At 33.4% G+C, this 115,343-nt stretch carries 109 protein-coding genes, 1 other RNA gene and 2 pseudogenes (1 of these 112 running past the window's edge); 81 read left to right on the top strand and 31 right to left on the bottom strand.

Going from position 1 to position 115,343, the window contains the following annotated elements; translation table 11 throughout:
* Both ACTNDN_RS03430 and ACTNDN_RS03425 read right to left on the bottom strand, forming a co-directional pair.
* Window positions 1–605 carry the 5' portion of a glycoside hydrolase domain-containing protein gene (locus tag ACTNDN_RS03430; RefSeq protein ID WP_019155994.1) on the bottom strand. It extends 1,741 nt beyond the left edge of the window, so 605 of the gene's 2,346 nt are visible here — the first part of the coding sequence; it begins with the start codon at window positions 603–605; its stop codon lies off the left edge, out of view.
* Between the two features lie 65 nt (window positions 606–670).
* Window positions 671–1,228, bottom strand: coding sequence for a hypothetical protein (locus ACTNDN_RS03425; RefSeq protein ID WP_413361611.1), 558 nt, complete (start codon window positions 1,226–1,228; stop codon window positions 671–673).
* Window positions 1,229–1,869: 641 nt separating this feature from the next.
* Between ACTNDN_RS03425 and ACTNDN_RS03420 the strand changes: the two genes are divergently transcribed.
* A complete protein-coding gene (locus ACTNDN_RS03420) occupies window positions 1,870–2,241 on the top strand; it encodes a hypothetical protein (protein ID WP_019155992.1) in 372 nt (123 codons plus the stop codon).
* 398 nt (window positions 2,242–2,639) lie between these two features.
* Here ACTNDN_RS03420 and recU read toward each other — a convergent pair whose 3' ends face one another.
* The 7 genes and pseudogenes from recU to ACTNDN_RS03385 form a co-directional block, all read right to left on the bottom strand.
* A complete protein-coding gene (gene recU / locus ACTNDN_RS03415; protein WP_019155991.1) occupies window positions 2,640–3,248 on the bottom strand; it encodes a Holliday junction resolvase RecU in 609 nt (202 codons plus the stop codon).
* A 41-nt stretch (window positions 3,249–3,289) separates the two neighbouring features.
* Complete coding sequence (locus ACTNDN_RS03410; RefSeq protein WP_441130780.1) at window positions 3,290–3,925, bottom strand: hypothetical protein; 636 nt, start codon at window positions 3,923–3,925, stop codon at window positions 3,290–3,292.
* Between the two features lie 35 nt (window positions 3,926–3,960).
* A complete protein-coding gene (locus ACTNDN_RS03405; protein WP_413361614.1) occupies window positions 3,961–5,691 on the bottom strand; it encodes a hypothetical protein in 1,731 nt (576 codons plus the stop codon).
* 15 nt (window positions 5,692–5,706) lie between these two features.
* The gene (locus ACTNDN_RS03400; RefSeq protein WP_441130779.1) at window positions 5,707–8,337 is read right to left on the bottom strand and encodes a hypothetical protein; all 2,631 of its coding nucleotides are present in this window, start codon (window positions 8,335–8,337) and stop codon (window positions 5,707–5,709) included.
* Window positions 8,303–9,673, bottom strand: coding sequence for a hypothetical protein (locus ACTNDN_RS03395; protein ID WP_019155986.1), 1,371 nt, complete (start codon window positions 9,671–9,673; stop codon window positions 8,303–8,305). Before ACTNDN_RS03395 ends, ACTNDN_RS03400 begins: the two co-directional genes overlap by 35 nt.
* A 39-nt stretch (window positions 9,674–9,712) precedes the next feature.
* Complete coding sequence (locus ACTNDN_RS03390) at window positions 9,713–10,234, bottom strand: helix-turn-helix domain-containing protein (protein ID WP_161601797.1); 522 nt, start codon at window positions 10,232–10,234, stop codon at window positions 9,713–9,715.
* 284 nt (window positions 10,235–10,518) lie between these two features.
* Window positions 10,519–10,755 (bottom strand): annotated as a pseudogene (locus ACTNDN_RS03385) (Holliday junction resolvase RecU); the annotation flags it as partial.
* Between the two features lie 80 nt (window positions 10,756–10,835).
* On the opposite strand from ACTNDN_RS03385, the gene ACTNDN_RS03380 reads away from it, so the two are divergent.
* The 4 genes from ACTNDN_RS03380 (at window position 10,836) to ACTNDN_RS03365 (ending at window position 13,329) form a co-directional block, all read left to right on the top strand.
* Window positions 10,836–11,816: a DUF2515 family protein gene (locus tag ACTNDN_RS03380; protein WP_441130778.1), complete on the top strand. Its 981-nt coding sequence runs from the start codon at window positions 10,836–10,838 to the stop codon at window positions 11,814–11,816.
* Window positions 11,817–11,962: 146 nt separating this feature from the next.
* A complete protein-coding gene (locus ACTNDN_RS03375; RefSeq protein WP_235251468.1) occupies window positions 11,963–12,223 on the top strand; it encodes a hypothetical protein in 261 nt (86 codons plus the stop codon).
* Window positions 12,224–12,272: 49 nt separating this feature from the next.
* The gene (locus ACTNDN_RS03370; protein WP_235251469.1) at window positions 12,273–12,644 is read left to right on the top strand and encodes a YppE family protein; all 372 of its coding nucleotides are present in this window, start codon (window positions 12,273–12,275) and stop codon (window positions 12,642–12,644) included.
* A gap of 166 nt (window positions 12,645–12,810) precedes the next feature.
* The gene (locus ACTNDN_RS03365; RefSeq protein ID WP_235251470.1) at window positions 12,811–13,329 is read left to right on the top strand and encodes a YppG family protein; all 519 of its coding nucleotides are present in this window, start codon (window positions 12,811–12,813) and stop codon (window positions 13,327–13,329) included.
* A gap of 54 nt (window positions 13,330–13,383) precedes the next feature.
* Here the strand turns inward: ACTNDN_RS03365 and ACTNDN_RS03360 are convergent, their stop codons facing one another.
* Both ACTNDN_RS03360 and ACTNDN_RS03355 read right to left on the bottom strand, forming a co-directional pair.
* Window positions 13,384–13,536, bottom strand: a complete 153-nt coding sequence (locus tag ACTNDN_RS03360; RefSeq protein ID WP_065429091.1) for a YpzG family protein — start codon at window positions 13,534–13,536, stop codon at window positions 13,384–13,386.
* Between the two features lie 140 nt (window positions 13,537–13,676).
* Complete coding sequence (locus tag ACTNDN_RS03355) at window positions 13,677–14,162, bottom strand: Hsp20/alpha crystallin family protein (RefSeq protein WP_031538110.1); 486 nt, start codon at window positions 14,160–14,162, stop codon at window positions 13,677–13,679.
* 359 nt (window positions 14,163–14,521) lie between these two features.
* On the opposite strand from ACTNDN_RS03355, the gene ACTNDN_RS03350 reads away from it, so the two are divergent.
* The 11 genes from ACTNDN_RS03350 (at window position 14,522) to ACTNDN_RS03300 (ending at window position 27,030) form a co-directional block, all read left to right on the top strand.
* Window positions 14,522–15,304: an alpha/beta fold hydrolase gene (locus ACTNDN_RS03350; protein ID WP_441130777.1), complete on the top strand. Its 783-nt coding sequence runs from the start codon at window positions 14,522–14,524 to the stop codon at window positions 15,302–15,304.
* A gap of 85 nt (window positions 15,305–15,389) precedes the next feature.
* Complete coding sequence (locus ACTNDN_RS03345; RefSeq protein WP_441130776.1) at window positions 15,390–17,672, top strand: DEAD/DEAH box helicase; 2,283 nt, start codon at window positions 15,390–15,392, stop codon at window positions 17,670–17,672.
* A gap of 10 nt (window positions 17,673–17,682) precedes the next feature.
* Entirely contained in the window at window positions 17,683–18,960 is a 1,278-nt protein-coding gene (locus ACTNDN_RS03340) for a ribonuclease H-like domain-containing protein (protein ID WP_441130775.1), read from the top strand.
* Window positions 18,961–19,370: 410 nt separating this feature from the next.
* Window positions 19,371–19,712 carry a spore coat protein gene (locus tag ACTNDN_RS03335; protein ID WP_031538106.1) on the top strand — a complete coding sequence of 114 codons (342 nt, stop codon included), beginning with the start codon at window positions 19,371–19,373 and terminating at the stop codon, window positions 19,710–19,712.
* Between the two features lie 387 nt (window positions 19,713–20,099).
* Window positions 20,100–20,657, top strand: coding sequence for a DUF1273 domain-containing protein (locus ACTNDN_RS03330; RefSeq protein ID WP_031538105.1), 558 nt, complete (start codon window positions 20,100–20,102; stop codon window positions 20,655–20,657).
* Window positions 20,658–20,732: 75 nt separating this feature from the next.
* Window positions 20,733–21,035, top strand: a complete 303-nt coding sequence (gene gpsB, locus ACTNDN_RS03325; protein WP_031538103.1) for a cell division regulator GpsB — start codon at window positions 20,733–20,735, stop codon at window positions 21,033–21,035.
* A 108-nt stretch (window positions 21,036–21,143) separates the two neighbouring features.
* Window positions 21,144–21,525: RNase P RNA component class B (rnpB, locus tag ACTNDN_RS03320), an RNA gene on the top strand.
* 212 nt (window positions 21,526–21,737) lie between these two features.
* Window positions 21,738–22,871 carry a THUMP domain-containing class I SAM-dependent RNA methyltransferase gene (locus ACTNDN_RS03315; RefSeq protein WP_031538100.1) on the top strand — a complete coding sequence of 378 codons (1,134 nt, stop codon included), beginning with the start codon at window positions 21,738–21,740 and terminating at the stop codon, window positions 22,869–22,871.
* 101 nt (window positions 22,872–22,972) lie between these two features.
* Window positions 22,973–23,143: a hypothetical protein gene (locus ACTNDN_RS03310; RefSeq protein ID WP_441130774.1), complete on the top strand. Its 171-nt coding sequence runs from the start codon at window positions 22,973–22,975 to the stop codon at window positions 23,141–23,143.
* Between the two features lie 234 nt (window positions 23,144–23,377).
* Window positions 23,378–25,291 (top strand): ATP-dependent DNA helicase, encoded by a 1,914-nt coding sequence (locus ACTNDN_RS03305; protein ID WP_441130773.1) that lies wholly within the window; start codon window positions 23,378–23,380, stop codon window positions 25,289–25,291.
* 215 nt (window positions 25,292–25,506) lie between these two features.
* Window positions 25,507–27,030: a carboxypeptidase M32 gene (locus ACTNDN_RS03300; protein ID WP_031538098.1), complete on the top strand. Its 1,524-nt coding sequence runs from the start codon at window positions 25,507–25,509 to the stop codon at window positions 27,028–27,030.
* Window positions 27,031–27,525: 495 nt separating this feature from the next.
* Here the strand turns inward: ACTNDN_RS03300 and ACTNDN_RS03295 are convergent, their stop codons facing one another.
* On the bottom strand, window positions 27,526–27,978 hold the full coding sequence (locus ACTNDN_RS03295) for a chemotaxis protein CheX (protein WP_031538097.1): 453 nt from the start codon (window positions 27,976–27,978) through the stop codon (window positions 27,526–27,528).
* A 631-nt stretch (window positions 27,979–28,609) separates the two neighbouring features.
* Between ACTNDN_RS03295 and ACTNDN_RS03290 the strand changes: the two genes are divergently transcribed.
* The 3 genes from ACTNDN_RS03290 (at window position 28,610) to ACTNDN_RS03280 (ending at window position 34,295) form a co-directional block, all read left to right on the top strand.
* Window positions 28,610–32,188, top strand: coding sequence for a dynamin family protein (locus ACTNDN_RS03290; RefSeq protein WP_441130772.1), 3,579 nt, complete (start codon window positions 28,610–28,612; stop codon window positions 32,186–32,188).
* A gap of 39 nt (window positions 32,189–32,227) precedes the next feature.
* The gene (locus ACTNDN_RS03285) at window positions 32,228–33,076 is read left to right on the top strand and encodes a sulfurtransferase (RefSeq protein ID WP_441130785.1); all 849 of its coding nucleotides are present in this window, start codon (window positions 32,228–32,230) and stop codon (window positions 33,074–33,076) included.
* A gap of 346 nt (window positions 33,077–33,422) precedes the next feature.
* A complete protein-coding gene (locus ACTNDN_RS03280; protein ID WP_441130784.1) occupies window positions 33,423–34,295 on the top strand; it encodes a 5'-3' exonuclease in 873 nt (290 codons plus the stop codon).
* 362 nt (window positions 34,296–34,657) lie between these two features.
* On the opposite strand, the gene sspL is transcribed toward ACTNDN_RS03280, so the two are convergent.
* Window positions 34,658–34,795, bottom strand: a complete 138-nt coding sequence (gene sspL / locus ACTNDN_RS03275) for a small, acid-soluble spore protein L (RefSeq protein WP_031538093.1) — start codon at window positions 34,793–34,795, stop codon at window positions 34,658–34,660.
* A 108-nt stretch (window positions 34,796–34,903) separates the two neighbouring features.
* Between sspL and ACTNDN_RS03270 the strand changes: the two genes are divergently transcribed.
* Both ACTNDN_RS03270 and ACTNDN_RS03265 read left to right on the top strand, forming a co-directional pair.
* Window positions 34,904–35,383, top strand: a complete 480-nt coding sequence (locus tag ACTNDN_RS03270) for a divergent PAP2 family protein (protein ID WP_441130771.1) — start codon at window positions 34,904–34,906, stop codon at window positions 35,381–35,383.
* A 182-nt stretch (window positions 35,384–35,565) separates the two neighbouring features.
* Window positions 35,566–35,835 carry a DUF6123 family protein gene (locus ACTNDN_RS03265; RefSeq protein ID WP_235251626.1) on the top strand — a complete coding sequence of 90 codons (270 nt, stop codon included), beginning with the start codon at window positions 35,566–35,568 and terminating at the stop codon, window positions 35,833–35,835.
* Between the two features lie 697 nt (window positions 35,836–36,532).
* Here the strand turns inward: ACTNDN_RS03265 and ACTNDN_RS03260 are convergent.
* A complete protein-coding gene (locus tag ACTNDN_RS03260) occupies window positions 36,533–37,465 on the bottom strand; it encodes a DMT family transporter (RefSeq protein ID WP_441130770.1) in 933 nt (310 codons plus the stop codon).
* A 16-nt stretch (window positions 37,466–37,481) separates the two neighbouring features.
* Window positions 37,482–37,871, bottom strand: a complete 390-nt coding sequence (locus ACTNDN_RS03255; RefSeq protein WP_235251627.1) for a reverse transcriptase-like protein — start codon at window positions 37,869–37,871, stop codon at window positions 37,482–37,484.
* Between the two features lie 350 nt (window positions 37,872–38,221).
* Between ACTNDN_RS03255 and ACTNDN_RS03250 the strand changes: the two genes are divergently transcribed.
* A complete protein-coding gene (locus tag ACTNDN_RS03250; protein ID WP_031538177.1) occupies window positions 38,222–38,881 on the top strand; it encodes a reverse transcriptase-like protein in 660 nt (219 codons plus the stop codon).
* A gap of 30 nt (window positions 38,882–38,911) precedes the next feature.
* Window positions 38,912–39,097 (top strand): zinc-finger domain-containing protein, encoded by a 186-nt coding sequence (locus ACTNDN_RS03245; RefSeq protein ID WP_031538176.1) that lies wholly within the window; start codon window positions 38,912–38,914, stop codon window positions 39,095–39,097.
* A 148-nt stretch (window positions 39,098–39,245) separates the two neighbouring features.
* Here ACTNDN_RS03245 and cspD read toward each other — a convergent pair whose 3' ends face one another.
* On the bottom strand, window positions 39,246–39,446 hold the full coding sequence (cspD, locus tag ACTNDN_RS03240) for a cold-shock protein CspD (RefSeq protein ID WP_009332654.1): 201 nt from the start codon (window positions 39,444–39,446) through the stop codon (window positions 39,246–39,248).
* Window positions 39,447–39,843: 397 nt separating this feature from the next.
* Between cspD and ACTNDN_RS03235 the strand changes: the two genes are divergently transcribed.
* From ACTNDN_RS03235 to mntR, 5 genes are all read left to right on the top strand, one after another.
* The gene (locus ACTNDN_RS03235; protein WP_031538175.1) at window positions 39,844–40,131 is read left to right on the top strand and encodes a hypothetical protein; all 288 of its coding nucleotides are present in this window, start codon (window positions 39,844–39,846) and stop codon (window positions 40,129–40,131) included.
* A gap of 306 nt (window positions 40,132–40,437) precedes the next feature.
* Window positions 40,438–40,737, top strand: coding sequence for a hypothetical protein (locus ACTNDN_RS03230; protein ID WP_349204907.1), 300 nt, complete (start codon window positions 40,438–40,440; stop codon window positions 40,735–40,737).
* Window positions 40,737–41,726: an aromatic acid exporter family protein gene (locus ACTNDN_RS03225; RefSeq protein WP_235251629.1), complete on the top strand. Its 990-nt coding sequence runs from the start codon at window positions 40,737–40,739 to the stop codon at window positions 41,724–41,726. The genes ACTNDN_RS03230 and ACTNDN_RS03225 overlap by 1 nt, the downstream gene beginning before the upstream one ends.
* A 332-nt stretch (window positions 41,727–42,058) precedes the next feature.
* The gene (locus ACTNDN_RS03220) at window positions 42,059–44,209 is read left to right on the top strand and encodes a type IA DNA topoisomerase (protein WP_349204909.1); all 2,151 of its coding nucleotides are present in this window, start codon (window positions 42,059–42,061) and stop codon (window positions 44,207–44,209) included.
* Window positions 44,210–44,549: 340 nt separating this feature from the next.
* Window positions 44,550–44,975, top strand: a complete 426-nt coding sequence (gene mntR, locus ACTNDN_RS03215) for a transcriptional regulator MntR (RefSeq protein WP_031538171.1) — start codon at window positions 44,550–44,552, stop codon at window positions 44,973–44,975.
* Window positions 44,976–45,055: 80 nt separating this feature from the next.
* Here mntR and ACTNDN_RS03210 read toward each other — a convergent pair whose 3' ends face one another.
* Window positions 45,056–45,268, bottom strand: a complete 213-nt coding sequence (locus tag ACTNDN_RS03210; RefSeq protein ID WP_031538170.1) for a DUF3892 domain-containing protein — start codon at window positions 45,266–45,268, stop codon at window positions 45,056–45,058.
* A gap of 198 nt (window positions 45,269–45,466) precedes the next feature.
* Here ACTNDN_RS03210 and ACTNDN_RS03205 point away from each other — a divergent pair, with 198 nt between their 5' ends.
* Window positions 45,467–46,171, top strand: a complete 705-nt coding sequence (locus ACTNDN_RS03205; RefSeq protein WP_031538169.1) for an AIM24 family protein — start codon at window positions 45,467–45,469, stop codon at window positions 46,169–46,171.
* 93 nt (window positions 46,172–46,264) lie between these two features.
* Here the strand turns inward: ACTNDN_RS03205 and metA are convergent, their stop codons facing one another.
* A complete protein-coding gene (metA, locus tag ACTNDN_RS03200) occupies window positions 46,265–47,173 on the bottom strand; it encodes a homoserine O-acetyltransferase MetA (protein WP_031538167.1) in 909 nt (302 codons plus the stop codon).
* 334 nt (window positions 47,174–47,507) lie between these two features.
* Here metA and ACTNDN_RS03195 point away from each other — a divergent pair, with 334 nt between their 5' ends.
* From ACTNDN_RS03195 to ACTNDN_RS03185, 3 genes are all read left to right on the top strand, one after another.
* The gene (locus tag ACTNDN_RS03195; protein WP_235251631.1) at window positions 47,508–49,196 is read left to right on the top strand and encodes a formate--tetrahydrofolate ligase; all 1,689 of its coding nucleotides are present in this window, start codon (window positions 47,508–47,510) and stop codon (window positions 49,194–49,196) included.
* A gap of 122 nt (window positions 49,197–49,318) precedes the next feature.
* Entirely contained in the window at window positions 49,319–49,855 is a 537-nt protein-coding gene (locus tag ACTNDN_RS03190; RefSeq protein ID WP_349204910.1) for a hypothetical protein, read from the top strand.
* Between the two features lie 12 nt (window positions 49,856–49,867).
* On the top strand, window positions 49,868–50,350 hold the full coding sequence (locus tag ACTNDN_RS03185) for a glutathione peroxidase (RefSeq protein ID WP_031538164.1): 483 nt from the start codon (window positions 49,868–49,870) through the stop codon (window positions 50,348–50,350).
* Between the two features lie 92 nt (window positions 50,351–50,442).
* Here the strand turns inward: ACTNDN_RS03185 and ACTNDN_RS03180 are convergent, their stop codons facing one another.
* Entirely contained in the window at window positions 50,443–51,036 is a 594-nt protein-coding gene (locus tag ACTNDN_RS03180) for a MerR family transcriptional regulator (protein ID WP_031538163.1), read from the bottom strand.
* Window positions 51,037–51,361: 325 nt separating this feature from the next.
* On the opposite strand from ACTNDN_RS03180, the gene ACTNDN_RS03175 reads away from it, so the two are divergent.
* The 14 genes from ACTNDN_RS03175 (at window position 51,362) to ACTNDN_RS03110 (ending at window position 67,943) form a co-directional block, all read left to right on the top strand.
* The gene (locus ACTNDN_RS03175) at window positions 51,362–54,424 is read left to right on the top strand and encodes a GNAT family N-acetyltransferase (protein ID WP_231512565.1); all 3,063 of its coding nucleotides are present in this window, start codon (window positions 51,362–51,364) and stop codon (window positions 54,422–54,424) included.
* Between the two features lie 17 nt (window positions 54,425–54,441).
* Window positions 54,442–55,302: an amidohydrolase family protein gene (locus ACTNDN_RS03170; RefSeq protein WP_031538160.1), complete on the top strand. Its 861-nt coding sequence runs from the start codon at window positions 54,442–54,444 to the stop codon at window positions 55,300–55,302.
* 193 nt (window positions 55,303–55,495) lie between these two features.
* Window positions 55,496–56,110: an HD domain-containing protein gene (locus tag ACTNDN_RS03165; protein WP_048716868.1), complete on the top strand. Its 615-nt coding sequence runs from the start codon at window positions 55,496–55,498 to the stop codon at window positions 56,108–56,110.
* Entirely contained in the window at window positions 56,091–57,977 is a 1,887-nt protein-coding gene (locus ACTNDN_RS03160) for an ABC-F family ATP-binding cassette domain-containing protein (protein WP_031538158.1), read from the top strand. The genes ACTNDN_RS03165 and ACTNDN_RS03160 overlap by 20 nt, the downstream gene beginning before the upstream one ends.
* 204 nt (window positions 57,978–58,181) lie before the next feature.
* On the top strand, window positions 58,182–59,303 hold the full coding sequence (locus tag ACTNDN_RS03155) for a conserved virulence factor C family protein (protein ID WP_031538157.1): 1,122 nt from the start codon (window positions 58,182–58,184) through the stop codon (window positions 59,301–59,303).
* Window positions 59,304–59,400: 97 nt separating this feature from the next.
* The gene (locus ACTNDN_RS03150) at window positions 59,401–59,835 is read left to right on the top strand and encodes a BrxA/BrxB family bacilliredoxin (RefSeq protein ID WP_031538156.1); all 435 of its coding nucleotides are present in this window, start codon (window positions 59,401–59,403) and stop codon (window positions 59,833–59,835) included.
* 298 nt (window positions 59,836–60,133) lie between these two features.
* Window positions 60,134–60,910, top strand: coding sequence for a class I SAM-dependent methyltransferase (locus tag ACTNDN_RS03145; RefSeq protein ID WP_031538155.1), 777 nt, complete (start codon window positions 60,134–60,136; stop codon window positions 60,908–60,910).
* Window positions 60,911–61,039: 129 nt separating this feature from the next.
* Window positions 61,040–61,630: a YpjP family protein gene (locus ACTNDN_RS03140; protein WP_031538154.1), complete on the top strand. Its 591-nt coding sequence runs from the start codon at window positions 61,040–61,042 to the stop codon at window positions 61,628–61,630.
* Between the two features lie 112 nt (window positions 61,631–61,742).
* A complete protein-coding gene (locus tag ACTNDN_RS03135) occupies window positions 61,743–62,324 on the top strand; it encodes a TerD family protein (RefSeq protein WP_031538153.1) in 582 nt (193 codons plus the stop codon).
* Between the two features lie 34 nt (window positions 62,325–62,358).
* The gene (locus ACTNDN_RS03130; protein WP_031538152.1) at window positions 62,359–63,138 is read left to right on the top strand and encodes a TerC family protein; all 780 of its coding nucleotides are present in this window, start codon (window positions 62,359–62,361) and stop codon (window positions 63,136–63,138) included.
* Between the two features lie 395 nt (window positions 63,139–63,533).
* The gene (locus tag ACTNDN_RS03125) at window positions 63,534–64,733 is read left to right on the top strand and encodes an HpcH/HpaI aldolase/citrate lyase family protein (protein WP_031538150.1); all 1,200 of its coding nucleotides are present in this window, start codon (window positions 63,534–63,536) and stop codon (window positions 64,731–64,733) included.
* On the top strand, window positions 64,672–66,030 hold the full coding sequence (locus ACTNDN_RS03120; protein ID WP_109767877.1) for a phosphoribosyltransferase family protein: 1,359 nt from the start codon (window positions 64,672–64,674) through the stop codon (window positions 66,028–66,030). Before ACTNDN_RS03125 ends, ACTNDN_RS03120 begins: the two co-directional genes overlap by 62 nt.
* A gap of 3 nt (window positions 66,031–66,033) precedes the next feature.
* Window positions 66,034–67,152: a cysteine protease StiP family protein gene (locus ACTNDN_RS03115; RefSeq protein WP_031538148.1), complete on the top strand. Its 1,119-nt coding sequence runs from the start codon at window positions 66,034–66,036 to the stop codon at window positions 67,150–67,152.
* Window positions 67,149–67,943, top strand: coding sequence for an HAD family hydrolase (locus ACTNDN_RS03110; RefSeq protein ID WP_031538147.1), 795 nt, complete (start codon window positions 67,149–67,151; stop codon window positions 67,941–67,943). Before ACTNDN_RS03115 ends, ACTNDN_RS03110 begins: the two co-directional genes overlap by 4 nt.
* Before the next feature lie 136 nt (window positions 67,944–68,079).
* On the opposite strand, the gene ACTNDN_RS03105 is transcribed toward ACTNDN_RS03110, so the two are convergent.
* A complete protein-coding gene (locus tag ACTNDN_RS03105) occupies window positions 68,080–68,337 on the bottom strand; it encodes a hypothetical protein (RefSeq protein ID WP_031538146.1) in 258 nt (85 codons plus the stop codon).
* Window positions 68,338–68,570: 233 nt separating this feature from the next.
* Between ACTNDN_RS03105 and ACTNDN_RS03100 the strand changes: the two genes are divergently transcribed.
* The 7 genes from ACTNDN_RS03100 (at window position 68,571) to ACTNDN_RS03070 (ending at window position 75,121) form a co-directional block, all read left to right on the top strand.
* Window positions 68,571–70,214, top strand: coding sequence for a YceG family protein (locus ACTNDN_RS03100; protein WP_441130768.1), 1,644 nt, complete (start codon window positions 68,571–68,573; stop codon window positions 70,212–70,214).
* A 3-nt stretch (window positions 70,215–70,217) separates the two neighbouring features.
* Window positions 70,218–71,321, top strand: a complete 1,104-nt coding sequence (locus ACTNDN_RS03095; protein ID WP_441130767.1) for a toxic anion resistance protein — start codon at window positions 70,218–70,220, stop codon at window positions 71,319–71,321.
* Between the two features lie 281 nt (window positions 71,322–71,602).
* A complete protein-coding gene (locus ACTNDN_RS03090) occupies window positions 71,603–72,214 on the top strand; it encodes a TerD family protein (RefSeq protein ID WP_031538143.1) in 612 nt (203 codons plus the stop codon).
* A 70-nt stretch (window positions 72,215–72,284) separates the two neighbouring features.
* Window positions 72,285–72,863: a TerD family protein gene (locus ACTNDN_RS03085; RefSeq protein WP_031538142.1), complete on the top strand. Its 579-nt coding sequence runs from the start codon at window positions 72,285–72,287 to the stop codon at window positions 72,861–72,863.
* A 227-nt stretch (window positions 72,864–73,090) separates the two neighbouring features.
* Window positions 73,091–73,798, top strand: a complete 708-nt coding sequence (locus ACTNDN_RS03080; protein ID WP_031538140.1) for an anthrax toxin lethal factor-related metalloendopeptidase — start codon at window positions 73,091–73,093, stop codon at window positions 73,796–73,798.
* Window positions 73,799–73,838: 40 nt separating this feature from the next.
* On the top strand, window positions 73,839–74,633 hold the full coding sequence (locus ACTNDN_RS03075; RefSeq protein ID WP_031538139.1) for a thymidylate synthase: 795 nt from the start codon (window positions 73,839–73,841) through the stop codon (window positions 74,631–74,633).
* Window positions 74,630–75,121 carry a dihydrofolate reductase gene (locus ACTNDN_RS03070; RefSeq protein WP_031538138.1) on the top strand — a complete coding sequence of 164 codons (492 nt, stop codon included), beginning with the start codon at window positions 74,630–74,632 and terminating at the stop codon, window positions 75,119–75,121. The genes ACTNDN_RS03075 and ACTNDN_RS03070 overlap by 4 nt, the downstream gene beginning before the upstream one ends.
* A 68-nt stretch (window positions 75,122–75,189) precedes the next feature.
* On the opposite strand, the gene trhA is transcribed toward ACTNDN_RS03070, so the two are convergent.
* On the bottom strand, window positions 75,190–75,828 hold the full coding sequence (trhA, locus tag ACTNDN_RS03065) for a PAQR family membrane homeostasis protein TrhA (RefSeq protein WP_031538137.1): 639 nt from the start codon (window positions 75,826–75,828) through the stop codon (window positions 75,190–75,192).
* Between the two features lie 200 nt (window positions 75,829–76,028).
* Here trhA and ilvA point away from each other — a divergent pair, with 200 nt between their 5' ends.
* The 5 genes from ilvA to ACTNDN_RS03040 all read left to right on the top strand — a co-directional run bounded on the left by ilvA (window position 76,029) and on the right by ACTNDN_RS03040 (window position 82,651).
* Entirely contained in the window at window positions 76,029–77,294 is a 1,266-nt protein-coding gene (ilvA, locus tag ACTNDN_RS03060; protein WP_031538136.1) for a threonine ammonia-lyase IlvA, read from the top strand.
* 314 nt (window positions 77,295–77,608) lie between these two features.
* Window positions 77,609–78,451, top strand: coding sequence for a DegV family protein (locus ACTNDN_RS03055; RefSeq protein WP_031538135.1), 843 nt, complete (start codon window positions 77,609–77,611; stop codon window positions 78,449–78,451).
* 997 nt (window positions 78,452–79,448) lie between these two features.
* Window positions 79,449–81,056: a sensor histidine kinase gene (locus tag ACTNDN_RS03050; protein ID WP_251629882.1), complete on the top strand. Its 1,608-nt coding sequence runs from the start codon at window positions 79,449–79,451 to the stop codon at window positions 81,054–81,056.
* A gap of 193 nt (window positions 81,057–81,249) precedes the next feature.
* Complete coding sequence (locus ACTNDN_RS03045) at window positions 81,250–82,065, top strand: SGNH/GDSL hydrolase family protein (protein WP_251629883.1); 816 nt, start codon at window positions 81,250–81,252, stop codon at window positions 82,063–82,065.
* Window positions 82,066–82,075: 10 nt separating this feature from the next.
* Window positions 82,076–82,651: a YpmS family protein gene (locus tag ACTNDN_RS03040; protein WP_031536010.1), complete on the top strand. Its 576-nt coding sequence runs from the start codon at window positions 82,076–82,078 to the stop codon at window positions 82,649–82,651.
* A gap of 76 nt (window positions 82,652–82,727) precedes the next feature.
* On the opposite strand, the gene ACTNDN_RS03035 is transcribed toward ACTNDN_RS03040, so the two are convergent.
* On the bottom strand, window positions 82,728–83,486 hold the full coding sequence (locus tag ACTNDN_RS03035; RefSeq protein WP_035416079.1) for a DUF4397 domain-containing protein: 759 nt from the start codon (window positions 83,484–83,486) through the stop codon (window positions 82,728–82,730).
* 382 nt (window positions 83,487–83,868) lie between these two features.
* On the opposite strand from ACTNDN_RS03035, the gene rsgA reads away from it, so the two are divergent.
* The 3 genes from rsgA to msrB all read left to right on the top strand — a co-directional run bounded on the left by rsgA (window position 83,869) and on the right by msrB (window position 86,051).
* Window positions 83,869–84,921 carry a ribosome small subunit-dependent GTPase A gene (gene rsgA / locus ACTNDN_RS03030; RefSeq protein WP_031536006.1) on the top strand — a complete coding sequence of 351 codons (1,053 nt, stop codon included), beginning with the start codon at window positions 83,869–83,871 and terminating at the stop codon, window positions 84,919–84,921.
* Window positions 84,922–85,089: 168 nt separating this feature from the next.
* Window positions 85,090–85,623 carry a peptide-methionine (S)-S-oxide reductase MsrA gene (gene msrA, locus ACTNDN_RS03025; RefSeq protein WP_031536004.1) on the top strand — a complete coding sequence of 178 codons (534 nt, stop codon included), beginning with the start codon at window positions 85,090–85,092 and terminating at the stop codon, window positions 85,621–85,623.
* On the top strand, window positions 85,623–86,051 hold the full coding sequence (gene msrB, locus ACTNDN_RS03020; protein WP_031536002.1) for a peptide-methionine (R)-S-oxide reductase MsrB: 429 nt from the start codon (window positions 85,623–85,625) through the stop codon (window positions 86,049–86,051). The genes msrA and msrB overlap by 1 nt, the downstream gene beginning before the upstream one ends.
* Window positions 86,052–86,319: 268 nt before the next feature.
* On the opposite strand, the gene ACTNDN_RS03015 is transcribed toward msrB, so the two are convergent.
* On the bottom strand, window positions 86,320–87,393 hold the full coding sequence (locus ACTNDN_RS03015) for a GDSL-type esterase/lipase family protein (RefSeq protein WP_441130766.1): 1,074 nt from the start codon (window positions 87,391–87,393) through the stop codon (window positions 86,320–86,322).
* A gap of 226 nt (window positions 87,394–87,619) precedes the next feature.
* Between ACTNDN_RS03015 and ACTNDN_RS03010 the strand changes: the two genes are divergently transcribed.
* Together ACTNDN_RS03010 and ACTNDN_RS03005 are read left to right on the top strand one after the other, a co-directional pair.
* Window positions 87,620–87,859 (top strand): YozE family protein, encoded by a 240-nt coding sequence (locus tag ACTNDN_RS03010; protein ID WP_035416077.1) that lies wholly within the window; start codon window positions 87,620–87,622, stop codon window positions 87,857–87,859.
* A 438-nt stretch (window positions 87,860–88,297) separates the two neighbouring features.
* Window positions 88,298–89,008, top strand: a complete 711-nt coding sequence (locus ACTNDN_RS03005; RefSeq protein WP_031535996.1) for a hypothetical protein — start codon at window positions 88,298–88,300, stop codon at window positions 89,006–89,008.
* Here the strand turns inward: ACTNDN_RS03005 and ACTNDN_RS03000 are convergent.
* Window positions 89,000–89,152, bottom strand: coding sequence for a hypothetical protein (locus tag ACTNDN_RS03000; RefSeq protein WP_441130765.1), 153 nt, complete (start codon window positions 89,150–89,152; stop codon window positions 89,000–89,002). The genes ACTNDN_RS03005 and ACTNDN_RS03000 overlap by 9 nt on opposite strands.
* Window positions 89,153–89,371: 219 nt before the next feature.
* On the opposite strand from ACTNDN_RS03000, the gene ACTNDN_RS02995 reads away from it, so the two are divergent.
* On the top strand, window positions 89,372–89,542 hold the full coding sequence (locus ACTNDN_RS02995) for a YozD family protein (protein WP_065429127.1): 171 nt from the start codon (window positions 89,372–89,374) through the stop codon (window positions 89,540–89,542).
* Window positions 89,543–89,661: 119 nt separating this feature from the next.
* Here the strand turns inward: ACTNDN_RS02995 and ACTNDN_RS02990 are convergent, their stop codons facing one another.
* On the bottom strand, window positions 89,662–89,787 hold the full coding sequence (locus ACTNDN_RS02990; RefSeq protein ID WP_016203953.1) for a hypothetical protein: 126 nt from the start codon (window positions 89,785–89,787) through the stop codon (window positions 89,662–89,664).
* 243 nt (window positions 89,788–90,030) lie between these two features.
* On the opposite strand from ACTNDN_RS02990, the gene deoD reads away from it, so the two are divergent.
* The 5 genes from deoD (at window position 90,031) to ACTNDN_RS02965 (ending at window position 95,269) form a co-directional block, all read left to right on the top strand.
* Entirely contained in the window at window positions 90,031–90,732 is a 702-nt protein-coding gene (gene deoD, locus ACTNDN_RS02985; protein WP_235251648.1) for a purine-nucleoside phosphorylase, read from the top strand.
* Between the two features lie 91 nt (window positions 90,733–90,823).
* Entirely contained in the window at window positions 90,824–91,681 is an 858-nt protein-coding gene (locus ACTNDN_RS02980) for a M15 family metallopeptidase (protein WP_031535992.1), read from the top strand.
* A gap of 154 nt (window positions 91,682–91,835) precedes the next feature.
* Window positions 91,836–93,308 carry a S41 family peptidase gene (locus tag ACTNDN_RS02975; protein WP_284561834.1) on the top strand — a complete coding sequence of 491 codons (1,473 nt, stop codon included), beginning with the start codon at window positions 91,836–91,838 and terminating at the stop codon, window positions 93,306–93,308.
* A gap of 96 nt (window positions 93,309–93,404) precedes the next feature.
* Entirely contained in the window at window positions 93,405–94,310 is a 906-nt protein-coding gene (locus tag ACTNDN_RS02970; RefSeq protein WP_031535988.1) for a CobW family GTP-binding protein, read from the top strand.
* 137 nt (window positions 94,311–94,447) lie between these two features.
* A complete protein-coding gene (locus tag ACTNDN_RS02965; protein WP_441130764.1) occupies window positions 94,448–95,269 on the top strand; it encodes a hypothetical protein in 822 nt (273 codons plus the stop codon).
* Window positions 95,270–95,870: 601 nt separating this feature from the next.
* Here the strand turns inward: ACTNDN_RS02965 and ACTNDN_RS02960 are convergent.
* Window positions 95,871–96,116: a hypothetical protein gene (locus ACTNDN_RS02960; protein WP_031535984.1), complete on the bottom strand. Its 246-nt coding sequence runs from the start codon at window positions 96,114–96,116 to the stop codon at window positions 95,871–95,873.
* 497 nt (window positions 96,117–96,613) lie between these two features.
* Between ACTNDN_RS02960 and ACTNDN_RS02955 the strand changes: the two genes are divergently transcribed.
* The gene (locus ACTNDN_RS02955) at window positions 96,614–97,387 is read left to right on the top strand and encodes a CAP domain-containing protein (RefSeq protein ID WP_031535982.1); all 774 of its coding nucleotides are present in this window, start codon (window positions 96,614–96,616) and stop codon (window positions 97,385–97,387) included.
* 390 nt (window positions 97,388–97,777) lie between these two features.
* A complete protein-coding gene (locus ACTNDN_RS02950; protein WP_031535979.1) occupies window positions 97,778–98,281 on the top strand; it encodes a GNAT family N-acetyltransferase in 504 nt (167 codons plus the stop codon).
* Window positions 98,282–98,324: 43 nt separating this feature from the next.
* On the opposite strand, the gene ACTNDN_RS02945 is transcribed toward ACTNDN_RS02950, so the two are convergent.
* The 4 genes and pseudogenes from ACTNDN_RS02945 to ACTNDN_RS02930 form a co-directional block, all read right to left on the bottom strand.
* A complete protein-coding gene (locus tag ACTNDN_RS02945; protein WP_031535978.1) occupies window positions 98,325–98,744 on the bottom strand; it encodes an Hsp20/alpha crystallin family protein in 420 nt (139 codons plus the stop codon).
* A gap of 19 nt (window positions 98,745–98,763) precedes the next feature.
* A complete protein-coding gene (locus ACTNDN_RS02940; RefSeq protein ID WP_311298667.1) occupies window positions 98,764–99,294 on the bottom strand; it encodes an Hsp20/alpha crystallin family protein in 531 nt (176 codons plus the stop codon).
* Window positions 99,295–99,537: 243 nt separating this feature from the next.
* Window positions 99,538–100,632, bottom strand: a pseudogene (locus ACTNDN_RS02935) (putative bifunctional diguanylate cyclase/phosphodiesterase).
* 434 nt (window positions 100,633–101,066) lie between these two features.
* Entirely contained in the window at window positions 101,067–102,431 is a 1,365-nt protein-coding gene (locus tag ACTNDN_RS02930; protein WP_031535973.1) for an MATE family efflux transporter, read from the bottom strand.
* 237 nt (window positions 102,432–102,668) lie between these two features.
* Between ACTNDN_RS02930 and ACTNDN_RS02925 the strand changes: the two genes are divergently transcribed.
* From ACTNDN_RS02925 to ACTNDN_RS02910, 4 genes are all read left to right on the top strand, one after another.
* Entirely contained in the window at window positions 102,669–102,767 is a 99-nt protein-coding gene (locus ACTNDN_RS02925) for an ArsR family transcriptional regulator (RefSeq protein ID WP_349205146.1), read from the top strand.
* A gap of 316 nt (window positions 102,768–103,083) precedes the next feature.
* Window positions 103,084–103,428: an ArsR/SmtB family transcription factor gene (locus ACTNDN_RS02920; protein ID WP_031535972.1), complete on the top strand. Its 345-nt coding sequence runs from the start codon at window positions 103,084–103,086 to the stop codon at window positions 103,426–103,428.
* Between the two features lie 14 nt (window positions 103,429–103,442).
* Window positions 103,443–104,741, top strand: coding sequence for an arsenic transporter (locus ACTNDN_RS02915; RefSeq protein WP_031535969.1), 1,299 nt, complete (start codon window positions 103,443–103,445; stop codon window positions 104,739–104,741).
* A gap of 151 nt (window positions 104,742–104,892) precedes the next feature.
* Window positions 104,893–106,536, top strand: coding sequence for an FAD-dependent oxidoreductase (locus tag ACTNDN_RS02910; protein ID WP_031535967.1), 1,644 nt, complete (start codon window positions 104,893–104,895; stop codon window positions 106,534–106,536).
* Between the two features lie 162 nt (window positions 106,537–106,698).
* Here the strand turns inward: ACTNDN_RS02910 and ACTNDN_RS02905 are convergent, their stop codons facing one another.
* Window positions 106,699–107,256, bottom strand: coding sequence for a GNAT family N-acetyltransferase (locus tag ACTNDN_RS02905; RefSeq protein WP_441130763.1), 558 nt, complete (start codon window positions 107,254–107,256; stop codon window positions 106,699–106,701).
* Between the two features lie 401 nt (window positions 107,257–107,657).
* Here ACTNDN_RS02905 and ACTNDN_RS02900 point away from each other — a divergent pair, with 401 nt between their 5' ends.
* From ACTNDN_RS02900 to ACTNDN_RS02875, 6 genes are all read left to right on the top strand, one after another.
* Complete coding sequence (locus ACTNDN_RS02900) at window positions 107,658–107,996, top strand: DUF4870 domain-containing protein (RefSeq protein ID WP_031535963.1); 339 nt, start codon at window positions 107,658–107,660, stop codon at window positions 107,994–107,996.
* Window positions 107,997–108,470: 474 nt separating this feature from the next.
* Window positions 108,471–109,256 carry a hypothetical protein gene (locus ACTNDN_RS02895; RefSeq protein WP_031535959.1) on the top strand — a complete coding sequence of 262 codons (786 nt, stop codon included), beginning with the start codon at window positions 108,471–108,473 and terminating at the stop codon, window positions 109,254–109,256.
* Window positions 109,257–109,507: 251 nt separating this feature from the next.
* Entirely contained in the window at window positions 109,508–110,806 is a 1,299-nt protein-coding gene (locus tag ACTNDN_RS02890) for an NCS2 family permease (RefSeq protein WP_031535957.1), read from the top strand.
* A 255-nt stretch (window positions 110,807–111,061) separates the two neighbouring features.
* A complete protein-coding gene (locus tag ACTNDN_RS02885; RefSeq protein WP_031535956.1) occupies window positions 111,062–112,297 on the top strand; it encodes an EAL and HDOD domain-containing protein in 1,236 nt (411 codons plus the stop codon).
* A gap of 475 nt (window positions 112,298–112,772) precedes the next feature.
* On the top strand, window positions 112,773–113,759 hold the full coding sequence (dapF, locus tag ACTNDN_RS02880; protein WP_235252394.1) for a diaminopimelate epimerase: 987 nt from the start codon (window positions 112,773–112,775) through the stop codon (window positions 113,757–113,759).
* Window positions 113,760–114,267: 508 nt separating this feature from the next.
* Complete coding sequence (locus tag ACTNDN_RS02875; protein WP_441130762.1) at window positions 114,268–115,197, top strand: ATP-dependent DNA ligase; 930 nt, start codon at window positions 114,268–114,270, stop codon at window positions 115,195–115,197.
* Window positions 115,198–115,343: the final 146 nt, after the last annotated feature.

The following is a 115,343-nucleotide window of genomic DNA, read 5'->3' as shown; positions in this document are numbered from 1 at the left end:
GTTTGTTGGTGTGCAGGGATGCCGATTTCAGTTTGTAAAGCATAAATTAACGCTCGGTTTGTTTGTCTTTGATAATGACCATCACATGGTTGAACTCCTGAGTATTGATAGTATTTATTATTTAATGTTCTCTGAATCTCTCTTATTTGTGGATCTCCACCAGAAGTTAGTACATATGCATCCATTGTTAAGAAGGCTTTGAAGACGTGTACATATACTACTCCATCTTGTTGAGGCAGTCCTGCGTCTTGTTGTAACTTTATAACTGCACGTTCGGTAGCTGGACCAAAAATGCCATTAAACGCTCCGGGATTATAGCCTTTACACCAACATGCTCCCTGAAGAATTTTAACGATATTTCTTCCTTGTTCTGTATTAGGTACATTGTCAAAGGACATTTCGCCAAACGCTTTATATGCGGCTTCAGTGGAAGGTCCGAAATTATTAGCTGTGTTAGTTATACCTAATTCAATTTGTAATGCACGCGTTAATGCGTACACAGTAGACCAACCTGTTTTACCATTTTCAGGAATTCTGCTGGATCCGGGATGATCACCGTACTTTTCATTAACCCATTCTTGTACTGCTAATACCATCTCATCCATCTTTATCTTCCTCCCTTTCATTTACTTTAAAGTAAATAATTCAGTTATATCTTTGAAGAAATTACTTAATTATTTATCCATAGTCCATCCATAGAAATTGTGTTGTACATCGATCCTTTATCTAGTCCAATATTTACAAATCCATAATTTGTATTAGTTCCACTTGTTACCCTGACCCATTGTCCACTTGTACTACGAACATAGTGGATTAATTGCCAATCTGGCCTTGAACTACCATTCGCTGTAGAGTTCGTAGCAACATACTGTCCTGCTGCAACACTTCCCCAACGGCTACCATCTGTCCGATAAACGCTTTCTGTACGCGTCATTTTAAAAGTATTGTATGTGGTTCCTCCAAGTGTTACAGTTCCATATCGATACCTTGATTGGTAAGCGGTGGTGTATACGCTGCTAGGATAATTGTATTCGTTGGTATTTAAACAACCCTGTACTACATTTCCACTAGGGTTCCTAAATACAATAAAATCAAATACTCCATCTCCTCCCCAACCCGGTGCAAAACCAAATAGTTCTAGGTTATAGATTGTCCCGATTTGTTTTGTCACATCATAATAATCATAAACAGGTACTGCTCTACCACTTCGGTTAATACATACTGGCATACTGTTCATCCTTCCTTATTTTTTTATAGTGTTGTCTATTGATTGAAAAGAATTATTGGCTCTTCAATAGACATTAGTAAAGTATATTAATAATGATAAAATCTGGAAGGGTACTTGTACCAAAACAGACAAAACTGTATGTTTGACCTTAACAAACATCCTGTTGCGTTTAAATTTAAATCTTTTGGGCATCGCAGTGTGGCTTTTTTCAAGAAATCATTCTTTATAAGGAGGTCTTAAACTTAAAACGGTATGGTGGAAATAAAAAAGTGTAAAAAAATTATTAATCATATAGAATCTAACTGAAACAAATAAGATTATTGAAGAGAAAAAGGGAAATACAAGGGGACTTATTAGAAGTACGTTAATGAATAATAATTAAGAAAATCAGCAGTAATGATAATTTGGATGTATATTTTCATAGGTATTTGAAGTAATATAAAGTTGGAGAAACTTTCAAGCCTTGAATAAATGAATACACATTAACATTCATTTATTCAAGGCTTGAAAGTGTAGCTACATACTTTTTTAAATAATTGGATATATAAGAGGCTGGCTTATTGCGCGATTGTAATAAGAATTAAGTGTTTAAAATTGCTATATAAGTATAAACAAGCTTAATGAAAAGAAGGGAAGATAAAATGAATGGAGAAGACGATTACATCTTAAATAAGCAAAAAGCTAAACTTTTTACAGGAATTGGCTGTTTTTTTGGGATAGTTATTCTAGTGCTTGTAGTTGTTTTAGTACCGGTTTGGTTATATTTTTCATATCCTGAAGAAACTCAGTTGATGGTCAGTCATTCTCCTAATAACATAAATACAATTGAAATTGTTAGGATAGATGAATTTCCTGACCCAACCCTTAGAATTAACTATGATGATAAATCAATTATGAAAACTAAACTACCTGATGATTTATCTGTAGAATGGGAAAATGATTATGAAGCTAATGTTATCCTAATTAGGCAAAAAAGAGAACCAGACGTTGTTAAGATTAAGTTTAATAACTAATTATTGTAAAAATGTCTAAAATTGGACAACCTTACTTATGGGTAATTAGGGCCACTGAAATGTAATTATCCTTGACATAGTTTTTTTCTTTTAATAGCAAAGAATTTATCAAAGAATGACATGCCATTTATCACTTCAATCTTTTTGGCAATAACAGATATAGAAAATAATTTTGAGAATCAACAAAGAGCAAAATTGCGCAACATTCCAATACCGATTAGTATAGCAAGAAATATGAGTATTTGAAATAAGATTTACCTAAGTATAAATTTTATATAGCCTAAGCCTAACCCATCAAATATTTTTAATGTGAAAGTATTCAATGGGTTAGGTGAGCTTATATTTATAAAACTAAAAAGTGAAAAGTGCTATATTAAGATGTTATAGTTGTTAGAATTTTAAAAGTATAATTTATCAACAATTTTTATATAATCTATTGCTGGACGATATCCAATCTTAATTTCATTCCCCTTGTCATTGAATACTTGTATAGGAATTGATTTTCTTCCACCGTTAGATTGATTTTTCCAATACTCAATGATTACTTCTGCATCCAAAAGAAAAATCTTATCTAAGGTCTTAAAATAAAATATTGCAAAGCAAATTCCACCATGTTTTTTAACTCTCTCCATATGCTCTATTTGATGCTGATGGAAATTACTTAGTGGAAATGATGTTTTGTTGTTTGTTTCTTTTGCATCAAAATCTAGATGCTTACTTTTATATACGCCACTATAATCAAGAGTAGAGGGAGTCTGATAATAGGCCTCATTTATCCGCGTAGAAGCACGACGACTATAATCTACAGAAACAACTGTTATGGGTGTAGGTTTCTTATGTACAACACAAATATCCTGAGTAAGATAGAACTCATTACTTTCATTTATCATTTCCTCTAATTGCATTCCTCGGTTAGAATACGAAGCCTTTTTTTTGGTAATCTTATTTTGCTTAGTTTTATTTTGATTCCTAATGAATGACTTGCCATTAGGATACTTTATATCCATTTAAAACACCACCTAAAAGGTTTTATATTAACATAACTTTTCTATTCAGCCCTAAACTTATTTTTAAAGGACTTTTTACTTTCGATTGAAACAATATTTTCTTCATTGAACATTTGATTTGAATCATTATCGCTTTTTTCTTGTGTATGCATAAGAATTTCCAAAGGGTTTTTAAAAACATTTTGTAGGGCTGATAGAGCAAATTCTTTAGTTTCGCTTTTATATTCCTTCATAATCATTCTATAAAGTTCAAACACTAGATTTTGTAGTTCCTCTTTTTCTGATAGCAACTCTTTTTTTGATAATTTTATATTGGAAATTTCCACCTCTAAACTTGCAACTTTTTCTTTTAAATTAATTTCCCGATTAATTGAATTTCTTAGGTGATTTTCCAATGGAACTAGGGCTTCTAATAGCTCTTCTTTATTTTTGTGTTTTTTTTCAACTAAATCAGTCACATTTGGTATTGTAATCTCTTTACCTTCCGAATTGGTTAACTTTACTGTGTCAATTCTATTTCTTTGTTCAATCAACTGTCTTCCAAGCCGATCTTTTTTCTTCCAAAATTCATAAGAAGGTAGGGAGGGAATTCTTCCTTGATTGTATAACTCTTCTGTGAATTTAAACATTTCCATCGGTTTAATCAAACCAGAAGTTTTTCTTTCAGCTTTAAACATCCCGATTATTCCGTTTACTTGATCCTTTGATAAGGTTAAATTTCTTCCTCGTTGTCCCACGATGTAATTTTCCCTCCTAGCATGCCAACTTTAGCTTGTATCATTGAAATTTGCTTAATTTTTGCATTTAAACGATTAATCGTTGTCATATGTTTAATTTGAAACGAAGGATCATATCCACTCAATTCATTGGTTAATAATTGTCTTTCAATGTTCTCTAGTACGGAAACAACTTCCTTAATTTCGGTTTGTCTATCAAATAATTTCTTAACAATGACATCGGATTTTTCTTCTAATTCATCGGGTGAAATACCCCAATAATCACATAAAATGCATTCTTTACTTTGACAACGTTGAAGTCTATCTGTACAATATCCAACCTCTTTTAATTTCATTTTGAAACTAGGTGAGATAGCTGAGTAGGCCTTCTCCTTTATTTTTTCAGGGATAAAGACAGGGGATTTCTGATCCTCTTGAACTCTATTTTCTACACCCCAATTTTGATATTGGATCATTAATTTAAATACTTCTGTGTCTACCCATTGTTCAATATGATAAGAGTAGTGAAATTGTGCTGTAATTGTTTGATGCCCGCCTAATCTTGCTCTTTCAATTGGTGGAATCCCTTGTAGCATTAAATTAACAAAAGCAATATGACGAGTATGTATGGGTGTTAATCTATTTTCTTTCTTTACTAGAACATTATATTTTTGTTCTACGATTTCATTATAAAATCTGTTTAATAAATGATAGAGAGTTTGATTTGAAAAATAGTTTAAATTCTTTTTTTGATTATTTCTCTGCCAGTGATAATTTTTATCTAATGCTGCCAATGATTTATAGGAAATCAGTGTTTTCGTTTCTCCATATTGGTTAGTAAAATTAATATAATTATTAATCTCATAATATATTTCCGGACTAATCATGATTTGATCCATAATTTGAATACTTTTTTTGTTTACTTTTTTTAATTTTTTTCGAGGTAATTTTATATAATAAAGTTTACCTTCAATTGTTTCCGTAAATGACAGACAATTACGTTCAATTAAACAAAATTCAGAGGGACGAATTGGAATTATTGTTGTAAGATTCCACCATAACCTAATCGGACTATATAGACATCTTAACCTGCTTATTTCTTCTGATGGTTCAAGGGTGTCCAGCTTATTGAAAAATTCATTTAATATCCTATCGAATTCAAAAATCCAAAAAGGAGGGGGAAGCATTCTGACACCTGAGCGTTGACCTAATTTGGACTGATATTTTTGCAATATAGCCATTACATCTTCCACATTCATTAACTCGGAGTAATCTAAAAAGTTATAAACTGCAGTTAAAAAAGTTTTCTTTGTAGAATTTTCGCGGTCACTATCATCAATTTTATTTAAGAATTCAACTACTTTATCAGCTTTATAGCCAGATGTTTCAACTGTAAATTTTATTACGTGGTTCAATGTAGCTTGGACAGTTCGATAAGAGTAATTATCTAATAGATAAGTTGTCCAGCATTTAATAACTTTTTTGAGATGTTTAGGTGAATTTTTTATGAATATTATAGAATTTAATTTCTCAAAATTTAAGTGAATATAGTTACCTTTGTTAAATTCATGTTCAACAATCCATAAATCTTCGTCAAATTCTCCCTGTATTAAGCTTTTTTCTTTTCTTAATCGATTTAAGACCTTTTTTGCATATATAATGCCATCAAGATTAAAAGAACTGTCAGCGGCCAGATTAAGTTCTTCTACTGCATTATTTTCTTTCATTTCTTATGCTCCTCGTTAAACATATTTGGGTTCATATGAGAGATAATAATCAATAGGTTTATCCCCAAAATTTACTAAATCAATTAAATCTAGATAATCGTTATATTCCTTTTTTCCACCTTCAAAGAATTCATATACAATATCTCCGAATTCTTCCTTAGCGCTTAAAAATTCGTCCAAATATATATATAAATGATTGATATTTTTTCTTCGTTCAAACTCATATCCTTCGGCATCCTCAAAAGCTTCTTTTAATTCTTTGAGAGTTTCTTTAATCCTATTTACAAGAGATGCTATTGAATAAAAATTTGGAATTGCATACGGACATCCATGACAAGGATTATAATCATCATCTTTATTAGGCTTTAAACACCCGTTTTTACCATTCAAACACATTATATTTTCCTGCCTACTAGGGAGTATATTAGTATTAATTTCAAAGAGAATTTTCCTTGCTTCCTTTTGATTTAAGCTTAAAATTTTATCTGCAACAGATATCTTTTCTGAAATAAGGTGATTTAAGAATCCACTAGTAGCTTCAATACCATGAACCCCATTAAATACAGTTTTAATAGCTTTAATTTGTTCTGTTTCTTTTTGAAAGTTATCATCTTGTTCTTTACTTAGTACAACTTTGGATAACAATTTTGGTATGTATCCAAAACTACCTCTTCTAAACAAGTGATCTACTAACAAATCTAACTCCTCATCTGGTATTGTTAGATAAATATTTGTAGTTTCATAATCATAGTGAGACCTAAGCCTTTTTGAAACTTCCAGTGCATGGGAAGATAAACCATTTTTTGATAGAATTAAATACATAAAAACGAGCAAAGTTCTATTCATCTTTTTGCTTTCGAATTTAATAGTATCTTTAAAGGCGAAAGAATCGAAAAACCCATTATACGCAGTTCTTAGAGGCTTTAAATTTTTTGTATTAAAGTAAAATAAGTAATCCTTTTCAAGTCTAGAATTGTCATCATTTATTTTTTCAATTTCTGGATATAATTCATTTGCAACGAGTGTACAAATTATTGCAGAAGTAGCAAAAGCTATTGTTAAAAAATCTGAGCAATAAAATCTATTAAGACTTCCATTTTTATTCATTAAATAATCCTTAATTTGATACTGATAAACAATCTGTTTTGCTTCCTTAGAGTCCAAGTCTTTAGTTTTAAACTCTTCTAATGAATGAATCCCTAGCCGTTCTAAAACCACCTGTTCGATTCTAGGTAAGGAGGTAATAAAATCCATAGCCCTCCAAGCGTTATTTAAGTGAACAAGCGTATATAACCACATAGAAGCATAATGTACAGATTTTTGTTTATTAATCTTTTTTATAGCATCATCGATTGCTTTATTTTTATGTTTTTGAACATCTGCAACATAAGAAAGTAATCCTTGATATTCTTCATAGTCATATATATCTTTTTTGGGACTGTTGATTGCTGGGATTTGATAAGGATTTATCAGATGTTTCAATGTATAAACATTCTTTCCTAAATATATTTGTCTTTTATGATAATCTCTGAAAAAACTATATAGTTTCTGCTTTACAATAAGTTGTATATCTGTGTTAAAGATATGTGTATTAATATCGTTTGCAGTACAGTTATTTAGTTCTTTATCATTGAGATATTTAACTAATACCTTTTTACAATTAAATATTGTATTAACAAGATCTCTTAAAGATTTGGTATTTCTAGAAGACCCCTTAAATTGCTTTTCTACAAAATCTTCCCAAGCTATCATTGTCTCCTTGCTTTTATCAGAAAAATAAACATTTGCAGCTGAACACAATAAATTATAAGATGATAGTCCATCATCACTAACTAATTGAGACTTATATTCTTTTCTCTTTTTTCTTTTTACATATTCATCAATATCTTTCTTGTAAAAGAATGTTACCGTTTGGCTCCCTTTATATCTAACTGCTGCTTTTAATAAGATTGTTGGTTGAATAGGGGCAGGCAGAATAAAATGAGAAGGTGGGCGATAGCCAATAAGGTCAATTACTTGTTCTGAAGAATAATATTTATCTTTGTATTCTTGTTGCTTTTTCTCTAAGTTCTTAATATCCTCCTTCAAATAATATTTTCTGTGATATCGGCCATGACCAAACGAATAATATTGTAGTCCTTCTTCATCTCTCAATGTAGATAAAAGGTGTGAATCTGCAATCCCAAGTCTTTCTCTTACTTCATCTGAGCTAAAAAAATTATCAGTTTCTAAATTTTTTCGGATTTCTATGGCATCTATTATTTCTTGTCTTGGATGAAAAATCTTTCTGCCAATTTTAATAGTTTCCATATTCTTATAAAGACCATAGTTTCGAATCTTATATAATTCTCTGTAGGTAATACCATACGTCTTTACTAGTGAATCAGCTGATATGTATTTTTCAAGAAAGGTGTCAACGTCAGAAGACTTAAAGAATAGTTTATTTCTATTAATAAAAGTTTCAGTTTGAATAACCTCAATATTATTTTGTTGGCAAAAATCTATTATTTCTTCAATTTGCTTCTGCTCTGGATGTTTTTTATAGCCAAGAGACCGTGCCATTTGACCGATATTTATGTAATCTTTTTCAATTATAGATGTACTTATATTTTTAATAGTATTCAATTTCAACTCTCGATTCTCCATAAATTCTCCCTCTTGCTTTAATTTCCTTTAACATATCTTTATCAAAAATACCATATTGTTCGTGTGATAAATTATTCAGTAAGTTCATAGCTGTTTTTGTTGCTTCGTGGGAAAGTTTTGAATCTACATATTCCATTGCTGAATCTATATTTGTATCGCCTCTTGCTATTGCTATTTGTGTAACGGAAAAACCTAAATCCATTAATAAATTAGTGAAGCAACCTCGCCCAATGTGCGTACTCCAACTACTTTCTTTGAACAAGAGGTAATCCTCATGCATTTTAATCTTTTCTAAGAAGGCTTTTTTAACTTCTTTAAATCTTTTTTCAAAAACTTTAGCTGACATTGGTTGTCCATAGGAGTCGTAAAATAAAGGCTGAAACATTTTATATGTATTTAACTTACCATTTTTTAAATCTATGTCCATTTGTTTTAAGTGTTGATAATATACTCTCCAAACCAATTCATTCGTGTATATCTGTTGCCTTGCCAATGATGGATCTAAATATCTTAATCGTTTAGGGTATTCGTTACTCGTATCTTTTAATCTTGAAAATAATTTTTTTCGGTTATCTCGGATATCGATAACTAATGATTTTCTTGGCTTTTCGTGAATGTTTGCTCTGGTAATATTGACAACTTCACCTCTACGAAGGCCACCAAAAAATTCAAAGCAAATGCCAAGAGCAATGTCAGGAGCTACCTCAGTAGCAGTTTGCACAAAAAGTGGTACTAAACTAAATCTATTTTTACCGAAATCTTTTAGTTTATGGGCCTTTCGAATAACACCCGTCTCAATTTTACTAGGTATATACCTTGTTAATCCATTTACATCATTAAATATTGTAGTTACATTATTGTTTTCATTTGTTTGATAGGTAAACTTTTCATCTAACCATCCTTTTTTTAGAAGGAAAACAAAGAACCTGCTTAAATGATAATCGTAGTCTTTTACTGTATTTCTTTTCCTTTTTTCAGAAGTTTTATGATTCAAAAATTCAACCCCATGAAACCTTTTTAAACCATATATTCCTTTTTCTCTAAGGAATTGATAGTCTTCTACACCTTTTTGAATCCTTGAAATTACAAAGTTCATAAATCTACATACAGTTCGTGCAAACGCAAGATATGTATTAACAGAGCCATCTTTATACTCAAATTCTTGTAAAATAAAGTAAGAAAGGGGATGAGGCAGTAATAAGGAAGTATCTTTTCTTTTTATACAGATAAGTACAGTTTCCCTTTCCGAAACTGTATTTACTATCTTGTCTTTTACAATTACTTTCCTGCATACAAACTCGACATTGGATAGTTCATTCATTGATATGTTCTTCATCTTTTTCCTCCGGGCATATTGATTTTTTGTGCTATATAATTAGTCTTCTAACCAATTATAAAAAGGAATCTTCCTTTCCGGTTGGGATTGTGGAACGGATTGAATTCTTGCCACATTTCTATTTTGCTTAATGGGTACGGTATCAGTGGTCCAACCTTTGCTTATTGCTTTTTTAATAAATGCAGGAGGATTCTTAACTTTTGTAGGTGAGAGTTGCATAATTAATAATATTTCAAGTGTTCTATGAATACCAATATGTGATAAAATCCCAACCAATTCTTCAGAAGGGTCAGTTAAAGTAACAGCTTTATAAGCTAAAGCAACTGTCTCACTAACTTTTTCATGACTTGTACCTGCTGAGTAATCATTAGGGTATTGAAAATTTGTACTTTTTTCCTTTGAAGGAATCTTTTTCAAATCATCTATAGGTATTCTCCATCCTTGTGTATCGGATTCTTTTTTTGCATTTGGGAAATCTCCTTTACGTAGATAACGCCTAATTGTTTCTTCACTTTTGTTTAAATACTTGGCAGCTTGTTTTACAGTCAGAAAATTATTCAACATTTTCACCCCATTTTTATGCTTTCAAAAAAGGTCACTTTTTTAATACTTCTCTACAACAACACTACTACAAAAAAAATACTAAAATGTTGTAGTTGTAGTAGAGTCTACTTAGAGTCTATACAGAGTCTGTAAAGTAATTATGATTTAATAGTATCATTTTAAATAAATTTAAAACACCCCTTTATTTAATAAAGGGGTGAAATACTCTTGTGGCTATATTCATTGTTATATCAACGTTTATAAATATTTTTTTATTGAATAATATAATTTAGCCCTATACTGTACCTATAATTTATGACTGCTGCACTTCTTTTTGGATAATCAACCTGAACGATTTGAACAGGTGTCGGCTTTTTATGTATAACTGCCTTCCCAAATTCTAAATAATATTTATTTGTTTCATTCAAATCATCCTCTAAAGTCATTCCCCTGTTACTATAACTAATTTTTTTTTGTGATTTAATAATCTCGTTTTTTAGCGGAGAATATCTTTTTCCATTTGGGTAATGAATCTTCATTTTTTCACCTCACAAAGATCCTTTCAAAGTATAACTTATTGCAATCAACAAACAATAATACCATAAAGCGTTCATAAGAGGTGAACATTTTGATAGGTATAAATTCGTATTTTTCTCCAATAGAAGAAGAAAAACTTATAACTAGAATAAGGCTAATTACTGATAAGTGCAACTTAGACAATATTTCAAGAACAAATGCCTATCTTCGTTATTATACCAAAAATCAAGAAATACAATGGGCTTTTCTTGCCAGTCAAGTTTCGCGCAATGCCGGCTGGAATATGTGTGACTTAAATGGGCTCTGGCTGCCGCAATTAGTTAGTCAAAAAAAAAGGCAGCAAATTTACCTAACCTATGAGAAAGCAAATTGGCTTATTTTTAAAGATGCATACCCCCAATTATTACTCTATGAATATTCGACGAAAATAAACGCTCCAATGTTTCATTTATTAAAAGTTTTTCAGGTTTCTTCTTTTATGGAACAAGAATGGCTGGAATTCTGGAAGAATAGGGATAAGAAAAGGTTAATGAACAGTTTGATTATTAATGAACAAAATGTTATTCAGAAGCCTGTAATTAAAAATGAAAGAATTAAGCATCATATTTTTCATTATCTTCCCTATCTTTTTCAAGATTTACTACATTTTAATGCTGTACTTTTTCCAACATTATATGGGAACCTATACGGAGCTAGCGTTGCGAACTTTACTTCCCTTGATGAGAGAATTAGGTTAGGAAATACATTAGCAAACCTATTATTTAAAAATAATTTATATCAAGACTTCTATGATTTTGCAAGAAAAAGAGAACATACTGGGTCGAGAAAGGATTATGAAAAATATATATACCCCAAAATGACCAATACAACACCAATATTGCGAGCTGTTTTTCCAATAGTCAATCATCGTGATAGTGAGAGAGGTGATTGGTATAAAAAGAAAATTAAGCATAAATGGCGAGTAAGTGGTGATAATAAAGAACCATTCTTAATAACGGATTGGTACTTTAATAAACAAGAGCAGTTACATGAACTAATTCGCCAAAAAAATAAGTGGTTCTAGTCCATCTTTCTACTTTGTCGAATTTTAAACGAGGAATAAGAAAATCTACTTTCTTTGCCGAATCTCTTCTAGTTTTGTCACTTAGGGAGGATAGTTCATAAAAAAAAAGAAAAGATTATATATCAAAATAGCTTGGAGGGATTTGCATGGAAATTGCTTATACAAAAGAAAAGTTATTGAATATGTTAGAAGAAATCCAAGAAGAGTTAGATGCATTAGATGAGACACTTTTTAAATCGGGAAATCAAAATATGCAACTTATTGAGGAGCATATCACTTCTTTAAATGAACTTGAAAATGTAATGGATACACTTAGGGAAAATATTTCAGCAAGCAAAGTCTGCAATCCTACTGACCTTTCTCCTTATGCAAGAAAAATGCCACTTTACTTGAACTTAGCAAAATAAATCGTTAAAATAAATGGATTAACGACATTAGGTAAATGGAGTGGCAAAATTGACCGAAAATCATCAGTTGATGGATTATACAAAGAAACTTTTAGAGGCAGTCGAATATTCAGTTGAGACGTTTTACAAAGTGAAGGAATCGGGAGTAAATGAGGATTTTTATAAAGTCGTTCGTCCGTTTGCGAATCAAATTAAAGAGATTAATGATGAATGGAAGGAAATGGCTAAAGCATGGGTCAGCGAAGCAAAGCCTGATTATTTAAGTTCCATTCAAATTAATACAGCGTCTGATCATATTGAAATAATTTCGATTCAAGCATTTTTTACGCAAACGAGCAAGAAACGGTTTCTTGATTCGGCAAAATCTGTAAAGTATATATTACAAACATTGCTGGATGCGCTAACAGCGGAAAAACAATAGGGGAATGTCAAAAGGAGATGAAAATTCTCTTTTTTTTCGTTTATTTAAAGGTAGGGTAATTCGTCTATGCCATTTAGTCAGTTGTTTTTTGATAATGAATGCACGAGATAGGCGAAATCATCATATAGTAGAGAAGGATACCTTTAACTTGGGAGGATAGATTTTCATGTATAGAGCATCTAATCCACAAAGAAGAAATGTACCTTATCTGAACGCTTATACGACGCCATATTCACAAACCGATAACAGACAATATTATTATCCTTATATGAACATGGACCAAGGGCAATGGAATGGGGCAGGGGCGAATGGACAAAACTACTTTCATATGCCAATGCAACCTAATTATCCAAACAACCAACCGAGTTTTTATCACCCGCAAAATGCATACAAGAGCAGCACCCAAGACATTTTCCAAAATCCATTGCACTATATGGATAACACGGAAATGAACCATTACTCGCAAAATTATATGAATCAAAATCCAAGCTTTATGAATCCATATCCAAAGCAATCATTTATCCCCAAAAAACAAGGGAATGTGAAAAGTATTATGAATTCTTTTAAATCACAAGACGGTTCATTAGATTTTAATAAGATGATGGATACTGCTGGAATGATGATGAACGCGATGAATCAGGTTACGGGTTTAGTAAAGGGCGTCGGCGGAATCTTTAAAGTATAAGCAGAATTGAACAAGGAGGCTGTCAATCGACAGCCTCCATTTCTTTTTCTCTACTTACCAGCGGTGTGCTTTTGCATTACTTCTTAGAATGATATTGTTTTGAGACATTTGTGTATGCCCATTTACTTGGGACTTAGAACGTTTTGGTCTCGTCCAATTGTGATGAAAAAGCGCAGAATGAGAATCTAATTGATCTTTATAACTCATCTTATCACCTCAGGAAGTAAGATTAGAAGAAATTTTTGGATGAAAAGGAACCTCTCCTTCTTGCGTTCAGGAAGGAGAGTGTGCTTCTTTTAGCATCCACTATTAATATGTGCAGATTATAATTTTTTACTCTATCTGGTTTAGGAACTTTGGTCTTCAATCATTATTTTTTTCCCTTTTTGTTTCGGTATTTTAATGATAAGCAAGCCATTTTGATAGGATGCTTTGACTTTTTTTTCATCAATAGGGTGAGGAAACGCAATAGTTCTGCTGCTTTTTTTAAACGTCTGACTTGTATGAAATGTTTTCGTTTTCGTATTTTCTTCTGTAATGATATCCTGATGGTTTACACTTATAGTTAAATGATGGTCAAAGATATCTAATTGTATTTGTTCTTTGTTGATTCCTGGAAGTTCTGCTTTGATAATTGTTGCACTTTCTGTTTCATTCACACTAACGGGAAAAGCCATGTTTGGAAATGGATTGCTAAAAAACTCATCCATTTGTTGTAGAAAGTTTTTCACTGGCTTTTCTTGGAAAAATTGATTCATCGAACGCATAAATCCATTTAAAACTTGAGGATTTTTCTCCTTTTTATTCGGGTCAATTGGAAAATTGGAAGACATTTTAAATCACTCCTTACATAAAACATGAACATAAGTTGATAAATGTTTTCTTCCTTTTTCTATTCAGGGAGAAAACTGCAATTGAATAGGCCTTTTTCTACTTATACTATGCCTAATACATACAATTGGTGTTTCGTCCCCCTGCCATTTTTAATTAGAAATAGAAAAAAGGATGCCAAGAAGAGTTTTGATATATCCAATATTTTTCTCTCATCTGGCTTAAGTAGGTGAGGAGATCATGTTTATGAAAATGTTTGAATAGCTCAACAAATGAACCGCTTTTAATGACGTTTTACTTTATCTGTTTTTATAAAAAGTGCTATATTAAATGAAAAGCGGAAGAAAGGAAGTTAGTAAAAATGAATACTATAAAAGTTGGTAAGGAAGAGCTTTCTTATATAGAAAAAGGAGAAGGGGAAACCATTGTACTCATTCATGGATTTTGTGGAAGTACTGATTACTGGGAGTATATTATTCCATTACTTGCAGATAAATATCATGTATTAGCAGTCAATCTACGGGGACATGGAACTTCAAGCTTTAGTGGAGAACCCTTTCAAATAGAAGATTTAGCGAAGGATATTAAGGAGTTATTAGCGAGATTAGGGATTGAAAAAATATATATGTTTGGACATTCACTAGGCGGTTATGTGACATTGGCTTTTGCAGATCTTTTTATAGAAAGCTTAAAGGGATTTGGCTTAATTCATTCAACCGCATATCCTGATACAGAAGAGGGAAAGGCAGGTAGGCTAAACGCCATTCAAAAAATTCAAGACCTCGGCATTATAGAGTTTGTGAATGGTCTAGTTCCTAATTTATTTGCAGACGAATCCCTTGTTAAGTTAACGAACGAAGTAGAAAAGGCAAAAACAATTGGTTATGGCACTAATGCACTAGCTGCTATGGAAACACAGGCAGCTATGAGAAATAGACCAGATAGAAATGATGTTGTGGATGAAGCTAACTTGCCTATTTTATTGGTAAAGGGAACAAAAGATAAAGTGGTTTCAGTGAATCAAGTAGCTTCTGCATCAAGCTCGAATATTTTTGAAGTTAGATTAGAAACTGGACATATGAGTATGCAGGAAGCTCCAAATGACTTAGCAAAAGCAATCCACTCATTTGTTAAAGAGAACTAACAAATAATGGTTATTTTTTTCTTTGAAAATCTCTTTTAAATCGAACGTCTATTCGATAGAATGGAGGTTATAGAGGTGAATCAAAATGAACGTACGTAAAAACCTTCAAGATATTATGAAAGAATTAAAAACAAAGGAAGACTATAAAGAAAAAATTTCCTATTGGCATACAATCGAACCGAAAGAAGCTGTAACAGCCCCGCTACCAGAAGATTTATTACCTAATTTAAAAGATGCATTGCAAAAGCGGGGCATTACACGATTATATACACATCAATCCTCCTCCTATCAGGCGATTCGGGAAGGGGATAGTGTAGTTGCTGTCACGCCGACTGCATCAGGAAAGACTCTTTGCTATAACCTTCCTGTTATCCAGTCCATTGCTGAAAATAAAAATGCAAGAGCTTTGTATATGTTCCCAACAAAAGCACTTGCACAGGACCAGAAAAGTGAATTGAATGAGCTAATTGAAAGTGCTGAATTACAAATAAATAGCTATACATATGACGGAGATACTCCTGCTTCGATTAGACAGAAGGTTCGCAAGGCAGGGCATATCGTCATCACAAATCCGGACATGCTTCACTCAGCTATTTTGCCACATCACACAAAATGGGTATCTTTATTTGAAAACTTAAAATATGTCATTATTGATGAATTGCATATTTATAGAGGCGTTTTCGGAAGTCATGTTGCGAATGTCATGAGAAGATTAAAGCGGATTTGTGCCTTCTATGGCAGTAATCCTGTCTTTGTATGTACATCTGCAACCATTGCGAATCCAAAGGAATTGGCAGAAAATTTAACAGAACAGCGTGTTAAGCTAATTAACAATAATGGTGCTCCAAGCGGCAAGAAACATTTCGTCTTTTATAATCCTCCCATTGTGAATATTCCTTTAAACATCAGGAGAAGCGCGACTTTAGAAGTAAGGCAGATAGCAGGAGAATTGCTGAAAAATAAAATTCAAACAATCGTCTTTGCCAAAAGTCGAGTACGAGTTGAGATACTACTAACTTATTTACAGGAACTAGTTAAGTATCAGCTTGGATCAAAATCTATTCGTGGCTATCGTGGCGGATATTTACCAACGGAAAGAAGGGATATTGAGCAAGGTTTAAGACATGGAAATATATACGGAGTTGTTAGTACTAATGCATTAGAATTAGGTGTAGACATTGGACAACTTCAAGCTTGTGTGATGACAGGGTACCCTGGTACGATTGCCAGTTCATGGCAACAGGCGGGACGAGCTGGGCGTAGACATGATGAATCACTTGTGATTATGGTAGCAAGCTCTAGTCCCCTTGATCAGTATATGGTTGCTAATCCTGACTATTTCTTTAGTAGAAATCCAGAAACAGCGAGGATAAATCCTGATAATTTAATTATCCTAATTGATCATATGAAATGTGCGGCTTACGAGCTTCCGTTTAAAGAAGGAGAAACATTTGGAAATTGTGAAATAACAGAAATACTCGAGTTTTTAACAACTGAACGAATCCTCTTTCAAAATGGAGATAAATGGTATTGGATGAATGATTCTTTTCCAGCACATAATATAAGTCTTCGTTCTGCATCACAAGAAAATATAGTCATTATTGACATTTCTGATCGTAGTAAAAGCAGAGTGATTGGAGAAAGTGATCGCTTTTCTGCGATGACTCTATTACATGAAGAAGCTATTTATATGCATCAAGGGATTCAATATCAAGTGGAGAAACTTGATTGGGAAGAGAAAAAAGCATATGTTCGTGAAGTCAGTGTCGATTATTATACAGATGCCAATTTAGCGGTCTCTTTAAAGGTTTTGGAAGAAGATAATCGAACCGATTATTCTGAAGCAGAAACAGGCTTTGGCGATGTTAGTATTATAGCGATGAGTACAATTTTTAAAAAAATAAAATTTGAAACACATGAAAATATAGGTTCTGGTCCCATTACTCTGCCTGAAGAAGAGCTTCATACAAATGCGGCATGGCTTTCTTTTCCACAAGAAAAATTAGCATGGGATCAAGAACAAACCGAACAAGGCCTAATTGGTGCTGCTCATGCATTAAAACATATAGCACCGCTTCTTGTTATGGCAGATCCATCTGACTTACATGTAGTTCCACAAGTAAAAGCAGAGCATAATGAAAAAGCAACAATCTTCTTTTATGATCAATATCCTGGTGGAATCGGCTTAAGTAAAAAAATATATGAAGAAATGCCATCAGTATTAAAGGAAGCAAAAAAAATGGTGAAAAATTGTGCTTGTGAATACGGCTGTCCTTCTTGTATAGGAACAGAGAGCCATTCAAATAACAGTAAAAGGGATGTAATTAGAATCCTTTCGCTCTTGGAAGAAAGTAATTTTTCTATTTAAGGGGAATAATATGTCGATTAAAAATAAGTTAAGTAGAATGAAGTCTCATATAAAAAAAGAAGAACAGACTACTCCTGTTAAAAATATCGAGATAAAGGGAAAGAATATTCCATTTATCCAGCAGTGGGAGCAAGAAAATGTCTATCCTTATTGGCTAGATCAAGACTATTGTTTAATTCGTGAAGTAAGCTATCCTCTGGACTATACACATGGGAATTATACATTTCGGGAGTTTTGTCACATTGTGGACGAATGGAATAATGTCAATTACGACCATCCTCTTTCAGCAAAAGGGCATCAGGCAAAGGAGCTGTTCTTCTTTGACACGGAGACAACTGGCCTTGGAGGCGGTACGGGAAATACTATATTTATTCTTGGGTATGCACAATTACGAGAAAATGAAATAGTTCTAAAACAGCATATATTGCCACATCCAGGAGCAGAAGTGCCTTTATTTAATAGTTTTTTAGAGAATGTAGACTATACAACTCTCGTAACATATAATGGAAAAGCTTTTGATTGGCCACAAGTAAAAACAAGACATACGCTAATAAAGGAGCATGTACCAAAGCTCCCTGAATTCGGTCATTTTGATTTGTATCACGGGGCAAGGCGGATGTGGAAACATCGTTTAGATAGAACAAAGCTGTCTATCGTGGAGGAAGAAATCCTTGGAGTAAAGCGGCAGGATGATATTCCCGGATTTCTTGCCCCCATGATTTATTTTGACTTTGTTGAACGAAAGAATCCTGAAGGAATGCTTGGTATTTTAAAGCATAATGAAATAGATATCCTTTCTCTTATTACTTTATATACCCATTTAAGCTATCAATTGTTAAGAAGAGATTATAACATTAGTGCCAAAGAAACGTTAGAAGTAGGAAAATGGTATGCCGTAATTGGCCAGACTGATATTGCCAAACAAAATTTACTGAGTATTCAAGAGCAAAATAAAGAAGAAGTTTTAGAGGCAGCCTTTTTATTAGCAAAAGAATATAAAAGAGAGAAAAGATTAGAGGATGCTGCCGAGCTTTGGAGAAAAATTGTTCAAACATATACACAAGAAACAAAAGTTGCAATGGTTTTACAATCACTAATAGAACTTGCTAAAATGGCAGAACATAAAGAGAAAAACTATCAACTGGCATTAAACTATACCCAAACAGCAGAGCAAATAGTAAAACACAAAGATAAGCTAGATAAAATGATGTTTGAACTTCAAAAAAGAAGTGAACGCTTAGAAAGAAAACTGCAAATGAATAATAGAAATCAGTTATTCCATCAATAACCTAGTTGTTTGTACGCCCGTTCCCTATTAAAATAGTAATTGGTTCATTTATACTAAAAACTTTTTTCTATGAAATATATTTTAGTAATTTAACAACAATATAATTTTATAGAAAATACAAATTAGCATAGATGAAATACTAATTTGGAGTGAACGAACTTGTATAAAGTGGTTATGTGTATGTTTTTTGTTCTTATTTGTTTAACCATCATCTTATTTACAACACTAAAAGACAGCTTCTATGCCCTTTTATAAAATTATAATGACTCAAATAATATTGGGAATTATGGTGATTAATGATGCAGTAAAAAATTCTCTCGGCAAAATAGGTGTTTGTATTAGTACAAGATTATCCCTTTCTACATAAATTGTTAGTGTAAGATAACTAATTTTTGAGAGGAGATTTTCTTATGCATTGTAAACCAAATAACATTTTACCTGCAGTAGTACATCCGACAAAATGTTGTGTGAATAACACTTTTTCTAATAATATTGTGCCACATATTCATCCAACACATACTACTACTGTAAACCATGTGAACTATGAGCATCAACATTTCTTCCCACACACTCAATCTGTTGAGAATGTGGTAACTAATACTCAAGCTAATATGGGTTCAGCTCCAATGGCACCAATGGCACCAGCAACTCCAGCTATGCCAACAACTGGAGGAACACCATTTACAGCAACTGGTCAAATGTTCCCAGCTCAAACTGGTATGCCTGGTGGATTCCCATTTAGAAAAAGATAAGTAAGCTAAAACAAGGATCTTTGTTTGAGATCCTTGTTTCTATTTATAGAAAAGTTATTTTAAAACCCACACTTAAACTTACTTTTTACTAGGAGTAGTGGCGGAAGGAAGGTGGGAAGATTATTAGTCAAAAAGAAAAGAATGATTCCCGTAAATATCAGTAGGGGAGAAAAAAGATAACATTGCCTGGAAAAATCCTTTTTTCATCACGATTATTTTCGATCATTTTATCGAATACTTAACATATAATGAAATCAGCAAGCAAAGAAGCAGAGCTAAAAACGGTGTTCTTCTTCTTTTAGGAGGTATAAATTCTTTATGGGAAAAACTATTTATGATATATTTTAAAGTAATAATGGTTAATACGAAGGAGTTACTTATACAATTATGAAAATAGCCGTCATTTCTGGCTATAAGCCTTTTGAGATAGGAATATTTAAACGAGACGAACTAGCTGTAGAATACATAAAATTAGCAATTAGGAAAAACCTGCAAATAATGCTGGAAGAAGGACTTGAATGGGTATTAATTAGTGGTCAACTTGGTACAGAGCTCTGGGCTGCTGAAGTTGTTTATGATTTGCAAATGGAAGAATATCCTGATTTAAAACTAGGAATTATTACTCCATTTCTTGGACAGGAACAAAATTGGAAAGAAATAAATAAAGAATGGTATGAAGAAATTATGATTCAGGCTGATTTCGTTGATTCAGTATCCAAGAAAGCATATGAAAATCCACAGCAATTAAGAGATAAGAATGTATTTTTACTGAAAAAAAGTGATGCTCTTCTTCTGTTTTATGATGAGGAGAACCCTGGTAGTCCCAAATATTTGTACGAATTGGCTAAAATGTATCAGGAAAAAAACACCTTTGAAATTCGTAAAATCCAGTTTTCAGATTTACAAGATATTGTGGAAGAAGTAAGATTTAATGAAGAGTATTAGTAGAATTAATTGACAAAATGGCGTATTTTTGAAAAAATATTGAGATAAATGGTAATCGACTGAGGTGAGCGATAAATGCTATCAGATAAAATGAAATTAACAGCAAAAGATATTTTGGAAAAAGAGTTCAAAACTAGTGTAAGAGGATATAAGCCGGAAGAAGTAGATAAGTTTTTAGATTTAATTATTAAAGATTATGAAACATTACATCAAGAAATTGAAGAGCTTCAACAAGAAAATTTACGCTTAAAAAAGCAAGTGGAGGATGCTAGTCGCAGACAACCACCTCCAACTACAGCAGGCACAACTAACTTTGATATTTTAAAAAGATTATCTAATTTAGAAAAGCATGTGTTTGGTAGTAAGCTTTACGATTGAGTTACATTTACTAAATGCAGGTCATGCTGCATAATAGATTAAGAATTACCTATAATAACCATTGCAATGCTTTGGTAAAACCACTATAATAGCTATTGTATCAATAAAACGCTTTGGTAATCGCTGCAAACTTAGTTTGTAGAGGAAAGTCCATGCTCGCACAGGCTGCGATGCTTGTAGTGTTCGTGCCTAGTTAAAAAATAAGCTAGGGCAGCATATTTATGTTGACGGCAGGGAAAATGCCTAAGTCTTAGGATATGGCATGAATACCTTGAAAGTGCCACAGTGACGTAGCCTTGTCAGAAATGACAAGGGTGGAACGAGGTAAACCCCGCGAGCGAGAAACCCAAATTATGGTAGGGGAACTTTCTCTGAGGAAATGAACGGATGAGAAGGACAGAAATTATATTTCTGTAGATAGATGATTACCGCCTTTGTACGAGATGTTAAAGTCGTATGAGTACAGAGGAACAGAACATGGCTTATAAAGCGTTTATGTTGATTAATGATGAGAATGAAGATAAAATCACAAGGGTGACACGGAGATTAGTGTCTGATAAACTGTTAGCGTTTTGGCTTAAAACAGTATGTCATGCATTTAATCTGGTCATCCTTTTTATATGGACTATTTCTTGTATCAAAATAAAAGTAAAAATAAACAACATACATAAGATGAAATTATAGTGAAATGAAGGAGATAATATGCGAAACTTTGAATTAATAGCAACAGCTGCTATGGGGCTTGAAGCAGTAGTTGCGAAAGAAGTACGAGAGTTAGGGTATGAATGTACAGTAGATAATGGGAAAGTATTATTTAAAGGCGATGAAACCGCAATTGCAAGAGCAAATATGTGGCTTCGTACAGCAGATCGTGTAAAAATTAAAGTGGCCGAATTTAAGGCAACTACATTTGATGAACTTTTTGAAAAGACGAAAGCGATTCGTTGGGAGGATTATTTACCTGTTCATGCTCAATTCCCTGTTTCAGGTAAATCAGTAAAATCAAAACTTTTCAGTGTATCGGATTGTCAAGCAATCGTTAAAAAGGCTATCGTTAATCGTATAAGCTCACATTATAAAAAAACTGGCTGGCTAGAGGAAAACGGAGCTTTATTTAAAATAGAAGTAGCAATCCTTAAGGATATTGTTACATTAACAATGGATACTTCAGGTCAAGGTCTTCATAAACGAGGTTATCGAGCTGATCAAGGGGAAGCACCACTAAAAGAAACCCTAGCTGCAGCTTTAATTTCACTAACAAATTGGACAGCAGATCGACCATTCGTAGACCCTTTTTGTGGATCTGGAACGATTCCTATTGAAGCTGCTTTAATTGGACAAAATATCGCACCAGGTTTTAATCGTGACTTTATTTCAGAAAGTTGGGATTGGATGCCAGCTAAAGTATGGGAGGATGTCCGTACAGAGGCAGAGGATACTGCCAAATATGACCAGCCACTTGAAATCTTTGGATCAGATATTGATCATCGCATGATTAAAATAGCTCAAGAAAATGCATTTGAGGCAGGACTAGGAGATTTAATTACTTTTAAACAAATGCAAGTAAAAGACTTTACCACAATGAAAGAAAATGGTGTTATTGTGGGGAATCCGCCGTATGGAGAACGATTAGGGGATAAGCCATCTGTTCAAAAAATGTATCAAGAAATGGGACAGGCTTTTGCTCCACTTGAAACATGGTCTATTTATATGCTAACAAGTGATGAAGCGTTTGAAACACACTACGGCAGAAAAGCAACAAAGAAACGTAAACTATTCAATGGTTTCATCAGAACAGATTATTACCAGTATTGGGGAAAGCGAAAAAGAGATTAACAAATTAAAATTCCTTTAACAGATTAACTGTATTCGATGAGTATATTTTTTTTGTATCCGTATATATTTATTCTATACGCATTTTTCTGGAGGGAATATTTATGAACGATAATACAGTAGACTATACAAAAATTATGGATGCATTGAATTCTTCTATCGATCTTATGGCTGGAGAAGGAGTTGCAGACGAAAGCGTGATTCAAAAGCTGTCTAACGCCCAACAAATAGTTCAGCAAGCAATGTCTTATTCCTTGTCTAGAGATAGGGGCTGAAGGAGAAATGGTGCTCTGAAGGTTCTTCTTTTCTGATTTTTTTACTTTAGAACAAATTAAAAATGCCATAAATGTTTGAGAGGGTGCCAAATTATTTTAAGGCAACCCTCTTTTCACTTGAATATTAGTTATAAATTGTCTATGATAAGGATTCGTTATGAAATAAATAAGGATAATTTTATATATAGCAAAGAGAGAAAAAAGGAAGTCAATTCGTAAAGTCGGAGGGGTATCATGCAAAATAGCATGCCATTTGAAGTAGCAAAAACAGAATCATTTTATGAAAAATTGGGAGAATGGATTGGTGACGTCTTTTATGACATTCTTCCAGAAGCAGGATATGAATTACGTGATGAACAGGTTTATATGGCTTATCAATTAGAAAAAGCATTTAAAGATAAAAAAACGATTTTTGCAGAAGCAGGTGTCGGTACTGGAAAAACATTTGTCTATTTATTATACAGCATTTGTTATGCTCGATATGTAAACAAGCCTGCAATTATTGCTTGTTCAGATGAAACATTAATCGAACAGCTTGTGAAAAAAGAAGGCGATATTGCCAAGCTAGAGCAAGCTCTTGGATTAAATATTGATGTGCGATTGGCAAAATCCCGCAACCAGTATTTATGCTTAACAAAATTGGATCAAAAAATCACTTTTGAAGATACTTATAATTCTATTTATGACAGTCTTCCTGAATTCGTTCACGGAACAGGTTCTATGCAATCCTTTGCTCCTTATGGGGATAGAAAGGATTACCCAGATCTAAATGATAAGGATTGGGAAGGTGTGGCATGGGATTCCATGCAAGATTGTTTTACATGTGATAAACGCCACCGTTGTGGACAGACATTACACAGGGATTATTATCGTAATGCCAAGGATTTAATCATATGTTCCCATGATTTTTATATGGAACATATTTGGACAAAAGAATCGAGAAAAAGAGAAGGGCAGCTTCCATTACTGCCTGATAGTGCGTGCGTAGTTTTTGATGAAGGTCACTTACTAGAATATGCAGCACAAAATGCGTTAACCTATCGTTTAACAGAACAAAATTTGGAAAATCTATTAACTAGATTGATGGCAAATGATGTGCGTGAAAAAACATTAAATATTATTGAAGAAACAATCTATCAGAATGAGCAGTTTTTTAGAGAGTTAACAGATGCTTCCTTTAAAGCAGAAGGCTCTGAAAAACAAGAAATTAAAAAAACAGACAATGTAATGCGAGCAGGAAGAAAATTAGCAGGATATATTTCGGAATTAGAGGAAGAGCTTGTGTTCGAAAGCGAAATGTATGTTATTAATGAGTATGACTTAAAAGTTGTTGAGGAGTATTTAGAACAGATATCTCATTCTTTAAGCTTATTTTTGAAGGAAATGAATGGAATTACATGGTTTGAAGAAATGAATGGGGAAAGAACGCTTGTAATTATGCCAAGACTTGTTCAAGACATTATGCAAGAGGATGTATTTAGCCAACAAAAACCAATTATTTTTTCATCTGCAACATTGTCTGAAAACAAATCATTTGAATATATGGCCAGAAGTATCGGAGCATCTGATTATCTTTCTTTTTCTGTTGATTCTCCATTTGATTACGATGAGCAGATGAATGTTCATATTAAGTCATTTGAGAAAGAAATGAATATGGAAAAACAGGAATATTGTTATGAAGAGTTGATAAAAGCAGAGGGACGCTCATTGGTTCTTTTTAATAGCAAAGAAGATTTGGCTAGTTTTAAGGAAAATCTACCAAAGGACTTTTCGCTTCCAATCTATTTCGAAGGAGAAAGAGAAATCAGTACGCTTGTTTCTAACTTCCAAAATGAGGAAGAATCCATCCTTTGTGCTGTGAATTTATGGGAAGGGTTAGATGTGCCAGGTAGATCTCTAGAAAATGTGTTTATCTATTCCTTGCCATTTCCTCCAAATGATCCAGTGTATAAAAGTAAACGAGAAAATGTCGGAAATCCATTTTTAGAAGTGGATTTACCTTATATGATTTTAAGACTACGTCAAGGCATTGGTCGTTTAATACGTACACATGAAGATAAGGGCTCCATTCATTTATGTATGGATAGCGATGAAACAGAGTTCGTACAAAATGCTGTATTAAAGGCATTGCCTGTAACACCAAATTAAGCAATTAATCATAAATGTCTCATTAGTCATTCTATTAGTGTGTCTTAAAAATAGGACACATAGTTGCTTGTTGCAGCTCAGAATGAACGAATGAGGCATTTTTTTCAAAATAAGCGAGTACATTTTTTTTACTTACTCCAATATCATAATATATCTAGTTTTCCAACAGGTATGTTATGATAAAAGAATACTAAAATGGAAAAGAGGAGAGTATATTGTCTATTAATATAAAAGAGATGGAAACAAAATTTTTGGAGTATGTGAAGAAGATAGGAGCATACAATGAAGCGCTCGCTCTAATTTATTGGGATTTACGTACAGGTGCTCCAAAAAAGGGAGTCAATCAACGAACAGAAGTAATCGGAGTGTTATCTTCTGAATTATTCGAATTATCAACTTCTGAACAATTAGAATCCTATCTTACTGTTCTATCTGAAGAGATCGTTCAAGAGGAATTATCCCCGATTACAAGAAAGACAGTAGAAGAAATGAAAAAGGATTTTGATCGCAATAAAAAAATTCCAGCTCAAGAATACAAGGAATATGTTATGCTTCAATCAAAAGCAGAAAGTGTTTGGGAAGAAGCGAAGGAGAAAGCAGACTTTGCACTTTTTCAGCCGTATTTAGAAAAACTAGTAGAAATGAACAAGAAATTTATCGAGTATTGGGGACATACAAACAATAAATATGATGTTTTATTAGATATGTATGAGCCTGGTATGACAGTCGCTATATTGGATGAAGTCTTTTCTAATGTGAGAGAGAAAATAGTGCCTTTAGTACATAAAATTGCAGAATCAAGTCATAAACCATCTACAGAGTTCTTATATGAGCGATTTTCGAAAGAAGATCAAGAAGCATTTAGTTTGGAAGTGTTGAAGCAAGTAGGATATGACTTTGATGCTGGACGTTTAGATCAAACCGTTCATCCATTTGCTACAGGGATCAATCCGGGTGATGTTCGTATAACGACGAAATATGATGAGTCAGACTTTAGAGTAGCTGTATTTGGAACAATTCATGAAGTTGGTCACGCTTTATATGAACAAAATATTTCCAAAGATTTAATCGGAACTCCTTTATGTTCGGGAACTTCGATGGGAATTCATGAATCTCAATCACTATTTTATGAGAATTTTGTCGGAAGAAATTTATCCTTCTGGAAACATAATTATGAAACACTAAAATCCCATACAAACGGTCAGTTTGATCAAGTTTCTGTCGAAGATTTTTATCGTGCGATCAATGAATCGAAGCCTTCTTTAATTAGAATTGAAGCAGATGAACTAACCTATCCGCTACATATCATGATTCGTTATGAAATAGAGAAAGGTTTATTTGATGGTGATATACAAGTGAAGGATTTACCAAAGATTTGGAATGAGAAATATCAGTCCTATTTAGGAGTGGTTCCTGAAAATGATGGGGAAGGGGTTCTTCAAGATGTACATTGGGCCGGAGGAAGCTTTGGTTATTTCCCTTCCTATGCACTTGGTTATATGTATGCAGCGCAACTAAAACAGGTAATGCAAAAAGACCTTCCTGAATTCGATAATTTATTAGAACAAGGACAATTACTGCCTATAAAAGAATGGCTTAATGAAAAAATTCATCGCTACGGAAAAATGAAAAAACCACTTGAAATATTGAAAGATGTTACTGGAGAGGGCCTAAATGCTCAATATCTAATTGATTATCTTTACACTAAATATAGTGACGTATATCAGTTAGAGCAATAATCAACACTTATTGACTGAACGATGATGAAGCGAGGGTAATTTTAAAGGGCTCCCTATATTACAGTAGTATTGCAATTCAATCGATTATAACAAATCGGTTAATCTTTTCTAGTTTCGGCACATATTCCATGAATGATAAATATACTAATATATGTTTATAAAGAAGTGGGTGTGATAAATATGGAGAATTATTATTGTAGTCACTGCCTGACCATCTATAATGAAAAGACAATTTGCAAATGCTGTGGGCAAAAGGTGGAGAATAAAATTAAAATCGAAGTACAAAGTCATACAGATAATAAGAAAATAATGTAGAGGAAAATAGGATGAAAAAATCATTTTTTTGATTGAGTTAATTCTGCATGTTAAATCAGTTGAATTCCCTAACCAAATGGGTGAGAAAGTAAAATCTTAAACGGGGAAAAATTCAGCGGAAAGTAGAATTGTTCAGCTTCAATCAATGTGGATAGATAAAACATTGATTGAAGTTGAACTTTATATTTCTAAAATAAGAACAATGGTTAATTGGCCAATGTTTTGGAGCGAAATAGGCAAGCTAAGTGCTTTTTCAAAACCAGATAACTTTGTTTCACCTGCTAAAACGGTAGGTGGTGTTATATCTATATCAATTCCATTTTGAGACACAAATGTAGATAAATTACCAGCAATCATATTCCCTAATTCACCAGAGAATGATTCAAGCATAGCCCCTTCCAAAAACATACCAAACATGGATTCGCCTAGCTTACCAAAAACTTGGTTATCCCCATCTATAATGATTCTGCCACGAAAATCTCCAGTTAATCCAATTAATACCCCTAAAGATTTTAAAACAAATGGTGAGACAGTTACAGATGGCCTCTCAATTTGTAGTTCACAGGGAATAACACCTTTTACAGCTTCAATTGTTCCGTTTAAAATTTCAGTTGTACTTTTAGTTAATGACACACACTATTCCCCCATCCTCTAGATAAAAACATCTTATCATAAAATAGACCTATTTTGTTTATATTTTTTTGAGAAAATAGGATATACCACATGGTACATTTTTCCTAAACTACTTGTTTTATATGGATTTCCCTTGCTAAAAGGACAGAAAAATAAAACTATTTTTCTTATTGAAAATGATTTTCATTGATGATAATATGTAATTGAGATAGAAAATTATTCTCATTAAGGAAATGAGGTGTAACGAATGATAGCTTTTCCTATTGGCTTAACGGTTATCGGTTATTTATTTGTTATGAAGTATGTTTTAAACCATACAACCAAAGCAACAGATATTAAATAATAGTTTTACATATGATGATGAATGTAATACTGCTTTTTCTTGTCACCCTTGCCTACCTACATAGGGATTGGCTAACAAGAGAAAGCAGTTTTTTTCATTTCTCTAATATCAGTAAGACGTTATTTGAGAATGCGGAGAAGAGAGTTTGGTGAGTAACTGTCCCTAAAGGTAACACATGGTAAGATTCACTTTTTTTAGGTCGCTTTCAATTTTCAGTTAATTTTACTTTATTGTTATGTGGAAAATAGTTAAAATAAAAGAAATACATAGATGAAAAGGAGTTTATCCATGCTTTCAACGAATACAGACACCTTACATAAATGGACAGCGTTTTATCAATATTTTTTGGCACATAGTGATCAACAAACTGCGCAAAGATTGAAAGAACTAATTAAAAAAGCAACTAGACAAGAATTTATTGCAACTTTTTGTGGACATTATTCTGCTGGAAAATCAAGCATGATTAATAAACTTGTTGGTACAAAGGTTTTACCAACAAGCCCCATTCCGACAACGGCTAATATTTTTCGCGTGAAGAAAGGAAGCAAACAGTTAAAAGTTTCATATTGCACGAACCAAGCAGATGTTTATAAAGAGGTTCTTGATATAAAAGGCGTTTTACAGGCAACAGAAAGAGTGGATGAAATAAAAGAATTAGAAGTCCAATTGGATACGGAACTCCTTTTAGAGAATGCTATTTTAATGGATACCCCAGGAATTGATAGTACAGATCAAGCCCACCAATTAGCAACGGAATCTAGCATTCATCTCGCAGATATTATTTTCTATGTCGTTGATTATAATCATGTACAGTCCGAAATAAATTTTGATTTTACGAAACAGCTAGTTGATTCAGGCAAAAAATTTGTGTTAATCGTTAATCAAATGGATAAACATCGAGAAGAAGAAATTTCATTTCAACATTTTAAACAAAGTGTTTCTGACTCCTTTTTGTCATATGGAATTAAGCCAGAAAAAATTTTCTTTACTACCTTAATCGAAACGAATTTTTTCTATCAAGGGTTGAAAGAGTTAAAGTGTTATATTGTTGAAAAAATGAAAGAAAAAGAGTTCATTCTTCCTATTTCAATGGATGAATCCTTTCAAAAGCTATATAAAGATCATCATGCCTTTATCGAAACAAAGTATGCTGAAAGAATCGCTCCTATAGATGAGGAGTTAGCAGGTTTAACGGAGGAAGAATATCATTCATTAGAATCAACCTTAAGTACAATAAAAAAAGAACTTCAAACAATAGATGAGGAAGAAAGCGAAACAGTAGTATCTTTAGAAAACGAGTGGCATTCGATTATTAAAAATGCGTATATTATGCCATTCAATCTTCGTGAATTAGCCAAGTCATATTTGGAAACAGAACAGAAAAATTTTAAAATAGGATTATTTGGCAGCAAAAACAAAACAAAAAAAGAAAGAGAGGAAAGACTACTTGCTTTTTACACAGAGCTCGAAAAGCTTGTTCAAATACAATTAATAATGCCATTATCGCAGTTTTTTGAGAAACACGGTAAGTCAGAGTATTTTCCGAAAATTAAAGGGCTTGCTTCTATTTTACATAGGCATAGGTTAAAAGAGTTAGTAAATAAGGATGCACAGCTTTCTGAAAACTATGTTCTGGTATATTGTGAGACTGTTGAAAATGATTTGAAACAGTCTTTTAGGAAAGAAATCACGACACTATTTACTCAATGGAAAGAAGAGCGCCAGCGACAATTACATACGGAAAAAGAAGAGCGTAGGAAAGAACAGAAAATCTGGCAAGGATTTGTAGACTGTAAGCTAAAAAAGGAAGAGCTAGAGACTAAATGGCAAGACTGGAGAGAGAACCTAAAGCATCTCTTTGTCACACAATCAGTTGATGAGAGTCTATTGCAAAGATTACTAGATTCAGATAAAGAAGAAATTACTTACCAAACATTATCATCCATAAACGCAAGAGCCGTAGACAAGAAAAGAAATCTGACTGAGGATATTAAACGAGAAGAAAGAAATGAATTTGATACAGATTTACTAATTAAACAATTACGTTTTTTAAGTAATAACCTGCAACAGGTAAAGGGATTTACACATATAGCAAAGAATTTGCTTACTAAAGCCGCCAATATTGAAAATCGAACATATACTATTTGCTTATTTGGTGCTTTTAGTGCAGGGAAGTCTTCCTTTGCCAATGCCTTACTAGATTATCCGATTTTGCCCGTTTCGCCCAATCCAACTACGGCAACAATAAATCGAATTTTGCCAATAGATAAAGACCATCCACATAAAACGGTGATTGTTAAATGGAAAACAGAGTCAGAAATGCTTACAGAGATAAATGACTATTTACAGTTAGTGAAGGAAGAGGCAAGTACATTAGAATCAGCGCAAAATTTGATAAAAAAGCTAGCTGCTAAACCTGTAGAAAGATATGCGAATGAATTTCGCTATCTGCAAGCTTTTGTAAAAGGATATTCTGCCCATCGTGATCAATTGGGCAGCGAGATTAATGTTGGATTAGAAGCGCTTTCGAATTTTGTTGCAGTAGAAGAAACCTCTTGTTTTGTGGCTTCGATAGATGTTTATTTTGATTGTAGTATTACTAGAAAAGGAATTACGCTCGTTGATACGCCAGGGGGAGACTCAATTAACAGCAGACATACGGAGTTAAGCTTTGAATTTATGAAAAAAGCAGATTGTATTTTTTATGTCAGCTACTATAATCACGCATTTTCCAAAGCTGATCGTGCTTTTTTAGTACAGCTTGGAAGATTAAAGGATGCTTTTGAAAAGGATAAAATATTTTTTGTCATTAATGCAATAGATTTAGCGAAGGATGAAGAAGAGCAAGAAGCTGTAGAGGAGTATTTACAAGAGCAACTGCAATTATATGGTATACGTTCTCCACGAATTCTTCCTGTTTCTAGTCTTTATTATAAGCATGAAATTTACGGGAAATGGATGGGAAGAGCAGAGGCTAAAATGTATGAATTTATTGAATATGAATGGCTAGCAATGATGCTCCAATCTGCTAAAAAAGAATATGAAGGGACAATTGAACTTTTAAAGCAGCTAGTTAAATCTGCTTTTGCAAAAAAGGAAGAAGCGGAACAAGAGCTTTCTCGGATGGAGGAAGAAAAACGGAATATACTCTCACAATTTGAAACAATAACGTTTCAAGATAGATTAGCGAAATTTAAAATGGAAGTTGAAGAACAGCTTTTTTATTTAAAGCAAAGAATCATGTTTCGATTACAGGAATTAATAAAGGAAGCCTATCATCCATCCATTTTACGAGGGGATAATAAGAAAAGAGAAATTTCCCTTGCTACTGCTTCCTTTTTAATACAGTTGAATTTTGAATTTGAACAAGAATTGCGGGCAGTAAATGTAAGACTGGACCAAATATTTTATAAACAAAGAAAAGAAGGCTATCAAGAAATTCAGCATTCCATTCAGTCCATTAATGGCGAAATCCGTTTGCAAGAAGAAATGGAAAATGCAATTGATACAAAATTAACTTACCATGCTCCTTTCAAACAACTAGATAATGCGCTTAATAAAATTGGAACAAAATATTACAAAAATCCCAAAAGTTTTTTTGAGAATAATGAACGAAAGAATATGGGAATAGAATTAGAACAATTAGTGGATGAGCACGGGAATATTTTTATTAAGGAGCAAATTCACTCCTTCTTTACTTTTTATAAAGAGTTATTTGAACAGCATTTTGATACACTGCTTGATAATTTACAAGAACAAGTGGGCGAATATTATGATGGGAAAACGGCACTATTAACAGAGCATGAGAATTTAGATAAACTTGAGTGGATTATTAAGGAATCAACAAGATTTTCCGCTATTGATTAATGGTTAACAGGGATAACAAGAGGAGGAATAAAGATGGAAATCGTAAAAAGTGTTGATTGGCTAAAGGAAAATTTTGAACAAGATTCTGTTAGAATTATTGATTGTCGCTCTGATTTAAAAAATCCTGACGCTGGCACCGAATGGTATATAGAAGGTCATATCCCAAATAGCGTTTATTTTCACTTAGATAAAGATCTCTCCAATCCAGTAAGTGAACACGGGGGCAGACATCCATTACCAGCCATAGAAGAATTTGTTTCTAAACTTGAAAATATAGGTGTTGGTAAAGAAACTATCGTCATTGCCTACGATAATGGGGAGGGGGCGTTTTCTGGGAGACTTTGGTGGTTATTAAACTATATCGGACATTCCCATACATATATTTTGGATGGCGGCTATAAAGAATGGGTAAAAAAGGATTTTCCAATTTCAAAGGATGTCCCGACTTTTACAAAGAGTACTTTCTCTCCTGAAATTCAAACACATATGATTGCTACTTATGAGGAAGTGTCAGCACAAGTAAGAGCAAAAGAGGAATATAAGGTACTTATTGATTCCAGAGAACACATACGGTATATAGGAGAGATAGAACCGATTGATAAGAAACGTGGACATATACCTGGAGCAATAAACTTTGTATGGACAGATGGATTAAAAAATGGCTTCTTTTTGTCGACTAATGAGCAAAGAGAAAGGTTTTCCTCATTAGACCCCAGAAATGAATATATTGTTTATTGTGGCTCTGGCATAACTGCTACTCCTAATTATATTTCCTTAAAAATGGCTGGAATAGACAATGTAAAGCTTTATCCTGGAAGTTTCAGTGATTGGATTTCTTATGATGAAAATCCAATTGAGACCTGTTTGTCTAACAAGATAGAAGAATGAAACAAAGCATTCTATTATTAGGTGAGGCAGTAAGTTTAGAGTTTACAAAAGTAGAGGCAAATATAGATGGCATGAGAAGGTAGTACAGTGTAGTTTTGAACTTAGCTTAAAATAAGTGGGTTAGGAACAGGAAACTAATGGGGAATTTTAGTTCTCTGTTTTTTTCTTTAGAAGATAATTATTTTTCAGACTTCGTTTTACAACAAACGTACAATCAGGTTAAATTCCAACTAATAAAAAGGGAGAAGAAAAAGCTACCAGCCAAAACTATTTTAGAATCTGTTATAATAAACGAATGGAAATAAAGGAGAGATGCGATTTGAATAATGACAAACAGACAAACCTGATGCTCGTAGATGGGATGGCGCTATTATTTCGTGCTTTTTTTGCTACAGCTGTTACAGGTCAATATATGGTTAACTCAAAAGGAATTCCAACAAATGCAATTCATGGTTTTGTAAAACATTTTTTTACAGCAATTGAACATTTTAACCCTTCACATGTTGCGGTTTGCTGGGATATGGGAAGTACTACATTTAGAACAGAAATGTACCCTTCCTATAAAGCAAATCGTCAAGACGCCCCTGTTGAATTAATTCCACAATTTGATTTGGTAAAAGAAGTTGTAGAAAGCTTTAATGTTCCAAATATAGGGATAACTGGATTTGAAGCTGACGATTGTATCGGTACAATTGCGAAACAAATGAAAGGTGAAGCAAATGTTACCATCTTAACAGGAGATCAGGATATTCTGCAATTACTGGATGATCATATTTCTGTTGCGTTATTAAAAAAAGGATATGGTAACTATATGGTTTATACACCAGCAAATTTTCAAGAAGAAAAAGGGATTACTCCAAAGCAAATGATCGATCTAAAGGGATTAATGGGAGATACAAGTGATAACTATCCTGGCGTAAAGGGGATAGGTGAGAAAACTGCCTTAAAGCTTCTCCAAGTTCATCAGGATATAGAAGGGATTTTAGCTAATTTATCGTTGCTTACAAAGGGTCAGCGTACGAAAATTGAAACAGACCTCGAAATGCTCCATTTAAGCAGACAATTAGCAGAGATTAAATGCGACGTTCCAGTAAGTTGCATGCTAGAAGATAGCTATTTAAATATCAATCCAGCTACCGCAATGAAGAAATTTGAGGAATTAGAATTTAAAAGATTTCATCATTATGTAGAAAAGAAAGAAGAGCTCACCTTATTTTAAGAAATGGTTTTTTATATATTACGCAAAATTTGCATTGGTATACGAAACTAGAAGGATAAACGCCTAGATATCTCAGAGACTGAAACAAATATGCTAACAAAAGTTAAACCCAACCGATTCAAACGAAATGCTTATTTAAAAGTTTCGTATAATCGTTTGGGTTTTTATTTGTATTTATTTTATCATGTTTAACTTCATTAGATGTGGGTAGAGTTGAAAATTCTTTAGAATAAATATACAAAAGGATAGATACTTTTGCCCAATTCATGAAAGAAATCAATCAAGATAAAGACTGAATAATACAAGTTGGCTGGAGCTTTTTTTAAAGCCCCAGCTAAATAGCGAAAATTAATGAAATATCATTATTTTGTATTCTTCTTTTTCGCGGCATTTTCTAATTTGCTTTTTGGAGCTGGCGTTATATCAGCGTCTTGACCGTACCCTTGTGGATTAACCCCGCCAGCAGCTTTTCCTCTATTCGTATGGTTTTTATTACTCATATCAATCACCTCTTAAAGTCATAGTGGAAATAAAAATCAATTTTAGTATGAGCAAATAAGAATAATATCATCCGTAAATAAAGAGACTATTTGAAAGAGGTGATTGATATGAATAAGGGCATATATGTTGCCTTAATAAGCATTGGAATGGCTCAATTTTTAAAAATCCCCATTCATTTTTTTAAAACAAAAAAGTGGGATAAAGGCTTATTTTTTCAAACAGGAGGGATGCCAAGCTCCCACTCAGCAGGTGTTTCTTCTCTAACAACTTTTATTGCATTAAAACGAGGTTTACCAACTATTGATTTTGCGTTATCGCTTATTTTCGGATTAATTGTCATGTATGATGCACAGGGAATTCGAAGACAGACAGGAGAATTAACGTTAAAGGTAAATGATTTAGGAGAGCTAGTAGATAAAATTAATACAGATAAGAATATTGCCTTTAAAGAGCAACAACCAAAAAAACTAAAGGAAATGCTAGGCCACCAGCCACAAGAGGTATTTGGAGGTGCCTTATTAGGTGTTTGTATAGGTTTCTTAGGACATTTATGTACGAAGAAGAAAAATACCATTATACTCCGTTAACAATTGATAGAGGGGCAAGCCCATTTTGCTTCTCTATCTTTTTTTTGCAAAGTTATCGAAGAAAATAGAAAAATTGTGACAATGGTCATTAAAAATGCAAAATAAGTGTTGAAAAAGCTAGAAATATGTCGTGATATAAAGTAACATGTAGGTAAAAGGATAGAGGGGAATGTACACAAAGTTTGAAAACAGTAGAGGAGTATTTGCTTTTTTTAGATGGGAAAGGCTTTTCCTTCGGTGACGATGCAATAGGTTTTATATATTTTGGCAAAGCATATACAAATGCTACAGATGAGCTTGTAATAACAGCAATTGAATGTACTTTAAAAATACAAAAGAAATTTGATGGCAGCTTTTTTGTTTCTTTGCTTGAGATGTTTATGGACAATGAACTGAAAACAAAAAAAGAAGTAATCAGCTTTATAAAAAGAAATCATTTATTTCCACTTTAATGTATTTACATAGAGTGGTTTTTTGTTTTTTCTAAAGAGGCTGTGACATAAGTATTTCAACCAACAATAAACACGAACTATAATGCGATTAACTCACATTATAGTTCGTGTTTATTTTTTAGATAAAGGTTTAAAAACGAAGTGGAATGGAGCGGAGGACGCTCGACTCCTGCGGGAAATAGAGACGCTTTAGACCCCGCAGCGCAGCGAGGAGGGCACTGAAAAAGTCTAGTTCTCCAAATAAAATGAGGTTTTATTTATTTGAAAGAGAATAATAAGTTGGTTTGGAGAGGTGTCCGCTCGACTCCTACGGGAGATGCGAGAAAGTCCGAGACCCTGCAGGAGCGTGAGCTGTGAAGCGGCTCGGCGCTCGCCCCGGTGAGTCGTGCGGTAAGCCTCGGAAAACAAAAGCCTACACTATGTTAGAATGGTTTGGTAACTACCGATTCACCAGGTAATTCACTTTTTCAGTGGCCACGCAGCGAGGAGGCTTAGCTTCCTCCCCGGCGCATCGTGCGTCTGTAGCGCAATGGAACGACTTAATTTTTACACTTAACTAGATTTAAAAACATAGATAACGTAGCTTTATTTAAGAGCTGAATTGAAGATTGTTCGTCTTTAAAGATTAGTTATTTAGTTTTGTCCCAGCCTCTTCATTAATGTGGAGAGGTACAGTAAATCTAAGGACATGATTTAATTATTTCTCAATAAAGCTACCCCGTTTAAATGCTGCAAGCAGTGTTTTCCTCGGTAATTCGGAAAAAACCATTCCTAATAAAATCAGCATACAACCAATCGTAGCACTAGCTGTTAACTGTTCATTATTAAATAGGTATGCAGTCATTGCTGCAAATACTGGTTCGGTTGCAATAATCAACGCAACCCTAGTAGAATTGGTATATTTTTGTAAGCTTGTTTGGATTATAAATGCAACAGCAGTAGCAAGGATAGCAGTTATGAGTAAAGCAATTATTACTTCTTTGTGAAAAAGGATATTCACTTTAAAATTACCTTTTGGATTTTCAAATAAAAAGCTACCAATAAACCCAAGAATTGAAACTGTCAAAAGTTGCATAATTGTTAATAATAATGTGGGATATTGTTTGCTATATTTTCCTGTTAAGATGATTTGCAATGCAAAGCCTATCGCACAAATAAATACAAAAAAGTCACCAATATTAAAAGAAAATACATTGCTTATCGTTAGGAGATAGAGGCCAATTGTTGCAATAATAACACCAATAATATGGTTGATCAATAAAGCTTGTTTCATAAAAAGATACATAAATAAAGGAACAAGCACAACACTTAGTCCAGTTATAAAACCTGCTTTCGAGCTAGTAGTATAGACAAGCCCAATTGTTTGAAAAGCATAGCCGATAAATAAACAAATACCTAAAATAATTCCGGCTTTTAAACAATGTATATTTATTTGCTTCAGTTGGGAAGGCTTAAATAGAAGTAACCATAGAAATAAAAAAAGAGCAGCTAGGAAAAAGCGAATCCCATTAAAGATAAGTGGTTGTAAAAAAGCTATTGCATTTTGAACGATTACAAAGGTCGAACCCCATATTAGAGCAACAAATAAAAGGGATAAATCTGCAAATCTTTGGGAAGTAAGTATTTTCAACGGATGATTCCTTTCCTTAATTATTTTTTCTAATGGCAAGTCTTGCTAATTCATCGGCTGTTTTATTATCATTACTTGGAATCCATTTAATAAAAAATAAATCCAATTCTCTTATAAGCTTTAAGGCTTGATCAAGGAGAGGAGCATATTTTTTATTTTTAGCGAATTCCTTTTCAACAGCTCGACTTACTAATTCAGAATCTGTACGAAAGCTCACTGTGCGATAGTTTTGATTAATGCAGATTTCTAAAGCTTTAATGAGTGCATAATATTCTGCTTCATGATTACTCATTAACCCAAGTGGGAAGGAGTATCTTTCTGCAGAACCATGCCCTTTTATAAAAATGCCAGCGCCACTAGGACCAGGATTTCCAGCACTGGCGCCATCAATATAAACTTCAATCATTTTGATACCTCCTGAAATTTTGATATGATTAATCAATGACTGTACTAGTTATTTTACATTTAGTTTTCATACAAAACGTAATAGCTGTATATATATCATTAAATATGTAACCTAGTTAATAAATAGTAGATAGGCTCCTATTGATGAATTGAAAAATGATATAATGACAAGCAAGGGTTACTGTAAAAAGTACAATGTATAAATGAAACGATGTAAAATATTATAAATGAAAAAAGTTGTGATGGTAATATTTTTTATAATTTCTTTAGGAGTAGCTTTTTATCCAACTACTAAGCAATAAGACCTCGAAGCTTCGAAAGTTACTTTACTTATAGAAAGGTTGTACCGTTATGAAATACAAATTGGAATATACATTTCAGATGAAGAAAAAGAAGGAAAGTATTCATTTTACTTCTGATTGGATTCAATCAGCTCTTGCTCTTGAAATGGGGGAAGAACTGGAGAAACGAAATGATACAAAGGATCTAATTTTTTATGATGAAAAAGGAACAAGCTGGACATTAAAGGAATTACGAAAATTGAATGAAGAAATGGAAGAGGAGCCACATGATTTTACGGTATATTTTGATGGCGGCTACCACAAGGAAACAAAAACAGCAGGAATCGGTGTTGTTCTTTTCTTTCAGCAGGGCAAAAAGAAATTTAGAGTTCGGGCAAATGAACTATTTCATGATATTCTTTCTAATAATGAAGCAGAATACGCAGCTCTATTTCACGCTTTAAATCTTTTGGAGGAACTAGAGGTAAGGGATGTTACTTGTGAAGTAAAAGGGGATTCACAAGTAGTATTGAAGCAATTAGAAGGCGAATGGCCATGCTATGAAGAGGACTTAAATAGATGGCTTGATCGAATTGAAGCTAAAATAAAAAAATTACATTTAAATATGATATATACTTCTATTGGAAGAAATGAAAATAAAGAAGCGGATAAGCTTGCAACGCAAAGCCTAGAAGGAAAGCGTATCTATAGTAAAATGCAATTGATTTAATGATCGTTATAAATAAAGGAGGGGTGGAGCTTGGAACGAAAGAAACTGATTGAAGAAGCAGATGAGTTAATGAAAGATTATTGCAAAGATTGTTTTTTATATCGACAAAATAAATTAGAGTTAGGAAAAAGAGGAGCTCACCGCTTCTGTATTTCGCAGTGTACGGTGGGATATAAGCTAAAGGAATACGGGGAAAAGTTATCTGGTGCGAAGTAGGGGGGAACATACTTCCACCTTTTTCTCTTATATTAAGATTCGAAAAGAACTAGTTGTATTAATAAGGGCAAAAATAAAGGGGACTTCTCAAGAAGAAAACTTCTAGAAAAATCCCCTGACTACTATTATTAATATATTTGTTTATTAATTATAGTTTAACAACATTAGCAGCTTGAGGTCCGCGGTTTCCTTCAACGATTTCGAAAGAAACTTCTTGTCCTTCTTCTAATGACTTGAAACCTTCGCCTTGAATAGCAGTGAAATGTACGAATACATCGTCTCCACCTTCAACTTCGATAAATCCAAATCCTTTTTCGTTATTGAACCATTTTACTTTACCGTTTTGCATATTAAATTTCCTCCTAAGCCTTTCAAGACACATGATTGGTGCCTATAAAATAAATATTTTCATAGAACAAAATAATAATAGAAAATAATTATTCTGAATTTTGTTAAATGATGTCTATAATATACACGATAACCTATATGTAGTCAAGGTTTCTAAGCGTTTTTTCTGAAAACTTCACCGAAATTTTGAAAAGGCTTACTTGGTTGAAAACAGATAGAAAACGGATACAATAAACTGGGAATATTATTAATAGTTTCTTCAAGTGTGAGACCTTTCCTTTTTCATCAATTTATATCATTTCTTGACTTTGATAAAATATTTCATAAATAATCATTTTCAACATATGATGAAGTAGCAGTTTTATTTTTAAAGGAAATAGAATAAGAAGGTGGCTATAATGTATCGATTTTCGATTGAAAATGAAAATTGGATTTTGCGATTTACACCGAATACTGTATTAGAGGATGGCAGCAAGGAGGCAGTTGTAAAAAGCATTCTTCAATTAGGGAATGTGTTACCCACTTTTTCACATGGGGAGTCCTTTGTCATTATGGTTAAAAAAATCGGCTTAATCGTATTCAATGTAGAAAAGATCCCATCTCTTATTTTAACTGTATCGAATATTATTGAAAAAGAAAATTGGTATATCCAAACAGACAGTAAGATAAAAAAGTATTTTATGTGAACTAGCTAACCAGCTAGTTTATTTATTTTATCATGTGATTGAAGGTGAATTTTGATATAACAGACTTGATTCCGCTTTCATTTCTTAACGTGAAAAAACGAATACTAGTGGGATTTTCTATGGATTTTTTCTTGCAAAAATTTCCTATGAAAAAATGAAAAAATAATTCTCGAACTTATTGAATTATAAGGCAAAATGTGTTTTTATTAACATGATTACAATATTTAAGTAAAGTTTATTTTTGGATAAAAATAAACGAATGTCATTAGGTAAAAAACTATAAATAAAAAGGGAAGATTTATTAAAATGATTGAAACGATTGTAAAGAGCAGTCAAAGTCCGTATTATGAAATATCCAGAGAAGATCAGATGATACTTAGCCCGTTTGAAGGAACTGTAAATGAAATTCTAATGAAAGAAAAAGCTTATTTTTATGAGTGGGAAACGATTTTAACTATTAGAACTTTAGCAGGGGAAATAAAAGATGTAAGTGTTCCTTTTAGTGGATCTGTTGTGGAATTATTAGTAAAGCCTGGTGATAAAATTGCCATAAATACGAGGCTAGCTTCTTTACAGGATGATTTACTAGTTACTGGTTGTGATTAATGATGCAAATGCAAAGAGCTTTGCAAAAATTAAAAAAGTATAAAATTGGTTATCGTACATTTAAAACAGCAGTGGCAGTTAGCATAGGTATATCTATTGCTCAGTTTTTCCACTTAGATTTCTATGTATCTTCTGCGATAATAACAATCCTGTGTGTACAAAATTCCAAAAAGAAATCACTTCATAGTGCCTTTTCGCGTTTTATTGCATGTATGCTTGCTATTCCATTTTCGTATATTTTCTTTGAGGGAATTGCTTTTGAGCCCTATATTATTGGGCTGTTACTATTATTATTTATCCCAACAACGGTTTTATTGAAGGTAAATGAAGGTGTAGTAACAAGTACGGTTATTATTCTTCATATTTATTCTACCAATCAAATGTCGTGGCAGGTTGTATTTAATGAGTTAGGCTTAATTATAATTGGAATTGGTGCAGCATTACTTGTTAATAGTTATATGCCAAGTCTCGATAAAGAAATGAAAGTACATCAAAAAGATATCGAGCAATACTTTAAAGCTCTTTTGATGGATATGGTTGTGTATCTTCGCACAAAGGAAATGAAAGAAGATTTTGCATTAAAGTTTAAACAAGCATCTGATGAAGTGCAATTTGCTAAATCCGTTGCATATCGTGATGTCGAAAATCATTTTTCTAGAAAAGAAAATTATTATTATAAATATTTTACGATTAGAGAAAAGCAACTAGAAATCATTTCTAGGCTATTTGATCGGATTATAACTGTCGAAACGCTTGATAATCAAAGAGAGCTTGTAGCTGACTTTTTAGAAGAACTGAGTTTATGTGTCCATTCAGGTAATACAGCTGTACTGTTTTTAAGTAAGCTTCAGCGACTAGAGGAAATGATTAAACACGATAAACTACCGAATGATTGGCGTTCTTTTGAGGAACAAGCACATGTCTTTTTTGTCTTAAAAGAATTAGAACAGTATTTACAAATAAAAAAATCTTTAAAGGTAGCCTATTAACATTATGCTCCTTCTAAAACTTTATAATGGACGGGGACTCTAATACAGTTATGGTCTCCGTCTAATTAATTTAGTATAGCATGAAAAAAACAATAATGAGCGTAATTTGATAGCTCAGCATTCCCCCAGACCATTATCTTCTTTTTAATTCTCTTCGTTGTAAAAGGTAAGAAAAATGAATATATATAATGAAGTCAATAAAAATCTCTAAATTACTCCATTTGCATTTTTATAAATTTACCCCTTTCTATACATTTCTCTTTTTTGCGATTATAATGTTATCTTGTATAAAAAATATTAATGAATGTAAGAAATGAAAAAAGGTGATATAGATGAAATTAATATTGGCGGAAAAACCATCTGTATCGAAAAATATTGCAGATGCATTAAAAATAAAAAATAGACAAGATGGCTATTTTGAAGGAAATGGCTATATTGTTACATGGGCATTCGGACATTTATTGCAATTAAATGATGCAAAAGATTATGATGAAAAAATGGCTACGTGGAAACTAGAAAACTTTCCTTTTATCCCAAGTAAGTTTCAATATAAAGTGAAGTCAGATTCTAAAAATAAAGATAAGCCAGATCGTGGCGCCGAAAAACAGCTTAAAATCATCCACAGACTGATGAAAAGATCAGATGTAGATACAATTATTTCCGCATGTGACTATGATCGAGAAGGACAGCTTATTGGGGATAGTATTATTTATAATTTAAGAACCGAAAAGGAAGTTTATCGTTTATTATTGAATGAATGGACGCCTAAAGAAGTATTAAATGGATTAGAAAACCTTCGTTCCAACAATGAACTGCGTCCCTTACAAGATGCAGGTGTTAGCAGACAATGGGCAGATTGGCTAATCGGGATTAACTTAACATCTGTTGCCACTTTAAAATATCAAAAGGGCAAAGGGAAGGCTTTAAATATCGGAAGAGTCTTACTACCTACGCTTAAGATCATTTATGATCGTGATAAAGAAATTGAAACCTTTGTTCCAGAAAATTATTATAAACTACAAGCAACCTTTTTAACGGAAAACGGAAGCAGTTATTTAGGTGCTTATATAGAAAATAGGGAAGAAAAGTTTAAGTCGGAACAATATTTAAAAGAGTTAGAGGAACAGATTAACGGGAAAACCGCAATTATAGCAGATAAAAAGGTGCAGAAGAAAAAGGAATATCCACCGTTTTTATTTAATCTTTCAAATCTTCAAGGCTATATAACTAGTAAATATAAAGGTTGGACAGCAGATAAAGTATTGAAGGTAGCACAAAGTCTGTATGAAAAAAAATATATAACGTATCCGAGAACAGCAAGCATTGCTTTAGAAGAAAGCCTTATTTCGAAAACGGAAAAAGTAGTAAATCTTCTTGCGGCAGATTTACCATTTAAAGAGGAAGTTAAATTTTTTCCATCCAAACGAATTTTCGATAATAAAAAAGTAGAGAGTCATAGTGCAATTATTCCTACGTATGTATTGCCTAAACGATTAAGCCAAGAGGAACAACAAGTATATGAGGCGATAAAAAATCGTTTATTAATGCAGTTTATGCCAGTTGCTGAGGTAGAAGAGACAAAAATCATTACAAGTATAAATCTTCTAGAACTTAAAGGTAGCTTTATAACGAAAGGTAAGGTTCAATTAGTAGAAGGCTGGAAAAAGATAGAGAAAATTCAATCGAAAGATGTTATGCTTCCAATGGTACAAGTAGGAGAAGAGGTTTTCACTAGCGATGCAGTAACAACAACTCATACTACCCAGCCTCCAAAAGAGCATACGGAAAAGACATTACTAAGGCTGATGGAAACATGCGGAAAAAATTTTGATGCGGAAAATGAAGAAGATGTTTTAACCATCTTAAGTGGTTTTAGTATAGGAACGCCAGCAACACGTGCAGAAACAATAAAGAAGCTTAAGGATATAGGGTATATTGAGGCAAAAAATAAGAACTTAGTCTGCACTGATTTAGGAAGAAGAATAGTTGATACATTCCCCATTAAAGATCTATTTAATTTAGATTTTACTGGGAAACTAGAAAAAGATCTATATGATATGGAAAAAGGGCAATTTAGCAAAAAGCAATTTTTGCAAATGATCAGTAACTTCACATCAAGCGCAGTGGAAACGATAAAAAACGAAGCAGATGTCATTATCCAAGAAGTAACATATGCTAAACAAACGACAGAAGTGTTGGGGAAATGTCCTGTTTGTGGACATTCTGTAGTGGAAGGAAAAAAAGGATTTGGCTGCAGTAATTGGAAGAATGGTTGTAAATTCGTCATTTGGAAGAATGATAAATTTCTTGCAACTATGAAGAAAAAACCGACGAAAACAATGGTTAAACATTTACTGAAAAATGGTAAAGCTCCTGTTAAAGGTTTAGTGAGTAAAAAAGGGAATAAATTTGATGCAATGATGAAATATGAGAAGAATCAAGATAATGAATATTTTAGTTGGAAAATGGAATTCCCAGAATAGATTTTCCTCGAATTATCTCAGTAATACTATAGGTGAATAAAGCAATTTTTATCCTATTAGTGGAAGCAAGACAGCTATATAAAAAATCTAACGTTTGAAAGAATCTTGTTTCCCCTTTTTTTTTATAGTAAAATGCTAAAGAAATGTTCTTTTAATCCATGCCTTTTTTAAAGGCTATTTCTTTCCACTAAAATTGCTTTATATTTGTTCGATAAAAGTTTTTGATATTCAAATAGTGGGAGTCCTTTTTTAATGGGCAGTACATACATAGATAAAAACGCAAATAAATATTTTCGAATAGAATAGAAAAAGGAGAAATCCTGGTAAAGGAGGGGTTGAATTGCCGACACCTAGTATGGAAGACTATATTGAACGCATTTACAACCTAATTGAAGATAAAGGATATGCAAGAGTATCAGATATTGCGGAAGGCTTATCTGTACATCCCTCCTCTGTGACAAAAATGGTTCAGAAATTGGATAAGGATGAATATCTTGTTTATGAAAAATATAGAGGCTTGGTTTTAACACCAAAAGGAAAAAAAATCGGTAAACGCTTAGTATACAGACATGAACTCTTAGAGCAATTACTTAGAATTATCGGAGTAAAAGAAGAGAATATTTATGAAGATGTGGAAGGAATAGAGCATCATTTAAGCTGGGATTCTATTGATCGAATTGGTGATTTAGTTCAATTTTTTGAGGAAAATCCAGAGTATACGAAAGTATTAAAAATAATTCAGCAAAAAAATGATTCGCTAGAATAAAGAAAGGGTAATTCTCTCTAGGTATATGCTAAAGCAGCATGATGCCGACAGAGAATTGCCCTTATTTTTTTTGAAAGCAGTTAAAAGATAGATGGATAATTGTCAAAGCTATCTATAATGGAAAAAGATAAATCCTCTTCCTCTTGTACATTTTCAGTGATTTCTACCCCCTCTATAACACCTGTTTCAATATCCATCAATGCTTTACGATAAGAAATAACTCTTCCGTTTGAAGTTTTAAAACTAATAATGTCTCCCATATAATTTCTTTCAACAGCGATAATTTTTTCCATTCTACTTTGCTCCTTCCTAGTAAATAGATAAATCTTATCCTTCTACTAAACAATAGTATTTACAAATGTAAGGGGAATTATCATACTTTATTTTACATTTACAGTAGTAAATATATTTATTTCTACCCTATTTATATATTTTCATGCAACTTACTAGATGATATCCTTAAATTAACAATTTATTGAAGAGGTGAGAGCATGGGAAGATATGAATTAGAAGAATTCTTGGCAAAGACAGAGCAAAAAGATAAGAATGAGGGAGTTTTTGAGTTAGAAACAGAAAGAATGCTTGAAATAAATTTAGCGAGTCAAATATGGGCGAAAGCTGGAAGTATGGTGTCATATCGTGGAAATATTCGATTTACACGGGAAGGGATTTTGGAGCATGGTATAGGAAAGATGTTTAAGAAAGCACTTACAGGAGAAGGCGCTTCATTAATGAAAGCAGAAGGGAGTGGGAAGCTATATTTAGCAGACCAAGGAAAGAAAATTTCTATTTTGCATTTAAATGGAGATTCCATTTTTGTAAACGGTAATGATCTTCTCGCTTTTGAACCAACAATCAAATGGGATATCAAGCTAATGAGAAGAATTGCAGGCATGCTTTCTGGTGGTTTATTTAATATAAATCTAACTGGAAGAGGAATGGTTGCGATAACATCTCATTACGAACCACTTACGCTACGAGTTACTCCACATAACCCTGTTTTTACAGATCCGAATGCTACTGTTGCATGGTCTGGAAACTTGCAGCCAGAGTTTGTAACAGATATTTCGCTTAAAACCTTTTTCGGAAGAGGAAGTGGAGAATCGATACAGATGAAATTTGCAGGAGAGGGATTTGTCGTTATTCAACCATATGAAGAAGTTTATTTTACAAGTGGTAGCAATAATAATGGCTAAATTGGTTGGGAATGGCATAATAGCGAGGGGGTTCGCGGGTCAATCGACTTCTACCCTCGCTTTTTTTGTATCTTCTTAAGCTAGCTCTCTATTTTATTTCCATTCGTAAGGTGTTTCTTGGTAGACATAATAGTTCAGCCAATTAGAAAACAATAAATGGGCATGTGAGCGCCAACTATTTAAGGGCTGCACACTCGGATCGTTATTTGGAAAATAATGCAGCGGAAGATGGATGTTTAATCCTTTTTCTTTATCCCTTTTATACTCCTCTGCTAATGTAACAGAATCATATTCTAAGTGGCCAGTCACCATAATTTGTTTGCCACTATTTGCGCTAACGATAAAAGCTCCAGCGTCTTCTGAGGCAGATAATAGCTCTAAATCAGGATGTTCTTTAATTTCTTGTATCGATACATTTGTATGTCTTGAATGAGGGGCTAAAAAGCTATCATCAAAGCCGCGCATTAGCTTATCAGATGGATTTAAAACATAGTGAGAATAAATTCCATAACATTTTTGATCTAATTTATATTTATTTATTCCAAAATGGTGATAAAGAGCTGCTTGGGCTCCCCAACAAATATGGAGAGTAGAAGTAACATTAGTCTTTGACCATTCCATAATTTTCGTTAATTCTTCCCAATAATCGACTTCTTCAAAACTCATTAATTCTACAGGAGCTCCTGTGATAATCATACCATCGTATCTATTTGTTTTTATTGCCTCAAAGTTTCGATAAAATTGTTCAAGATGATATGGACTCGTATTTTTTGATTCATAGGAAGCTGTTCTTAAAAAGGAAATATTTACTTGTAAAGGCGTATTTCCGAGCAAGCGCAATATTTGAACCTCTGTTTTTTCTTTTTCAGGCATTAAGTTTAATATTAATATGTTTAATGGGCGAATATCCTGTGCTTTTGCCCGACCTTCATCCATAATAAATATATTTTCATCTTCTAGTATTTCTCGTGCTGGCAAAAGATGAGGGATTTTTATTGGCATATAGGTATGTCTCCTCCTAATAATCATCTTATTTTGTATTTCCATAGTAGAAATAGTAGTGTTACATAAAATGTTTGGTGTTTATATATGTTTGACGGTAGGAACTTTCTATAACCGATAACATAGCTTATTATAAAATTGATTTGAATATGTCGCAATCATAATGTTTGGAATTTTTTAAATGATAGCATATTTTCTATGTTTATATCGAAAATCTTTTATTAAGGGAATGCCATGGTAGTTGATACATGAAAGTGATTTTGTCGAAACGTGTACTTATAACATGGTTTTTATTGTACAATAAAATGGAAGGTTAAAATTGCAGAGGAAAATCATGGAGGTAAAGAAAGAAATGAAATCTGACATCGAAATTGCTCAACAAGCAGTAATGAAACCAATCATACATATTGCCGAGAAAATTGGCCTATCTGACGATGATATTGAATTATACGGAAAATATAAAGCGAAAATATCCTCACAAGCCTTGATTGACTTGAAAAAAAATAAATCAGGTAAATTAATTCTTGTGACGGCTATTAATCCAACTCCTGCAGGGGAAGGGAAATCTACTGTGACAGTTGGTTTAGGCGACGCATTAAATAAATTGCAAAAAAAAGCAGTCATTGCCATGAGAGAACCCTCTTTAGGCCCCACAATGGGCATAAAAGGAGGAGCGGCAGGCGGCGGAAATGCCCAAGTGCTACCTATGGAAGATATTAACCTTCACTTTACTGGAGATCTTCATGCAATTACCACTGCTAATAATGCTTTGGCTGCATTAGTTGATAACCATATTCATCAAGGCAATGAATGCCGCATTGATCAAAGAAGAATTGTATGGAAAAGAGCAGTCGATTTAAATGACCGTGCCTTAAGAAAAGTAGTAATCGGCTTAGGAGGTCCCTTACAAGGAGTACCTAGAGAAGATGGATTTGACATAACAGTCGCATCTGAAATTATGGCTGTATTATGTTTGGCAGCAGATATCACCGATTTAAAGAAACGATTATCCCAAATGGTTGTTGCCTATAATGTAGATAAAGAGCCAGTCACTGTTGGTGATTTGGGAGTAGAAGGGGCACTTACTTTATTGTTGAAAGATGCGATAAAGCCAAATTTAGTTCAAACGATTGAACATTCTCCAGCCATAATCCATGGGGGGCCATTTGCTAATATAGCCCATGGTTGTAATAGTGTCATCGCAACAACAACAGCTGCTAAATTAGGCGATTACGTAGTAACAGAAGCAGGATTTGGAGCAGATTTAGGTGCAGAGAAATTTTTGAATATTAAGTCGAGAAATAAAGAGATAAACCCAGAAATTGTCGTTATTGTTGCAACGATTCGTGCATTAAAAATGCATGGAGGAGTTGCAAAACAAGAACTCTCTTTAGAAAATACTGAAGCTTTAAAAACAGGCTTTGCAAATTTACAAAAGCATGTGGAGAGCATTCAAGAATTTGGTTTACCATTTGTTGTTGCGATTAATAAGTTCGTGACAGACACAGAGGCGGAAATTGAGGTACTGAAACAGCTTTGTGAACAAGCGCAAATTCCAGTTGCCTTAACAGAAGTGTGGGAAAATGGTGGAGATGGAGGTGTCGAATTAGCCAAAAAAGTGTTAGCTATATTGGAGCAAAAGGAACAAAAATTTGAACATATTTATCCATTAGATGCTTCTATCGAAGAAAAAATACATACAATTGCATCGAAAATTTATGGAGCAAAAAGTGTTGAATATTCTTCTAAAGCAAAAAAACAGATAGCAGACTTTGAAAAATATGGCTGGGCTAATCTTCCAATTTGTATGGCGAAGACACAATATTCTTTATCAGATGATCCTTCGTTAATTGGCAGACCACAAGGATTTTCGATTACGATTCGTGAATTTAAGCCTTCTATCGGGGCAGGATTTCTCGTGGCACTTACCGGTGATGTTATGACAATGCCGGGATTACCAAAAAAACCCGCTGCCTTAAAAATGGATGTAGACGAGAACGGGAAAGCAGTAGGGCTATTTTAAATAAAGATAAATTTAGCAATCAAGTGCAAGTATTCGTTGCCAATAGTAGCTGCGTTATTTTTTTGTATGCTGCTATTGGGAAGTTTCTTGCGCTTTTTAAAAAGTAAAGAAGGAGAAAATGAATGTTTGATCCCACTGCCTTTGAAAACATGAGAACCGTAATGGAAGGCCTTATTTATGACAGTGATTTAGATGGGAAAATTGTCGTTTTAGACCGGAATGATTTATTTAATAGTAGTAAATTATCAAGAAATTATACGATTACGTTTAGGTTGAAAAATCAGCAAAACGCAAAGTTAACATTCGAACTATCGGCTGATTTGCAAAATTTATCTGCAGAGCTACTGCCAAATACAAACAAGGAAGCCTTAATTGGTGCGACTATTTATATTCACCTTTATTTACGCCATAAAAAGTCAGATATACTATATCATACCTTGCAAAATAAAGTCGAAGATATATGGGGAAAAGAGATGAAGATTGTCCAGGAAATTAGTTATAATCCACTTAATGCTGATAAAATAGTAAATAATCATATTACTATTGATTTTAAACGCTTCATTATCGAAGAACAAATAGATGATATGATCATTATGATGGAATTTATGGAAAAAACATTGATTTCCCTTTACTCTATTGATGCATTATTAACTGTATAAGGAGATGATAAAATGAATATTTATGATTTTGAAGTTAAAACAATGAATGGAGACTTACAATCATTAAGTAATTATAAAGAGAAAGTATTATTGATTGTAAATACAGCTAGTAAATGCGGCTTTACACCTCAATTTAAAGAATTACAAGAAATGTATCAAACGTATAAAGATAAGGGATTTTCTGTATTAGGATTTCCAAGCAATCAGTTTTTAAATCAGGATCCAGGAACAAACGAGGAGATTATGTCGTTTTGTGAAATAAACTATGGTGTAACATTTCCGATGTTTGCTAAAATTGATGTAAATGGAAAAACGGCTGATCCACTATATCAATATTTAACAAAAGAATCACCTGGTACGCTCGGAGTAAAGGCGATTAAGTGGAATTTCACTAAATTTTTAATTGATCAGGATGGAAAAGTTATTGGGCGATATGCACCAAATACAAAGCCATCCGAATTAAAAGAAGACATTGAAAAGCTATTGAATCATTAAAATAAAAAAGGGATTCTGCTCGAAATTTAGTGGAGACGTAATTTTACTTCAAGAAAGGCAGAACCCCGTTTCTTATACATATTTTTACTCTATTAACGATAAGAAAATAAGCGGATAAAACCTGATTTTTTTTGTTTCGTTTCCTTTTCGTTTATGAAATTTTGTTTTGTTTTTCTTGATTTAGCAAGATTATCTTCTTTATCTTGGTGGATAATCGGATTTTCTAATCGTGTTATTTTTTTTTCTTGGCTGACAATATGTTCTTGCTGAAGTTCAATATGCTCCTGTTGTTTTTTTAATTGTTGCACTAATACTTGATTGAAATTTTTTTGAAGTTCTAATTCTTCTTTGATTGTTTGTAAATCTTGAAGAATTTTTTCCGTGGCATCGGTGGCAATTGGGATAGAGGTAGGGACAGGGCATGTAAGCTCATCTTCAATTTGTCTTAAAGACAGTTGCTTTTCATTTCGCAGTTGTTTCACCTTTACTAAAATATCCAAGCTTTTTTGATCAAAATAGCGATAGCCATTTTCTCCAATAATAACTGGGATAAGGGTTTTTAACTCTCTTAACCAGTTTCTTAGAACCCCAGGACCTTCATCAATATATTCCGCTGCTTCTTTCACACTTAATAATTTTGTTTGTTCATCCTTAATAGAAAGTTCTTTTGTTTGTACACTTAACATTCTACACACCCCTCAATAATCATAATCAAAGCAAAACCATTGGCAAGAAGGACGTTTAAAGGCCTTGTCTTTATATCTTTCGAGAAAAGAGAAAAATATCCTTTGACGAGCTTTGTCTAGTTTTGTTGGATATCATATTTAATTATCAGAAAAATTATTATTGCAATATCTTTACAAACATTCTTAATAATAATACGATAAGAAAGGAACGTTGGAAAAACATTCCTATATTAATGAAAGGAGGAGGTACTATGCGAAACCACAAAGAAGTATCGATGCAAACAAAAATTCAAAATAAGAGGGATGAGGGTTCTTAGTGGAAAAGATGCAGGATGAAACACAAACAATAAAAATCGTTAGCTATCATGATGGGCTTGCCAAAAGTGTTGCTGATATGTGGACAAAGAGTAAGGAATCTTGGGGAGGTTCAGGTAAAACAGAGGAGCAAGTGCTCGAGCAGCAGCAAAGTTCCGATAATCTTGACACTTTCTTAGCTGTGTTGGGAGAAGAAGTGGTGGGATATTGCGGATTTTCTGTTTATAAGGAAGATGTTGGAGCGCTATATGTACCGTTGTTAAATGTTCGCCCAGATTATCATGGAAAGAAAATAGGTAAAAAGTTATTATTACATGCCCTTAACATGGCAATAGACAAAAAATGGCCAAGGCTTGATTTATATACATGGGCAGGTAACTTAAAGGCAGTTCCTTTATATAAGCGCTGTGGTTTCTTTTGGGAGGATAACGATAAAAATACTCACTTAATGAACTTTATTCCAACTGTTCGCAATAATGAATTAATCAATCATTATTTAAAAGACATGGATTGGTATGATGATTTAAAAAGAAACCTGGAAATTAGACCAGATGGAGAAATTGTTCATGGATTTACACACTATGAATATGTTTGGCAAAAAGAACGGGAAAGTGTTGTAGTTAAATTCGAAAAAACAGGTAGAGGAATCAGCTATATTGAAACAAAGGATTTTCAGTTGGAATTAATAATGGAAAATCATGAGTGTATAGAAGAAATAGAACAGCAAGTATCCTTGAAAATTAAAAATAAAGGAGCAAACCCAATTTCCTTGCAAGCTAGGGCTGATAATGATGGCAGAATTAGCTGCAGTTTCTCCAACACATTTACAGTAAAGGAAAAGGAAGAGTTGATTGTTCCATTTCCTTTTGTAGTAAAGGTAGGAGAGGAGCCTGTAGAAGGGAAAACTTTCCCGTCGTTAAAAGTTGATCTCAGCATAAACGAATTGGAAACAAGTTTACAATTGGGGATATTGCCTAAGTCGCCAATTTCTATTGAGACAAAAGAAATAGATGCCATTTTAGCTAAAGGAATGAATACTTACTTAGATTTGGAACTCCAAAACAATTTAAACAAAGACATTAGCGCTAACCTAATGATACCGATGAATAAACATATTCAATTTGATGGGGAGAAGTATTCTTTCACTCTGGCAAAAAAAGAGAAAAAGTGGATTAGAATTCCTGTTGAAGTGAAGAGTTGTGGCTGCTTTAAAGAATACTTTCAATGTGAAATGATGGGTAATGACAATAAGCTATTAAGTATTCAGAAAGAGATAACCCTTGCATTAAAAGGGATTGGTGAACAGTTTGTAGTGGAAAATGATAAGAGCTGGAAGGTATATAACGGTCCACATCAGCTTTCTATAAGTAAAGTTGATCACACAACGGAAATTGCTGATACAGATTTCACTCTTTTTGCACCAGCAATCGGAAAGCCTTTTTCTAGTGAACTGTCTAAACTAAAGCCGTATTTGGTGAACACAGATAAAGCTGGAAACAGTATTGCAATAAAATTATTCTTTAAGTCTAGCGATTTTCCTGGTATGGAAATTATTTTAACGAATGAACTTTTTGCAGAAGGTTTAATAAAGCGTTTGGTAACAATTAATAATAATAACTTGGTAGAAAAAGAAATAAGCCTACAAGAAACATTCTATGATTCTTGGCATAATTTATTTCTCCCTTTAAAAGGAGAAGTTGTGTCATTTTGTGAATTAAATACTGTACTTCCATTTGAAATCGCATCAAAGGATATAACGGGTAATTGGTATTTTTCTACTCCAACAGTGTTTCCTTTTGGAGTAGCATGGGATAAAGACGCTCGCATAAAAATGGATAATTGGAAAATGCATATAGAGTCTACACACTTCCTTCAATCAAATGAATCAGTCGATTTCCCCCCTATTTGCATAAATATCGGTGCTTATCGCAAATGGCAAGAATGGCAGCTAGCTGCGGAGGGAATGAAGGACGAACACAAAAGAAAAGTTGTAAAGGAATTAATCATTGAATATAACGATGGAAATATGATTTGGGATAAAGATGAAGATGTTAAAGTATCTCTAAAAAACTTTAGAAATCAACCAATAATTGGTGATGCTACCTTTAGAATAAATCATAATAAGGTCGATTGCGTTCAGATCAATACAGAGCAATCAGAAGTTTACCGAGTAAACCATCAAAATGCCATACAATTAGGTCTAAATAAAATGACTACTACTATAGCGTCAGCAACAAAGGATATGGACACAGCTCATTTGTTTTTTGTTTCGAATCAAAAAGGGATAACTACACATCTTTTAGAAGAAGAAGGATTAGCTGTTTATCAGGTTTCCAACGGAGTAGTGACATTTAAAGCTTCTCCTGCCTATTATCCCGGTGTTTATTCCCTTGAAGCGAACGGGAAACACTGGCTGGAGCACTCTTTTCCAAAACCGATTGCAAAAAGCTGGTGGAATCCGTGGTGTGGTGGCATAAAAAATGGTCCACCAGAGTTAAATGTCTTTTCTTTATTAAAAGAACATACAATATGTGAGTTTACTAGTCTAAAGGATATCCATCACAATGTCTGGTCTGGAATAAAGCTGGAAACAACGATTAATCATCATCAAAAATGGAAGGGTTTAAAGTATGTGCAATATTATGTAACAATGCCAGGCATACCGTTAGTTATTACATTTGTAGAAATAATGAATGATGCTGGAAAACGTATGGCGGAAGAAGATTGGCATACCAATCTATTTATGGCATGTAACGAGGAAGAAAAGTGTGTGCTTCATATAATGAGCGATTCGGTGGCAAATAAGCGATTTATCGTTGCTGACGAAGAGCAGGAAGCAAATGTAAAGGATAATTACTACTTATCATTAGGGGAAGATAAGTTTTACTTTATCACAAGTGAAGACGCAAAGGATGCAGAATATTATAGTAATAAAGATGCGATACAGTTAATTTCCTTTGACAAATGTAAAAGAAAAACAAACCGCCTATATACAGAACCGAACTATTTACTGTTTGCGAAAGAGGAAATCTCTACCAGTCTATTAAAACAAGTAAGAAGAATTGCATTTTAAGAAAGGGAATATTTTTAATGAAAATAATTGATGCACATATTCATTATTCGAATATAGACACATTCAAAGATACTGCAAAAAATCTTTCCTTAGTTGATTATAGCTTTGAAGGAGTTAAAGAGGAGATGGAGAAGGCAAAGGTTGTCCTTGCAATTGGAATGGGCGTTACAGAAACTCCTGAAATGGGTTTTCCTGATTACCATGCGCAAACGCCGATGGGACTTGATTTAAGTGCAACTCTTCCTGAAAATATAGTCTACTGTGCTGGCATAAATCCATATGATATGGATATGTCAGCAATTCAACGTTTGGAACAAGAGATTCAAAAGCCGAATGTTGTCGGAATGAAAATCTATTTAGGCTATTATCCATTTTATGCTTATGATGATGTTTATGAACCAGTTTACAAGCTTGCAGAAAAGTATCATCTTCCTGTCGTTTTTCACACAGGAGATACGTATTCTGAAAGAGGATTATTAAAATATAGTCATCCTCTTGCAATTGATGAAGTGGCAGTAAAACATCGTAAGGTGAATTTTATGATGGCTCATTTCGGTGATCCATGGACGTTAACTGGTGCTGAGATTATTTACAAGAATTCGAATGTATATGCAGACCTATCTGGTTTAATTGTTGGAACAAAAAAAGAATTGGAAGAAGCACATGAAGGAATATTTCTTGACCATTTGCGTCATGCATTAGTCTTTTCCCATTCCTATGATAAATTGCTTTTTGGCACAGATTGGCCATTAGCGCCATTTGGTCCTTATATTGAATTTATTAAAAAACTTATACCAGAGACCTTTCATAAAGATGTATTTTATCGGACAGCCTTGAAAGTTTTTCCGAAAATTAAACCGTTTTTAAAGGATGAATAAAAATATCATACAAAAAAGAAAGCAGGAGGAGAATGGATAAAACATTCTTCTCCTATTTTTTGTTTAGAACAAGTGATATTCTTTCTTATTCGAATAACTGCGTTTCATGATACAATAAGTTAAATAGAAGCATAGCTGGATGTGAGAATAAGTGGATATTATATACCAAGTAGAAAATTTGGTGAAAATTGAGATGGAAAAAGATACGAGTGGACATGATTGGTATCATGTCGATAGAGTTCGAAAAATGGCTTTATTCCTTTCGAAAAAAGAGGGAATAGGCTATTCGATTATTATCGAGCTCGCGGCATTATTACATGATATTTCAGATGAAAAATTGAATAAATCAAAAGAAGAGGGGCAAAGGAAATTAGCGTCTATACTTGATACTATTCCGGTAGATAATCAAGATAAAGAGGTTATTTTATCCATTATTTCTTCTGTCGGCTTTAAAGGCGGAAACGGAATACCTCCAAGTAGCATAGAGGCGAAAATAGTCCAAGATGCAGATCGTTTAGATGCGATTGGGGCCTTGGGAATCGCGAGAACTTTTGCTTTTGGTGGAAGCACTGGAAGTCCTATATATGATCCCGCTTTACCAATAAGAGATAAGATGACGGAAGAAGAATATCGGAAGCATAATTCTTCCTCTATTCATCATTTCTATGAGAAGCTATTAAAAATAAGAGATTTATTACATACAGATAGTGCCAGAGAAATGGCAGAAGCAAGGCATCTGTTTATGGAAACCTTTTTACAAGAATTTTATAAAGAATGGAATGTACAGGATGAAGAGTATTTTAATTGAAAATGTAACAAAAACATATGGAGAGAAAAAACTATTTGAAAATATATCTTTTTCGATAAGTGAAAAAGAACGAGTCGGTTTAATCGGGATAAACGGTACAGGAAAATCATCTTTATTAAAAATAGTGGCTGGAATGGATATTGCTGATAAAGGAGAGATAACTGCACCGAAAGATTATCAGATTGCCTATTCTGCACAAAGTCCTGAATTAAACCCTGAGCTTAGTGTCTTGAATCAAGTATATGCTGGTGATGCACCTGTATTAACGCTTATAAAAGAGTATGAAGCCCTGTTGATCCAAATCAACAATGACCCTGAAAATGAGAAATTCCATGAAAAGCTTTTTGTTCTGCAAAAAAGAATGGATGCTTTAAACGGCTGGGAAGTTCATACAAATGCAAAGACTGTTTTAATGAAATTGGGGATAGAGCATTTTGATATAAAAATCGGCGAATTATCCGGAGGACAAAAAAAACGTGTTGCGTTGGCACAAGTCCTCATCCAAGAGCCAGATTTACTTATTTTAGATGAACCAACAAATCATCTCGATTTTGAGGCTGTGAAATGGCTGGAGGATTATTTAAGTCGATATACCGGCGCCCTTTTACTAGTAACACATGATCGTTACTTCTTGGATCGTGTAACGAACAGAATGTTTGAACTGGACGGAGGGAATCTTTATAGCTATAAAGGGAACTATGGAGATTTCTTGCAGGCTAAAGCTATTCGCGAGGAAAATGAAGCGGCGACGATTGAAAAACAAAAGAATTTATTTAGAAGAGAATTGGAATGGATTAGAAGAGGAGCAAAGGCTCGTTCCACAAAACAGAAAGCAAGAATTCAACGTTTTGATACTTTGGACGATAAGCTAGCGAATGTTAAAGGAAAAGATAAATTAGATATTTCGCTTAAAGGGAGCAGATTAGGAAAACAAGTATTTGAATTGGTTGATGCTAGCAAGCGTTTTGAGGATAAAATCATTTTAGATCACTTTAATTTACTTGTGAAACCTGGAGATAGATATGGGATAATCGGTAAAAACGGAACAGGAAAATCGACGTTCCTAAATATTTTGGCGGGCAATTTATCTCTTGATGCTGGTGAAAGAATTATTGGTCAGACTGTAAAGGTTGCATATTATACACAAGAAAACGAAGATATGGATACTTCCAAGAGAATGATTGAATATTTAAAAGAAACTGCAGAAGTAATAGAGGCTTCAGATGGAAAAGTCATTACAGCTGCTCAAATGCTAGAAAGATTTCTATTTCCCCTTCATACACATGGGACCATTATTGGAAAACTTTCTGGTGGAGAAAGAAGACGGCTTTATCTATTGAAAATTTTAATGGGAGAACCAAATGTACTATTATTAGACGAGCCAACCAATGATTTAGACACACAAACATTAATGGTTCTAGAAGATTATTTAGGCGACTTTAATGGTGTCGTTATTACCGTATCTCATGATCGCTATTTTCTAGATAAAGTAGCTGAACAGCTATTAATATTAAAAGGAAATGGTGTAACGGACACATATTATGGCAACTACAGTGAATATTTAGAGGTTGAGCGAAAAGAAGAACAACAAACAAAAGAAAAATTCGACACACCGAATGTCAAGAAAGAGCCAAAAGCGAAAAAAGTAAAACTTAGCTATAATGAACAAAGAGAATGGGAAACAATAGATGAAGATATTGAAAAGGTAGAAGAAAGACTAGCAAACATTGAAACAGACTTAGCCGAGACAGGCAGTGATTTCGAAAAAGCTGCTGAATTAATGAAAGAGCAAGAACAATTAAATGAGAAATTAGAATATCTTATAGAACGATGGAGCTACTTATCGGAAATAGCGGATAAGTCGTAACAACAGGAAAAATGTCTTGGAAAGAGTCGTAAAGAGTGGAATTTATGAACAAATGACCTAGCTGTATGCAGGTGAAAGAAGAATGTTTATTCAGGCCGAGGATGTACTTTTTTTGAAAATAACGATAAAAATCCGAAAGCTATTTCTTTTTTGAAAAGGAAAAAAGCATGATAATATAAAGGATGTAAGAAGGGGGAATGGAATGTGAGGATTATTTCTATTGAACCAACACCAAGTCCAAATACAATGAAGATTAATTTAGACCAAGAGTTGCCAATGGGAAAAAGCAATAATTATAAGGCTGAAACAGTAGAAGATGCACCGGAATTAATTCGAAATATCCTTTCCATTGAAGGGATAAAAGGGGTCTATCATGTAGCTGATTTTTTAGCAGTTGAAAGAAATGCTCGCTATGATTGGAAGGAATTGCTTTCAAAAGTGCGCAATGTCTTTGGTGAGGATGAAGTAACCCAGAATCCACAGGAGCTAAATGAGCATTACGGAGAAATTAAGGTCCAAGTTCAAATGTATAAGGGCATACCAATGCAAATTAAATTATCGGATGGTAATGAAGAAAAGAGATTTGGCTTGCCTCAATCGTTTATTCAAGCCGTTTCAGCAGTGCGTACGCCTGAAGATAATGTTGTGATGACAAGAAAATGGAAAGATTCTGGTGTGCGATATGGCGAGTTTGAAGAAATTGGTAATGTTATGGTGGAAGAACTCGTTGCTGCATATCCACAAGAAAGATTGAATACAATCATCGAATATGCTATAAATCCTCAAACGGAAGTAAGTGGAAATGCTGCCAGAGTAAAAACAAAGCTTACTTTTGCCGATTTAGAGGATCCTGATTGGAAAGTAAGATATCAAAAGCTTGAACAAAGTGAAGATCCAACAGTTGCCGATATTCCTGTTTTAACAAAGGCGCTTGATGATGAAAAACCATCGATTCGCAGACTTGCAACTGTATATCTTGGAATGATTGAAGATCCCGCTGTTCTACCTTCCTTGTATAAGGCGTTGAAGGACAAAACAGTTACTGTCAGACGTACTGCAGGTGATTGTTTATCAGACTTAGGATTCCCTGAAGCAATGGAAGAAATGATGGAGGCATTGTCAGACAAGAGCAAGATAGTTCGTTGGAGAGCAGCTATGTTTCTATATGAAGTTGGTGACGAAAGAGCACTTCCAGCATTGAAAGCTCATGAAGATGATCTAGAATTTGAAGTTAGCCTGCAAATAAAATTAGCAATTGAACGAATCGAACTAGGTGAGGAAGCAAAAGGATCGGTTTGGAAACAAATGACAGAGGCGCGGAAATAACGCTGTTAGTAATGCTAATGCTTTTTTGATTGCAGGAAGAGTATTTCTAATGTATATTTATGGGATATAAAACATAGAGGAATTGGAGGAATTAATTATGTCAATGGCATATGATGAATACATGAAACAAGTAGTAAAGCCAATGAGAGCAGAACTAACACAAGCAGGTTTTGAAGAGTTATTAACAGAAGAAGCAGTGGAGCAATTTATAGAAACAAATAAAGGGACTTCCTTAGTAGTAGTAAATTCAGTTTGTGGATGTGCAGCAGGATTAGCAAGACCAGCTGTTACACAAGCAGTACTTGCTTCAGAAAAGAAACCAGATCATTTAGTTACCGTATTTGCTGGGCAAGATAAAGAGGCTACAGCAAAAATGCGCGAATACTTCGGCGATATTGAGCCATCCTCTCCATCTATGGCACTTGTTAAAGACAATAAAGTCGTTCACTTTATTCACCGTTACGATATTGAAGGAAATTCCATGGAAGCAATTATGGAAAATCTAGTATCAGCTTTTGAACAATATTGCTAAACAAAGAATGATTCATGAGAGAGGCGGGCTTGCCACTTTCTCTCATGAACCTTCTTTTTTTTTATCATGTTACCATCCTTCAATAAACAGGATTAAACACTCTTTATTGTCCTTATTTAAACTTCAATATGATTCTCCTCTCTTGCTTATCCTGCATTTGAGAAAAGAGAGGGGGGAAATCCAATGTTCCTAACCATCCGAATGGTTCCACTAACATTCTAAGAGTATAAGGAATCCCTCTTTAGATGGAAGTTTTCCTTTATTAGAAAAATAAAAGTATGATAAATAGGAGAACAACATGATTATAACTACTGCAGGTAGAACGAATAAGGAAATGGAAATTCTCGCAAATAAAATTGCCGAAAAATTTCAATGTAAATTCGTAGAACGAAAGAAGGCTTCAATTGATTACCTTAAAGCGTATTATATGATGGATATATTAATCATCGGCAAAAATCGTTTTGAATATTATCCATTAAATACAGCACAACCATTCTTTTTTCATCCGAATTCGGCGGTATTCCGGATCAAAAGACTTATCAATCAAGAACATGATCCCTTTATCCAAGCAACTAATTTATCGAAAGGGATGTCCTTTTTAGATTGTACGTTAGGACTTGCTTCAGATAGCATTGTTGCTAGTTATGCCGTTGGAAGCAATGGGTATGTAGAGGGATTGGAAGTGAATGAGATAATCGCTTTCCTTGTAAAAACTGGTTTAAAGGAATGGAAGACAAGTCATTCGACAATCGATAATGCGATGCGTAGAGTCAAAGTTAAGCATGTTAACGCATTAGAGGAGCTTATCAAAAAAGAAGAAAATAGTATGGATTGTGTTTATTTGGATCCTATGTTCGAAGAAGAAATTTCTTCTGATGGTATCCATTCATTAAAAAAGCTAGCATATTATGAAGAATTGACAGAAGAAATTATCAATCATGCAAAGCGGGTTGCAAAACAAAGGGTCGTTTTGAAAGATCATTTTAAAAGTAGCAGATTTGATCGATTTCAATTTGAACAGCTAAAACGTAAGTCAGCCAAATTTCACTATGGAATTTGGCTAAAAAAAGAATAATGAAAAAATAATCTATCTATATAGGATAATACTAGATGATTTGATAAGAAATAATATATACTTAGACTATCAATATTATTTTATTACATTTTATTCTCATCAGGATGAACGGAAAGCGAGGTGTAATAAATGCCTAATTGGATTCGTAAAAGCCTGGTTGTATTTGTTTCTATTTTAACTTTTGGCCTTGTGTCTCCATCACCATCCACATTTTTAAATAATAACAGTGATAACGATAAGAAACCAATTGATGAAAGAGAAATGTCTTTTGCTAGAGAAAGTATAGAAGAGGCTATACTGACAGATAGTAAAGGCATATCAAGAGAAGAGTTTATTAGTGATATGCTTAAACGAGCAGAAGAGCAAAGTTACTTAAAATTCGGATCGAAAATCAAACCGGTAATTGAAGATGAATTTCGACTAGTCGTTCTCCCAAATATGGAAAAAGCAATTAGTGAGGTAACGAGTATTTTTCCGGAAGAGGAGTTAAGCTATTTGAATGTGACTGAGCTTCCATCATCAGGAACAAGTGAGCGGATATTTCATATTTCAAGACAAAATGAGGACATTATTCGTTTTCATGTAAGAAGGGATCGACCACCACAGGAAGGGTATTATTTTAACTTCCATTATCATACGTATCATGATCAATTCCAAACACATTATACACTTGGGGAAATTTATTGGGATAAAAATACTCCCCCTAAGTGGATGAGTTAGAAGAGTTGGCTTTACTTGTAGCAATTGTTGCTTGTGAATGAAAGAAGTTGAAACTTTTCTTTTCTGATTACGTATAGAAACTATAATGAAAAAATTTGGAGGTAGTTTAGTTATGGCAATTAGTTTATCTAAAGGACAAAAAGTAGACTTAACAAAAGGAAATCCTGGATTATCAAAAGTGATTATTGGATTAGGCTGGGATGTAAATAAGTATGATGGCGGAAAAGATTTTGATTTAGATGCCTCTGTATTTTTACTTGGAGAAAATGGAAAAGTAACAAATGATGCTGATTTCGTTTTCTATAATAATCCATCAGGTGGAAATGGTTCCATCGTTCATTCAGGAGATAATCGTACAGGTGCAGGTGATGGAGATGATGAACAAATCATTGTTGAATTAAAAGAAATTCCTGCTAACATTCAACGGGTTGCATTTACCATTACTATTCATGATGGAGAAGGAAGAAATCAAAATTTTGGTCAAGTTTCTAATTCTTATGTTCGTATTTTAAACGAGGAATCAAATGAAGAGTTAATTCGTTACGATTTAGGCGAGGATTTCTCTATCGAGACAGCATTAGTTGTTGGAGAATTATATCGTCATAATAATGAATGGAAATTTAGTGCCATTGGAAGTGGATACCAAGGCGGTTTAGCTGCATTAGCTACTGATTTTGGTCTGGAAATTGGCTAATTTTATCAGCATATTATAGGGGGAAGCTCTTTTCATGGGAATATTTGAGACAATTATTGATACATATGCCCAGTTTTTTAATTGGGAAATGTGGGGAGAAGTATTAACTGACCCAGTAAGTTGGGGTTATATTGGAACATTAGTAATATTAGAAGGCCTGTTATCTGCGGATAATGCATTGGTACTAGCTGTAATGGTTAAACATCTACCACCAGAGCAAAGAAGAAAAGCATTGTTTTATGGCTTATTAGGTGCGTATTTATTCCGCTTTATCGCAATTGGAATTGGTGTTTATTTAATCGAATTCTCATGGGTGAAAATACTCGGAGCTGCATATTTAGCATATCTCGCTATTAAGTATTTCATGGATCGAAGAAAAGCAGCGAATGAAACAGAAGATGAAGAAGAAAATAAAGGCATTAATAAAAATGGGATTCTAATCCGTACATTTGGTCTATTTTGGGGAACAGTAATTTCTGTTGAATTAATGGATATTGCCTTTTCTGTAGACAGTGTTTTAGCTGCATTCGGTGTAAGCAATCAAGTATGGGTATTATTAATTGGTGGTATCCTTGGCGTTCTTATGATGAGAGGTGTCGCAGGTGTTTTCCTTAAATTAATCGATAAAATTCCAGAGCTGGAAGCAACTGCATATATCCTTATCTTAATTATCGCAGTTAAGATGCTGCTAGGAGTATTTGATATTCATATTGATCATATTTATTTCTTTGGATTATTAGTTATAGCATTTGGTGCAACCTTTGTTGTGCATTTTAGAAATAAGAAAAAAGCAGAACAACAGGGCGAAGCATAATTATTTGAGGATATTTCTAGTAGTATTACATTAAGATAACTAGAGATATCCTCTTTCCCTAAGACTCTTTTCTAATAGATTGTTGTTTTTAAATCGGTTAAATGACTATAAGACTTAAGATTTAAGAGCAACAATTTGGAAGAAAACAGCCTTCCAAAAAAGTAATCTTATTTTTTCTCCTCCGCCTATTACCTGCCCAGGATATCCTTCGCATTACTTACGATAGGCAATATGGAACATCCTAAAAAAACGCCATGATAAAGTAAATATTTTCAAAAAAATAGTTTTATTGTAAGATATAATTAATTATCCTACTATAAAATTCGATTCTTATTTTTGAATTTTCAGAATAATTATTAAAAAAGTTGTTAATATCATTGAATGGAGCAAAGGAAATGAAATTATTCTCTGACTTAAATGAAAAACAAATGGAACGTCTTTTCTTTAAATTACCAGAAGAGGTGTTTAGTACTTCGGAGAAGGAAGTATTATCCTATGCACTTGCTTCCACTTTATACATGCCTGCAACAAGACCGAATATTTTCCACGATTTATTAACAAAAAAACACGCAGCTTTAACATCCATGGTAATTTGTCTAGAGGACTCCATAGGTGATCACGAAGTGGAGATAGCTGAACGTAAATTAGTCGAAGAATTAACAAACATATATCAAGCGTTGGAGGACAGCATTCTTATAAAAAATGAATTACCATTGATTTTTATTAGAATACGCTCTGTATCTCAGTTTTTAAATCTAATGGATTTGCTTGGTGAAAAAATTAGTTTATTAACTGGTATCGTCATACCTAAGTTTGAAGCGGCAGTGGGAGAGATCATTTTAAAAGAATTAGAAAAATATAATATGCTAGGGCATTCTTTATATGCGATGCCGATTTTAGAAACAAAAAAAATAATTGAAAAAGAAACTAGAATGGATGAACTTCTTTCCATAAAGAAAGTACTAGATGAATATAAGCATCTCATTTTAAATGTGCGGATTGGCGCTACTGATTTTTGCGGATTGTATGGTATTCGTAGAAATGCAGAAACGACTGTATATGATGTTGCGATTATTCGAGATTGTATTTCGGATATTGTTAATGTATTTACACGTGCGGATAGTGCATATGTTGTTTCTGGACCAGTTTGGGAATATTTTACAATGAGCGAGCGAGTTCTAATTCCGCAATTGAGAGAGACACCATTCCGAAAGCGGTATGGAAAAGCTGGAATGAATATGCGAACACAGCTCATAGATAAACATATGGATGGATTAATTAGAGAAGTTATGATGGATATTACGAATGGTTTAACCGGAAAGACAATTATTCATCCTACACATATAAAACCAGTGCAAGCATTAAATGTTGTTTCCTATGAGGAATATTTAGATGCTTGTAATATTATAGAAAGTAATAATGGGGAGATTGGTGTAGTAAAAAGTAGTTTTTCAAATAAGATGAATGAAATTAAGCCTCATTTCTACTGGGCACAAAAAATTATTTTAAAATCAAAGGTTTACGGGGTGTTTCATGAAGGATTTACATACATTGACTTACTTAAACAAGAAAATTTCATTACCAATCATTCATAATTTACAGATGGACATCATCATCGAAGAAAATCCATTTCATCTTCCACTAGAAGATTTTTTTAAAATGGCAGCACGAATCAATAAGAAACGGGCATTTTTATTTGTTAGTAAACTATTAGGCAAGCATTTACCGATTGAGCCAAATAAAGGGCTCCTTACTGGATTTATGTTGGCAGCACGTTATGAAGAAATTATTACTGGCACTATTTCTCCCCAAAGAGAGGAAATAATGGCTATTTATCGTGATTCAGCTTCACAGTTTTTGGACAAGCCATTTATTTCAAGTACACAAGCAAATCCTATTATAATCGGCTTTGCAGAAACTGCAACGGGATTAGGTCATTCTTTTTTTCGAGCATTTAAACAGGCTACTTTTTTCCACACAACTAGAGAAAACGTAAATGAGCTAGTGCCAATCATTACTTTTGAAGAAGAGCATTCACATGCAACATCTCACCGTTGTTATGTTGAGGAAGACACTCTTGATAATCTACGAGAAATTATTTTAGTAGACGATGAATTAACGACAGGCAAAACAGCTATAAACATTATCCGAGATATTCATCAGAAATATCCTAGAGATAAATATACGGTTGTATCCATTCTAGATTGGCGTTCCAAAAAATGGCAGTTAGAGATGGAATCCCTTGAACAGGAATTGCAAATTAAGGTTCAAGTCGTCTCTTTACTTAAAGGTAGCTTTGAGCTTATTGGTGTTCCTCTTAATCTTGTTTCGCAAACGGAGATAACTGAAACAAATAGAAAGAAACCTCAACTTGAATATATTAGTCTCGAAAATTATGTGAAAGAGCGAATCGTCCCAATCACTTCCACAAGTTTGGCAGGGATAAGAAATGACTATGGGTACTTAAAGGATACAGGAAGATTTGGCATCCATATGGAGGAACTCACAGACGATTGGATTAGACTCGCAGCAAATGACCTGAAGAAAAAGCGTGTGGGTACTACGCTTTGCATTGGAACAGGGGAGTTTATGTATATTCCAATGAAGCTAGCAAGCTATATGGGAGAAAATATATTTTATCAATCAACGACTAGAAGTCCTATTTATCCCAATAATGAAGAGCATTATGGGGCTAAAAATGCATTCTGTTTTTCAAATCCAGAAGATTTGGATATTGTGCATTATTTATACAATATTGATGCTAAGCAATACGACGATATCTTTTTATTTTTTGAGCGCAAGGTTAGTGAGGATAGATTAGCGGAGTTGCTGGCTGAATTAACAGCAGTTCAAGTGAAAAAAATAAATATTGTATACTGTAACGGGAGGTAAATCATGAAAGCAAACATAGATCATCTAGTAAGGTTCGGTTCTTATGATAAAGAGGATGTTATATTTCTATTAAAAGACTTAAGTAATGTTACATTAGAGGGCTCAACCGAGGAAAGGGAAAAAAGGGTTCAAGGTGGAGAGCATTATAGTGAAACATTACCAATCGAATACAATCCACCTGAACATTATTTGCAGCTTTTTTGGGAGACGCTCGATGTTTATAAAGACAAAGTAGCCCTTTGTACCGCAATTGTTGCAGAACAAATTTATCACAAACATGGTAAACAAACAGTATTGGTTTCCTTAGCACGAGCAGGAACACCTATTGGAATCTTAATTAAACGCTATTTGAAATGGAAATATGACGTTTCTCTTCCTCACTACAGTATTTCTATTATAAGAGATAGAGGAATAGATGAAAATGCAATTCATTACATGCTGCAAACACATAATGGTTATGCCCTGCAATTTATTGATGGATGGACAGGAAAAGGAGCAATTTCAACTGAATTAACGAAAAACTGTGAGGAGTTTTACCAAAAGTATCAGATTCGATTAGATGATACATTAGCAGTGCTTGCTGATCCAGGATACTGTACAACACTTTATGGAACGAGAGAAGACTTTTTGATTCCAAGTGCTTGTTTAAATTCAACAGTGTCAGGACTAGTAAGTCGTACTGTGTTAAATGAAGAGTATATCAAAAAAGATGATTTTCATGGGGCGAAGTATTATCAGGAATTAGAGCCATATGATGTATCGAATAGCTATTTAGACGAGATTACAGAGGCATTTCCAAAAGTAAATCCACTCCAAATAGAGGAATGTATTCGTGCAAATGAACTAGATCAAACCGTTGATTTTAAAGGAATGAAAGAAGTTCTGACCATTAAGGAAGAATTCGGTATTGATAGTACCCATTATGTAAAACCAGGTGTCGGTGAAACAACAAGAGTATTGTTACGTAGGGTGCCATGGAAGATATTAATGAAGGATCCAGATAGCCCTTATGTTCAACATATTGTCTTATTAGCACAAGAAAGAAACGTAGAAGTAATTCCATATCCTAATATGAGCTATACATGCTGTGGTTTAATTAAGAAGGTAGTGCGAAAAGGATGAATCTATTTGCATCAGATTTAGACAGAACGTTAATTTATTCAAAACGTGCATTACATGAAATGGAAACACCTTGGAATGAATCGATGATTGGTGTGGAAGTGAAAAATGGTGAACCTGTTTCTTATATGACAAAAGATAGTTATGATTTATTGAAGGAGATTGCTACTAAGCATTTTTTCGTTCCTGTTACGACGAGAACTTATGAACAATATAAGCGAATTTTTATTTTCAATGAAGAAATGCCAATGACATACTGTGTTACAAGCAATGGAGCAAAAATTCATTATAAAGGAGAGCTTGTAAAGGAGTGGGCACAAACCATTCACACCAGATTAAAAGAAGATTGTATGGAGAAAGGTGAATTACTACAAAAGCTACAGATTTATTCTTTACATGGCGAGTTGAAAATTGCCGATAATCTTTTCTTTTATTATGTATTAAAAACAAATATAGACGAAGATATCAAAAGAGAGCTAATCCAAGTTGCAATAGAAAATGGATGGAATATATCTTTACAAGGAAGAAAGCTTTATTTTATGCCAAAGCCTATCTGTAAGGGGGAGGCAATTAAATACATAATAGAAAGAGAAGGAGTGGAGAAATCAATTGGCGCAGGTGATTCCTTATTAGATTTACCATTTCTAAATAATTGTAAAATAGGTTATATTCCAAGACATGGAGAGTTAACTCTAGAAAAAATAAAAAATCCAACACAGCATCTAACCATTCAAAAAGGAGCATTTGCTGGTGAAGAAATCGTGAGAAATGTGCATAAACAGTTTATTTGTTAAATAGGAATAAATAGGATTAGAAGAAAGAGGCGAATGGAAAACACTCGCCTCTATACTTTATCCAATAGTAATGGATGGTTAGAATGGTAATATGAAACGATCATAATGGTTATTCCCTTTATAAGAGTAAGTATACTTATAGTTCATCTTCTGGCGGATCTTTAATCCATTTAAGCAATAAACAATAAATGGAGATGAAAAATAAATAACAGCAAATAAATACAATAACCCCGAATAAAATAGATTCAAAAAATATAGCCATAAAAAAACTAATCATTAGAGAAATAAAGATTAAATCAACAAAAACATACATATTTGATGATAGAACATTTTGTACATAATTTAAATCTGTTTCAATTTCATGATACGTGTATTTTCGAAAAAATGATCTCATAGTTAGCACCTACTCGCCTAATGTACTGTATTATATGCTCGAGTAAAAGATTAGGTGCTTACATCACGATTGAAAGAGAGAAGTGAAAAATCTTGTCCTTTCGCCTAAAAAATGAAACCTTTTTATAACATTTTCGTAAAGAATTATTAAGTAGAATATTTAGTCATAGCGTAATGCTATGCTATGATAAAGGTAGACAGTTATCATTGGTTTAAAATTAGGAAGTGGAGAAAATGAATAAAGACTATTATACAATCAATAATGTTATCCTTCCTTTGTCTACGGAAAATTGGTTTGATATTCTATTAAAGCCAGTTAAAGAACGACCGCTACACGATACGAGTAACCGCATTTTTACGTTCGGTCAGGCTGTAGTAAAATTACTTGGAATACCAGTAGACGAGGATGAATATTATAATCAGCTTTTCGATTGGATAAATAAAGATAATACAGGCTTACATTTACTGACAGATGAATCGCTTGATCGGACGATTGATAATCAGCATTTTCAATCTATTCAAAAAGTATTTAATCGGATGCAGGAGCAAAATTTATCCATTAATCGTTTTGTTGCTTTTCTAGATGGAGAAAATGTGTTGATAAAATCCTCTATTCCTGCCATTCATCGAAAATTGAGAGAGAGCTTTATTAAAGTCATTCAGCATTTTTCAGAAGTGGAAGAAAACGGCTTGAAAAATAATGATTTAAGAAGATTAGTAGTTGATATAATAAAATGGTCCATCAATCATTTACAACCAGCTATAGAAGAAAGCCAATTAAATGAAAATATGCCTAAATTTCTTTGGTATGGTGATGCCAATAAAAGTCAGTCATATTTTATTTACTATCTTCTTACCTTTGGTTGTGACATCGTCATTGTACATCCTAATGGGGATGACATTCTAGAAAAATTAAAATTGGATAAGGAATTATTTTTTCAACATCAATACCCACGAATGAAAGAACCTGAAAGTTTTCCTAAAGAAGAACGAAAAAGAACAGCAACTGTAGCATATCGAGCGTCAAGGGAGATTGAGAGTATTCTTCACCATGAAGGTTCCAATCTTTATAAACCGTGGCAATTTAGAGAATATCTACCGATTTCCATTACATTAAAAACGACGTATGATGAAATCTTTCTTCTTGAGAAAGAACTGGCAATGATTCGTCCAAACTTTGATGTTAAAAATGGAGAAGTGCATATCCCGTCTGTTTTTGCTAAAATATTTGGTGTAAGTAAGAATCGAAAAGAGTACTGGGATCGAATCCATGCTATCGTGAATAAAGAGGAAACTTTATTAATTCGAAGTTTTCCGTTCACAAGAGCTATTATTAGTGATTTTCGATACCATTATCGTGGTGCACTTGGAACAGATGGTTTACTTGATCCAGATAAGATGATGGTAGCACATTATTGGAAGTATAAACAGTTGCCAGCAGGTTTGCAGAAAGGAATAGCTGCTGCTATATCAAGAGTTTGCACAAGGCCATCTCTGAAGAAGCTGGCTAATGAATCAGACGAAGATGTAGCGATTTTTCTGTTTTCACAATGCTTATTAATACCGGACGATTTTTTGAAAATGTTGCAAAAGTTTGATTACGCACAAGAAGTACCAAGTATCGTACTGTTTAAAACAGAGCAAAATGGTGTGTTTACAAGAGAAGATGCAGCCTTGCTGCTATTAATGAACACACTTGGTGTAGATATTATTATTTATAATCCTGCAGGACATGTAGACATGGAGAACTATACAAAAGATACATTATTTGATGTACACTGGCTTGAGGATATGGTGTTTGACATGGAATATAAAGAACCATCCTTTTTAAAAAGGGGTATATTTAGCGGATTTTTAAAGAATAGAAAAGGAGAATAAAAGATGAATATGCAACCATCAAATGTAAATAATGCAGACAATCAAGTTGCAGAGATATTAACAGAAGAAAAAGTGTCGGAAATAAAGTTAGCGCTTAGAAATGAGCCAGAAGTACAGAAATTGGCACAGTCGATTGACGAAAAGGATCAAATTCAAATACTCGAATTCGGGAAGGAACCTGCAACGCAAATCTCAAAATTCTCTGATAAAATCCTTAATAATATGAGAACTACTAAAGTAGAAGACTCTGGCGAATTATTGAAACAGCTTGGTAGAATCATGGATAAATTTGACAAAGAGGATTTTGAAGAGTCATCAAAGGGTTTTTTTGGCAAACTGTTTAAAAAAAGTGAAAAAATAATGGAAAAGCTTTTTGGAAAATACCAGTCTATGGGACAAGAGATAGATAAAGTCTATGTAGAAATTTCAAAATATCAAAATGAAATGGTTGATTCTACAACGATGCTCGATGAAATGTACGAGCAAAATTATCAATATTATTTAACATTAGAAAAATATGCTGTAGCAGGAGGCATGAAATCGGAAGAATTAAAGACCCATGTACTTCCTCAACTTGAGGCGAAAGCAATTGCTGGTGATCAATTAGCAGGAATGCAGCTTGATACCTTGAGAAATGCAATAGAGCTCTTAGATCAGCGTGTTTACGATTTGGAAATGGCAAAAATGGTTGCCTTACAAACTGCTCCTCAAATACGCTTATTACAAAGAGGAAACACTAAATTAATTGGTAAGATCAATTCAGCATTTGTGACGACTATACCTATTTTTAAAAATGGTCTTATTCAAGCTGTTGCAGCCAAAAGACAGAAGTTAGTTGCAGACAGCATGAGTGAATTGGATAGAAGAACAAATGAAATGCTGGTGAAAAACGCTCAAAATATCTCCCAGCAAAGTGTAGATATTGCAAGGCTTGCAGGCAGCCCGAGCATTAAGATTGAGACAATTGAAGAATCATGGAATATTATTATCAAAGGAATGCAGGAAACAAAAACGATTGAAGAAGAAAATAAACGCTTAAGAGAAGAAGGAACAAAAAAATTAGAAGAATTGCAAAATAACTTCAAGCAAATGAAGCTTCAAGGGTAATTCAGACTTCATTTATGAGCCAATTTATTAAAGTATTTGACTAACAGTGTTGATTGTAGTGACTTCATTTTATTCTATAGGTAGTTAAGTTGAAAACATAGGGTTGGTTAAGTAAGTACGTCTTTCTTCCTTATGAATGCCTGTTTTCTCTGCAATCAACACATTTCTTTTAATAGCAAATTTCTTTTGTAAGTTAGCATGGATTAATATTATTTCATTTATTGAAAGCTTTAAAAAAAGTTTGATAACAAATATTACTACCATACATAGGAGTGAGAATCATGGCAATTAATTTACAAAAAGGACAAAGAGTTGATTTAACAAAGGGAAATCCAGGATTAAGTAAAATTTTAATTGGTCTTGGCTGGGATCCAGTTCAGCAAAATAAAGGCGGAGGGCTATTAGGATCTTTATTTGGTGGTGGTTCGACAGCAAGTATTGATTGTGATGCTTCTGTCATTATGGTCAATGAACAGGGGAAGGTTCAAGCAAATAATGATGTTATCTATTTTGGAAATTTAAAAAGCCGCGATGGTAGTGTCCACCATTCAGGAGATAACCTAACAGGTGACGGTGATGGGGATGATGAACAAATAAATATTGAATTAAATAAGGTGCCATCACATATTCAAAAGTTAATATTTGTTGTAAATATATATGATGCAGTGAAAAGAAGACAACATTTTGGCATGATTCAAAATGCTTTTATTCGAATCGTCAATCCTTTATCCAATCAATCGCTTATTCACTACAACTTGACAGATGATTATGCAGGTAAGACTAGTTTGATAGTCGGTGAATTATATAGACATGGACAAGATTGGAAGTTTGCGGCAATTGGTACAGGGACAAACGCAGGTAGTCTAGGTGAAGTAGTTAAATCTTATTCCTAATTTTGTCAACTAGGCACAAAAAAGCTGCTGTCTATAAATCAATCTATTATTCAGATATGGGGGAATAGAAATGAGTATTAATCTTTCTAAAGGACAACGAATTGATTTAACAAAAACAAATCCAGGGTTAACTAGAGCTATCATAGGGTTGGGATGGGATATTAACCAGTACGATGGTGGAACTGGCTTTGATTTAGATGCGTCAGCTTTTATGGCAAATGAAAACGGCAAGGTTATTAATGACGAGGATTTTATTTTTTATAATAATCTTGTCCATCCAAGCGGTGGAGTGGAGCATACTGGTGATAATCGCACGGGTGAGGGAGATGGAGATGACGAACAAATCATTATTGATTTTACGAAGATTCCTCTTCACGTTAATAAAATCGGCATTGCTGTTACTATTCATGATGCGGAATCAAGAAGACAAAACTTTGGACAAGTTTCCAATGCGTTTGTACGTGTCGTAAATGAAGATAATAATATAGAAATCCTACGCTTTGACTTAGGAGAAGATTTTTCTGTTGAGACAGCTGTTATCGTTTGTGAGCTTTACAAACATAATGGGGAATGGAAATTTAATGCTATTGGAAGTGGTTTTTCAGGAGGACTTGCCGCCCTGTGCCGTAATTATGGATTAGAAGTGTAACTAGAATTGTAAGTCTTTAAAAAGAGTCATATCCCAAAAGAATGACAGCAGAAGAATTGCAAAAATATTCTTCTATCCATTCTTTTGGATTTTTTTATGAAGATTTTAGGTAATTTTATCTAGTTTTTGAGATTCCTAACCTATGCTATAATTTTAATAGAATAGGATTCTCCTCTCTTTCTTATTTTTAGAAAAAAAACTAGAGAGGTTAGTTGTGGGGGATATGGATGAGATGGCTCAAAAGAATAGCACCATTATGTATGATAGCAGCAACGAGCATTTTGATGGGAAACTCCCAGCTTCCGAATAATGAAATATACTTAAAAAACTTATCTGAACTAACCATTATTAAGGCGAATTTATCCCTAGAAGCAAAAGAAAACTTAGGAAATATGATAATTTTGCCAGAAGAATCTTATGATCAAGAAGAAGCAGCTGCAATAATTGAAAGATTAAATCAATTGCCTTCTACTCTATTAAATAAGGTGCAATCTAGGGGAATAAAAGTAAAATTATTTACTGGAAAATTAACAGATAATAAGACAGCACAGAAATTTGCTGGAATTATTCCAAGGGGCTACACCTCTCAAAAGACGTGGGATGATGTTCCTGGTATTGGTGGCGGGAAAGTGGTTCTTGTAAAAATAGGTGCGAGTGAAAAGGGACAAGGGCACAGCTCTGTTAATTTAGAATATCATGAATTGGCTCATTCCATTGATTATAAAGTTCTAAACAATGCGAGCAAAACAGAAGCATATAGATTAGTTTGGAACGAGGAAAAAGGGAAGTTATTTCCTAATAGACAATACTTTCTTCAATATGCAGAAGAATATTTCGCAGAAACATTTGCCATGTTTTATATGGGAGGAAAGGAAAAGGAAACACTTTCGCAACTAGCTCCGAAAACATATCAGTATATCGCTACAATACAATAAGCTTGTAGGGAATCGCAATTTAATATAAAGGGTGTATAAAATGAGACAATATTTAGATCTATGTAAGCATGTTTTAACAAATGGTGTAAAAAAAGAAGATCGAACTGGAACTGGAACTATTAGTACCTTTGGATATCAAATGAGGTTTGATCTTTCAGAAGGATTTCCATTAATTACAACGAAAAAGCTGCATTTACGTTCCATAATTTATGAGTTGCTTTGGTTTTTAAATGGCGATACAAATGTGAAATATTTACAAGATCATAATGTTCGAATTTGGAATGAATGGGCAGATGAGCAAGGTAACTTAGGCCCAGTTTATGGACATCAATGGCGCTCTTGGACGACAAGAGAAGGGAACACAATTGACCAAATATCTGAATTGATTCATGCAATCAAGACAAATCCAGATTCTAGAAGATTAATTATTAGTGCATGGAACGTTGGGGACATGGAGAAAATGGCTTTGCCACCATGTCATTGTCTTTTTCAATTTTATGTTGCAGATGGTAAATTATCTTGTCAACTGTACCAGCGTTCAGCAGATGTATTTCTTGGAGTGCCTTTTAATATTGCTTCTTACGCTCTGCTTACACATATGATCGCCCAAGTTTGTGATTTAGAGGTAGGAGAATTTATTCATTCCTTTGGAGATGTTCATATCTATACAAATCATGTTGAGCAGGTAAAACTTCAGTTAACGAGAGATCCAAAGACATTACCACAGTTGAAAATGAATAAAGACGTAAAAGATATTTTTTCCTTTAAATATGAAGATTTTGAAATCGTTAATTATGAAGCACATCCCCATATTAAAGGGGTGGTCAGTGTATGATTTCCTTAATTGTTGCAATGGATAGAAATAATGTTATTGGTTTGAATAATCAATTGCCATGGCATTTGCCAGAGGATTTAAAGTATTTCAAAAAAATAACGACAGGGCATCCAATTGTGATGGGGAGAAAAACAAGGGACTCAATCGGCAGAAATCTTCCAAATCGTGAAAATGTCGTTATTACGAGAAATCAAGGGTATATTTGTGAAGGATGTACAATATTCTATTCGATTGATGAATTTTATAAATGGAGTAAAGCCCATCAGGAGGAAGAAATATTTGTAATTGGTGGTGCTGAGCTTTTTGCAGAAACATTAAGCGAAACAGACCGATTATACATTACACGAATCGACCATGAATTTGAAGGAAATACCTTTTTTCCTGCTTTAAATTGGCATGAATGGAAACTTGTAAGTGAACAAAAAGGGATAGTAAATGACAAAAACTTGTATCCTCATGTGTTTTATGTCTATGAAAGAGCGGAATAATAAGAAAAAGGAAGGCGAATTCGCCTTCCTTTTTCTTATAGAAAGATTGTAGTAATCTTTTATATTAATTAAACATAGAGATATACACAAAAATACATTAAAGCACTGCCAGCTAAAACAAAAATATGCCAAATGGCATGAAAGTAGGGGATTTTTTGCATGACATAAAATACACTACCAACAGTATAAAGCAGGCCACCTCCAATGAGAAACAGGAAACCAGTCATTCCAATTGCATGATAAAGTGGCACGATTGCCATCACAATTAGCCAGCCCATAATAACATAGAGGATTGTTGATGTTACAATATATTTTTTGACATAGTAACATTTAAAGACAATCCCAATAATAGCTAATGCCCAAACAATCCCAAAAAGGGTCCAGCCTAAGCTACCACGAATGGCAACTAAAACAAAGGGAGTATATGTTCCTGCGATTAGAAGATAGATGGATGAATGATCCAATATCTCGAAAAAATCCTTTACTTTTTCATGGGTAATACTATGCAATAATGTGGAGCATAGATAGAGGATAATCATGGAAGCACCAAAAATGGAAAAACTTACAATTCTCCATGGGTTAGCAGTTTCAGCTGCATTTAAAATAAGCATTACTAAAGCGGGAATGCTCATAAGTAATCCAATACCATGGGTTATACTGTTGGCTATCTCTTCTTTTAGCGAAAAATCTTTTATTGAAAAATTCATAAATGAAAGTCACTCCTTATTCTTTCATTGTAAGGTATTACTTCCATAAAAACAAACAAATACAGCGATGAATTTATTGGGAAAAATTCTACGCAATCAAAATATATGAAAAAAAAGAAAATTTAAAATTTTATTAGGAGAAAGCGAAAAATTCATGGTATAATGTACGAATTAAAATGGTTAGAAATGAGGGTGTGGAAATGGAACAAAATGTAATGAAAAAATGGGTGCAATTGGAGGATATTATTATTGCATACCAAGGAATTAAAGACATAGTAGCCCATACTCCCTTACAAAAAAATTATCGATTATCTGAAAAATATGATTGCAATGTTTATTTAAAAAGGGAAGATCTACAGCATGTGCGTTCCTTTAAATTAAGGGGTGCATTTTATTCGATGAAGATGCTAGAAATAGAAAAAATGAAAAATGGTGTTGTTTGTGCAAGTGCAGGAAACCATGCTCAAGGTGTAGCATATTCTTGTCGTTATTTAAATGTTCATGGGAAAATTTTCATGCCAGCTACAACGCCTAAACAAAAGGTTACGCAGGTTAAAATGTTTGGGAAGGAAAATGTGGAGATTATTTTAACTGGTGATACATTTGATGATTCCTATGTAGAAGCAGTTGCTTGTGCAGAAGCAGAAGAAAGAGCATTTATTCATCCATTTAATGATGAGAATGTCATTGCAGGGCAAGGAACGATGGCCATTGAAATGATGAATGATATTGATGTTCCAATTGATTATGTTTTTGCAAGCATTGGTGGCGGCGGTTTAATGGCAGGATTAAGTACATACATGAAAAGCGTTTCTCCATTAACTCAAATGATTGGTGTGGAGCCAGCTGGTGCACCTTCGATGAAAGAAGCCTTAATTAGAAATAAGGTAGTAACACTAAATAAGATTGATAAATTTGTTGATGGTGCAGCAGTCAAAAGTGTTGGACAAAAGAATTTTGAAATCTGTAGAGATTATGTTGATGATATTGTTTTAGTGCCTGAGGGAAAAGTTTGTACGTCTATTCTTTCTTTATATAATGAGCATGCTATCGTTGCCGAACCAGCAGGAGCTTTGCCAGTTGCTGCCCTCGATTTATATAAAGAAAAGATAAAAGGGAAAAACATTGTACTTGTAATTAGCGGTGGAAATAACGATATTGATCGTATGCAGGATATTAAAGAACGTTCTCTACTATATGAGGGATTGTTATATCACTTCATTGTAAATTTCCCCCAAAGAGCAGGTGCGCTTAGAGAATTTTTAGATGATGTGTTAGGACCCGATGATGATATTGTCCGGTTTGAATATGCCAAAAAGAATAATAAAGAGAATGGTCCAGCGCTTGTTGGCTTAGAGCTGAAGAATAGGGATGACTATAAAGGACTAATTGAAAGAATGGATAAAAAAGGTTTTCCTTACACGGAAGTGAATAGAGATTCTAATTTATTTCATTTGCTCGTCTAACATCTAAAGTAATCGGTAATGGCCATGCGTGAGAAATTTAATCATGCATGGCCATTTTTTTAACTATTTTTAACATGAAACAAGGACAAGTAGAAATAATTTTCTAAATGCGTACACATATTTTATTCTTAAAGAAACATCAAGGATATGTGATAAAATTCACAGGTTACGAAAAGTATAATTTGTGGTATAGTGAATAGTATATGCTCAAAAAATAAAATCAATAGAGTGAGCATAGGAAAATCCTAAAAAATAAATGTATAATAAAGTAAGCGTTTTAATGAAAAAATGAATGACAAATAGGGACGTGTGAAATGAAAAAAATTAAAATTGTAACAGATTCAACAGTTGATTTATCGAAGGAAATATTAGAAAAATATGAAATTGAGGTAATATCTTTATCAATTTATATTAATAATAAATCATATTTGGATAGGGTGGATATTACCCCTGCTGAATTTATTGATAAAATGATGGAATCAGATGAATTGCCTAAAACTTCACAGCCTTCTGTTGGCACTTTCATTGAAAAATATGATGAACTTGCTGATAAAGGGTATGATATTATATCCATTCATATGACAGGCGGTATGAGTGGGACGGTAGAATCAGCTAAAAGTGCGAGCCAATTAACAAAGGCGAGTGTCTTTGTAGTAGACTCTGAGTTTATTTCAAAGGGGTTATCTTTTCAAGTATTAGAAGCTGCAAAAATGGTGCAAAATGGACATAATGTAGCGGAAATATTGCAAAGATTAAATCATGTGAAAAAGCATACGAAACTTTTTGTAGTAGTCGATACATTAGAGAATTTAATGAAGGGCGGAAGAATTGGAAAAGGAAAAGCTTTTCTAGGCTCTTTACTAAATATTAAGCCAATCGCGACGCTTGAGGAAGGTGTATATACACCTATTGCAAAAGTTAGAAGTCGCTCCCAAGCAGTAAAGTATTTAGTAGGTGCATTTGTAGAAGACAGTCTTGGCAAGAAAATTAAAAGTGTAGGAATTACACATGCTGGTAGTCTTGAAGTTGCCATTAAATTGAAGGAAGCAATAGAAAAGGCCACTGGATTTAATAAAGTGGATATAGATTATACTACACCTGTTATTTCAACACATACAGGACCCGGAGCTATTGGTTTCAGCTACTATATTGAATAGCAATCTTACCAACTTGATAAGATTTTAGATGCATTTATAAAAGAGGCTGGGACATAAGTATTTCAATCAACAACAAACACGAACTATAATGTAATTTAATTACATTATAGTTCGTGTTTGTTTTTTTAGAAAAAGGTTTAAAAACGAAGTGAAATGGAGCGGAGGACGCTCGACTCCTGCGGGAATAAGAGACGCTTTAGACCCCGCAGCGCAGCGAGGAGGGCACTGAAAAAGTCTAGTTCTCCAAATAAAATGAGGTTTTATTTATTTGAAAGCGAATAATAAGTTGGTTTGGAGAGGTGTCCGCTCGACTCCTACGGGAGATGCGAGAAAGTCCGAGACCCTGCAGGAGCGTAGCGACGAAGCGGCTCGGCGCTCGCCCCGTGGAAAGCGAGCGGTAAGCCTCGGAAAACAAAAGCCTACACTAAGTTAGAATGGTTTGGTAACTACCGATTCACCAGGTAATTCACTTTTTCAGTGGCCACGCAGCGAGGAGGCTCAGCTTCCTCCCCGGCGCATCGACCGTCTGTAGCGCAATTGAACGACTTAATTTTTACACTTAACTAGATTTAAAAACATAGATAACCATCATGAGAAAGTAGCTTTATTTAAGAGATAAAATTAAAGATTGTTCGTCTTTAAAGATTAGTTATTTAGTTTTGTCCCAGCTTCTTTTATTCTGACAATAGTGGAAAAAAAGGAAATAAATCTTCTATGACAGGTGAACGTATTTGTAGAAAATGGGAGAAATGAAACTAGAGAAGTGGATTCAGGCTGCGACTCTTAGCAACAAACTTTACAAAACTTAGCCTATTAAATAAAAAAATGGAGTAATTAAAGGGAATTTAAGCGAAAATGTCGAATCAAGTTAATAATTATATTTACGTACACTTATAAGTAAAGCAGTGTATTTAATTGTGAAATTGTGTGTTAAAAGCATTAGATATAACCTTATTGACTGATACAGACCAAGGAATATAAGAAATAGGTGGCCAGTATGATAAAAAAAATATGTAATATTCCGTTTGTGAATAAAAAACAAGTAGTATCTTTTTTTCTGCCTTTTTTCCTTTTAATTCTTTTTATGACATTCATTTTTTATTTTCATTATCAAGATTTAAAAATACATGTTGAAAATGATGGAGAAGAAGTTTTAACTTCATTAAGTAACAATGTTTCTTTTCAAATGAAATTATGGAAAAGTAATACTTCTAATCAAATTTTACAAAACGTGATCCATTCAACTGATTTTAACAATAAACTTTCAGAGATGCCGGAGAATATATATATATCAATAATAGAAGAAAATGAAGAACAGGCTCCTATAGCAGTTATTTCTCCCCAAGATTTAAAATTGGAAATCAATTATGTTAATACTTTAGCAGATAAAGCAATGGACGTTTACAATAAATCAATTGCATCGCATGATATGCAGCATAGTAGCATATACAGATTAAAGGAAGAGTATTATATGAGTTCCTTTACACCTATTAATGATGAAAATGGACAATTAGTCGGAATTATAGGGATGGACACGAAGATCAATGATCAATTCATTTTTTTTAAGAAGATAATCATTCAAACTGGTTTGTTTATTTTAATAAGTTATTTAATGATTTTTCTATACTTAAGAAGGTGGTTAAATAAAGTTCTTCGTCCTATAAATCAATTGATGATAAGTTTAAATGAATTAAGTTTCGGGAACTTCGAAGTAAAAATGGAATTAAGTGGAAATAAAGAATTGCAAAGCTTAATGCGAAATTTTAATGAAGTCGTTGATAATCTTGCCTCTCTTTTTTACAGATTGACAAATACGGCAAAGGAGCTTGGTACAATATCTAAGGATTTTCAATTAACAACAATGGAAGAAGCACTTAAGCAAATGGATAATATTGTCGAATCGATGAAGATGAATCGTGAGCTGCAAAAGGCAGAGAAAATGAATGCCGTTGGCCAGCTTGCGGCATCTGTTGCCCATGAGATCAGAAATCCAATGACGGTTGTCAAAGGTTTTTTACAAATATTTCATGCGAAAGAACATATGAGTGAAGAAGAAAGAACCTATATTAAATTGATGATTGAAGAAATGAATAGGGCCGAAACAATAATTAATGATTATTTATCACTAGCAAAGCCTGACGTTGAACAATCAAAGAAGATTGACGGAGCAGATTTAGCAAATAAAGTCATCGATCTAATGCATTCTTATGCAATGCTAAGTAAGGGAATTCACTTTAAGAAGAATATACAGCAAGTATACATAGAAGCTAATAATAATGAATTGAAGCAGGTATTAATAAATATTTTAAAAAATGCAATCGAAGCGATGAAAAATGGAGGGACTATAACCATTAATCTATATTCAACAATGAATGATGGCGTGTTTGAAATAGAGGACACTGGAATTGGAATGACAGATGAGGAGGTAAATCGGTTAGGAACAGCTTTTTATTCATTAAAAGAAAAAGGAACGGGAATGGGATTAATGGTCTGTTATCAAATGGTAGAACAAATGAAGGGCCGGATTGAAGTACAAAGTGAGAAGGGAAGAGGGACAATATTTAAGATTTATATCCCACTTTCTAAAAAGGATAGTCATAGTTGAGTTTAGACATGCAGCAATTCTACTTTAAATAAAAACGCTAAAATAAGAAGTGAAAAAGAGAGAAAGCGTTTCACTTTTTTTAAAATCGAATAATATGAATATAGGTAGGCTATTGGTAAAAAAATAAGTGCATAAAATAATTTCGAAACCTTATCAGTATGCTATACTATAAAAAATGAAGGTAGGTGAAAGAATGAAAAAACCATTTACCTTCCTTGTTTTATTATTCTCTCTTTTGATGCTTGTTTCCTGCTCTAATCAGACGCTCTATATTAAGGAAAAAGATGTTGTAGTGACCGAAAAAAAGGACATTCCGGTAAGTTTTTTACCACAGGAAATGTCCATAGTATCTGTTGGAGATTCCCTTACACAAGGTGTTGGTGACAGCACTGGAAAAGGAGGGTATGTTCCTTATCTGCAAGATTTACTTGAAGAAACAAAGGGAGTAAATAAAGCAGATTTTGTTAATTATGGAGTACGAGGCAACAGGTCAGATCAATTATTAAAAAGAATTAAAACAGAGGAAGTAAGCAAAGCAATCCAAAAAGCAGATGGAGTCATAATAACTATTGGTGGAAATGACATTATGAAAGTAGTAAGAAATAATTTCACCAATTTACAAGTGGAATCCTTTAATGAACAATTGAATGAATATGAAAATAACCTATACGAAATACTGTCAAATGTACGGACTAACAATTCTAATGCAGTAATTATATTGGTAGGAGTATACAATCCTTTTATTAAGATGTTTTCAGATATAAAAGAAATGAATCAAATTGTTACAGATTGGAATAACACGAGCGAAAAAGTATTAGCAGAATATGATCATACTTATTTTGTAAGCATTGAAAGTATTTTTGAAAATCCGACATCAGATTTATTGTATGAAGATTATTTTCATCCTAATGACCAGGGATATAAGCTCATAGCAGAGGCTATCTATAATAAAATGTTAACAGCACCGTTAGCGGATATACTAGAGAATTTGCAAACAGAAGAGAATTGAGGAGAAAAGGTTGTTTAACAATAAATGGAAAGTAGCTTTTTTAACATTATTAGGTGTTCTATTACTTAGTATTATTATTTTAGCGATTATGATATTTAGACCAGTTGAGAAGTCAACAATCGTGAAGAAAGAACAGCGAGAAGAAGTTCCTTTTGCGGTAACGACAAATCGTGAGGATTTAACCAAGTTAATAAATCACTATTTAGAACAAGAAGGATTAAATGGCCCCATTCATTATGAAATAAATATAGCAGATCAAGTAGAGTTATATGGAACATTACCAATTTTTAATACTGATATTCAAATGAAATTAACATTTGAACCAATAGCATTGGAAAACGGTGATTTATTATTAAAACAAAAAGAAATTAGCATTGGTCAGCTGCCATTGCCAGTTTCATACATCATGAATTTTATCGCTAACCAATACAATTTCCCAGAATGGGTTGATATTCAACCGAGTGATGAAGAAATATATGTTCATTTAACCGATATGGACTTAAAAAATGGGATGCAAGTTGAAATGAGTACGTTTGATTTAGAACAAAATAATATTCAATTTAACTTATTGCTGCCAACGGAATAGAAACTTAAAAAAGGCTAATCCTTTAAACGCTCATTGGAAATTTGTTTGTATGAGCTTTAAGGATAGCCTTTTTTTGTTAACAGGAAAAGAGAAGCAATTCACTACTTTTGTCTTCCGCTCCATTAACAATAAAGGCCGTATATGCTTTATCAGCTTCCAGCCTTATCGCAGGAAATGCTTGGATTACTTCCTTTGTTTGTGATTTTCTTGCTTCTAAAAAGACGGTCATTGGATACAATCCTAAGTAAGAAGTTGCCCCTTTATAATGGATGGAGGGAAAGACGACATCCCCTTTTTGAACGGCAATATCAATTGGTGGTAAGTTGTCTGCAAGTTGAACAAATCGTAATTTTGTTTCATTAGGAGGTACTACTGGATATTCAGGATAATCATGTAGTTTAAGCTTATTATCTACTCCACCAATTGCAAAAGTATGGTAAACATTACTCTCTACATTTATTTTCTGACTACATAATGTATCAATCATTTTTCCAGTTTCATAAATATCTATTTGGTATTTTCCTGCAGGTATGGTTAAATCATTGCTCATTGTTTTAAAGGAGACGTCTTTAAACATACGCATCCCATTTAGGTAAATATCGACATTTTCGGTAGCCAGGGAACCATTTAATATTCTTATTTTTCCATATTCCTTTTGACGTTGGATATCTGGCACTATTGCAGATTTACTTTCATGATTAAAAGCACTTTTCAAGCTTTGAAGATGTTTATGATAGTAATAAACATGTAATTCTGGATTAGTATATTTATAATAATCACTTAATACATTATACATACCAGCTTCTTGTATTGAGTGATTTTGATCTTGGGTCATTCTACTCACTCCTCGGAATAATAATTTTTTCAGTGTATATGAAATACCATATTTAAGAATCTTTCTGAGAATAGAATATGCCAAAGATTAGGGAAAGTGCCTAAGGAATAAGGAGAAAATAGCTTTACAATTAGTTAGAAAATTTATATAATAAAGATATTGATGAAAGGAGGCTGATGTATTATGAGCAAAATTATTTTATTCCACGTAAATAGCTTATATAGCATACAGCCCAGACGGTTACAACCATAAGTTCGTATTAAAGTTCCTATTTTTTTAATAATAGGACTAATCGATTTATTATGGTGGATTTTTAAATGTTTGTTAAAAACCATGGGCTGTATCATGGTTTTTTATTATGTAAACATTTGGAGGTCTATTGATGGAGTTAATAAAAATTGGGTATAACAATAAGATAAAAGAACAATTTGAAAAGGCAGCAAAGACAAATCAAATAATCGGCAGAATTTCGCTAGAGCATAAAAGGATGTATCGAGTATGGTCCGTTTTTGGAGAGCTATTATGTGAAGTATCTGGTAAATTAGCTTTTGATGCTCAATCAAGGGAAGAATATCCTGCTGTAGGAGATTGGGTTATCGTTTCTCCAAGAAAAGAAGAAAGAAAAGGAACAATTACTGCTATTTTGCCGAGAAAAAGCAAATTTTCTAGAAAAGTTGCTGGTAATAATACGGAAGAGCAAATAGTTGCAGCGAATGTTGATACAATCTTTTTGGTCTTTTCGTTAAATGAAGATTTGAATGTAAGAAGATTAGAAAGATATTTAACTTTAACATGGGAGAGTGGAGCAAATCCTGTTATTGTTTTAACCAAAGCCGATCTAGCTGTTGATATAAAAGAAAAAATAATGCTAGTAGAAGGTGTTAGTTATGGTGTCCCTATTGTTACAATAAGTGTTGTAAATAATTTGGGATTAGATGAACTGCAAACATATCTTCTTCCAGGAAAAACGATCGCCTTACTAGGTTCTTCAGGTGTTGGTAAATCGACTTTAACTAATTATTTGATTGGGTTTGAAAAGCAGGAAGTACAGGAAATTAGAGGTTCGGATGCAAAGGGAAGGCATACTACAACTAATCGTGAGATGGTATTATTACCTAACCATGCGATCTTAATTGATACACCAGGAATGAGGGAACTTCAATTATGGAATAGTGAAGATGGCATTTCTAACAGCTTTTCGGAAATAGAACAGCTTTCATCTAGTTGTAAATTTAGAGATTGCCAGCATGAAAAAGAGATTGGCTGTGCAGTAAAATTAGCGATTGAAAAGGGAGAATTGAAGGAAGAAAGACTGCAAAGCTATAAAAAATTATTGCGAGAATTAGCTTTTTTAGAAAGACGACAGGATAAGAAAGCACAGTCTGAAGAAAAGAAAAAATGGAAGAACATGACAAAGCAATCCAAAAAAAGATAATTTTCCACCATTAAAAGGTAAAGTCCTAGCATAATTAGTGCAAGGACTTTACTTTCCACTAAAGCCATTATTTTTGCATATTTCTCTCTTAAACATTAAGCTAATAGTGTGAAATGATCAAGATAAGGGAATATAAAGAGAAGAATGTTTTTTAAAGGGGCTGTTTTAATGGAAAAGAAAACGGAATTAGCAACATTTGCGGGGGGGTGTTTCTGGTGTATGGTTAAGCCCTTTGATCAAGAGCCTGGAATTATAAAGGTTGTTTCTGGTTATACAGGAGGCCATAAAGAGAACCCAACTTATAAAGAAGTATGTTCAGAGACTACTGGACATTATGAGGCTGTCCAAATTACATATGATCCGAGTGTATATTCGTATGAAAAACTGCTTCGTATATACTGGCAGCAAATTGACCCAACAGACGCCGGTGGACAGTTCTTTGACCGTGGTCTTTCTTATCAAACGGCGATATTCTATCATACGGAAGAACAAAAGCAATTAGCGGAAGAATCAAAGCAGCAATTAGAGGCAAGTGGAAAGTTCAATAAGCCGATTGCTACAAAAATACTGCCTGCTTCTACCTTCTATCCTGCAGAGGATTATCATCAAGCATATTATAAAAAGAATCCTGAACATTACAATCGTTACCATATCGGTTCAGGACGTGCAGCCTATATTCAAGAGAATTGGAGAGATAAGTAATGGAAAAAGACAAATTAAAGGAAAAATTATCCCCTATACAATATGAAGTTACCCAAAATAATGGAACAGAGCCGCCGTTTCATAATGAATATTGGAATGAATTTTCAGAAGGTATTTATGTAGATGTTATTTCTGGCAAGCCTTTGTTTAGTTCTCTCGATAAATACGATGCTGGTTGTGGCTGGCCAAGTTTTACAAAGCCAATTGATGAAGAAGAATTAATGGAGAAAAAAGATATTAGTCATGGGATGATTCGGACAGAAGTAAGAAGTAAAGAAGCTGATTCTCATTTAGGTCATGTATTTAATGATGGACCGAATCCAACAGGTTTGCGATATTGTATGAATTCAGCTGCAATGAAGTTTATTCCAAAAGAAGAATTAGAAGAAAAAGGATACGGAAAGTATTTGCGATTATTTGAAAAATAGGAAGACACAGGGATAAAAGTATTCCAACCAAATATAAACCCGAACAATTATACGGAGATGTTAATTGAAATTTCGTATAATTGTTCGGGTTATTTTATTTTTGAGGTGGTCTGTGTTTGTGAACCGGCTGATGCTTAAGATCGTGCGCTACAGAAAGCAAAAGTCTATAGCTAATGGAACGCATTTTTCTCTACTTGACTTTTTAAACCATAATAAAATATTTGATATCAGCTGTTGTCCAAACCTCATTTTTTTCCTTTAAATAAAGCTAATTCGTAATGATGGAAGAAATTTGGATAAGTTGTTGATCTGTAATATTATATCTAGATTTGTCAGCAGAAATTTGAAATTTAACAGTATGATCTTTATTGGTTAATCCACTTGTTACATATAAAGACCTTTCTTTCTTAAATGGCCACCATGTTGAAATAGTGGTTTCATAGTTATCATCAATAAATACATCCATCTTTCCACCTTTTTCACTTCTAATCACGTTTACACCTAAAAATGATCCAGAGAATTGATATTCTATAGTGGAACCAATTTGATTTGAGGTATAATTACCTTTTTTATTTTGAAAAGATGGATCAATAGAGCGATAAGAATAATTCGTATTCATTTCTAAACTACTTACCTCATTCACAGGGATGGAAGAAGTAAGCACTTTTTTATCTTTGCGTATTGCTGTATCGATTGTTTGGATTATTTCTTGAGCATATAAATAGTAGCCATAATCATTTGGATGTACAAGGTCATTTGTTAATCGTTCAGTAGATAGCCGAGAATTTCGAAATGGAATTCTCATATCGATGTTTGTAGCATAATAGTCTTTTGAAAGCTGTTTAATAACATCAATAAATTCCTCGTTATCCAAACTACTTTCGGTAATGGTAATTAACTCAGCATGGGGAAATCGGATGACAATTTCATCTAATAAGGATTGATATAAGAAATAAAATTGCTTGTTATCCATATATTTACGATCATTTTCTCCAAAAACAATGAAGACTAGATCTATATCTTTAGACAAGTTATTCTTCAATTTATAAAGTCCTTCAAATGCTGTAGCACCGCTTTGAACAACTAAATGCCTAGAAAAGGCGCCACCGTATTTTTTCGTTAAACCTCTTTCTACTAGTTGAAACCATTTATGTTGATTATTGCTAGCACCTGAGCTACGTCCTATACTATCGCCGACAATTAAGTAGTTCACCTTTTTACCATCGGCTATTTTTTCATAGACATTTCTTTCCGGTTTTTTCGAATGAATTAATAAATACAGCATGCCAAGAATGGCGATAAAAATAAGAGAGTAAATAAAATATTTAATTCCTTTCTTCATCTTTCTTTTTTATTTTCCCTCCTTATATAATAGAGATCCTTTTTTATTCTGTTCATTAAATTACCCTACTAAAGGATAAGCTAAGCATTTCTACTGACAAAAGAATGACTTTTTATAAAATAGACAAACAAATAGATTTTCTTTGGAAATTGGCCGTATCGCTTGCACCATTATTTCCATTTATGTATAGTATACGTTATATCTATTGATCGAGGAAGGTGAGATCTTGACTAAATCCTTTTATCATTTTCTAATGAAGTTTCGGCACCCTGAACCAAATGATCAAATTAGCGAATTTGCAAATGACGCTTATCTTGATCATGATTTTCCTAAAAATAGCTTTGATTATGACGAAATTAGTGATTATTTAGAATTAAATGGGCACTATCTTCCAAGTATGCGCGTTTTTGATGAGGCTTGGGAGCAATACTTATTTCAAGAAGAAAAGAAAAATTACAGCTATTGAAAACATCCGGCAAGAATTTGTTTGGGTGTTTTTTGTTGGGTTTTTTTCAAAGTAACTGCCTTTTTCTAAGAATTATATATCCTAAATGAAAAAAGGAAGAGCTACTGCATGTACTTAAACGTAAGAATGTATTCTTCCTATTGACATACAGACATATAATGAATAAAAAGTTTTAAAGTAAAAGGAACTACTGGATTTTAGGATACATGAATTTTTATGAGCGAATAGCAGATAAGTGCATATGATAATAGAAACAAAAGCGAAAGTGAAAGTGTAGACGAACAAAAAAGGATGAAAATTAAATGGTGACTGAAGATAGGATTATATTCCTTTAATATCCCCCATCTTCATTTGATTACATGTTCTACTCAAGAGTGTGGGGGAAAACCGCATAAGTAGGCAATGCCACACAATCTTGTTTAGAGAGGATCAGTAATTATGACGAATCGAAAAAAACCTAAATTCAAAATTGGTGATACAGTTGTAATCACGATATATGGTACAGTAGGTAAAATTACCGATGTGAAATATTTAGATCAAATGCATGTATATGAAGTAAATAAAAGTGAAGGATTATATTTAGAATCCAGTCTACAGATGCTGTCTGAATATGAAGGAGAAATAATGGATTCAGAGAAAATCGATATAGAGTATCGCTTCTTTATTGGTGATTTAGTGAAAGTAAAAGGATATGGTTCAAACCTTTTTAAAATTATGGGATTTCGGACAGAGATTTGGAGATATAAGTCAGATGCTTGGGAAGACGTCATTTACGAGCTTTCTAGAGTTAGTGATGGTGAATGGTTAGAGGCAGGAGAAGATGAATTAACGTTAGTGGCAGATGCAGATAGTGCTGATTCATTTATACAAAAATTAGGGCTTTTATATATAATGGATAAAAAACAAAAGTCCATCGATCTTAAAAAATCAAGTAGCTCCTTCCATCAGACAGAAAAAGAATTGTTAGAAAGAACAAAGGAGAAGAAAGAGCTTATTGATGGTTTGTTAGATATATATAATGATTACAGAATTCTTTATTCGTTATTTAAAGACGCTGAGTATGAACAAGTAATGAAGTTAACTCTTCGTAAATTGAAGCTATTAAGCAACAGATCGGATAAGGACAATGGAACCAAAAATTTAGAATAATAGGTAGATAAACATCGGTACACTGCTAAGTAGAAGTAGGGTAAAGAGCTTTTTTAAAAGGGAATGAAGAATAGTAAGGATCTCACTGTTTTCATTATTCAAATCTACTTTTATATCTTCGACTATATATTGGATTTTATTCATAATAGGATGCCTCCCTTTTTTTACTAAAACTATATGTATAAGCTCTAATAAACATGTCTATTTTTTAAACTTATCTGGAGGATATTTTTTAATTGCGTTCATTATTTGGCATTGTAGATATTTCTTCTTGAAATAAAGTCAGTTTTATCAGATAATTTTATTATGAAAGCATTTTTTTTTTAGATGTCACATATATTCTTTAAAAAGGGGGCGATAGGCTTGAAAGAAATCGACGTGATTATAGATACTGAGGAAATAGCAGAGTTTTTCTTTCGTGAGCTATTAAAAAGGGGATTCGTTCCTACTGAAGGTGAAATGGAAGAATTGGCTGACATTACATTTGAATATTTATTGGAAAAATGCATAATTGATGAGGAACTTGATGAATAAAAAAATAAGAATGGTGAGGTTAAATCCTTGCCCTTTCTTTATGTAAGTAAATGAATTTTTGAAGCGCTGACTTTCTTCTCCCTATTTAATGGAGAAGAAAGTCAGCGCTTTTTTAAAAACTATCTTTTCCGACCTGTTGCAGAATATTCTTTTCCATGTGCTTCGTGCTCAGCAATAATCGCTTCTTTTGGTATATGATTATTTTTCTTTGGAGAATTTATACGATTTCGATGCTTTTTTCCCATTATAATCCTCCTCTTAAGCATTTATCATTATCATTTACTTGCTTTCAAACAGTTAGATAATCTGTTTTCCTTCCTAGTAGAGGAAAACTAATTTTAGTATAACCTTTTAAAAAACAGTTATGCTAAAATTAAATATGTTTTACAGCATATTAGAATATGATATAGTACAAATAGTGAAGTTTTCATAAGTATGATATATTTGAGTAGGAATATTGAAAAGAGTATCAATTGGAGGAAATACTAATGAGTGTACATATTGGTGCAAAAGAACATGAAATTGCAGAAACAGTTTTACTACCAGGAGATCCATTAAGAGCAAAATACATTGCTGAAAATTTCCTGGAGGACGCTAAATGCTATAATGAAGTCCGTAATATGTTTGGATACACTGGAACATATAAAGGGAAAAGAATTAGTGTACAAGGGACAGGAATGGGTGTTCCATCTATTTCTATTTATATTAATGAGTTAATTAGTAGCTATAATGTACAAAATTTAATTCGTGTTGGTACATGTGGAGCCATTCAAAAGGATGTAAAAGTAAGAGATGTCATTCTTGCGATGAGTGCTTCAACTGACTCTCAAATGAATCGTTTAACATTTGGTGGTGTAGATTATGCGCCAACAGCTGACTTTGATTTACTAAAAAAAGCATATGACAGTGGACTTGAAAAAGGACTATCTTTAAAAGTAGGAAATGTATTTACTGCAGATATGTTTTATAATGATAATTCTGAGTTAGAGAAATGGGCTAAGTATCAAATTCTTGCTATCGAGATGGAATCAGCTGCACTTTATACTATCGCTGCTAAATTTAATCGTAAAGCTCTATCTGTTTTAACAGTAAGCGATCATATATTAACTGGAGAAGAAACAACGGCACAGGAAAGACAATCAACATTCAATGAAATGATCGAAGTGGCTTTAGAAGCTGCAATTAAATAAAAATAGTATAGATTATATAAAGGTATGCTTTGGCATACCTTTATATAATCATTTTAATGAGAAAATATAAAAGGTTTGTAAGGTGACATAAATGAAAAGATCAGTAACCATCCCTGCACTAGCAATAGCAACGCTTATGCTAACGGGATGTGAAAAAGTTGATTTTTCATCCCTCAAAGATAAAATTTCTTTTTGGGACGAAAAAGCGGATGAGCAAGATAGCGGAAACCAGGTTAACGAAGAGGAGCAAGAGAAGGAAGAGCAACAAACTCCTCCTGAAGAGGTCGAAGAAGAAGAATATCCATGGACATTAGAATCGATCTTTTTTAACGAAATTAAAGTTGTAGATGGAAGAAATATTATTCAAAATCCAATGAATATTGTATCACTTGTCAATAAAGAATTTGGATTGCCAGATGGATATATACCAGAAGATTTAGTCCGACCAAATGTGGAATTTTCGTTTGGTAATCAGGATATTGAAAAAAGTTATATGCGAGAAGAAGCTGCTAAAGCCTTGGAAGACATGTTTAATGGGGCAAAGAAGAGTGGCATAACCCTTTACGCAGTTTCAGGTTACCGTTCTTATGATCGTCAAACAGTCTTATTTGGTGCAGAAGTGGACCGAGTAGGAGAAGAAAAGGCGGTACAAGCAGTTGCTTATCCTGGTAATAGTGAGCACCAAACAGGACTAGCTATGGATATTTCAAGCAAAAGTGCAGACTTTTTATTAACAGAAGAATTCGGAGAAACGAAAGAAGGAAAATGGTTAAAGGAAAATGCTCATCTATATGGATTTATACTGCGTTATCCTGAGGGAAAGGAAAGTATAACGCAGTATAAATACGAACCATGGCATTTCCGATATGTGGGGAAAAAATCTGCAAAAGATATATATGAAAATGACTGGACATTAGAAGAATACTTCAAAGTTGTTCGAAAAATCTAATGAAGAATACAGGAAAGGAGTGGGATCCTACATTATTCCTTTTCTGTAGTTCTATAGGAGAAGCTTTCTCATATTTGATTAAATAAAAATAAAAATGGTATTCTATTTTTATACATAGTGTATAACTCTCTTGGAAACGAAAGTGGTGAGGCATTTGGATAACGAAAAAAACAGTAATGAAAAGGAATTAGAACAAGAAAGTGGACAAGGATATATAAAAATAAAAAAGTTTTATTTTGTCATGCTTTTATTTGTTGTTGTAATTGCAGCAGCAGGTATAACTACAATTGCTTTTTCTTTTGGCGAGGAACCTGCTGTAACTGTAAATAATCAACGAGATGAATTTAATAAATTGTATACAGCGTATGATACATTAATGGATGATTATTATAAGGATTTAACTTCGGAGGATTTAGTTAATGGTGCTATTGATGGAATGTTCACAGCACTAGATGATCCATATTCTGATTATATGAATGAGGAAGAAGCCGCAAGTTTTCAAGAAAGTATCTCTTCTTCTTTCGAAGGAATAGGTGCTGAAATTCAGGAACAAGATGATAGCATCGTCGTCGTATCACCCATTAAAGGTTCTCCAGCTGAAAAGGCTGGAATTAAGCCGAACGATAAAATTCTAACAGTAGACGGGAAATCTCTACAAGGTATGAGTTCTTCTGAAGCAGTTCTGTTAATACGTGGTGAAAAAGGAACAAAAGTAGATTTAGAAATAGAACGTGCAGGTGCAAGTGATCCATTAAAAATAACAATCACAAGAGATACGATTCCGATTGAGACAGTTTATGGAGAAATGGAAAAAGATAAAATCGCTAAAATACAAATAACAAGCTTTTCAGAACATACAGCGTCAGAATTAGTTGAAATCTTAAATAAATACCAGGAAGAGGGTATGGAAGGAATTGTCCTCGATTTAAGACATAATCCTGGTGGGATACTTGAAGAAGTGAAAAAAATTGCAGATCTCTTTGTTCCAAACGGAGAAATTATTTATCAAATTGAACATAAAAATGGTACGGTTGACAAAGTTACCTCTCAAAATAGCAACAATATGGATATTCCGCTTGTTGTGCTCATTGACGGAGGAAGTGCAAGTGCTTCTGAAATTTTAGCTGGTGCTGTTAATCAATCTGCAGACGTTCCATTAGTTGGTGTTAAATCGTTTGGAAAAGGAACTGTCCAACGTGCAGAGAGCTTTACAGATGGAAGCAATATTAAGTATACAATTGATAAGTGGCTAACTCCTAATGGCAGCTGGATACATGAAAAAGGAATTGAGCCAACCTATAAAGTGGAGCTTCCAAGCTATGCAAGCCTTACAATGATCAATCCTGAAAGTAAATTGAAAAAAGGCAGTAATTCAGAAGAAGTTAAAATAGCACAAGAAATGCTAAAAGCATTAGGGTATGAAATAGACAATACCAATGGTTATTTTGATGAAAGTACTGAAAAAGCAACAAAAGAGTTCCAAAAGAAAGAAAAATTAAAAGAAGACGGAGTTATTACTGACAAGACAACTACGCAATTAATGAATAAACTTAGTGAAAAACTCCAAAAATCAGATACACAAATGAATAAAGCAATAGAAGTATTAAAAAAGGAAATGGAAAAATAAGCTTTAACATCGAAGAATAGGGTGACAATTTGTCATCCTCTTTTTCATAGGCTGTTTTCAATAGTAAAAAGACAATAGTTAAAGGATGTTATAAAGATGAAACAGACAGATATCTATGTATTATCCGGTTTTCTAGGCAGTGGAAAAACTACGTTATTAAAGGAAATTTTAAAAAAAGAAAAGGAAATTGGACGAAAAGTAGCCGTCTTAATGAATGAATTAGGTAAAGTATCGATTGATTCGAATGAAATAGAGGAAGATATTCCTTTAAAAGAGTTACTCGGAGGATGTGTGTGCTGCACTATACAAGATGAGGTGGAAGCCCAAATTCAAACATTATTAATGGAAGAAAAACCAGATGTGATATATTTCGAGACAACAGGAGCTGCACATCCAGTAGAAACGATCGATGGAATTCTATCTCCCATTTTCGCAGATCGTCTTCGATTTAAAGGGATAATAACAGTAATAAATGGAAAGCAGTGGATAGAGCGAGCTACATTAAACGCCCCAGTTCAACAGCTAATCTTGGAGCAAGCCAGACATGCTAGTTTATTAATCATTAATAAAGAAGATCAATTGACGGAAGCAGAAAAAGCAAAAATTAGTTTTGAACTTCAATCCATTTCCCCACATGCATTTACTATATTAACAACCTTTTCAAAATTTCCATTTGAAAAATTACTGGAAATGAATACACAGGTTTACGATAACGTACAAAAAACGTCAATCCATAAATTACACTTGAGTACTTTTGTGTATACGTTTAAAAAAATGATTGCTGCAGATGAATTTGAAACCTTTTTAAGAGAGCTTCCAGATACGATTTATAGAATAAAAGGATATGTTCAATTTCACCAAGCAAAATATCCAGATTTGTTTCAATACTCATATGGAATGCCTTTATTCATGCAAGAAGACATGAAAATGCCATTAAATATGGTATTTATAGGGGAAAACATAGACTGGAAATTGGTTGAAGAATCACTAAATAAATTATAAGATATTGGTTTTTTTAGCAAGGATCCTTTCATATAATATAGTTTGGTAATTGTTAGCAATGAGTAAAATAGAATGAGTACAGTAGAGAAAAAGGGGCAAACTTTCATTATTCAAATAAAAGTGAATGGGGGTCCTTTGTGTACAGAAAAATTTTATTTATGGTTATATGTTATCAATTTTTGGTTTCTGCGATTTCAGTGCGAGCTGCAGAAGAAGAAATAACCTCTCCTATTAGTTTTGATATTCAACTGTTAAATTGGAATACAATAAATGAAATGATTCCTAGATACAGTAAGTTTACCATTATTGATATAGAGACAAAGAAGCAGTTTAAAGTACAACGGAGAGCTGGAAGCCAGCATGCTGATGTGCAGCCTCTAAGTGTGAAGGATACAAAGATAATGAAAGAAATATATGACGGAAAATGGAGCTGGCGAAGAAGAGCGATTCTTATAATGGTAGATGACCAATTGTTTGCTGCATCGATGCATGGGATGCCGCACGGCGCAGGTGCTTTAAATAACGATTTTCCTGGTCATTTCTGTGTGCACTTTTTAGGGAGTACCACACATAAGACAGAGAAGATGGACTTTTCCCATAAATTAATGGTGTATAAGGCTGCTGGCCATTTAAAAGAGTATTTAGAGCAGATGAATCCTAGCGAGGTTGCCAAAGCGTATACTGCTGGATTAAAGGAAAAGGATACTACCATTTTGCGGTACATTTCAACGAAACAGGAATGGTGGACAGCGTTAGAACCAATCAAAAATATAAAAATTAATCGATTACAAGAGCCTGACCACCAACAGTTTGAACAAGTATTACAAATTGATCTTCCAATTGATTGGAATATTTACGTAAAGAACGAGAAACCAAAAAGTATAAACAAGGAGCTAGTAATAATCAGAAGCTCCCCACTAGAACCTTGGAAGGTTAAAGTAGAAGAACCATTATTTTAATAGCTATAAATAATGCTCCTTCTCATATTGTTTATCTATGGATTTTAAAAAAGTCGTTCTATTGGCTATAGATGCAGACATTCGTTCATGCAGAGGAGGAAACTATGCCTCCTCTCTGCATGAACGACAGGACGGGGGCTATAGCCTTTCCTCTATTGAGGCAATAGCTCGCTTTCAAATAAATAAATCCTCGTTTAAGGAGAACTATACTTATTCAGTGTCTTCTCCTCCTTTCAACTTAGTTTTTAAAGTGTCTTTTTCAATAAAAGAAAAGACCACTAATTAAGGGGAAAAACAGAGCAGCCTGAATACCACTCTCCCCTTGGAAAGCAAAGTGGTATTCAGGCTGTAGGTATAATAATAGACCTCCCGTTATTGTATTCCTTTTAAGTAAAATACTTTTGTACCATAACTCCTCTTTTTTGAGTAAACTCAATTGTTACCACTTTTATTGGCGACAGGACTATTACCTTTTGCTTTTGAACGTAAGATAGGTAGTTTAACTGTCCGTTATTCTGAATTTTCATCTACTCTAATCTTACAGTGGGGAACGAAGGGAAATCCCCACACAAGTTTCACTTTACTGAAAGGTTACTTTTCGTTATCCCTTCATTTCTCCAAACTTAATAAATGTATTTTCGTCTTCCACTAAGCCGCAAGCAGCACACTGAATTCGATATTCTGGTCCAGAATAACCCATATGGAAAGGAGATAGGTTATCAGATGAATATTCCTCCATAACATTACCTGTTTGTGGATCTAATTTAACTGATTGAGAAACTTGCTTAATAATATTAAAGCGACTTCGATTCGTCTTGCAATTGGGGCAGCAATACGGTGTATTCATATCATTACTCCATTCTTTATAAGATATTATTCCTAATTATATTTCCAATCTTATCGTTTTTTTATGCATATAGCAGAAGTAGAAATAAGGAATCATCCTTTTTTACTCATTAATACAAATAGTTCTTTAAGCTCCCACTGTAACAACTTGTACATTTTTGTTAACACATTGACTTTAATGTTATTTTCATTCGAAAAAAAAATGTCTGTCAAGCATCATTTGTTGTCCAAAATATAGGTTTCTATAATATAATTCCTATTAATGGTTTTTTTATCCATTCTATTTATGGATAAAATAAAGGATATATTTTGGTTGATGTATCTATTATTCTATTCATTTTCCTGTTTTTTCCTATATACATTCTTTGTTATCTAACAACTAATTGGTTTTTTTATCCAAAAATATGACAAAAAACCTATGTTATGATTTTCGTAGTAAGTCGAAAACAACAAAATCTATTAAACTTTCGATTTGGACAACTAAGGAGGAAATATAGAATGAAAAAGAAAAATTTAATTTTTTCAGTAGCGGCAGCAACAACATTGATGGCAACTCCACTAGCAAGCAAAGCAGAGGCTGCTACAGTTCAACCAAAAGAGGCAAAGGTAATCTATCAATCATATAATCTTTCAGAAGAGCAACTTAATAAAATAGTAAATGATTTTTCTAGTAATTATCAAATTGATTTGGATAAAGTATGGAGTGAATGGAAAGAGTCAATTGGAAAACAACAAACATATCAATCTGAAAACAAACAAACGGAAGTTAAGAAGGATAATACAGAACAAATAGACAAAAAAAACCAAGAGCAATCAAAGCCTGAAACAACTACTTCACAAAATAATAAGGTAGCTGAACCTACTAATAATAAGGTTGAGGATGCAACTGCTTCGGTAAGCGCTTTTGAAAAAGAAGTAGTAGAATTAACTAATAAAGAAAGAGCTAACTATGATTTACCAGCCCTTACTTTAGATAGCGAATTAAGTAAGGTTGCTAAAGCAAAGTCACAAGATATGAGTACAAATAATTATTTTGACCATACAAGCCCAACCTATGGCAGTCCCTTTGACATGATGGAGCAATTTGGCATCACGTATAAAGCGGCAGGAGAAAATATTGCCAAAGGCCAAAAAACACCAGAAGAAGTAGTAAAGGCATGGATGAATAGTGAAGGACATCGTGCAAATATTCTAAGTGATAAATTTACACATATAGGTGTTGGATATGTTGAAAATGGAAGTTATTGGACACAGCAATTTATCGGAAAGTAACACCAATAATATTATCGATATAAAATAATTAAACATGCAACTCTACAGAATTTTTTTCTGATAGAGTTGTTTTTTTATTATCTTGAATCAATAGTGTTTTGGAAAGCATCAAGTTTAATACAATACTAGCTATAGTAGACACAACCGCAAGCTTATTTGAGTTCAAGTAGTATTGGCAGGCGAGAAAGAGTAGCCAACTATGGAAATTATATTTTAACTTAGATGATTCTGAATAAAGAGAATTATAGAAATAGATGTTTATTAAACAAAATAGTGGTATTTTTGAGCATTAATTTATATAATAATTTTTCCTGAATATCTACTTTAAGAACAAGCACACTAACTAAGAGAGTTTACAGGGAAGAATTTATTGCATAGGAGAAATTACAAGTGGAAATTAGACAAGGACATATAGATGATTTACCAACAATCATGGAGATTGTTAAGAAGGCTTTAGTGATTATGCAAAAAGAAGGAAATGATCAATGGTCTCATAAATACCCTAATGAAAATAGCTTTGAAATAGATATCGAAAATAAAAATCTCTTTGTTGCTATTATGGATGACAAAGTGGTTGGTTCTATTACAATTGATCAAATTGGTGGAAAAAACTATGAGGGTATTGCCTGGACTTATCATAATAGAGAATACATGGTTATCCATCGATTAGTTGTTGATCCAGATATTCGTGGTGGCGGTATTGCGAGTAATTTATTAGCATTCGCTGAAGTGTACGCCATTGAACAAGATGTATTTTACTTGAAAACTGATACATATTCATTAAATGATAAAGCACAAAACTTATTTATGAAAAATGGATATAATAAAGTTGGTTCTACTTTTTTTGAAGGAAAAGACAAACCATTTTATTGCTATGATAAATTATTTCTATGATTCCTTAAAGGGAGATAGGAGGAAATCGCTAGATCTCCTCTTATCACACTTTGCAAGCAAAGGAAATCTGTAAAATTCCATTTTCATATTTCTTTTTAATCGTATTTTCATTCACATATTTTGGGATGCTGATTTTTTTTAGAAAATGTTTATTCTGTCGTTCTTTCAAAAGATAGGAACATTTAGGAAAAAGGGTTTTATAATATCCTTCTATATAAAGGACATGGTGATGAATACGAATCTTTAAAAGGTTTATATCCATTCCTGGCAACTCCATATCAATAAAATAACAAGATTCAAATAAATAATAATCACATGCTGGGAAAGTATCGCTATTTTTTATCGATGTTGGTGAAAGGGAAGACCACTCTTTGTCACTAGATCCAAACATTTCTTTCCAATAATCTTCCTTATGACTATTCTCTGAAAATTGATAGATTTTTTTTAAGTTGTCAAAACTCATAAAAATTCCCGCTTCCTTTTTAATTCATTTCTGTTACATCAATCTCCGAAAATTGAATATCAATATTCTTCTGAATCCTTATCTCTAAAATATGATCTTTGTAAACGGCAGCAGACCCTTTTTTTCTTACAATGGCAGGCAATGTAATCATATGTTTGTCTTCAAATGATGGAATATGCTCTATTACTAATTGGTTAGATGTATAAAAGATCTTAATATGTTCAAGCCAGCTGCTTTCTAGAATAGGAATTCTGACATAAACGTGATGATGGGTTTCAAAAACGACATAATTGAATTTTTCTGAATCGTGAATGTTATCATTGCGATAATTCGCACCTTTTGAAAATTGCTGGAACATAGTATCTGGCTCCATTTTCTGAAGAGATTCTGGCATAAGTTTATCCATCATTTCTTGTACATACTTTTGGATATCTTGAGGATTCATTTGATCCATTCTATTTTTTGAATCTTTATTAAAAGGGAATAAATTCCATGGGAACATTGGAAATTCATCCTTTCTCACCTTTGCAAATATATGCTTATTTTTCATTGTATTCACACATAATAAAAGTGTGTATTTGCCTAGTTGGCATTTCTTTAAATGAATATTGAAAAAAATCAGATAAGCGCAATGCCTTTTTCATATGCTCCATGTCTAACTATTCATTTTACAAAGTAGCCTAAGGACCATTATCAATATATTACTGTACCGTTTCTTGCCAGTACTTAAGAAGTTTATCCTCTGGTAATGGCCTACTATAATAGTAGCCTTGAATTTCATCACATCCCCATTCTAAAAGGCATTTAATTGTTCTTCCTTTTCAACGCCTTCAGCTGTTACCGTAATATTTAAGTTTTTGGCTACAAATAGCAAAGATTGTACTATGGCCGCATCATTTTTATTTTTTGGTAATTCTTTAATAAAGGAACGATCAATATTTATGCGATCCAGGTTGAACTGTGATAAGTATGTCAGGGAGGTGTAACCTGTTCCAAAATCATCCATCGATTTTTGGATTCCTTTTTCCTTCAGTATATTAATTTTTTTCTTAGTCTGTTCTGTATTTTCAATAGCCAGGTTTTCGGTGATTTCTAGATCAATCATATGTGTTGGAAGTTTGAATTTCTGTAATTGCGCAAATAAAAATGGTATAAAGTTCTCATCTAAAAAATGAATAGGCGATATGTTGATAGAAAGGTGAAAATTCACATTATATTCTAGTATCCAACCCGAAAATGAGCTTATTGCCTATTCAATAATCCAGTTACTGAGAGGAATAATTAGACCGTTTTCCTCTGCTAATGAAATAAATTCATCTGGACTGACAAAACCTTTTTCTGGATGGTTCCATCGTACTAATGTCTCTACACCTACTTTTTTTTTGTGATTAGTACTATGCTTGGGTTGGAAATGAAGAATAAATTGTTCTTGCTTAAGAGCTATCTTTAATGACTGAAGCATATTGATTTGTTCTAGTTTCTTCTCTTCAACCTGAGAAGAAAAGAAAATGACATTATTTCTTCCAGAATGCTTGACTTCATACATGGCCATATCAGCATGCTTAATCAGCGTGTTTAAATCTTTGCCATCTTCTGGATAAAAAGAAACACCGATGCTTATAGTAATTTCTTTCAAAGTCTCTTGTACTAGGAATGGCTCCTTCATTAAATCTTGAATATTCTTGATTCTTTCAAATACTTCGTTCCGACTATAGGGCGCAATAAGGCAAATGAAAAAATTCGTCTTCCCCATTCTTGCAAGCAATTCACCTCGTATCAATATTTTTTTTAATCTTCCCGTAACTTGCTTCAGTAAGGTATCTCCAGCGACATGGCCAAGATTATTGATGTCTTTGAACATATCGAGATCGATAAGAATAGTTGCCACAAGCGTGTTAGCGTGAATGGTGACTTTCTAAATTTCGATAAATTCCTCTTCATTTGAATAAACCAGTTAAATCATCATGATATTGATATGCTACGAATTTTACTTGCCTCTGAGTCGTAATCTGTTCTGTTATATCTTCTAAAGCAACATTTATTAACTAAACAGTAAGAGGTTAAAGTAGGGACTTTTGATTTGTTTAGTTATCAACAATGTGAATGGTGACAATCATAGATTTATATGATGGAAGATATTCTCTTATATGAAGGGGATAGAAATTTTCTAGTTCTATTGATACTTAGAGGTAGGTGGGAGATTAGCACCGTAATGACCAAGAGTTTTACCATTCAATAGTAGGGGGATAAAGGAAAACCCACCACTGATGGAAGTTTCACTTTATCTTTTTTTACATCTTTCCCCTTGTGGTAATCACTCTTTTAATGCTGATATTGCGGATAAGCAAATTTTTTCTTCTGTATCTTTATTAATCGACTCGTTAAGAAAATAGCTCCTGTAGCAAGACCGATAATGAGACCGATCCAATAGCCAAAGGGACCTAAATGGGTATACATAGCAAGAAGATAGCCGCTTGGTAAACCAATCACCCAATAGGATAGAAAGCTCATAAGAAGTGTAACATTTACATCTTTATAGCCTCGTAAAGCTCCTTGAATTGGTGCTTGAATAGCATCTGATAATTGAAAGAATATCGCATAAATAAGAAAGTGAGCTGTTAGATTTAGCACTTCCCAATCTTTTGTATAAATTTCAGCAATATCCATTCGGAATGTTAACAGAATTATTCCACTTATAAATGCAATGAAACACGCTAGTCCCACTCCTAACCAGCTATATGCTTTTGCATCCTTCAAGCGATTGGCTCCAACTTCATAACCAACAAGGATGGTTAATGCTGTAGAAATGCTGAGGGGAACCATATACAAGAGTGAGGCAAAGTTAATTGCCGATTGATGTGCAGCAATTGTATTAGTATCGTAATTGCTCATTAGAATTGTCACAGCACTAAAGATACTTGTTTCAAAGAACACGGAAAAACCAATCGGAATCCCAATTGTCAAAATTTCCTTCCATTTAATCCAAGATACTTTTGAAAATTGAGTAAATAATTGAAACGAAACAAAAGGCTGTTTTCGATGCACGATATAAATGGCAATAAAAAACATAATCCAATACGTTATACTTGTTGCATAACCAGTTCCTATTCCACCTAGCTCGGGAAATATCCATATCCCATTGATAAGTGCATAATTTAATACTACATTAATCGGAATGGCAATTAAAGTAATAAACATGGTAATCTGAGTCTGGCCAAGGGAATCAATGAAAGAACGAAGAACAAAGTATAAGAAAATAGGAATAATCCCCGTACTCAAGGCTACTAAGTAATGGTAAGCAACGTTAAAGACTTCTTTTTCTAACCCAATACTTCCTAATATGGACTCTAAAAAGAAGTAGCCAATTATTATAAGTGTTACAGCCATACTAAAAGAAAGATACGCAGCTTGGATAACTGAAAATCGTACCTTTTGTGGTTCGCTTCTACCCATTAATTGGGAAACGATTGGAGGTAAAGCAAGAAGAATCCCACTGAGTCCTGTATAGATTGGTGTCCATAAGGAGCTCCCTACTGCTACTCCCGCTAAGTCAACGGGACTATAATGTCCAGACATTGTCGTATCAAAAAAGCTTAGTGCAAATATGCCAACCTGTGTAACAAGTACAGGCATTAAAATAACGATCATTTGTGTTAACTTTTGATTAATTGAATTTGATTGTTTCATCTTTTTGTCCTCTTTCTTAACAATAACGTTTCGTATTATACCATAGATTGGGAGAATGATGGAACGAAAGAAACGGAAACTTCTAAATTCTTTGCATAAAAGTGGTTTGTAGTTAAGATGAACAGATTATGATGAAATTTATATATGAATGGAAATGGATAAGAATATATGTCTTCGAAACAATTTGACAGTGAAGCAAATATTTTAAACCTTTTAGGGCATAAAACATAGTTATTAATGGTAGGGATGCTAACGGTTCACGAATGCTGTTTATGTGAATTTGTAGATGGGTTTCAATTGTCTCAACCTGCTATTAGTCAACATTCGAGAAAGTAAAAGGATGCTGGACTGGGTAATCAATTTTCTAAATCAACAAAATATACATTTTTCGATGGTTAACGATATTCTAAAGTAAGTAAATGAGCAAGAAGAAAAATTTATTAGCTTAGAAGATCACGGCAAAAGAATTTCTTGTATTTAAAAGTAAAAAAATGTAATTGACAGCACCTTTTTTTACTGATAATATATAAGTATATAATTATATATTAAAAGAATAGATACAAATACTAATAAATATTGTATTTCTTTTCTTTAAATAAGTATATAACAATAAGCTTATGTAATAGGAAATCGTGTAGAAAGGAGGATAAAAATGAGCAAAAAAGACCAATCTTTAAAAGAGACAGCTAGTGTTTTAAAATTACTAGGGGATAAAACAAGACTTAGCATTGTAAGCTTGTTGTCTGAACAAGAATGCTGTGTGTGTGAATTTGTTGAAATCTTTAATATATCACAGCCAGCAATTAGTCAGCATCTTCGTAAAATGAGAGATTTGGGAATTGTAAAGGAACAAAAAAAGGGGCAGTGGGTTTTTTATTCATTAAATAATACTAGTGACTATTATGAAATGATAATGGAGCTATTAAAACACATCCCAAATCAGCGAGAAAAAATCGAGAGGTTAGAAGAAAAAGGTTTTAGAATCATATGTAATTAATGGAGGTTGACACTTTGTTACAAACAGTCTTGGCAATAATTATCTTTTTATTAACATTAACATTGGTTATCTGGCAGCCAAAAAATCTTTCGATTGGTTGGTCTGCCTGTGGAGGGGCAATACTAGCATTACTGGTAGGTGTAGTAGATTTTAATGATGTTGCTGATGTAACAGGGATTGTTTGGAATGCAACACTTGCCTTTATAGCAATTATAATTATCTCTTTAATATTAGACGAAATTGGCTTTTTTGAATGGGCAGCACTACATATGGCACGAGCCGCGAACGGGAACGGGCTTAAGATGTTTATTTATGTTTCGATATTAGGTGCAATTGTTGCAGCGTTGTTTGCAAACGATGGTGCAGCACTTATTTTAACCCCCATTGTACTCGCGATGGTTCGAGCATTAAAGCTAGAAGAAAAAATGGTTTTTCCATTTATTATGGCTAGTGGATTTATTGCAGATACTACATCCTTGCCGTTGGTGGTAAGTAATTTAGTGAATATAGTTTCTGCTGATTTCTTTGGTATTGGTTTTGTTGAGTATGCATCCAGAATGATTGTTCCAAATCTATTCTCCTTATTAGCTAGTATCCTTGTGTTATATCTATACTTTCGTAAGAGTATTCCTAAGAAGTATGACTCAAGCCACTTAAAGGTTCCCGTTGATGCAATTAAAGATCAAAAAATGTTCCGGATTTCTTGGGGCATTTTAGTGGTCTTACTTATTGGCTATTTTGGAAGTGAGTTTTTGAAGATTCCAGTATCGTTTGTTGCTGGCATTATCGCAATTATTTTTCTCTTTTTTGCAAGAAGAAGCGAGGCGGTATCTATTCGGAATGTAATGAAGGGAGCACCCTGGGCAATTGTTTTCTTTTCGATAGGAATGTATGTTGTTATTTATGGTCTTCGGAATGTAGGATTAACCAACCTGCTTTCAAGCGTTATTCAAGCAGCTGCAGATCAGGGATTGTTTGTTGCAACCATTGGCATGGGATTCATCGCTGCTATTATTTCTTCCATAATGAATAATATGCCGACTGTCCTGATCGATGCCTTAGCAATAGCAGATACTAATGCAACTGGAGTAATCAAAGAGGGATTAATTTATGCTAATATAATCGGTTCCGATTTAGGTCCAAAAATTACCCCGATCGGTTCACTGGCAACTTTATTATGGCTACATGTATTATCACAAAAAGGGGTAAAGATTTCATGGGGAACCTATTTCAAAACGGGAATAATTTTAACCATTCCGACTCTTTTTATTACTTTAATTGGCTTATACTTCTGGCTTTCTTTCCTTTCATAGTTGGTAAGTTAAACCATTAATCTCCGAACTCTAAAAAAAGCAAGAGAGAAGGAACGAGCCATTTTTAGTCGCCTGTTTTTATATGATTCATTGCAAAAAAGAAAGGTTAAATCGATTTAAGAAAAAAATGAATGCATATAGGAGGATAAACATGAAAATTATTATAATAGGATCGGTTGCAGCAGGGACTTCTGTAGCAGCAAAAGCACGTAGAAATGACGAACAAGCCGAGATCACCTTATATAATGCAGATTATGACATTTCCTATTCAGTTTGTGGAATTCCTTATTTTCTAGGTGGAGAAATAGATGAATTGGAAACTTTAACACCAAGGACTCCATCTTGGTTTAAAAAACGATATAATGTAGACATTTTTATCCGACATGAAGTTACCAGTATCGATGCTGTAGAGAAAAAGATTCAAGTGAAAAACTTAGATACAAACGAAGTAAAAGAGGATATATATGATGTATTAGTTTTTGCAACAGGTGCAACACCAATTACTCCTGAAATTAGTGGTGTAGAATTGGAGCATGTTTTTCAGGTTCGAACCATTCAAAATACGAAAGCTATCGAAAAATTTATGAAAGAAAAGCAGCCCGAAAAAGCAACTATTATTGGCGCAGGTTATATTGGCTTAGAAATGGCAGAACAGCTTAAAACAAGAGGATTAGATGTAACGTTAGTTCAGCGTAGCAATCAAGTTATGTCTCATTTGGATAAGGATATGGCTATACGTGTAGAGGAGCACTTAGTTAAAAAAGGGGTAAAACTCCTTTTAAATGAAGAAATAACCGCAATAAATGAAGCGGAAATACATTCAAAATCAGGAAAAGTTATCGAAGCAGATATGGTCATTTTAGCAACAGGTGTGCGCCCAAATACACAATTGGCTGAGGCAATAGGTGTTAATATTGGTCAATCAGGGGCCATTGCTGTAAATAGTAAAATGCAAACAAATATACCAGATGTGTATGCAGTAGGTGACGTGGCGGAAAGCTTTTCCTTAATAACAGGGAAACCGCTGTATCGTCCATTGGGTAGTACAGCTAATAAAATGGGGAGAATAGCTGGTGATGTGATAACTGGTGGTTCACTAGAGCATCGAGGTATTTTAGGTACAGGAATTCTGCGAGTTTTTGATTTAGCTGTTGGACAAACTGGTATGACAGAAAAAGAAGCATTAGAAGAAGGATATTCAATTGAAATCCTGCACAATATCAAACCTGCTAGAGCGGAGTATCTTGGAGGGAAAGATTTAATCATTAAGGCAATTGCTGATAGACAAACAGGCAGAATATTAGGCGTACAAATTGTGGGGGAAGAAGGGGTGGATAAGCGAATGGATGTATTTGTTACAGCCATTACATTTCAAGCAAAAGCTGAAGACTTATTCCATCTTGATTTAGCGTATGCTCCACCTTTTAGTACAACAAAAGATCCTGTTATGTATACTGGGATGGCGTTACAGAATGCTATAGAAAAGAAAAATAAACTAATTACCCCAAGTGATTTATCAGAAAGAATAAATAATGGTGAAGCAATACAGGTAATTGATACGCGTTCTGCAAAACAATTTCAAGCCTCATGTGTGGATAGTGCCATTAATATAGCTCTTGGTGATTTGCGTGAAAAATCGAAGAATCTTGATCCGTTGCTCCCTACTGTGACATATTGCAATAGTGGTACAACAGGTAATGCTGCGCAAAATGTATTACGAAATTTAGGGTACAGCGATATTTATAATCTTTCTGGTGGTAATAAAAATTATCAAACCTTTAAGAAGAGTAAATAAAGGGTTTGCTAACATAGGAAGGAACCTTTAAGTTCAAGCTTTATCGGTTCTTTTCTTCATTCAAAATGTCACAGAAAAAATGTAAGAAATAAAATAAGATCAGTAGATAGATACTAGAGCTATCGCTGATCTTAGTAGATTATGAACAGTTGACCAATGAATTTACGCCTCTCTGAGATCATTTGTACTCTCTTCAGTAGTTTGACGTAAAGTATAAAGAGTAAATAAATCTTTAGGAATTTCAAATAGTTGATAATTTGTGCCAGAGCTATTTAAGGCTTGTAAAAGATTGCTTCTTGTCTCATTGGTAGAAATAGCATAAGGAAGCTTTTCGGCTGCTTTTAGCGATCGAGTATTATGGCTTCTAATCCGCATTAATATGCTGTCAATATTTAGGTCAAAAAATGCTTCAGAGAAGAAGAGTTCCTTTGCCAATTTATTGTATCCTTTTCCATGATATGGCTTCCCTAGCCATGTTCCTAGAAAGCCAATATTATTATTTAGATCAAATAAACTTATCGTACCAATTGGGTTTTGCCATTCGTCCAAAATGGTTCTTGAAATAAGTTCTCCTCTTTCTTCTGCTTCCATTGTTTGTTTTGTTAGAAACAGGTATTCTTCATATGAATTAGCTTTTTGACGCACAAATGGGAAGACATCTGGATGCGTCATTAAAGGATATAACACTTGGCAATCCTCGAGATCTCTTTTCTTTAACATAATAATCCCTCCGTGTCCTGAGGGCAGAACTTACTCTTGATAAAGAAATGCCCACCCTCGAAATTTTTAATCCAATTGAAAAAAAATTTCGGGGTGGGAATCGAACCCACTAGAACCAAAGCGGTGGCGCACCATTTGCCTTCCCATCTTTTATTATTATCTCATGATAACAAATTACTTTTCTATATCATACAAAATTATGTAGAAAATGAAAATAGGAAAATACAAACAAAATGTAAAATTTTTATGAATAAATGTAAAGGTGAGGGAGGCTAAATAGTTATATAGATGAAAAAACATAATAAAATAATTGGACAAATATTATTAGAAAAATGAAACATTTAATTTAATCAATGGTATATAATAATATAGCAATTATTATTACAATTCGGAGGTTTCAAATGGATTTCAAAGAAGATGTATCATCAACGGATGAGAGAATTTTTGCAATGTTGATTTACGTATCAAGTTTCTTTACTAATTTTATCGGACCATTAGTTATTTGGCTCGTGAAAAAGGATTCACCTTTTGTTAATTATCATGGTAAGGAATATTTCAATTTTTTAATTTCTTATGCTATTTATTCGTTTATTGCCTGGATTCTGATATTTATTATTATAGGAGTGATTATTTTACCTATTATCGGAATAATGGCGTTTGTATTTACAATTATTGCAGCAATAAAATCTTATGAGGGTCAAGCGTATCATATTCCATTAACAATTCGTTTTATTAAATAGTCCATTTGACTAAACATGACATGCTTTAAGAACTGCCGCATATTCTCTTAAGTATAATACTATCCTTCTTGATAGTGGTGTATATGAGATAGGGAATATGCAGCAGTTTTTTTATTTGTATTATTCCATTTAACAGAAAAAGCATCATTACTGTTAATCCCTCATTCATGCAGAGGGTACCATTCTTTTCATTCCTTGTCCTCCTTTTGTGGATTGATATATCCCTAATGAATTTATAGTCTTCCTGTTCCATCGATAAAGCGTTGGAAAGCAGACCTCCATTTTCTTTTGCTCCTAAATAAAAAAGAATAATAGACAATTTAATAGAACTAATTTCATTTTTTCCAAAAAAGTCTCCATTAACTAATCATAGATTTGAGTAGAAATTAATAGAATAGTTACTACAGATTAAAAAATATGCCAAAACTCACAATCCAACCTTGTAAGGAAGAATGGAAATAAAGGAGACTCGTTATGAATATAGAAAAATATTATAAATACACAGCCGTTTCTGCTTTAAACGCTAGTCTAATTAGTTGCATTCCAATTTTTCTTTTTACGGTGCTGTTTATTTTTAGTCACTCTAGCATTACTTATTTCTTACTTTTAGTGCCATTTGGATGCTATAGTGTAACTTGCTATAGCCAGTATTATTTACATAAACGACGATTCGAAAAGGTAGATACAATATTTTCATTTGGTCAAGTTAACTCCATTTTAAAAACAAATACAGTTGTTTTATCATTTTTACCTGCACCCTCACTGCGTATGGTTATTTTTGATAGAAATGGGCAAGAGATTGGAGAAATTAAAGATGTGAAATTTTCGGTGATTCGCTGGTATCTTCCCTTTCTATTTGATCTGTTTTATGTAAAATCATATGGATTTTATAATACGGAGAACGTGCTTCAATATACTTTCAGAATGAAGCGGAATAGGATAGAGATTTTAAATAAAGACAATAGAATGATAAGCTCAATAATGGAGATGAAAACAGATAAACGATCTTCGCGGATTTTTTTATTTGGTGAAAAATCACTCAGGATGAAAAAGAGCTTTGGTAATACGGAATATCATTTTGAGAAAGAAGATGGGATTGTATTAGCACATTTGAGAAAAGGCTGGATGCCAAAGGAGTGGTCAAAGCGATTCATGGACCCTAATCTTCCTTTATTTACAATTGATCCACATGCTTCGGATAGAGAAGTAATCCATCTATATGCTTTATTGGCGAAAATATTTGCGTATACAAATCATTGATTTATTTGAATTTATTCTGAAATTTTTTTGATAAGAAAATATTACTAAGGAAAGGCGAAATCATCATAATCTGTAGGAAAAAGTAAGTATTTTCTCCTAAAAAACATTGGCAAAGTAATGGGAATCTGCTATCATAAATTCTTGTGGCTACCCTATTTCATGCTGAAAGTCATGTCAATATATGACATGCTTTTCTTGTGTTTAAAAGGGAAGCGGGTAGGGAGAGGGCTATAACTAAATAGGTATTTCAAATGAAAGATTATATTTTTTCATTTTTTAAGCTAAAAGAAAATCAAACCACTTTTAAAAGTGAAATTTTTGCAGGGATTATTGGATTTTTTACTGTTGTTTATATTGTGGTGGTGAACTCTTTAATCTTGGCAGAAGCAGGTATTCCTTTAGAAGCAGCGATCATTGCAACGATTCTAACGTCAGTTGTAGGTTGTTTTTTAATGGGTTTTTACGGGAATGTTCCGATTTTACTTGTACCTGGTATGGGGATTAATGCTTTATTTTCCTATACAATTGTCCATTCAATGGCTTTAACTTGGCAAGAAGCTCTGGCGGTTGTATTCATTTCAGGAATTTTGTTTATGATTGTTGCCTTTACGAAGCTTGCAAAGATTGTAAGTGATTCAATCCCTGTTTCATTGAAAGAATCGATTACTGTAGGGTTAGGTCTATTTTTAATGCTAATCGGTTTGGAGAAAGGCGGGCTTGTTGTAAGAGGAACGAATTCCATTATTGCTTTAGGATCTTTTAGTGATTTACATGTATTAGCAACTGTACTCACATTTTTAATAAGTATTATCCTATTTTTAAGAAATGTGAAGGGAAATTTCCTCATTACGATTGTTGTTGGCACATTGATAGCAGCAAGTTTTGGAATAATTGATGTAAATAGCGGAAAGAGTCAATCGCTCCACTTACAAGAATACAAGAATGTGTTTGGTCATATGTCTTTTGATAAACTAATATCGATTCCATTCTGGATTGCGGTATTTTCCCTAACGATGGTACTTATTTTTGAGAATATTGGATTGGTAAATAACCATGTGCAATCTATTGATAGACCAGACCGATTTACAAAGGCTTTTCGAGCTAATTCTATATCTGTATTTCTTTCTAGTTTTTTTGGCACAAGTCCAACAGTAGCGACAGTGGAAAGTTCTGCAAGTATGACAGCTGGTGGGAGAACAGGTCTAACAGCGGTAACAACAGGACTTCTTTTTCTTTGTTCTGCGTTTTTTATTCCTGTTATTAAATTAATACCAGACAGTGCGATTGCACCGATTCTTATCATTATTGGAGGATTAATGCTACAAAATATCCGTAATCTGGATTTAAGGGATTTAAGTGAAAGTTTTCCCAGCTTCTTTATTATTGCTATGATTCCATTTACTTATAGTATCGCAGATGGTATGGCAATCGGATTTATCCTTTACCCAATTTTAAAGATAGCATTAGGTAAAGCGAAAGATGTTTCACTTCCTTTGTATTTCATATCCTCATTGTTTTTGATTAATTTTGTACTTCAATATACACATTAATCAAAAAGAAGATCCATCCTTTATCATAGCGCTTATTTTATTTTTTGAATAAGAACTTTACTAATATACCAGGATAAAGGATGGTCTTTATCATCGAAAAATAACTGCACCATAGATGCCCCTATAATTAATCAAAATAAGACATTTTAAGCGCTAAAAATAATTATCTTACACTCAAGGTTCGACAACCTTCTGCTTATAAATTTATTAAAATGACAATAACTATGGCACAAATAGATTGACGGAGGTAAAGGAATGGAAGTTTTTGTGGCGAGACAGCCACTATTTAATCGAATGGAAGAGGTTTATGGCTATGAATTGCTTTATAGACATAATAACATGAATTCATTTCCAAATATAAATGGAGATCAGGCGACGACAGAAGTTCTAATTAACAGTTTCTTTAATATTGGGATAGATAAGCTATCAGACGGAAAACCTTGTTTCATCAATTTCACAGAAAATTTATTAGAACTAAGACTGCCTACATATTTTCAACCAAGAAACATAGTAATCGAAATTCTCGAAAGCGTTATTCCCAGTCAAAAAATAATCGATATTTGCATAGAGTTAAAACAACTAGGCTATAAATTAGCGTTAGATGATTTTATTTTTGACAAAAGCAATCTATACTCACAATCTTTGCTATTACTTGCTGATATGATTAAAGTTGATTTTCAGCAAACAACTAAGGAAACACGTTCAGATTTGGAAACGTTGGCGAGAAAGAATAATATTGAATTGGTTGCAGAAAAGCTGGAAACAAAAGAAGAGTATGAACAAGCTAAAAATAAAGGATATCACTATTTTCAAGGTTACTACTTTTCAAGACCACTGATTATGTCTACTCACGATGTACCAATCTATATTCATACGTATTATAAGATACTTGAACTTTTGAATGATGAAGATCCAGATATTAATCGTATTTCAAAATTAATCGAGCAGGATATTTCATTGTCCTATAAATTATTGAAACTAATAAACACACTAGGCTATGGAATGAAGCAAAAGGTAACAAGTATTAAAAATGCGATTATTTATATTGGGCTTATTGAGCTGCAAAAATGGATATACGTTTTAACCGTAAGAGAAAATGAGTGGAAGAATGGAATCTCATTTGAAGTAATGCTTAATTGTTTAATCCGCTCTAAAATGTGTGAATCGGTCGCAAAGCTAATCCCTGGAAGACAAGAATACGGCAGTTTTTTTTTAACGGGTATGTTCTCCCTTATGGATACCATTATGAATAGAGATATGGCGACAATTCTTTCTGATTTACCTCTAGATGAAACGATTGTACAAGCATTATCAGGAGAGAAAAATATTCAACGAGATGTACTCCAATTGGTCATAGCTGCAGAAACAGCTGATTGGACTGGAATAGGACTTGGCTGCAAAGAGTTAAATATACAAGAAAAGGAACTATTTAAAGAATATGCAGAATCCATTTCATGGGCTAAAAAGCTATTGGATGAAGATTATTTATAATGTTTATTAAATAGAGAGGTTGGGACAAAAGCATTTCAACTAATAAAAAACGCGAAAATTTATATAGTTAATATATATAAATTTTCGTGTTTTTTAGTTTAAAAATAGGTTTGAAAACGAAGTGAAATGGAGCAGAGGACGCTCGACTCCTGCGGGAAATAGAGACGCTTTAGACCCCTCAGAGCATGCGAGGGAGGCTCAGCTTCCTCCATGGCGCATCGTGGGTCTGTAGCGCAATGGAACGACTTAGTTTTTATACTTGACTATATTTAAAATCATAGATAATCATCATGAGATAGTAGCTTTATTTAAGAGCTAAATTAGAGAGTATTTGTCTTTAAAGGTTGGTTATTTAGTTTTGTCCCAGCCTCTTTTGTTATTTTCTGTACTCTTTTACTAATAAGAATTAATTGCAGGTTAAATGCAGGAACGGTAAAATGGAAGAAGATTGATATCAGCTTGGAGGAATAGGGAAATGAATATAAAAATTACAAAATGTCATGGAAGTGGAAATGATTTTTTAATTATAGATGAGATATCAGATGATTATCAGTTTTCTGAAGAAGAAAGAGCGACGTTAGCTAAAGCGCTCTGTAATAGAGAGTCTTCCTTGGGAGCTGACGGAATTCTTTATGTAATGTCAAGTCAAGTAGCCGATGCAAGAATGAGAGTATTTAATGCAGATGGTTCGGAAGCGTCTATGTGCGGAAATGGTATTCGTTGTGTTGCCCGTTATGTTTGTGAATTGCTTAAAGTAGAAGAGGCTGTAATTGAAACGATGAAAGCTAATCTGGAAGTGAAAAATGAAGAGGATATTTATCCAAACATTCCAACTTATTTGGTAGAAATATCTCCAGTTTCCTTTAAGACAGAAGATCTTCCATTACAATTAGAAGCAGATACACTACTGAATGAGAAGATTCCAGGACTGCATGAAGATTTGTTATTTACTGCGTTAGCAGTACCAAACCCACATTTAATTACGTTAGTGAATAAAGAGGTACTGGATTCTGAAGTACAGGAAACTTTAAGTAAATATGTGAATGGGTCAAATGAATACTTTCCAGACGGAGTTAATGTTAGCTTTGTATCGATTTTAGATAAAGGTAGTATCTATGTTCGTACTTATGAACGAGGAGTTGGTTTTACTAATGCATGCGGTACAGCGATGAGCGCATCTACCCTCGTTACGATATTAAATGGATTTAATGAAGAAAATACTTATGTTGATGTGTATAATAATGGCGGGAAAGTTCGCTGTATTGTTCACCATCAAAATGGACAATACCGCATAGATTTAATTGGAAATGCTAGTTATGTATATCGTGCAGAAGTAGCTTTAGAGTGGGATACGATTGAAAATTTTAATGTTAAGAATAAGATTTATTTTGAGGATGAAGCTATCCAATATAATAAACTACAAACAGAAGCACAAAATTATGTAGAGGCTCATTTAAAGTAAGTATAATAATAGTTCTTTCCAAATGGATAGGATGAAAAGGTAAGCTATATTTACTAAGATGAAACGATATATCATCAGAGTGAGTAGGTTGCAGGTAATTGTAATTGAAATGGCTATTTTAAAAGTATAAAGAGATTGGGACATAAGCATTTCAATCAACAATAAACACGAACGTTTTATGTAATTTAATTACACAAAGGTTCGTGTTTATTGGTTTAGAACAAGTTTAAAAAACGACTTAGTTTTTACACTTAACTACATTTGTATCATAGATAACCATCATGAGAAAGTAGCTTATATAAGAGCTAAATTAGAGATTGTTCGTCTTTAAAGATTAGTTATTTAGTTTTGACACAGCCTCATGGCTTATGTCCCAAGTCTTTTCGTCTAAAAAAGTATTAAACAGTTTATTGCTAAGTTAAATTCTGAAAGATAATGGGATGTGTTGGAATAATACTGTATATTATTTTTCTATTTGCAAATGGTAAGGATAAAAAGGATATCTACTATGAAGCCAATAAAGCCATTTGAACCAATCTTAACAGATGTAATTCCTCAAGGTGATCAGTGGGTTGCCCAAGTGAAGTGGGATGGAACAAGGATACTCACCTATTATGATGGAGATAAAACCCAATTGTTTAATAGAAAGAAAAACGAAAGAACCAAACAATATCCAGAGCTCTTACGCCCAAATACGTTTATACAGGCTGAAAATTGCATTTTGGACGGAGAAATAATCGCTTTACAGAATGGCAAGCCGTCTTTTTATGAAGTAATGAAGCGTGATCGAATACGAAATATGGATAGAGTAAGCCAATTGCAGCAGGAAATTCCCATTACCTATATGATTTTTGATATCCTTTATGTTAATGACCATTGGTTATTAGAGAAGCCTCTACGTGAAAGACAACAAATACTACGAGAAAGAATTACTGAGAATGAAGTGATTCGCCTAGTGGAAAGCTTTTCCGATACAGAAGGTTTATTTAACGTATGCATGGAGCATCAGCTCGAAGGAATTGTTTGTAAAGATCTCGATAGTCCATATTTACTTGAAGGAAAAGATTCAAGATGGAGAAAGAGAAAAAAAGAGCAGGATTTAATCGCAGTAGTAGGCGGGGTTACGTTGAAGAATAAGACTGTCCATTCCCTACATCTTGGGCAGTTTAATAAGGACGGCCAATTATTTTATATTGGAAGTGCTGGTTCTGGAAAATTAACGGCAAAAGACTGGGTTGCTGTTACAAATGCTATTGAACCAATTATTATCAAAGAGAATCCGTTTATTAACCAAGTTGAAGTTAAGGGAAGTGTTTGGCTGAGGCCAGCTCTTACTGTGAAAATCACCTTTTTAGAGTGGACAGAGGGTAGAACCTTAAGACATCCAGTAATTGAATCCTTTGTAACCGTCCCTTTAGAAGAGTGCCTAATGGAATAAAAAACAGGGAGTGAGCCTCTTACAGGAATCCCTGTTTATTTTTAATTTGTGTTAACTCAACTTTCGCACCAAAAAAATAAGTGCAAATCGTTAGTTGTATTGCGTCTATGGTCTATTAAATATGTTGCTTGACAGTGTTTAATAAA

Origin of the sequence: Niallia sp. HCP3S3_B10 (assembly GCF_052064465.1) — a bacterium.
GTDB classification, from domain to species: domain Bacteria; phylum Bacillota; class Bacilli; order Bacillales; family Cytobacillaceae; genus Niallia; species Niallia hominis.
The sequence above is the reverse complement of the archived record's forward strand: the minus strand, read 5'-3'. Positions and strand labels throughout refer to the sequence as shown.

Bases quoted from the DNA above. Each gene is read 5' to 3' on its own strand.
- ACTNDN_RS03425 (WP_413361611.1), bottom strand. From the start codon at position 1,228: ATGCCAGTATGTATTAACCGAAGTGGTAGAGCAGTACCTGTTTATGAT.
- ACTNDN_RS03420 (WP_019155992.1), top strand. From the start codon at position 1,870: ATGAATGGAGAAGACGATTACATCTTAAATAAGCAAAAAGCTAAACTT.
- recU (WP_019155991.1), bottom strand. From the start codon at position 3,248: ATGGATATAAAGTATCCTAATGGCAAGTCATTCATTAGGAATCAAAAT.
- ACTNDN_RS03410 (WP_441130780.1), bottom strand. From the start codon at position 3,925: ATGTTTAAAGCTGAAAGAAAAACTTCTGGTTTGATTAAACCGATGGAA.
- ACTNDN_RS03405 (WP_413361614.1), bottom strand. From the start codon at position 5,691: ATGAAAGAAAATAATGCAGTAGAAGAACTTAATCTGGCCGCTGACAGT.
- ACTNDN_RS03400 (WP_441130779.1), bottom strand. From the start codon at position 8,337: ATGGAGAATCGAGAGTTGAAATTGAATACTATTAAAAATATAAGTACA.
- ACTNDN_RS03395 (WP_019155986.1), bottom strand. From the start codon at position 9,673: ATGAAGAACATATCAATGAATGAACTATCCAATGTCGAGTTTGTATGC.
- ACTNDN_RS03375 (WP_235251468.1), top strand. From the start codon at position 11,963: ATGGAAATTGCTTATACAAAAGAAAAGTTATTGAATATGTTAGAAGAA.
- ACTNDN_RS03365 (WP_235251470.1), top strand. From the start codon at position 12,811: ATGTATAGAGCATCTAATCCACAAAGAAGAAATGTACCTTATCTGAAC.
- ACTNDN_RS03360 (WP_065429091.1), bottom strand. From the start codon at position 13,536: ATGAGTTATAAAGATCAATTAGATTCTCATTCTGCGCTTTTTCATCAC.
- ACTNDN_RS03355 (WP_031538110.1), bottom strand. From the start codon at position 14,162: ATGTCTTCCAATTTTCCAATTGACCCGAATAAAAAGGAGAAAAATCCT.
- ACTNDN_RS03350 (WP_441130777.1), top strand. From the start codon at position 14,522: ATGAATACTATAAAAGTTGGTAAGGAAGAGCTTTCTTATATAGAAAAA.
- ACTNDN_RS03345 (WP_441130776.1), top strand. From the start codon at position 15,390: ATGAACGTACGTAAAAACCTTCAAGATATTATGAAAGAATTAAAAACA.
- ACTNDN_RS03340 (WP_441130775.1), top strand. From the start codon at position 17,683: ATGTCGATTAAAAATAAGTTAAGTAGAATGAAGTCTCATATAAAAAAA.
- ACTNDN_RS03335 (WP_031538106.1), top strand. From the start codon at position 19,371: ATGCATTGTAAACCAAATAACATTTTACCTGCAGTAGTACATCCGACA.
- ACTNDN_RS03330 (WP_031538105.1), top strand. From the start codon at position 20,100: ATGAAAATAGCCGTCATTTCTGGCTATAAGCCTTTTGAGATAGGAATA.
- gpsB (WP_031538103.1), top strand. From the start codon at position 20,733: ATGCTATCAGATAAAATGAAATTAACAGCAAAAGATATTTTGGAAAAA.
- ACTNDN_RS03315 (WP_031538100.1), top strand. From the start codon at position 21,738: ATGCGAAACTTTGAATTAATAGCAACAGCTGCTATGGGGCTTGAAGCA.
- ACTNDN_RS03310 (WP_441130774.1), top strand. From the start codon at position 22,973: ATGAACGATAATACAGTAGACTATACAAAAATTATGGATGCATTGAAT.
- ACTNDN_RS03305 (WP_441130773.1), top strand. From the start codon at position 23,378: ATGCAAAATAGCATGCCATTTGAAGTAGCAAAAACAGAATCATTTTAT.
- ACTNDN_RS03290 (WP_441130772.1), top strand. From the start codon at position 28,610: ATGCTTTCAACGAATACAGACACCTTACATAAATGGACAGCGTTTTAT.
- ACTNDN_RS03280 (WP_441130784.1), top strand. From the start codon at position 33,423: ATGCTCGTAGATGGGATGGCGCTATTATTTCGTGCTTTTTTTGCTACA.
- sspL (WP_031538093.1), bottom strand. From the start codon at position 34,795: ATGAGTAATAAAAACCATACGAATAGAGGAAAAGCTGCTGGCGGGGTT.
- ACTNDN_RS03270 (WP_441130771.1), top strand. From the start codon at position 34,904: ATGAATAAGGGCATATATGTTGCCTTAATAAGCATTGGAATGGCTCAA.
- ACTNDN_RS03255 (WP_235251627.1), bottom strand. From the start codon at position 37,871: ATGATTGAAGTTTATATTGATGGCGCCAGTGCTGGAAATCCTGGTCCT.
- ACTNDN_RS03250 (WP_031538177.1), top strand. From the start codon at position 38,222: ATGAAATACAAATTGGAATATACATTTCAGATGAAGAAAAAGAAGGAA.
- cspD (WP_009332654.1), bottom strand. From the start codon at position 39,446: ATGCAAAACGGTAAAGTAAAATGGTTCAATAACGAAAAAGGATTTGGA.
- ACTNDN_RS03235 (WP_031538175.1), top strand. From the start codon at position 39,844: ATGTATCGATTTTCGATTGAAAATGAAAATTGGATTTTGCGATTTACA.
- ACTNDN_RS03230 (WP_349204907.1), top strand. From the start codon at position 40,438: ATGATTGAAACGATTGTAAAGAGCAGTCAAAGTCCGTATTATGAAATA.
- ACTNDN_RS03225 (WP_235251629.1), top strand. From the start codon at position 40,737: ATGATGCAAATGCAAAGAGCTTTGCAAAAATTAAAAAAGTATAAAATT.
- ACTNDN_RS03220 (WP_349204909.1), top strand. From the start codon at position 42,059: ATGAAATTAATATTGGCGGAAAAACCATCTGTATCGAAAAATATTGCA.
- ACTNDN_RS03210 (WP_031538170.1), bottom strand. From the start codon at position 45,268: ATGGAAAAAATTATCGCTGTTGAAAGAAATTATATGGGAGACATTATT.
- ACTNDN_RS03205 (WP_031538169.1), top strand. From the start codon at position 45,467: ATGGGAAGATATGAATTAGAAGAATTCTTGGCAAAGACAGAGCAAAAA.
- metA (WP_031538167.1), bottom strand. From the start codon at position 47,173: ATGCCAATAAAAATCCCTCATCTTTTGCCAGCACGAGAAATACTAGAA.
- ACTNDN_RS03195 (WP_235251631.1), top strand. From the start codon at position 47,508: ATGGAGGTAAAGAAAGAAATGAAATCTGACATCGAAATTGCTCAACAA.
- ACTNDN_RS03190 (WP_349204910.1), top strand. From the start codon at position 49,319: ATGTTTGATCCCACTGCCTTTGAAAACATGAGAACCGTAATGGAAGGC.
- ACTNDN_RS03185 (WP_031538164.1), top strand. From the start codon at position 49,868: ATGAATATTTATGATTTTGAAGTTAAAACAATGAATGGAGACTTACAA.
- ACTNDN_RS03180 (WP_031538163.1), bottom strand. From the start codon at position 51,036: ATGTTAAGTGTACAAACAAAAGAACTTTCTATTAAGGATGAACAAACA.
- ACTNDN_RS03175 (WP_231512565.1), top strand. From the start codon at position 51,362: ATGCAGGATGAAACACAAACAATAAAAATCGTTAGCTATCATGATGGG.
- ACTNDN_RS03170 (WP_031538160.1), top strand. From the start codon at position 54,442: ATGAAAATAATTGATGCACATATTCATTATTCGAATATAGACACATTC.
- ACTNDN_RS03165 (WP_048716868.1), top strand. From the start codon at position 55,496: ATGGAAAAAGATACGAGTGGACATGATTGGTATCATGTCGATAGAGTT.
- ACTNDN_RS03160 (WP_031538158.1), top strand. From the start codon at position 56,091: ATGAAGAGTATTTTAATTGAAAATGTAACAAAAACATATGGAGAGAAA.
- ACTNDN_RS03150 (WP_031538156.1), top strand. From the start codon at position 59,401: ATGTCAATGGCATATGATGAATACATGAAACAAGTAGTAAAGCCAATG.
- ACTNDN_RS03145 (WP_031538155.1), top strand. From the start codon at position 60,134: ATGATTATAACTACTGCAGGTAGAACGAATAAGGAAATGGAAATTCTC.
- ACTNDN_RS03140 (WP_031538154.1), top strand. From the start codon at position 61,040: ATGCCTAATTGGATTCGTAAAAGCCTGGTTGTATTTGTTTCTATTTTA.
- ACTNDN_RS03135 (WP_031538153.1), top strand. From the start codon at position 61,743: ATGGCAATTAGTTTATCTAAAGGACAAAAAGTAGACTTAACAAAAGGA.
- ACTNDN_RS03130 (WP_031538152.1), top strand. From the start codon at position 62,359: ATGGGAATATTTGAGACAATTATTGATACATATGCCCAGTTTTTTAAT.
- ACTNDN_RS03125 (WP_031538150.1), top strand. From the start codon at position 63,534: ATGAAATTATTCTCTGACTTAAATGAAAAACAAATGGAACGTCTTTTC.
- ACTNDN_RS03120 (WP_109767877.1), top strand. From the start codon at position 64,672: ATGAAGGATTTACATACATTGACTTACTTAAACAAGAAAATTTCATTA.
- ACTNDN_RS03115 (WP_031538148.1), top strand. From the start codon at position 66,034: ATGAAAGCAAACATAGATCATCTAGTAAGGTTCGGTTCTTATGATAAA.
- ACTNDN_RS03110 (WP_031538147.1), top strand. From the start codon at position 67,149: ATGAATCTATTTGCATCAGATTTAGACAGAACGTTAATTTATTCAAAA.
- ACTNDN_RS03105 (WP_031538146.1), bottom strand. From the start codon at position 68,337: ATGAGATCATTTTTTCGAAAATACACGTATCATGAAATTGAAACAGAT.
- ACTNDN_RS03100 (WP_441130768.1), top strand. From the start codon at position 68,571: ATGAATAAAGACTATTATACAATCAATAATGTTATCCTTCCTTTGTCT.
- ACTNDN_RS03095 (WP_441130767.1), top strand. From the start codon at position 70,218: ATGAATATGCAACCATCAAATGTAAATAATGCAGACAATCAAGTTGCA.
- ACTNDN_RS03090 (WP_031538143.1), top strand. From the start codon at position 71,603: ATGGCAATTAATTTACAAAAAGGACAAAGAGTTGATTTAACAAAGGGA.
- ACTNDN_RS03085 (WP_031538142.1), top strand. From the start codon at position 72,285: ATGAGTATTAATCTTTCTAAAGGACAACGAATTGATTTAACAAAAACA.
- ACTNDN_RS03080 (WP_031538140.1), top strand. From the start codon at position 73,091: ATGAGATGGCTCAAAAGAATAGCACCATTATGTATGATAGCAGCAACG.
- ACTNDN_RS03075 (WP_031538139.1), top strand. From the start codon at position 73,839: ATGAGACAATATTTAGATCTATGTAAGCATGTTTTAACAAATGGTGTA.
- ACTNDN_RS03070 (WP_031538138.1), top strand. From the start codon at position 74,630: ATGATTTCCTTAATTGTTGCAATGGATAGAAATAATGTTATTGGTTTG.
- trhA (WP_031538137.1), bottom strand. From the start codon at position 75,828: ATGAATTTTTCAATAAAAGATTTTTCGCTAAAAGAAGAGATAGCCAAC.
- ilvA (WP_031538136.1), top strand. From the start codon at position 76,029: ATGGAACAAAATGTAATGAAAAAATGGGTGCAATTGGAGGATATTATT.
- ACTNDN_RS03055 (WP_031538135.1), top strand. From the start codon at position 77,609: ATGAAAAAAATTAAAATTGTAACAGATTCAACAGTTGATTTATCGAAG.
- ACTNDN_RS03050 (WP_251629882.1), top strand. From the start codon at position 79,449: ATGATAAAAAAAATATGTAATATTCCGTTTGTGAATAAAAAACAAGTA.
- ACTNDN_RS03045 (WP_251629883.1), top strand. From the start codon at position 81,250: ATGAAAAAACCATTTACCTTCCTTGTTTTATTATTCTCTCTTTTGATG.
- ACTNDN_RS03035 (WP_035416079.1), bottom strand. From the start codon at position 83,486: ATGACCCAAGATCAAAATCACTCAATACAAGAAGCTGGTATGTATAAT.
- rsgA (WP_031536006.1), top strand. From the start codon at position 83,869: ATGGAGTTAATAAAAATTGGGTATAACAATAAGATAAAAGAACAATTT.
- msrA (WP_031536004.1), top strand. From the start codon at position 85,090: ATGGAAAAGAAAACGGAATTAGCAACATTTGCGGGGGGGTGTTTCTGG.
- msrB (WP_031536002.1), top strand. From the start codon at position 85,623: ATGGAAAAAGACAAATTAAAGGAAAAATTATCCCCTATACAATATGAA.
- ACTNDN_RS03015 (WP_441130766.1), bottom strand. From the start codon at position 87,393: ATGAAGAAAGGAATTAAATATTTTATTTACTCTCTTATTTTTATCGCC.
- ACTNDN_RS03005 (WP_031535996.1), top strand. From the start codon at position 88,298: ATGACGAATCGAAAAAAACCTAAATTCAAAATTGGTGATACAGTTGTA.
- ACTNDN_RS03000 (WP_441130765.1), bottom strand. From the start codon at position 89,152: ATGAATAAAATCCAATATATAGTCGAAGATATAAAAGTAGATTTGAAT.
- ACTNDN_RS02990 (WP_016203953.1), bottom strand. From the start codon at position 89,787: ATGGGAAAAAAGCATCGAAATCGTATAAATTCTCCAAAGAAAAATAAT.
- deoD (WP_235251648.1), top strand. From the start codon at position 90,031: ATGAGTGTACATATTGGTGCAAAAGAACATGAAATTGCAGAAACAGTT.
- ACTNDN_RS02980 (WP_031535992.1), top strand. From the start codon at position 90,824: ATGAAAAGATCAGTAACCATCCCTGCACTAGCAATAGCAACGCTTATG.
- ACTNDN_RS02970 (WP_031535988.1), top strand. From the start codon at position 93,405: ATGAAACAGACAGATATCTATGTATTATCCGGTTTTCTAGGCAGTGGA.
- ACTNDN_RS02960 (WP_031535984.1), bottom strand. From the start codon at position 96,116: ATGAATACACCGTATTGCTGCCCCAATTGCAAGACGAATCGAAGTCGC.
- ACTNDN_RS02955 (WP_031535982.1), top strand. From the start codon at position 96,614: ATGAAAAAGAAAAATTTAATTTTTTCAGTAGCGGCAGCAACAACATTG.
- ACTNDN_RS02945 (WP_031535978.1), bottom strand. From the start codon at position 98,744: ATGAGTTTTGACAACTTAAAAAAAATCTATCAATTTTCAGAGAATAGT.
- ACTNDN_RS02940 (WP_311298667.1), bottom strand. From the start codon at position 99,294: ATGAAAAATAAGCATATATTTGCAAAGGTGAGAAAGGATGAATTTCCA.
- ACTNDN_RS02930 (WP_031535973.1), bottom strand. From the start codon at position 102,431: ATGAAACAATCAAATTCAATTAATCAAAAGTTAACACAAATGATCGTT.
- ACTNDN_RS02925 (WP_349205146.1), top strand. From the start codon at position 102,669: ATGGTAGGGATGCTAACGGTTCACGAATGCTGTTTATGTGAATTTGTA.
- ACTNDN_RS02920 (WP_031535972.1), top strand. From the start codon at position 103,084: ATGAGCAAAAAAGACCAATCTTTAAAAGAGACAGCTAGTGTTTTAAAA.
- ACTNDN_RS02910 (WP_031535967.1), top strand. From the start codon at position 104,893: ATGAAAATTATTATAATAGGATCGGTTGCAGCAGGGACTTCTGTAGCA.
- ACTNDN_RS02905 (WP_441130763.1), bottom strand. From the start codon at position 107,256: ATGTTAAAGAAAAGAGATCTCGAGGATTGCCAAGTGTTATATCCTTTA.
- ACTNDN_RS02900 (WP_031535963.1), top strand. From the start codon at position 107,658: ATGGATTTCAAAGAAGATGTATCATCAACGGATGAGAGAATTTTTGCA.
- ACTNDN_RS02895 (WP_031535959.1), top strand. From the start codon at position 108,471: ATGAATATAGAAAAATATTATAAATACACAGCCGTTTCTGCTTTAAAC.
- ACTNDN_RS02890 (WP_031535957.1), top strand. From the start codon at position 109,508: ATGAAAGATTATATTTTTTCATTTTTTAAGCTAAAAGAAAATCAAACC.
- ACTNDN_RS02885 (WP_031535956.1), top strand. From the start codon at position 111,062: ATGGAAGTTTTTGTGGCGAGACAGCCACTATTTAATCGAATGGAAGAG.
- dapF (WP_235252394.1), top strand. From the start codon at position 112,773: ATGAATATAAAAATTACAAAATGTCATGGAAGTGGAAATGATTTTTTA.
- ACTNDN_RS02875 (WP_441130762.1), top strand. From the start codon at position 114,268: ATGAAGCCAATAAAGCCATTTGAACCAATCTTAACAGATGTAATTCCT.